The organism is Pseudomonas sp. WS 5412, from assembly GCF_012985615.1.
Lineage (GTDB): Bacteria > Pseudomonadota > Gammaproteobacteria > Pseudomonadales > Pseudomonadaceae > Aquipseudomonas > Aquipseudomonas shahriarae.
Window position 1 is genome coordinate 1 of record NZ_JAARMB010000025.1, and the last position, 82208, is coordinate 82208.

The following is an 82208-nucleotide window of genomic DNA, read 5'->3' on the forward strand; positions in this document are numbered from 1 at the left end:
TGCTTTTGATCTGGCTTTTGATCTTGATCTCAGGCGCCCCGTTAAACCACGATGGCCGCAGGCAGGTATTGCGCAGTGGGCACCCCGGCATGGATGCCGGGGTAGCCGCGACACGGCCATGGATGGCCGATCGCGGCGGGCCCACGGAGCAATGCCTGACTGCGGGCATGCCGAGCCTAGGCGAGGCACCGAGTGGTGGGGCAAAAGCGCTTTGGTTACTTTCGCGCTCTTCGAAAGTGACCCGCCGTAAGGGCGGAACCAATAGCCGCCATAACCGCAGCAATGGATATGTACACCCCCCCCCAACAACCCAAAAAGAGCAAGTCGCGTAGATACTCATGGCTATCGCAATTTTTGCCTACCGACGCGGCTAGTACTGATCCTGGCGCGGCAGGCGCTGGGACAGTTCATCGAGCAACTTCTGCTCGCGCTTGTCCTCCAGGGCCCGCGCCTCATCGATGTAACGCTGCACCAGCTTGCGCAAGCCCTCGACCCGGGCGTAGGCCTGTTGCCAGCCTTCGCGGGCTTTGTCGAGGTTGTTCTGGTGCCAGGCCAGGCTCTGGCGCTGCTGGCCGACGGCGCTTTCCAACTGGTTGAGAAAGTGCTGATAGTTCATCAGCCACTGCCCGGAAACACCCTTGCTGCCGCGGTCAATCCACTGCTGCTGGTATTCGCCGCGAAAGCGCTCCAGGTCACCGAGCTTGCTCTCGGCCAGGCGCACCTGGCCCTGGAAATGCCCCAGGCGCTGGGCGGCGGTACGTTCGGCGCTTTCGGCCATCTCCACCACGGGAGCAAGGCGCGCGGCGCGACTGGTTGCCATGGCCGGTTAACCGCCAGGCGCAGGGGCGAACACCGACGCCAGGTGCGCTTCGCTTTCGGCCATGCTGATATTGTCGTTCAGGCCCTGGCGCAGGTAGGTCACCAGTTGCGGTTGCAGGGCAATCGCCAGGTCGGTCTCACGGTCGCCACCGGCCACATAGGCCCCCACGCTGATCAGGTCGCGGCTCTGTTGGTAGCGCGACCACAACTGCTTGAACTGCTGGGCGCGGGTCATATGCTCGGCGCTGACCACCGACGGCATCACCCGGCTGATGGACGCTTCGATATCAATGGCCGGGTAGTGCCCTTCCTCGGCCAGGCGCCGGGACAGCACGATATGCCCGTCGAGCACGCCCCGCGCCGAGTCGGCAATCGGGTCCTGCTGGTCATCGCCTTCAGAGAGTACGGTGTAGAACGCCGTGATCGAACCGCCACCGGCCTCGGCATTACCCGCCCGTTCCACCAGCTTGGGCAACTTGGCAAATACCGACGGCGGATAGCCCTTGGTTGCCGGCGGCTCGCCAATGGCCAGGGCGATTTCCCGCTGGGCCTGGGCGAAACGGGTGAGGGAGTCCATCAGCAACAGGACATTCTTGCCCTTGTCGCGAAAATATTCGGCAATCCGCGTGCAATACATAGCCGCGCGCAGACGCATCAGCGGCGCATCGTCCGCCGGCGAGGCCACCACGACCGAGCGCTTGAGGCCCTCTTCACCGAGGATATGCTCGATGAACTCCTTGACCTCACGGCCCCGCTCGCCAATCAGGCCGACCACGATAATGTCGGCCTCGGTAAAGCGCGTCATCATGCCCAGCAGCACACTCTTGCCCACACCGGTACCGGCGAACAGGCCCAGGCGCTGGCCGCGACCTACCGTCAATAAACCGTTGATACAGCGAATACCCACGTCCAGCGGCTGGCTGATGGGGTTGCGCTTGAGCGGGTTGATGGTCGGGCCGTCCATCGGCACCCAGTCTTCGGCCTTCATCCCGCCCTTGCCGTCGAGGGCGCGGCCGGCGCCGTCGAGTACCCGGCCGAGCATGCTCATGCCCATCGGCAGGCGCCCGGTATCGGCCAGTGGCACGACCCGCGCCCCCGGTGCGATACCGGCGAGACTGCCCACCGGCATCAGGAATATCTTGCTGCCGGAAAAGCCCATGACTTCCGCTTCCACCTGCACCGGGTGGTAGCTGTCATCGTTGATCACCAGGCAGCGGCTGCCCATGGCGGCGCGCAGGCCCTCGGCTTCGAGGGTCAGGCCGACCATGCGCAGCAGGCGGCCCTCTAGGATCGGTTGGCCGGGCAACTCGGTGGCTTCGGCATAAGCGCCCAGGCGTTTGGCGAAGCTGGTGCGGTCAAGGCGCATCCGGGGCGTCCAGGTCGATGCTCAGGTCGGGCGCCGCCGGATGCAGCACCTGCTCGTGCAACTGGTCGAACAGCTTGGCCATGATCTGCGCAATGCGCGTCTCGACCGTAGCGTCGATACGACTGTGCTCGGTCTCGACCCGGCAACCGCCAGGCTGCAACGCGGCATCCTCGACAATCCGCCAAGTCTCCTCATGGCGCTCGCGCAAGGCTTTGACCTGCTCGAAATCCTGGGGGTTGATGTACAGCCGCACATTGCCAACGCCCAGGGGCAGCAACTTGAGGGCTTCGCGCATCACGCTTTCAATCTGGCTGGAGTCCAGCACCAGCTCACGCTGGATAACCTGGCGGGAGATGTGTTCCACCAGCCCCACCATGGACTTTTCCAACTGCGAATCCTGCTCGGCAATCGGCGCGAACAGGCTGCCCATCAGGCGTTCCAGGCTGGCCAGCTTGGCACTCAGGGCCGCGTCAGCTTCCTGGCGGACCTTGAGCGTGGTGCTGTGAAACCCTTCTTTCTCGCCGGTGGCAAAGCCTTCGTTGTAAGCCTCCTGGCGGATGCTTTCGAGCTCTTCAAGGGTCAGTGGCTGGACTTCGTCCAGGGGCACTTCTTCCATCTCCACCGGCACTTCTTCGACCGGCTCAGGCTCGGGCTCAGGCTTATGCGGGTCGAAGCTGGGCAGCGACCAGACGTCGAACCCGCCGACGTCCCGGGCGCGAATCAGATCGCTGGGCGTCTCATCATTGTTCGACATGCGCTGCGCCTTAAATCATTTCTTCGCCGCCCTTCCCGCCGAGAACGATTTCTCCGGCTTCGGCCATACGGCGGGCAATGGTGAGGATTTCTTTCTGTGCGGTTTCCACGTCGCTGACGCGCACCGGACCCTTGGCTTCGAGGTCGTCGCGCAACAGTTCCGAGGCACGCTTGGACATGTTCTTGAAGATCTTTTCCTTGACGCCCTCGTCCGAGCCCTTGAGGGCCAGCACCAGCACATCGGAGGACACTTCACGCAGCAACGCCTGGATGCCACGGTCGTCGACATCGGACAGGTTGTTGAACACGAACATGAGGTCTTCGATCTGCACCGACAGGGTGTCGTCGATCTCGCGGATCGAGTCCATCAACTGGCCTTCCACCGAGCTGTCGAGGAAGTTCATGATGTCGGCCGCGCGCTTGATACCACCCAGGGTGGTACGGGCCGCGTTGGAGTTGCCGGAGAACTGCTTCTCCAGAATGGTGTTCAGTTCTTTCAAGGCCGCCGGTTGCACGGTGTTCAACGACGAGACACGCAGGATGATGTCCAGGCGCACCTTGTGGTCGAAATGGCCGAGCACTTCGCCGGCCTGGTCCGGGTCCAGGTAGGCCACGACGATCGCCTGGATCTGCGGGTGCTCGTAACGGATCACGTCCGCCACCGCCCGCGGTTCCATCCACTTGAGGCTGTCGAGGCCGCTGGTGTTGCCGCCCAGCAGGATGCGGTCGATCAGGCCGTTGGCTTTGTCTTCGCCCAGGGCCGAGGTGAGCATCTTGCGGATATAGCTGTCGGAGCCGACACCCAGGCTGGTCTGGTCGCCGACGATCTCGACGAACTCGCTCATCACCTGCTCGACTTGCTCGCGGTGCACATTGCGCATCTGCGCCATGGCCACGCCGACCCGTTGCACTTCCTTGGGGCCCATATGGCGCAGCACTTGGGCAGCGTCGGTCTCACCCAGGGACAGCAGCAGCACGGCGGCTTTGTCGACCCGGGTCAGCTTGGCAACAGAGGCTCGATTCTCACTCATCTGCGTTGATCCACTCTTTCACGACCTGGGCCACACGACCCGGGTCTTCTGCCACCAGACTTTTGATTGCATTCAACTGCGCGTCATACCCTTCACTCGGGCTTGGCAGCAGAATGCTCTGCGGCCCGCCGAGGCTGACGCGGTCGTTGGCCAGTTCGCCATCCAGGCCGCCCATGCCACCCAACTCGACATCGCCGAACGGCGCCAGCTGCTTCTTGCCGTGGCCGGTGATGTTGTTGAGCACAGGGCGCAGCACGCCGAACACCAGCACCAGGATGAACAACACCCCCAGCACTTGCTTGACGATGTCCCAGAACCAGGGTTGAGAGTAGAACGGAATATCGGCGATCACCTCAGCGCGCTCCAGGGAGAACGGCATGTTGATCACGCTGACACTGTCGCCACGGCTGGCATCGAAGCCCACGGCGTCCTGCACCAGGCGCGTGAAGCGCGCCAATTCATCGGCGGTCCACGGCGCGCGGGTGGTTTCGCCGTTGGCGGCGTTGATCTTGACCTGGTCATCCACCACCACCGACACCGACAGGCGGTTCAAGCGCCCTTGCTGTTGCTTGGTGTGGCTGATGGAGCGGTCCAGCTCGAAGTTCTTGGTGGACTGCTGACGCTTGTCAGCCGGGTATGGCGCGAGCATTGGCTGGCCGGTGGCCGGATCCATGATTTGCTGGCCGTTGGCGTCCAACAGCGGCTGGCCAGGCTGGATCGCGCTGGCGGTCGCGGCGGCGCCGCCGGTGGTTTGCGGGGCACTGGCCGGGGCTGGCGGTTGATTGCTCAGGGCGCCGGGTACGCCTTGCGGAGGACCATTGGCGGCAGTGCGCTGTTCGCTGGTCGATTGCTCGCTGCGCAGGGCCGGCTGGTCGGGGTTGAACTGCTCGGAAGTCGACTCGACAGCGCTGAAGTCCACGTCGGCAGACACTTCGGCCTTGTAGCGGTCGTTACCCAGTACCGGCTGCAGGATGTTGTGCACGCGCTGGGTGAGCATGCTTTCCATGCGGCGGCTGTAGTCGAACTGCTTGCCGGCCATGGTCAGCGCAGAGTTTTCCGCCTGGTCGGAAAGCAGGTTGCCTTTCTGGTCGACCACGGTGATCTGTGATTTGCTCAACTCGGGAACGCTGGTCGCCACCAGATTGACGATGGCCAGGACCTGGCCCGGCTCCAGGGAGCGCCCGGCAAACAGCTCGACCAGTACCGAGGCGCTGGGCTTGCGCTCATCGCGTACGAATACCGAGCTTTTCGGGATGGCCAGGTGCACACGGGCACCCTTGACGTTATTCAGGCTGGCGATGGTGCGCGCCAGTTCGCCTTCCAGGCCACGACGGTAGCGGGTGGCTTCCATGAACTGGCTGGTACCCAGGCCCTGGTCTTTGTCGAGGATCTCAAAGCCGATGTTGCCATCGGTCGGCGCCACGCCCGCGCCGGCCAGCTTCAAGCGGGCACGGGCGACGTCGTCGGCCTTGACCAGCAAGGCGCCGGAGTTGGGCTCGACGGTGTAGGCAATATCGGAGGCGGCCAGGGTTTCCATGACCTGCTTGGCGTCCATCCCCGCCAGACTGCCATAGAGCGGCCGGTAATCAGGCTGCTGGGACCACAACACCACGGCAAAACCAATTGCCACGCTGGCAGCCAGGCCGACCATCAGGCCCACCTGACGCAACATGGTCATTTCGGAGAGGTTTTCCAGGAACGACAGGCCAAACAGCGGCGGTTTGCCCTCTGTCTTGGCGGGTACGTTATCCACGACTGCTTCTGCCATGACTTAAATCTCGTCCTTAAACCGGCATCTGCATGATGTCTTGATAAGCCTGAACCAGCTTGTTACGCACCTGGGTCAAGGCCTGGAAGGAAACGCTGGCTTTCTGCGAAGCGATCATCACGTCGGTGAGGTCCACGCCGCTCTTGCCGATTTCAAAGGCCGTCGACAGTTGGCTGGAGGCCTGCTGGGTATCGCTGACTTTGTTGATGGCTTGACCGAGCATATCGGCAAAGCTGCTTTGGCCCAATTCCGGCGCTTGTGCGACGGATTTCGGCTGGGACATGGCGTCCATTTGCATGGAACGCATATCCAACATCAACCGATTGAACTCAACACCTTGGCTCATGAACTTCTCTCTCCGACGACCCGCAATTTTTTGACACTACGCAGCGGTTAGTACGGGTAGTAGCAACAAGGGTGCCAGCTCCTTGGCAACTCGTAAGAAAAGCCGACAAACCTTGTCAGCTGATGTGTATCTCAGCTCGCGAAAAGGAATGCTTCCACATCCATCCCGGCATCACGCATTTGCGCCAGCTTGTAGCGCAGGGTGCGCGGGCTGATGCCCAGGCGCTCGGCCGCTTCTTTGCGGCGGCCACGCTCGGCGCGCAGGGTGTCGATGATCATCTGGAATTCACGGCGACGCAGGTCGTCGCCAAGACCGCCAGCGGCCTCGGCCGGGGCGCTTTCCTGCGGGGCCGGGGCCAGGCTCGGCATTGGCGCGGTGCCGGCGCCGACGGCCAGGCAGAAGTCCTGGGGCTGGATCAGACCGCCCTGCTGCAAAATCAGCGCGCGCTGGATTGCGTTGTCCAGTTCGCGCACGTTGCCGGGCCATGGGTAACTGATCAGGCAAGCCTGGGCTTCAGCCGACAGGCGCGCCTGAGCGTGCTTCATTTTATTGACGTGCTTGCTCAACAGGCGCTCGGCCAGCGGCACGATATCGGCCGGGCGTTCACGCAACGGGCGCCAGGCCAACGGGAACACCGAGAGCCGATAGAACAGATCTTCCCGGAAGCGCCCTGCTGCCACTTCGCCAGCAAGGTCGCGGTTGGTGGTGGCGACCACGCGGATATCCAGCTGGATCGGCTTGCGCGCCCCCACCCGCTCCACTTCGCGCTCTTGCAGCACGCGCAGCAGCTTGGCTTGCAAGCCCAGGGGCATTTCGGAGATTTCGTCGAGCAGGATGGTGCCGCCATCGGCCTGCTCGAACTTGCCGGCCTGGGCGGCGATGGCGCCGGTGAACGAGCCTTTTTCATGGCCGAACAAGGTGGCTTCGAGCATGTTGTCGGGGATCGCCGCGCAGTTGATCGCGATAAACGGCTGGCTGGCGCGGTGAGATTGCTGGTGGATGTAGCGCGCCAACACCTCCTTACCGGTGCCGGACTCGCCGGAGATCAGCACCGTGGAATCACTGCGGGCGACCTTGGCCGCCAGCTCCAGCAATTGCGCACTGGCCGGCTCGAAAGCAATCGGGCCCTCGCCGTCTGCCACACCCACGACGCCAAGCGCATGGCGCGCCACCAGCTCAATCAGGGCCTTGGGCTCGAAGGGCTTGACCAGGTAGTCTGCCGCGCCCTGGCGCATGGCATCGACGGCGCGCTCCACCGCGCCGTGGGCGGTCATCAGCAGCACCGGCAGTTGCGGCTGGCGTGCGCGCAGCAGGCCGAGCAACTGGTGGCCGTCCATGCCGGGCATGTTGACGTCGCTGACCACCAGGCTGAAGGACTCTTGCTCTACGGCCTGCAAGGCTTCCTCGGCCGAACCGACCGCCCGATAGTCATGGCCCGCCAACAGCAGCGTGTCAGCCAGTGCTTCACGCAGGGCGCGATCGTCTTCAACCAGTAAAACCTTGATAGCCATTTATCCTTACTCCCATCCTTTTCAAGGTTTTTGAAAAGGCAGCTGCATTTGGTGCCCCGTGGTGAGGGGGGCAAGCCCCCTCACCACAGGTCGTATGCGTGTTCTTTACTCCGCGCTGGCCGCGCCGGAAAACAGCGGCAGCGTTATCAATGCACAGGTGCCGCGCCCCACACGGGAACGCAAGTGCAATTCTCCCTGATGGGCACGGGCCACTGCCTTGACCACGGTCAGCCCGAGGCCGGTGCCATTGGTCTTGGTGGTAAAAAAGGGTTCACCCAGGCGCTGCAACACCGCCGGATCAATCCCACTGCCGCTGTCGCTGATGCACAGGCGCAGGGTTTGCTCGCGGCTGTACAGGTGCACTTTGAGGCGCGCACCCGGGCCGCTGGCCTGGCTGGCGTTTTCGATCAGGTTGAGCAGCGCACCCACCAGGGTGTCGCGGTTGCACAGCAACTCGCCCCAATGACTGTCGCACTGCCAGCGCACCGAGGCTTCCTGGACATGGGTGGCAGCGGCGGCCTGCAGCGCCTGCAGCAAGGCCGCAGGCGTGACCCGGTCGGTCAGCGGCAACTCGCCCCGGGCGAAGACCAGCATGTCGCGTACCTGGTGCTCCAACTCATGCAGGCGCTCCTTGAGCCGTCCGGCAAACCGTTGATGGGTGGCGGCCGGCAATTGCTCATCAGTCAAATGACTGGCGTAGATCAACGCGGCGGACAGCGGTGTGCGAATCTGATGCGCCAAAGAAGCGACCATCCGCCCCAGGGACGACAGGCGCTCATGGCGCGCCAATTGGTCTTGGAGGTGCCGGGTTTCCGTCAGGTCGTTGAGCAGCACCAGCTGGCCGGGCTCAGCGTCCAGGGAACGGGTGGCGATGGACAGGCGGCGCCCATCCTTGAGGGAAATTTCGTGGCCGTCGTCTTCACGGGGGGCAAAGCAGCGCGTGATGACATGGCGCCACAGCTCACCTTCCAGCGGCAGACCCAGCAGGTCGCAGGCCGCGGGGTTGGCTTCGCGTACGCGGCCCTGGTCGTCGATCACGATCACGCCACCGGGCAACAGGTCGAGGAGGTTTTGCAGACGGTTGGCCAGGCGCTCTTTCTCGGCCAGCTCTTGCATGCGCTGGGCACTGACCACCGCCAACTCGCCCTTGAGCTCCGAAACCCGGGCTTCCAGCAGGCTGTAGGAGTCCGTCAACTGGCTGGACATCTGGCTGAACAGCGAAAACGCCTGCTCAAGCCCTTGCCGGCTGATCTGCTCTACGGACGGGACAAGTCCCTGGGAGTCAGGGACTGAAGAAAGGTGGGCGGCGTGGGGCATCGTGCTCTCTCGCTTGGCTGACCGTCAGTTAAACGGAACGTTGCGAGTGCTATAGCAATACCCGTGCCGGAAAAAATATCCTTATTTTTCAGCAGTTTAAAAAACAGGCGTCAATCATCCGCCTGTTCATCACCCTCACGACGACTCATGCCGTACTTACGCATCTTCTCCACCAGCGTGGTGCGGCGAATGCGCAGGCGCTCGGCGGCGCGGGCAACGATGCCGTTGGCGTCGTCCAGGGCTTGCTGGATCAGCCCTTGTTCGAGGCTGCCGAGGTAGTCCTTCAGGTCCAGGCCTTCGGGCGGCAGCATGGCGGTGGCGCCGAAGTTCGGGGTATGGCCATTGATCGCCACCCGTTCCTCGAGATCACTGCGCAAGCTGTCCACCAGCTGTTCGTCTTCGTCATCGACGTAGCGGAACTTCTTGGGCAGCTCGACCACGCCGATCACCCCGTATGGATGCATGATTGCCATGCGCTCCACCAGGTTGGCCAGCTCGCGCACGTTGCCCGGCCAGCCGTGGCGGCACAGGGACATGATCGCGGCGGAGTTGAAACGGATCGAGCCGCGCTTTTCGTGTTCCATGCGCGAGATCAGTTCGTTCATCAGCAACGGGATGTCCTCCACACGCTCGCGCAGCGGGGCCATCTCGATGGGGAATACGTTGAGGCGGTAGTACAGGTCTTCACGGAAGCTGCCGACCTCGATCATGCTCTCGAGGTTCTTGTGCGTCGCGGCAATGATGCGCACATCGACGCTCTGGGTCTTGTTGCTGCCCACGCGCTCGAAGGTGCGCTCCTGCAACACGCGCAGCAGCTTGACCTGCATCGGCAATGGCATATCGCCGATTTCGTCGAGGAACAGGGTGCCGCCGTTGGCCAGCTCAAAACGCCCGGCACGGCTAGTGATCGCCCCGGTAAAGGCGCCCTTCTCGTGGCCGAACAGTTCGCTTTCGAGCAGTTCTGCCGGGATCGCCCCGCAGTTGACCGGCACAAAAGGTCCGTCGCGGCGCTTGGAGTGGTAATGCAGGTTACGCGCGACCACTTCCTTGCCGGTGCCTGACTCGCCGAGGATCAGCACGCTGGCGTCGGTATCGGCCACTTGCTGCATCATCTGGCGCACGTGCTGAATCGCACGGCTGGTGCCGACCAGGCTGCGGAACAGGTTGGGTTCGCGGTGACGTCCGCGCTCGCGGGCCTGGTCGTACATCTCGCGATAGACCTGGGCACGGTGCAGGGAGTCGAGCAATTTGCTGTAGCTGGGGGGCATTTCCAGGGTGGAAAGTACACGGCGGCGCTGGTCTTCCGGCAAATCCACGGAAGAAATATCGCCCATCAGCAACACCGGAAGGAACTCATCCCAGGTTGAGAGTGTCTTTAACAGGCCCAGAACTGCACCAGGAGCGTTTACCGTCCCGATCAGCACACAGATGACTTCACGGCTCGACGACAAAGAGCTGACAGCCTGCTGCCAATCATGGCTGCCGCAGGGCAAATTTTCTTCGCCAAGAAAATTCAAAATCACCGCCAGGTCGCGGCGGCGAACGCTATCGTCATCGATCAGCAGAATTTTGGTTTCACGCCACATGCAATAGCAACTTCCCTAGTAAAACTCTAATGCCCTCGAATCGGGGCAATCTAGATAGCTGTAGGCGTTTTCTGCGCTACGGATACCTGACGTCTGAAAATAGCACTAGTTAAGTCAAAATTATGCGAACAGTCAAATTTATGACGCGCCATGTTCGGATTAACTGAGCCAGATCAGCCGAACAGATGGTAAACCTTTGACGCATTTTTCGCTTGGTTGATCTGCGACATCTCTTCAAATATCGCCTGGCGCTCGCCGGTCGTCACCTCCAGCAACTGCTGGTAGACCGCTAACAGGCTCTCCAGCTTCTCCCGCAGCGCGTCCTCGTCCACCGGCGCTTCGCTGAGCACCTCGTCGATCCAGACACGGCAGCCCATGTCCAACTCGCTGATCGCATCCCAATTGCGCTCTGCCAGCGCGCCAACCAAGGCGTCGCGGGTTTCGTCGATCCGTTGCAGTGCGTGGCTCATGCTGTGTTCCTCAAGGCCGACGGCCCTATTGTGGCGCGATGGCATCCCAGCCACTTTTGACAGTAATCAACAAACGTGCGACTTCGTCGATCATGTCGGCATCGTTGACGCCATTGGCCTCAACCAGACGGTTACTCATGTACTCGTACAACGCATCCAGGCGCTGCACGGCTGCTGGATCCTCGGCTTTTTCCGGCTCCAGACCATCACGCAGGCCGGAGATGATCTCAATCGCCTTGCCCAGCATCAGGCCCTTCTGGGCGATATCACCACGGCTCAACGCGCCCTTGGCCTGGGCCATGCGGTCAAGGCCGCCTTCCATCAGCATTTGCACCAGACGGTGCGGGCTGGCTTCAGACACCTGGGCGTGGGCATTAACCTTCTGGTACTGGCGAAGGGCTCTCATAGGGTTCATGTTGCTACCTCGTTACAGGCCACAGTCAAATAGGATTGCTTAAGTAGTTTTTCGACTGTACCGAGAAAAACTTTAATCCCTCACCGAGTGCCCGGGCCCTTTTTCAGGGCCTGCGGGCGCACCATCCATCAGTTCGACTTAGGATTGTTCAACGAGTTGAGGGTGGTCATGATGCTGGAGCTGCGGGAGTTGATCTGCGCGATCATCGTGTCCATGGCAGTGTACTTGGCCGACAGGGACTTCTGCAGGGCGTCCATGCGGCGGTCCAGGTCAGCCTTTTCAGTGGTCAGATCAGTCAGCTTGTTGTTGAGATCTGTCGCACGGGTCGCCAGGGTACCGGTGGTACCGACATAGCTGCTGGTCGCCTTGTTCATGCGCGTGATCAGGCCGGTATCGCCAGTGAACATCTTGGCAATGTCGCCAGCACCCTTGACCACGGCCTTGTCCCAGGTCTTGTCTTCCAGGCTCAGCAAGCCGGTTTTCTGGTCAGTGGTGATGCCCATCTGGGCCAAGCTGCTAATGCTGCCCGCGCCCTTGCCGTTGACCAGTTCGGAACGCAGGCTGGACACCAACTGACGCATCGACGCATCACCGGTCAAGGCCCCCGCAGTAGTGGTAGAAGCATCGCCGGTGGCGGTGACCTTGGTCTGGGTGTTGATGGCGGTCATCAGGGCGTTGTAGGCGGTGACGAACGACTGCACCGAGGTCTTCAGGGTGTCGGTGTTGCTGGCTACGGTCAGGTTGACCTTCTTGGTCAGGTCACCATCCAGCAGTTCCAGGGTCACGCCGCTGATCGCGGAAGTGATCTTGTTGCTGGTGGACTCCATCTTGACGCCATCGATGGAATACTTGGCGTTCACCGGCGGCGCACCCTTGTCATAACCGACTGCCAGCTCCGAGTCACCGCTGAGGGTGATGTCGGTACCTACACCACTGGTACTAGAGGTCAAGACCAGGCGTCCGCCGTTGGAGTCACTCAGGACGTTGGCACTGATGCCTTGGGCAGAAAGCTGGGTGTTGATGGACTCGCGAACCTCTTGCAAGGTCGCACCTCCAGGCACCAATACATCGTAGTTTTTACCCGACTGGCTAATCGTCAGCGTCTGGGCTTCATCGCTGGCATTGGCTTTGCCCGAGGCCCCGCCTTCGATAACCTTGCTGGAGACCTTCGACGAAGTCGCCAGTTTTTCGACCTCAAGGAGGTACTTGCCAGGGGCCGCGCCGTCACCCAGGGTGACCTTGGCGTTTTTTTCTTCGGAGGTAGTAGCGGCCAGGCCATTGAAGGCGGCCTGATTGTTCAACTTGGTGATTGCCGCCTGGTAGGCTTCCAGTGCCGTTTTCACCGTGCCCACGGCCGATAGCTTGACGGTGGTGTCTTTCTGCTGGGCGGTGATCTGCGCCTCTTTGGGCGCACGTTCGGCCCCCACCAACGCCTTGACGATGGCTTGGGTGTCGTAGCCCGAACCTGGGCCGGAAATCGTTGAACTAGCCATTTGCTACTCTCCTTGTCCTGCGGTTGCCGCTTTTTTGGCGTACGAACGCCCAAGCAGCAATCAGAAACATGTTTCGTGCCAACTCAAGCCCTTGTATCAAACAACAGGCTGCTGGCATCGCTCAGGTTCTGCGCCAGCTTCAGCGCAGTCTCCGATGGAATTTGTCGAATCACTTCGCCACTGTCGGTAGCGATCACCTTGACTACCACTTTGCCGGTGGAGTCATCGATGGAAAAATCCAGGTTGCGCTGTGAAGCCTGCACAAACTCACGCATATCGGTAACAGCTTTTTCCAATGCCACGCGCTGTGGCTCCTCGGCGGGTTCGGTCTCGGCCTGCGGGACAGGCTTGGCCTGGGTCGCAGCCGTGGCGGGAGCCTGGGTGGTAGCAGCCGGGTATGACGCGTTCAGCTTGATGCTCATGTCCATGTCATCACCTCCAAACTGAAAAAACGGAAGGGCACGTTAGCACCCCCCCGTTGATTAACCGCTAGCCGATATTACTGAAGCAGCTTCAGTACAGCGGATGGCAGTTGGTTGGCCTGGGACAGGATCGCAGTGGAAGCCTGTTGCAGGGTTTGTTGCTTGGTCAGTTCAGCGGCTTCGGAAGCGAAGTCAGCGTCTTCTACGCGGCCTTTGGCAGCCGAGGAGTTCTGCGAAATGCTCTGCAGGTTGGCCACGGTGCTGGCGAAACGGTTTTGCACCGCACCCAGCTGCGAACGCTGGCTGTCGATCTGCTGCATAGCGTCGTCCAGGGCCTGGATGGCTTGCTGGGACGAAGCGGCGGACAGGATGTTCAGGTCGGAAACGGTGGTTTCCATGGTGACGGCAGCTTTAGTGCCTGCATCGGAAACGGTTTTCAGACCCAATGCGACCAGACCAGTACCGGCGCTACCGTCCTTGATGGTGATGTCTTTGTCAGCGAACAGGTTCAGGGTGCCGTCAGCGTTTTTGGTGGCGTTTACACCAGTGCTGGCGCTGTTGATCGAAGCAACGATTGCGTCAGCGGTGTCACCCTTCTTGAACTTGACTTCAACGCCATTCACATCAATGGAGGTGTCAGCGGTCAGCTTGGCTTGAGTAGTGCCAGCCGACAGGCCCAACTGCGACAGCGAACCGCTTGTGGTGTTAGACAGCTTGATGTCTACACCGTCACCCGAGGTCAACTTGACTCGACCTTCAGTGAAGGTGGCCGAAGCACCAGTTGCCGCGCCGCCTGCCGCATTGGCGAGGTCGGTGAGAACGCTCGTCATGGTGGCGTTTTTTGCCCAGGTCACGGCTGTGCCGTTAACCGAGATGGTGCCGGCAGAAGTGAGGTTGCTGGTGGGAGCAGTGGGACCACCAGCCGCAATGTTGAGCTTGGCCAAGCCGTCATTAGTAGCGCCGGCAGCAAGAGTAATAGCCTTGGTCGATGACAGGCTCAAAATACCGGTAGCATCAGCGCTGGCAGTAACACCAGTGGTGGCCGTTTGTGCGTTAATGGCTGTCACTGCATCAGCAGCAGCAGCAGTACCAGCAGCACCACCAGCCAGGGTGATCGTTGTGCCGTTAATGGTGAAGTTATCACCAGCAGCGGTAATAGCGGCCGGACCAGTACCCGTCACGGTTGCTTTATCAGTCAGAACCGAACCGGTAGCAGTAGCAGCCAGGCCTTTCAGCGCGGTGCTGTCAACGCTAGCTTCTTTGTAGTTGCCTTTCAAAGCAGTCGAGCTGATGTCAGTCATACCGAACGAGATAGTCTCGTTGGCGTTGGCACCGATCTGGAACGCTACGTTGCTGAACGAACCGTCCAGCAGGTTACGACCACCAAAAGTGGTAGTGGAAGCGATGCGGTTCAGCTCGCCCACTTTAGCGGTGAATTCTTGTTGCAGGGAAACACGGTCAGCGTCGCTTTTATCACCGTTCGCCGCTTGCAGGGCGAGTTCACGCAGACGCTGCAGGGTGTTGGTGGATTCTTGCATTGCGCCTTCAGCGGTCTGGGCGATCGAAACACCGTTGTTGGCGTTAGCGATGGCAACGTTCAGGCCTTTGACCTGGTTGTTCAGACGGTTGGCGATCTGCATGCCAGCGGCGTCGTCTTTGGCGCTGTTGATTTTCAGGCCGGAAGACAGACGGTTCATCGACTGGCTCAAAGCGTCGGAGGCTTTGTTCAGGTTCTTCTGGACGCCCAGGGAAGTGATGTTGGTGTTTACGGACATTGCCATGACGAAATCCTCGTGAGTTGGATACTGCGGCTTCCGGCCCTGGCAACCGCCGGGTGTGGCCTAGAGAACCTTCGTAATAGTTATCGTCGTGAATGCAGGTTGCTTGAGGATTTTTTTGATTTTTTTTGCTAGCCCTGTGCCACCCCTTGTATTTCAAGGCCTTATAGATGGCCGAAATGCCAGCAGCCACGGGTTACTGGCGCCAGAACACCGCCTCGACACCTGCATAAAAAAACGCCCATGATCTTTCGACCCTGGGCGTTTTTTATGCAGCCTATCAAAGCATCACGGCCGATAGATAATCGCCGAGCCCCACGACAGGCCCACGCCAAACCCGCTCAGGGCGACGCGCTTCCACTCGGCGTCCATCACGTGCTTTTCCAGCAGCAGCGGAATGCTCGACGACACGGTGTTGCCGGTCTCGACCATGTCCTTGATGAATTTCTCCACCGGCGCATCTTCAAAACGCCGCGCCACGGCGTCGACAATCGCCGCGCTGCCCTGGTGGATGCAGAACGCATCGATGTCATCGGCCACAAGGTCCGACTCTTTGAGCAGCTCGTGCAAATGCGCCGGCACTTTGAGCAATGCGAAGTTGAAGACCTGGCGGCCATTCATGAAGAACACGCCATCACTGACCTTCAAGTGCGGTGCGCCGGAGCCGTCGGTGCCGAACTTGGCCTTGCCCAACTGCCAGGGGGCGTCTTCGCCCATCCAGGTGGCGGTGGCGGCGTCGCCGAACAGCATGGTGGTGTTGCGGTCTTCCGGGTCGACGATCTTCGAGTACGGGTCGGCGGTTACCAGCAGGCCGTTTTTCAGGCCGGCGGCTTCCATGAAGCCTTTCATCGCGTAGATGCCGTAGACGTAGCCGGAGCAGCCCAGGGAGATATCGAAGGCCGCGACGTGGGTCGGCAGGCCCAGTTTGTCCTGGACGATGGCGGCGGTGTGCGGCAGCCCTTCTTCGTCGCCGTTCTGGGTCACGACGATCAGCGCGTCAATCGACTCACGCTTGAGCCCGGGGTTGTTGGCAAACAAGGCATTGACCGCCTCGACGCACAAATCCGAGGTTTCCTGTGCAACATCCTTGCGCGGCAGGAATGCCGAGCCGATCTTGCCAATGATGAACTCTTCATCCTTGGCGAATTTGGCACCCTGGGCGTAGTTGTCCAGCCCTTCTGCCGGCACGTAGCTGGCGATGCTTTTTATGCCAATCATTGTGGCTTCCCAATACAAAATAGCTGGAGAACACCCCTGAAAATCCTTCAGGAGTGCTGACAATAAAGGGGATAACCCCGCAAAAAATCATCGAAGTCGCCTTGACCTGGACCTGAAAGATGCCCTGGCCTTTTCACACGATACAGTGAAGATGCGCTTTATGACTCATAGGTCACTCATTTTTGTGCGCTTTGTTTAAAAGCCTGCGCCAGAAATGACAACGGCCCACCCTGTTTCCAGGGTGGGCCGTCGGGTCTTGCCAGGCCGATTACATCCGGCTGAACAGGCTCAACTGGGAGATTTTCACAAAGGCCAGCTGCGAGGCCTCCAGCATTGCCTTCTGGAACGCCAGGTCAATCGAGGCGGTAGCCACATCGGTATCACCAATGGCGGCGGTGGTCGATTTGTTGGCCAGCACCATGCTGGTGTTCTCCGTCTCCTGGATCGCCAGCGAGTTCAACCGCGCACCAATGGAGCCCCGCACCCCATCAACCTGGGCCTGGGAGGCCTTGATATTGGTAATGGCAGCATTGACCACATCGGTCAGCTTGGCCTGGGCAATCGGGTCGCCGTCAGAAGGGGTTTCCAGGGCCTGGCGCAGTTGGCTGAGGGTATCCAGGGCATTTTGCGTCTTGTGGGTGTTGGAGCCCACGGCGAACTGGTCACCGGTGCCCGGTGCGCCGGTGATGTCAAACTTCACGCCAGCTGCCGTGATGCTGTCTGGCGTGGCGGGCACAGGCGGTGGACCCGGCTGGGCTGGCGTACCAGGCACCACAGTGCCGCTGGAAACCGGCTTGCTATCGGCGGTGATCGGCTGGGCATACACCTCATATTCTGTGGTCGAGGTAAATTTGATCACCGCGCCTTTGTTCGGGAAGGTGCTGCTGTAGTCCGCCTGGCTGGTGACGGTGCCGCCCGACAACTGCGCCGAGGTTTGGTTGCTCGGCGTACGCGAGACACTGAAGCTGTCCGGCTTGCTTTGCAGAGTGAATTCACGGTCCTTGTACACCGCGTCAGCCTCAGCACCGGGCTTGGCATCCCCCAGATTCTGGTCGACATCAAAAGTCACGCCGCGCACGGTGACCGAAGCACTGCCTTCCTTGGTCGCATCGAACTTGCCGTTACCCGGGGTTTGCGCGGTGATGTCGTTGCCTGCCGCATCCGTCACGGTGTATTCGGTGCTGCTGAGGAACGTCAGTTTGTATGGTTGGCCGTCAGTGAAGCTGCTGTCATAAGTCGACGGCGACGTGACGATGCCGCCCGAAACCAGCACCTTGCCATCGTTGACCGAACCGGTCGCCTGGGTACGCCCCGCATTGACCGTACCTTCCAGGATCGACTTGCCGGTGTCATTGACCACCATCGACAAGGTGTCGGAAACCTTCAGGCTCAGCGGCGTTTCATCGCCCTGATAGCTGTAGGTGCCGTCGCTGTTGCGAGCGTATGGCGGGGTGTCGCTCTTGCCGCCGGCAAACAGGTAATGGCCGGACGAATCCTTGCTGTTAAGCAAGCTCAGGACCTGCTTCTCGATTTCACCAATCTCGGCGGCAACGGCCTTGCGGTCGTCATCACTGATACCGCCACCGCCCTTGCCCGCCACCTTGAGCGACAACTCACCCGCGCGCGCCAGGGCGGTGTCGATACTGGCAAGCACGCTTTCCTCGCTGTTAAGCGAGTTCTTCATGCTGCTGATATTGCCCGCGTACTGCCCCAACATATCCTGCTGCTGCTGCAGCAGCAGCAAACGCGCCGCGCCCACCGGATCATCTGCCGCCGTCTGGATGCGCACGCCGGAGTCGATCTGCTGCTGGGTCTTGGTGACGTTGGAGAAGTTGTTGGTATAACGCGCAGTCGTGGTATTGAAATACTGTTCGGTCGAGATTCGCATCGTCTCAAACTCCCTTAAAGACTGTTGATCAGCGTGCTGAAGGTTTCTTGCGCAGCTTTAATGATCTGCGACGACGCGGTGTAGTACTGCTGGAAACGGATCATATCGCCGGCCTCCTCGTCCAGGTTGACCTGAGACACGGAGCTGCGATTGGAGGTGGCGGCCGCGAGCATGGCCCCGGTCGCATTGTTATCGACGTTGGCCTGGCTGGCCTTGCCACCCACGGACGAGACCAACTGGCTGTACGCGGTGCTCATGCTCACGCCGGCATTGCCATCGGTGGCGCCCACGGTCTTGCGGGTTTGCAGGTCGAGCAGTTGCAAGGCATTGCGGTTGTCCAGTTTGCCGCCACTGTTGAACGACACGGTGTAGCTATCGTTCGGCTTCGGCTCACCACGGATGACCGTGTCGACCCCGAATGTCTGTGGGTCGCCATTACCGTCTACGTACGGCACGTTGATCGTCAGCTTGTTGTCCTGGCCCGGCACGATGGTGCCGGTGCCAATGGGCTGGCCCTGGGCGTTATTGATCACATAGCTCTGGGTGCCATCGGCGGCACGCTCGCCAAACGTCATCTTGACCGGCATCGCGCCCTTGATCGCCGCTTCCAGCTGCGCGGTGCCGGCGCCGCCATGGATATCCAGGGGCAAGCTCAGCGTCGGCGGTTCGAACACGCCAGTACCACTGTTGTTCTTGTTGCCCTCGGCCAACAGCGGCGCAGAAAACGCCAGCTTGTTGGGATCGGTCATCACCACCTTGAGGTCCATCGCGCCACCGGCGGTCGGGCTGACCTTGAACGTATCGCCAGCAGCCACCGGGCCCTTGCCATCCAGGGCCAGGGTGAAGCCGTCGATTTCCGGTGGCGTTTGGGTGATGTCGAAGGTGCCCATGGACTTACCGTCCGAACGCAGCACGGTGTAATTCTTGTCGTCACTGAAGGTCACCTTGTAGTCAAAGGTGCTCAGTTTGCTGGTGTCTTTGATCGTGACGTTCAGGTTGCCGGAGCCGGCACTGTTATTCGAGCCGCCAACGCTGCGCTGGCCAATGGCAAATACGCTGTTGATGTCATTGAACAGCGCGGCGCCGAACTGCCCGTTGGCGTCCAGGCCCTGCCCCAACTGGGTATTGATGGCCTCGCCGACCACCATGGCGGTACGCCCCAGGTCGTTGATGGCCGGCATCAGCACGTCCTGGCGATAACGCAGCAAGCCACCGATGGAGCCACCGCTGATCACCGAGCTGACGTCCATGGGTTGCCCGCTGGTGGTCAACACCACCGAGTACTGGCTCTTGTCGTCCTTGCTCGGGACCGCCGACAGCTTGTTCGACACACCGTCCGCGACCAGGGTCTGCCCGGTACCCAGGGAGACATTGAAATGGCCGTCCGACTCAGTGACCTTGACCCCTACCAGTTCGTTGAGCGAACGCACCGCTTCGTTGCGTGCATCCAGCAGGTTCGCCGGCTCCCCGTTGCCCTGGCCTTTGGCCTGGAAGATTTGCTGGTTGAGGGAGGCAATCGAGGAGGTCAACTGATTGACCTGGCCGGTGATGGTCTCCAACTGGCTGTTGATGCCTTCTTTCTGTTTGTTCAGTTCGGTCGCAATCGAGTTGAAGCGGTTGCCCAGAGTCTGGGCAATGGTCAAGACCAACTGGCGCGCGGAGTTGTCGCTGGGGTTGGCCGAAGACGTCTGCAACGCGGCGAAGAAGCTGTTCAAGGCCGCACCGACACCGGTGGACTTGTCGGACAGCAACTTGTCCACCGAACCGATCTGGTCCAGGTAGGCCTTGGCATCAAAATTCAGCGACGTGGTGGTCTGCAACTGGGTATCGAGGAACTGGTTATACACCCGGCGTACATCCGACAGCGTAGTGCCGGTGCCGACGAACACCCCACCGGCCGCGGACATGCCATTGGCGGTCTGCATGGTCTGCTGACGCGAGTATCCAGGGGTCTTGGCGTTGGCAATGTTGTTACTCAAGGTCGCAAGCGATCCCTGAGCCGCATTGAGTCCTGACATCCCGATATTGAGCAAACCCATGGTTCAAACCTTATAAATGAGTGGATGCGCCAGCGGCAGCGTAGTTTTGGTAGCTGTTCATGGTTTTGGCGATCTGCGAAATCTTGCTGGCGTACGCCGGATCTGTTGCATACCCGGCTTTTTGCAACTCGCGTACAAACTGTTCCGGGTTATCGGCCGACTTCAAGACTTCTTTATATCTTTCATTGCTTTGCAACAAAGTCACGAGGTCGTGAAAGCTGTCCTGGTACGAGTCGTAGGAACGGAACTGCGCCGTCTCCTTGACCATCTCGCCATTGCGAAACTCACTAGTGATCGCCCGCGCCTGGGCGCCCTGCCAGCTCTGCCCGGCCTTGATGCCAAACAGGTTGTGGCTGCTGCTGCCGTCTTGCTGGCGCATTACCGATTTGCCCCAGCCGGTTTCCAGGGCAGCCTGGGCCACCAGGTAGCGCGGGTCGATGCCGATGCGCTCGGCCGCCTGCTTGGCCATGGGCAGCATGGTGGCGACAAACTCGTCTTGCGAACTGAAGGCTTTTTTCGCCGGGGCCAGCGGTGGCTGGGCCACGGCGCGGCCGTAAATCTGCATGCGCGAATCGCGGGCGGCAAAGGTGCGCGCAGCACCGTTGATCACGCCATCTTCGGCGGCGCTGTTGCGCAGTGGCGCAGCCTTGGCGGCGCCGGTCGCCTCGACACCTGGCACGATACCGGCCAGCAGGCGATCGGTGAGCTTGCTCGGCAGGGCGATGCGGCGCTGATTCATCAGCGCCATGTCATTGCGCAGGGTGCCTTCATCGGCCCGCGGCGCCACTTCGACCCGCGCCGCCCACAGCGCACGCTGGCCATTGGAACGACCCAACGGGCCATCCGCCTGGGTGCCGGCGGCAATCGGGGTCGGCACGTCGACTTTCTTCTCTGCCACGTCCGGGCCCTGCAGGGTCGAGGCCTGCCCTTCCACCGGCTTGTTCTTTTGCATCTGGCGCAGCAAAACGTCCGCTAGGCCGATACCGCCGCCCTCGCGAGACAGCGAGACCGCCAGTTGCTGGTCGTACATTTCCTGATACTGCTTGGCCGCCGGAGTATTCAGCGGGTTGTCCTTGCCCAGGGCATCGGTGGCCGAGCGCATGGATTTGAGCATCTCGTTGAGAAACAGCGACTCGAACTCCTGCGCCACTTTGCGCATGTTGCCGTCGCTGTTCTTGTCGCCGAACTTGAGCTGGTTAAGCCGGTTCAGGTCGGAGTAGGACCCCGAGTCTGCCGTGCTGGCGATACCGCTCTTGCGCATGTCCATGGCCATGGCCTCAAATCACGATCAGGTCGGCTTGCAAGGCGCCGGCCTGTTTCAGGGCTTCAAGGATCGCCATCAAGTCGCCGGGCGCCGCGCCCACCTGGTTCACCGCACGGACAATCTCGTCCAGGGTGGTGCCGGGACCGAACTTGAACATCGGCTTGGCTTCTTGCTGGGCATTGACCCGCGAACGCGGGACCACGGCGGTCTGGCCACCGGACAACGGCCCGGGCTGGCTGACAATCGGGTCTTCGGTAATGGTCACGGTCAGGCTGCCGTGGGTCACGGCCGCTGGCGACACCTTGACGTTCTGGCCGATCACGATAGTGCCGGTACGCGAGTTGATGATGACCTTGGCCACCGCCTGGCCCGGATCGACCTCAAGGTTTTCCAGGATCGACAGGTAGTCCACACGCTGGCTCGGGTCCAGCGGCGCAGTCACGCGGATCGAGCCGCCGTCAATGGCCTGGGCCACGCCTGGGCCGAGCATGTCGTTGATTTTGTCGACCACACGCTTGGCGGTGGTGAAATCCGAACGGTTGAGGTTCAGGGTCAGGCTGTTGCCCTGGTTGAAGCCGCTGGGCACGGTACGTTCCACCGTGGCGCCGCCAGGAATCCGCCCGGCCGATGGCACGTTGACGGTGATCTTCGAACCGTCACGCCCTTCGGCATCAAACCCGCCCACCACCAGGTTGCCCTGGGCGATGGCGTAGACGTTGCCGTCGATACCTTTGAGCGGCGTCATCAGCAAGGTGCCGCCACGCAGGCTTTTCGAGTTACCAATGGAGGATACGGTGATGTCCACCACCTGCCCCGGCTTGGAGAACGCCGGCAGATCGGCACTGATCGACACCGCCGCGACGTTCTTCAACTGCACGTTGCCCGAACCTGGCGGCACCTTGATCCCGAACTGCGAGAGCATGTTGTTGAAGGTCTGCAGGGTGAACGGGGTCTGGGTGGTCTGGTCGCCCGTGCCGTTGAGCCCCACCACCAGGCCGTAGCCGATCAACTGGTTGCTGCGCACCCCGGAAATACTGGCGATGTCCTTCAGGCGTTCGGCCTGGGCAGCAACGCTCAGGGAGAGCAACAACACCGCTGCCATCAGCTGTTTGAGATTCAAAGTGATCACCTAGAAAGGGAACAGCGGGCTAAGGAAGAAACGGTCGAACCAACCCGGCTGACTGGCGTCGGCAAACGAACCCGTACCCGAATAGGTAATGCGTGCATCGGCAATCCGTGTGGACGGCACGGTGTTGTCGGTGGCGATATCGTCCGCGCGCACCATGCCGGCGATGCGCACCAGTTCGTCACCGGTGTTGAGGGTCATCCACTTCTCGCCGCGCACGGCAATGATGCCGTTGGGCAGCACGTCGGCCACGGTCACGGTGATCGAACCCACCAGGCTGTTGCCCTGCCCGGCCTTGCTGCTGCCGTTGGTGGCGCGGTCGCCGCTGTAGCCCACGTCCAGGCTCAAGTCACCACTGCCCAGGGGGTTGTTGGTGTTCAAACCACCGCCAAACAGCGAGGTCAGGCCGATGCCGGTCTTGCTGTTCTTGGCCACCTGGGAGTTGGCGTTCTTGCTCGCCGTGGTGCGCTCGTTGAGGGTGATGGTGATGATGTCGCCAACACGGAACGCCTTGCGGTCGCTGTACAGGTTCTGCTCAAAACCGGCCTGGTAGATCGAGCCATTGTTGGCAGCGGCTGGCAGTGGCGTGCGCGGCAACACCGGCGCGTAGTACGGGTCATTGGGTTTTGGCGTCGGGGCGACACAGCCCGCGAGCACGGCAATCCCACTCAATGCCAGAACAGAAACAAAGCGACTCATGACCCTTACCTCACGGTGTTGCAGGCGCCTTATGAGCGCCCCATAGACTGGATTACAGATTCTGCGTAACGAACGAAAGCATCTGGTCGGCGGTGGAAATCACCTTGGAGTTCATCTCGTAGGCACGCTGGGTGGTGATCATGTTGACCATCTCTTCCACGGTGCTGACGTTGGAGGTTTCCAGGGTGCTTTGCAGGGTGGTGCCAAACCCGTTGAGGCCCGGCGTGCCGACTTGCGGCGCGCCGCTGGCAGCGGTTTCCAGGAACAGGTTGTTCCCGGTGGCTTGCAGGCCGGCCGGGTTGATGAAGTCGGCGGTCTGCAGGTTGCCGATCACTTGCGACGCCGGGTTGCCGGCGATGGTGACGGACACGGTGCCGTCGGCGCCGACAGTGAAGGTCTGGGCATCGTTGGGCACGACAATCGCCGGCTCCAGGGCAAAACCGTTGGCGGTCACGACCTGGCCGTTGGAGTCCAGGTGGAAGGTGCCGTCACGGGTGTAGGAAGTAGTGCCATCCGGCTGCAGGATCTGGAAGAAGCCACGGCCATTGATCGCCATGTCCAGCGGCTGCCCGGTTTGCTGCAGGTTGCCGGCGGTGAAGTTCTTCTGGGTGCCGACGATGGACACACCGGTACCCACTTGCAGGCCCGACGGCAATTCGCTGTCCTGGGTCGACTGCGCACCCGGCTGGCGCTTGATCTGATAGAGCAGGTCCTGGAACTCGGCGCGATCACGTTTGAAGCCCGTGGTCGAAACGTTCGCCAGGTTGTTGGAAATAACGGTCAGGTTGGTGTCCTGGGCGGACAGACCGGTTTTGGCAACCCATAGAGCCGGAAGCATGCTGTTCTCCTTCGTGCGCCTGTTTGTTGGCGCCGCGTTACAAAATTAGTAGTCAGTGGCGCTGCAATCAGCTCATCTGCATGACGCGAGTCATGGCCTGGTCGTCTTCTTTGGCGCTGTTCATCATTTTCACGTGCAATTCGAACTGCTTGGACAGGGCCAGCACCGCCGTCATTTCTTCGACGGCATTGACGTTGCTCGACTGCAGGAAGCCCGAATTCACCTTGACACTGGCATCGGCCACCGCCGGTTGGCCGTCCTTGGTGTGGATCGCGCCATCCAGGCCCTTGGTCATATTGGCCAGGTCCGGCTTGACCAGCTTGATACGGTCCACCTCTGCCATCACCCGTGGGCCTTCGCCCATGGCGCGGATGCTAATGGTGCCGTCTTCGCCGACTTCGACCTTCTGCTCGGGTGGCACCGAAATCGGCCCGCCATTGCCCATGATCGGCATGCCGTTGCCGGCCCGCAGCACGCCCAGTGCGTCGATATTCATGCTCGCGGTGCGCACGTAGGCTTCGCCGCCATCGGGGGTTTGCACGGCGATCCAGCCATCGCCGCCGACGGCAACGTCCAGGTCACGGCCGGTCTCGACCATCGAACCCGGAGAAAAATCGGTACCAGGACGCTCGGTCAGGGCAAACGCCCGCGCCGGAAAGCTGTCACCAAACACCGGCATCGAACGGGCCTGCTCCAGGTCACGCTGAAAACCGTTGGTGGAAATGTTCGCCAGGTTGTTGGCATGAGCCTTTTGCGCCAGAGCATTCTGGCTGGCGCCGGTCATTGCCACATAAAGGTACTTGTCCACGCTCATTCCTCTTACTGACGGACGTTTGCCGCCCACCGATGTACTGAGGAGTCTTTAGCAATTTGCGCACCAACTTTTTAAAAGTCGGGGAAAGGCAGGCGGGGCAAGGGGTTGGGGCGTATCAAGGATTATTGGAGGGGCAGGACGAGTCGGAAAAACGGCGGAGTTCTGCCGGTTGCGGCAAACACCGGTCTTGGCATTAACACAGATCCATTGTGGGAGCGGGCTTGCTCGCGAAGGCGGTGGATCAGTCGGTACCTGTATTGACTGATCCACCGCCTTCGCGAGCAAGCCCGCTCCCACATTTTTATCCCGTTGTGTCAGGGGCTTATTTGTCGGCCTTGAGCACTTCGTAATCGCGCAATTTATTGGCGATGGTGGTGTGGGACACGCCCAGGCGCTTACCCAGCAAGCGACTGCTGGGGTGCTCGGCATACAGGCTTTCGAGCACGGCCTTTTCAAACCGCCCGACGATCTCCTCCAAGCCACCCTCCAGGGAAAAGTCGCCAAGCGGCTGACGCACGCCGTAGTCCGGCAAGCGAATATGTTCAACCTTGATCGTGCCGCCCTCACACAGCGACACCGCCTGGAACAGCACGTTTTCCAACTGCCGCACATTGCCCGGCCAATGGTAGTGGCTGAGGCGCTCCATGGCCGCCGGCGCCAGCTTGGGCAGCGGGCAGCCAATCAGGCGGCTGGCCTGGTCGATAAAGTGCTCGACCAGCGGCGGTAAACCGTCGAGGCATTCGCGCAGCGGCGGGATATGCAACGACAACACATTGAGCCGGTGATACAGGTCCTGGCGAAACTCGCCACGGGCACACAATTCCGATAAGTCCACCTGGGTCGCGCAAATCACTCGCACATCCAGGTAAACCTCTTCATCACTGCCCACGCGCCGGAAGCAGCCGTCCTGCAGAAAGCGCAGCAATTTCACCTGCAATCGCGCGCTCATTTCACCCACGCCATCCAGAAACAACGTACCGCCCGCCGTCAGTTCCAACAGCCCCAACTTGCCCTCTGCCCGCGCGCCTTCAAACGCGCCAGGGCCGTAGCCGAACAGCTCGGTCTCGGCCATCGACTCCGGTAACCCCGCGCAATTGAGTGCCATCAACGGCGACTGCCCACGTGGGCTGGCCAGGTGACAGGCGCGCGCCAACAATTCTTTACCGGTGCCGGTTTCGCCTTCTATTAATAGGGGCGCATCGAGAGGCGCCATGCGCCGGGCTTCACGCACCACCGCCGCCATCACTTTAGAGCTCTGGAAAATGCTGTCGAAGCCTCGCAGCTCCTGCTTGCGCACATTGTAGATGCGCTCACCGACCCGGTCGGCGCGGTGCAGAGTCAGTACAGCGCCGGCCATAGCTTCGCTGTCGTCATGTTCGGAGGATTGCAGCGGGGCGATGTCGGCGAGAAACACGTCGCCCTTGACCTTGACCCGCAGGCCATTGATCCGCGACTTGCTGGCACGCACCAGCTCCGGCAGGTCGAAGTCCTCGGCGTAGCGTGACAGGGGAATCCCCGGCACTTCGTCCACCCGCACCCCGAGCAACTGCGCCGCCGCGCGGTTGGCCGCGACAATCGAGCCGCCCATGTCGATGGACAGCACCGGGAATTCCAACGCCCCCAACAAGGCGTTGAGTTCCATGTGCCGGCGCTCGCTGGGCATCAGCCCTACCCGCTTGACGCCAAACACCCCGGCAATCGCCTCGAACTGCGGGCGCAGGGCCTGAAATTGCATATTCACCAGGTTCGGGCAGTACAGGTAGATGGCATTGCCATGCTCGCCGCCAACCTCGCCCTTGGCCACGTTGACCCCGTACTCCACCAGCAGGTTGAGGATGTCCCGCAGGATGCCGATGCGGTTCTGGCAATGCACTTTGATACGCATGTAAAGGCCCGGTTTGTTGTAGGAGGGCTGATCGGGCTGCGTCTTTTTGTCACCGGACGCAGATAGTCGTCAAGATTATGTGACAGCCAGCGCCCTTTTCAAACCAGCAAAACGCAATGCAGCGTGCTCGACGGCAAAATCGTAACGAATACTTTACGAAAGACACCGACTTTTCCTACAGGCTTCCCTTAACAGCGGGTGGAATCCACGGCCAGGCGGAGTATCAATAAGCCCATAGCAGGACATAACAAGAACGAATGCCTAGCAGGAGAGCCGTATGAAACAGACGCACTACGTGGCCCGCGAGCCCGATGCGCAAGGTTTTATCCACTACCCGCCCGAAGAACACGCGGTGTGGAACACCCTGATCACCCGTCAACTGAAAGTGATCGAGGGTCGCGCCTGCCAGGAATACCTGGACGGCATCGACAAGCTCGGCCTGCCCCATGACCGTATTCCGCAACTCGCCGAAATCAACAAAGTGCTGGCCGAAACTACTGGCTGGCAGGTGGCGCGGGTGCCGGCGCTGATCCCCTTCCAGACCTTCTTTGAATTGCTCGCCAACAAGCAGTTTCCGGTGGCGACCTTTATTCGTACCCGCGAAGAGCTGGATTACCTGCAAGAGCCGGATATTTTCCACGAGATTTTCGGCCACTGCCCACTGCTGACCAACCCCTGGTTCGCCGAATTCACCCACACCTACGGCAAGCTCGGCCTGGCGGCCACCAAGGAGCAGCGCGTGTACCTGGCGCGCCTGTACTGGATGACCATCGAGTTTGGCCTGGTGGACACCCCCCAAGGCCGGCGCATCTACGGTGGCGGTATTTTGTCGTCACCGAAAGAGACGGTGTACTGCCTGTCGGATGAGCCCGAGCATCAGGCCTTCGACCCGCTGGAAGCCATGCGCACGCCGTATCGCATCGACATCCTGCAGCCGCTGTATTTCGCCCTGCCCAACCTCAAGCGCCTGTTCGAAGTGGCGCAGGAAGACATCATGGGCATGGTCGAACGCGGCATGCAGCTGGGGTTGCATGCACCAAAGTTTCCCCCCAAGCCCAAGGCGGCTTGAACTGATGCTTTAAAGGCCAGGTGAGTCTGTTCCCTGGCCGCGCGTTGCTTTAGGGTGACGCGACTGGCAACCGAATTCCACATACTCGATTTCAGGAACACCGTTATGACCACCTTGAACCAAGCCCATTGCGAAGCCTGCCGCGCCGATGCCCCACAAGTCAGCGACGCAGAACTGCCGGCGCTGATCAAGCAGATCCCCGACTGGAACATCGAAGTGCGCGACGGCGTGATGCAACTGGAAAAAGTATTCCTGTTCAAGAACTTCAAATTCGCCCTGGCCTTTACCAACGCCATGGGCGAAATCTCCGAGGCTGAAGGTCATCACCCTGGCCTGCTGACCGAATGGGGCAAAGTCACCGTGACCTGGTGGAGCCACTCCATCAAGGGCCTGCACCGCAACGACTTCATCATGGCCGCACGCACTGACGAAGTGGCCAAGGACGCCGAGGGCCGCAAGTAATGCATTTCGCCGCGATTGGCCGGGTGCCCGGTGATCCGATCCTGGGGCTTATGGAGTCCTATGCCAAGGACACCAACCCGCAAAAGTTCGACCTTGGCGTAGGCGTCTATAAAGATGCCCAGGGCTTGACCCCGATCCTGCAGGCGGTCAAACGCGCCGAGCAGCGCCTGGTCGACCAGCAAACCACCAAGACTTACATCGGCGGGCATGGCGACCCGACTTTCGGCCGCCTGATCAGTGAATTGGTGCTGGGCGCCGATTCCGCGCTGCTCAAGGCACAACGCGCCGGCGCCACGCAAACCCCGGGTGGCACCGGCGCCCTGCGCTTGAGCGCCGACTTTATCGCCCACAGCCTGCCAGGCCGTGGCGTGTGGCTGAGCAACCCGACGTGGCCGATCCACGAAACCATCTTCGCCAAGGCCGGACTCAAGGTCAGCCACTACCCCTATGTGGGCAGTGACAACCGCCTCGACGTACCAGCCATGCTCGCCACCCTGGCCACGGTGCCCGAGGGCGACGTGGTGCTGCTGCATGCCTGCTGCCATAACCCTACCGGCTTCGACCTGTCCCAGGACGACTGGCGCCAGGTCCTGCAGATCGTGCGCGAGCGCCAACTGCTGCCGCTGATCGACTTCGCCTATCAGGGTTTTGGCGATGGCCTGGAACAGGACGCGTGGGCGGTGCGCTTGTTTGCCGATGAACTGCCTGAGGTGCTGATCACCAGCTCCTGCTCGAAGAATTTCGGCTTGTACAGCGACCGCGTCGGCGCGCTGATTGTGTGTGCCAACGATGCCGAGAAGCTGCTGGATGTGCGCAGCCAACTGGCGTTTATCGCACGCAACCTGTGGTCGACACCGCCGGATCATGGGGCTGCCGTAGTCTCGACCATCCTCGGTGATAGCGAGCTCAAACAGCTGTGGAGCAGCGAAGTTGAAGGCATGCGCTCGCGTATCGCGCAATTGCGTTCGGGCCTGGTCGAAGCGCTGGCGCCCCATGGGCTGTCTGAGCGTTTTGCCCATGTCGGCGTGCAGCGCGGGATGTTTTCCTATACCGGCTTGAGCGCCGAACAGGTGAAACAGCTGCGGGAAAAACACAGCGTGTACATGGTCAGTTCCGGGCGGGCCAACGTGGCCGGGATTGATGAGACGCGCCTGGGGTTGCTTGCCGATGCCATTGCGCACGTATGTAAACCCTAAGACAAAACGCTATCCAAATGTGGGAGCAAGCCCGCTCCCACATTTTTTGACCGAGGCGATCTTCAGCCAGCAACCATCTCGGCCTTGACCTGCGCCTCCTTGGCCTGGGCATCCGCCAACCGATACAACTCGATATGCCCATCCAAGTGCTCGATCAATGCCGTGCACGACTCCACCCAATCCCCGCAATTGAGGTAGTCCACCTCTCCCACCTTGCGAATCTCCGCATGGTGGATATGCCCGCACACCACGCCGTGCAGCTCGCGTTTGGTCACTTCATGGGCGATGGCTTCCTCGAAATCGCTGATAAAGCTCACCGCTGTCTTCACCTTATGCTTGAGGTACGCCGACAGCGACCAGTAGCCATAGCCATAACGCGCCCGCCAGTGGTTCAGCCAGCGGTTGAGGGTCAGGGTGAACTCGTAGGCCGAATCGCCAAGAAACGCCAGCCAACGGTGGTAACGGGTGATCACGTCGAACTGGTCGCCGTGGATCACCAGCAGATGCCGGCCATCGGCAGTCACATGCACCGCTTCGTCCACCAGTTGGATATTGCCCAGGATCAGCTTGGAATAGCGGCGCAGGAACTCGTCGTGGTTGCCGGTGACGTAGATCACCTCGGTGCCACGCTTGCTCATGGTCAGCAGGCGGCGGATCACGTTGGTGTGGGCCTGGGGCCAGTACATGCCGCTGCGCAGTTTCCAGCCGTCGATGATATCGCCCACCAGGTACACCTTGTCGGCGTGGTAGCCCTTGAGGAACTGCGACAGATGTTCGGCCTGGCAGTCCCGGGTGCCCAGGTGCACGTCGGAGATCCACAGGGTACGAACCCGTTGCTTGCGGCTGGGTTTGGCGAGCTCGGCGCTGGTCATGGGCATACCTCAGGGGTGTTTTCGCCAGCTTGCGCCCGGGCAATTAATAGCCCATGACAGTCTTGCGTCAGTCAGATGACAGCGCCCGCCGCCCGTCGGGCGGTGTAAACTGCCGGCCTGCCCGGGAGATTGCGATGAGACCGACCCTCACGCTGCGCCATTACACCCACGACCTGATTGCCCATAGCCATGACCATGCGCAACTGGTGTTCGGCCTGGCCGGCCGCCTGGATTTCGAGGTGGAAGGCATCGGCGGCGAAGTTTGCCCGCAAGGGGTGATGGTCCTGCCCTTCTCCACCCATCACGCCTGCGGCAGCCCCCAGGGCAGCCACTGCCTGGTACTGGATGTGCCCGACGAACAGTGGATGGTGCAATCCTTGGGCGAGCACGCGGATGCCAGTCGCCGCCTGCTGGATCGGCCGGCGCGGGTGAGCCTGGATAGCCGCCAGGGCCAGTTGGTCAACTGGCTGGCGAGCGGCGCACTGGATGACCCCTTGATCGCCCAACAAGGTGCGGTGCTGCTACTGGCCACGCTCAATGGCCAACCACCTGCGCACACCGGCGCACGACGCCTGCCCTATGGCGCATTCAATGCCCATATCGACCAGCATGCGGCCTACCCGCTGCAGGTCGCGGATCTGGCACGGCTGGCGGATATGTCCGTCGCCCGCCTGCACGCACGCTTTGTCACCGAATGCGGGCTGACTCCCATGGACTACATCCGCAATCGTCGCCTGCAAATGGCCCGTGGCTTGCTGCGCGACAGCCTCCTGCCGATTGGCGAGATCGCCGCGCGGGTTGGCTATGCCTCGCAAAGTGCGTTTGCCGCCGCCGTGTTGCGCGAGTTCGGCAGCTCGCCCGGAGCCTTGCGCCGACTCGACAACCGGCGCTAGTCCTGCGATAAAACCGGCGATTCCCACGACAGACACCCAGGCGCCAGGCGCTCTAGACTGGATGCCTGCTTGCCCACTGTTTTAAGGATTGTCATGACCCCGCGCACAGCCCTCGGCGCCCTGCACATCGGTGCATTAATGTTTGGCCTCACCGGCGTCTTCGGCAAGCTCGCCGCCGCCTCGCCGAGCATTATCGTGTTTGGCCGCGCCGCCTTCGCCGTGCTAGCCCTGGCATTATTCGCCCGCTTCGCCAGCAACACCCCCTGGCACAAGCTGTACAGCGCCGACCTGCGGCGCCTGCTGCTCAGCGGCTTGCTGCTGGCCGGGCACTGGGTGAGTTTCTTTATTGCGGTAAAAGTGGCCGGCGTGGCGATTGCGACGCTGGGTTTCACCACGTTCCCGGCGTTTACGGTGATCCTCGAAGGGCTGATCTTTCGCGAGCGGATCCGCGCCAATGAAATGGTGCTGGTGGTGCTGGTCAGCGTCGGCCTGGTGCTGGTCACCCCGGACTTCGACCTCGCCAGCCAGGCCACCAGCGGCCTGGTCTGGGCCGTGGTCTCGGGCCTGCTGTTCTCGCTGCTGTCATTGAACAACCGGGCCAGCGCCAGCATCCCGCCCGTGCAGGCGGCCTTGTGCCAGAACGTGGTAGTCGCCCTGTGCCTGCTACCTGTCGCGGCCCCAGGCCTCGCAGAAGTACGCGCCCTGGACTGGTTGTGGATCGGCCTGTTGGGGGTGTTCTGTACCGGCCTGGCCCACAGTTTGTTTGTCGCCAGCCTCAAGGTGCTCAAAGCGCGCACCGCTGCTGTGGTATTCGCCATGGAGCCGGTGTATGGCATCACCGTGGCCTGGCTGCTGTTCAGCGAAACCCCGACCCTGCGCATGCTGCTGGGCGGTGTGCTGATTATTGCCGCCATAGTCGTCTCAGGCTTGATGAGCCGCCCTGTCAAGGCCAGACAACCGGCGGCCGCGGCCTGATCTATACTTTTTGTATCCGCAACAGTCAGCTGTCGTTCAACGGATACAGACTCCTCGACGACAGCCGTGGTCCTTGAAGTTGCTGCATGCGAGTGGTCACTCCCCTAACGCTCTGCAGGAGTTTCACCATGGACATGTTTATCACCCTGATCATTCAGATCATCAGCGGCGCGGTCGGCGGCAATATCGCCGGCCTGAGCAAGCAAGGCCTGGGTTCCGGGCTCAACACCCTGGTCGGCGGCGTCGGCGGCCTGGTGCTGGGGCAGATCGTCTCGGCCATCAGCGGCATGCCGGCGGGCGGAGCCCTGGATGTTGCGGCGGTGGGCAGCAATATCGTTGGCGGTGGTGTGGGCGGCTTGGTGCTGACGTTTGTCGTCGGCTGGATCAAGAATAAAATGGCCGCCAAGTAAAGCACCCGACACTGCCGGCCAAGCGCCGGCAGTGCCGTTTACGAGGCGCGGTCGTTGTGCCCCAGGTCTCGCTGCGGATCAATCTGGTCGCGCACCCGCTGCTTGAGCACCTTGGCCTCCGGGAACCCTCCATCAGCCTTGCGCTCCCAGATCTGTACACCGTCGCACGTAATGCGAAATGCCCCGCCGGTCGCCGGCTCCAGCGCCACTTTGCCGAGGTCATCGGCAAAGGTGCTCAACAGTTCCTGGGCCAGCCACGCAGCGCGCAGCAGCCACTGGCATTGGGTGCAATAGGTGATGACAATCTCAGGCTTGGCAGTGGACATGAAATGACAGACTCCTGCATGACGGGACAGGTGAATCGGATGGCTATAATACCGGCCTTTATCGTCCAGCCCCGAGATTGATGATGCGCCGCCTGTTGTCCTGCCTGTTGCTGTGCCTACTCCCTGTCTTTGTCCACGCCGTGGAAGCCCCGCGCCCGAAAATCGGCCTGGTGCTCTCCGGCGGCGCTGCCCGCGGCCTGGCCCACATCGGCGTGCTCAAGGCCCTGGAAGAGCAAGGCATCCACATCGACGCGATTGCCGGCACCAGCATGGGCGCGGTGATTGGCGGGCTGTACGCATCAGGCTACAAGATCGATGAACTGGAAAAGCTCGCCCTGAGCATCGACTGGCAGTTGGCGCTGTCCGATGCCCCGCCCAGGGAAGACGTGCCGTTCCGGCGCAAACAGGATGACCGGGACTTCCTGATCAAGCAGAAACTGAGTTTTCGCGATGACGGCAGCCTGGGCCTGCCCCTGGGCGTGATCCAGGGCCAGAACCTGGCGCTGCTGCTGGAGAGCATGTTCGCCCACAGCAGCAACACCCGCGACTTCGACAAGCTGCCGATTCCATTCCGCGCCGTGGCCACTGACATCACCAGCGGCGAAAAAGTGGTGTTTCGCAAGGGCCATCTGCCCCAGGTGATTCGCGCCAGCATGTCGATCCCCGCAGTGTTCGCCCCGGTGGAGCTGGACGGCCGGCTGCTGGTGGATGGCGGCATGACCGACAACATCCCCCTGGATGTGGCGCGTGAGATGGGGGTCGATATCGCCATTGTGGTGGATATCGGCACGCCCTTGCGCAGCCGCAAGCAATTGACGACGGTGGTGGATGTGCTCAACCAGTCCATCACCCTGATGACCCGCCGAAATTCCGAAGAACAACTCAAGGCCCTGCACGCAGGCGATGTGCTGATCCAGCCACCATTGGCCGCGTATGGCGTGACCGATTTTGGCCGCGCCAAAGACATGATCGACGCCGGCTACCGCGCCACCCGCGCGCTGGATACCCGCCTGGCACGCCTGCGCCCAACCGGGTCCGTGGACGCCGAACTGACCGCCGCCCGCACGCCGGGCCAGCGCAACCCGACGATTACCGCAATCAAGGTGGAGAACGACTCGAAAGTCGGCGACGACGTGATCCGCTACTACATCCGCCAACCCATTGGCGAGCCCCTGAACCTGGCGCGCCTGCAATCGGATATGGGCACCCTGTACGGCCTGGATTACTTCGAACAGGTGCAATACCGCGTGGTGAAAAAAGGCCCGGACAACACCCTGGTCATCAGCGCGCGCGGCAAACGCAGCGGCACCGACTACCTGCGCCTGGGGCTCAACCTGTCCGATGACATGCGCGGCGACAGCGCCTTCAACCTCGGCGCCAGCTACCGCATCAACGGCATCAACCGCCTCGGCGCCGAATGGCTGACCCGGGTGCAGATCGGTGATCGCCAGGAGCTGTACAGCGAGTTCTATCAGCCGATGGATACCGGCTCCCGCTATTTCGTCGCCCCCTATATCAGCGCCCAGGCGCAGAACGTCGAACTGATCCTGGATAACGACCCTATCTCCGAGTACCGCCTGGAGCGCTATGGTTTTGGCTTGAACGTCGGCCGGCAGATCGGCAACAGCGGCGAAATCCGCTTCGGTGTCGGCGAGGCCTGGGGCAAGGCCGATGTGCGCATTGGCGACCGCGACCTGCCAAGCGTGAGCTTCAGCGAGGGCTTCTACGAACTGAAGTACTCGTTCGACTCCCTGGATAACGTGTACTTCCCCCATACCGGCGAAGACATTGGCCTGGCCTACCGCGAATTCGAACCCGGCCTGGGCTCCGACCAGCGCTACCGGCAATGGGAGTTCAAGCTGGACAAGGCCATGAGCCACGGCCCGGACACTCTGGTATTGGGCGGTCGCTACGGGCGCACCCTGGATAATTCAGACGTGGTGATTTCCAGCTTCCTGCTGGGCGGTGCGCGGCAGCTGTCAGGGTTCCGCCAGGATGCGATTTCCGGGCAGAACATCAGCCTGATGCGCGCCGTCTACTACCGCCGCCTGACCCCACGCTCGTACCTGCCGCTGGACTTCCCACTGTACCTGGGCGCCTCCCTGGAACGGGGGCGGGCGTGGAACAACGACAATGAATTCGACAGTGGCTATATCAATGCCGCGAGCATCTTCCTCGGGTTTGATACACCGCTGGGGCCGTTGAATTTCAGTTATGGGTTCAATGATGACAATCAGAAGGCGGTGTATCTGAATCTTGGGCAGACGTTCTAAGAAAAACACTTAGCCGAGGTGGAGCAGGCTTGTGTGGGAGCGGGCTTGCCCGCGATGACGGAGTGTCAGCCAAATATCCAGTAACTGACCCGACGCCATCGCGAGCAAGCCCGCCCCCACATTTTGATCAGCGGCGTAATCGGATCAGGTCTTTTCCAGGTTCGCCAGGATATGCCCATGCACCCGCATGCACACCCGCATATCCTCCTCATCGACCCCCACAAAAAGCTCCTGGCGCAAAGCCGTGGCAATGGTCTCGATCTGATCAATCAGCGGCCTTGCCGGATCACACAACACAATGCGCTTGGCGCGCCGGTCTTCTAGCACAGCCTGGCGTTGCACCAGACCCTGGCTTTCCAGGCTGTCGAGCAGACGCGCCAATGTGGGCCCTTCCACCCCGACGCTCTGGGCCAGCTCACGCTGGGTCGGCGCTTCTTCAAAGCGGGCCAGATGCAGCAGCACCAGCCAACGGGCCTGGGACAGCCCAAGCCCTGCCAGACGGCGATCCAACTCGGCGCGCCAGCCACGGGACATTTGCGCCAACTGCATGCCAAAACGGTGTTGATCGGTTAACGGCATAAAAAACTCATGGGTTAGACTGAAAATAAAGTGTGGCTAATTATTAGTCAGCTAAGCATGACCTATGACAGTAGGCAAGGCTTGCAATGTACTGATTCGTTACATTGTCGTAATTGACGCATCAAATCTCGAATTCCGACTGCAAAGCGGCCCGTACACAGTACAAAACACCCTCAGGCACCCGCCCGGTGAACAGCGGTGCTATATCGGAAACAGGTGGCAACTCGCCTTCACCATCGAGAAACGCATCCTGGATTTCACCCAGCAAGTCTTCCGGCAGATCAAGGGCCTGTTCCAGTGACAGCTGTTGCTTGCCAATGGACTCGGCCAGCAAGGTGTAGACGTTCTTTTCCGAGCACTGCAACTGCCCGGCGATCTGGATCGGGGTCATGCCGGCGCGGGCCAGGCTGATCAGTTCGTGGCGGATATCGGCGACTTCCTTCGGCGCCTCGGCCTGGCCGCCCAGTACTTCCAGGAAGGCCTGGCCATAACGCTCCAGCTTGCGCGCGCCGACGCCACTGACCCGGGCCATTTCGGCCATGGTGGTGGGCTGCTCGCGCAACATTTCCAGCAAGGTGGAGTCGGGGAAGATGACGTAGGGCGGCACGCTGTGCTCTTGTGCCAGCTTGCGGCGCAAGGCACGCAGGGCTTCCCACTGCTCGCGCTCTTCGCCACGCACCAGTTGGCTGGCCTGGCTGGTGCTGCTGGATTTGGCAGTGGTCTGCGGCTTGAGGTCGCGGCGCAGCTCCAGGCTGACCTCGCCTTTGAGCAGTGGCCGGCAACTGTCGTTCAAGCGCAGGCCGCCGTAGCCTTCCAGGTCGATATCCACCAGGCCACGGGCCACCATCTGGCGGAACAGCGAGCGCCATTCGCCTTCAGCCCGCGCCTTGCCCACGCCATACACCGACAGGTGCTGGTGGCCAAAGCTGCGGATTTTTTCGTTGTCCTTGCCCAGCAGCACATCCACCAGATGGCCGACGCCATAACGCTGGCCGGTACGGAAGATCGCCGACAGGCCCTGACGTGCTGGCTCAGTGGCATCCCAGGTCTGCACGCCATCCACACAGTTGTCGCAATGCCCGCAGGGCTGGGGCATGTCTTCGTCGAAATAGGCGAGCAAGGTCTGGCGACGGCAGCGGGTTTCTTCGCACAGCGACAGCATGGCGTCGAGCTTGTGCTGCTCCAGGCGCTTGTGGCGCTCATCGCCCTCGGAGTTCTGCAGCATCTGCTTGAGCATCACCACATCCTGCAGGCCGTAGACCATCCAGGCATCCGCCGGCAGGCCATCACGCCCGGCCCGCCCGGTTTCCTGGTAGTACGCTTCCAGGGATTTGGGCAAGTCCATATGGGCCACGAAGCGCACGTTGGACTTGTCGATGCCCATGCCAAACGCAATGGTCGCGACCATGATCAGGCCTTCCTCGTTGAGGAAGCGCTTCTGGTGGTAGGCCCGCAGTTCGTTGGGCAGGCCAGCGTGGTAAGGCAGCGCAGGGTAGCCCTGCTCGCACAGGAACGCCGCCACTTCATCGACCTTCTTGCGCGACAGGCAGTAGACAATCCCGGCATCGCTGCGCCGCTCCGAAAGGAACGCCAGCAACTGCTTGCGCGGCTGTTCCTTGGGCACGATGCGGTAAAAGATATTCGGACGGTCGAAGCTGGAGAGAAAACGCTCGGCGTTCTGCAGGTGCAGGCGCTCGACGATCTCTTCGCGGGTGCGCTTATCGGCCGTGGCGGTCAGGGCGATGCGCGGCACGTTGGGGAACAGTTCGGCCAGTTGCCCCAATTGCAGGTATTCACGGCGGAAATCGTGGCCCCACTGGGATACACAGTGGGCCTCGTCGATTGCGAACAGGGAGATTTCCAGGCTCTGCAGGAACGCCAGCATCCGCGGCTGGACGAGACGCTCGGGCGCCAGGTAGAGCATTTTCACTTCGCCGCGGCGGATCCGCGCCGCCAGGTCGCGCTGCTGCTCGGCGCTCAGGGTAGAGTTCAACGCGGCGGCGGCGACGCCCAGTTCTTCCAGGGTGGCCACTTGATCGTCCATCAGCGCGATCAACGGCGAGACCACCACCGCCAGCCCTTCGCGCAACAATGCCGGCACTTGGAAGCACAACGACTTACCGCCGCCGGTAGGCATCAGGACCAGGGCATCACCGCCGCTGGCCACGCGCTCAATGATCGCACCCTGGCGGCCACGAAAGCTGTCGTAGCCGAAGATGTCCTTGAGGACGCGTTGAGCCTGTTCAAGCATGAAAAACTCCAAATTCCACCGAAATCCCTCTGTACAGGCTGGCTGAAAAAGCACGCCTGGCCGGAAAATAATCCGTAAGCGAACTTTTCCCGCAACCGCATCCGGCCTGCAGGGGCATCACAAAACGCGGCAGTATACCCGAGCACTCCCCGGCAAAGGGCGCCGCTGACGAATAGCGGCCCATCTGAAAACCTTGCAAATATGCCGTGCGGCTGGCCTGCACGCTCAAGAAAGCCTAGAATTCAGCATCGTATATTCCCAAGGTAGTCTTTCAATGTCCTTCGCTGAGCAACTAAACCGCCTGCAAGCCTTCCTCGATGCCGATGAGCTGCATGACGAGGCGCTGGACTACGTGGCCGCCCATGGCTACCTGACTGCGCTGTCGATCTGCTCCGAACCGGTTCCTGATCGTGAATGGATCGACGCCCTGTTCGCCGAAGAGCCGCACTACAAGGATGAGGCCCAGCGCAGCGAGATCGAAGAAACCCTGATCCAGCTCAAGGCCCACATCTCCCGCCAACTGGCCTCCGATGAAGAGTTCGAGCTGCCCTGCGAGCTCGACCTCGGCGAAGAGCCGGACGACTCCGACCTGCGCGGCTGGTGCATTGGTTTCATGGAAGGTGTGTTCCTGCGTGAAGCCGCCTGGTTCGAAACCGCCGAGGAAGAAGTCAGCGAAATGCTGCTGCCGATCATGGTCGGTTCCGGCCTGTTCGACGACCAGCCTGAGTTCGCCGACATCGCCAGCGATGCCAATCTGATGGACGACATGATCGTACAGATCCCGGAAGCACTGACCGCCCTGTACCTGCTGTGCAACGCCCCCGACGAAAAACCGGCGATCCTCAAGCCTCGCCATCACTGAGTCCCCCGCCCGTGGCGCCCATGGGCAACCGCTCCCCGATTGTGCGCTACGTGCTGCTGGCCATTGGCTGGTTGAGCGTAGTGCTCGGGGTGATCGGAATCTTCCTGCCGGTCTTGCCGACCACCCCCTTCCTGCTATTGGCTGCCGGCTGCTTTGCCCGTAGTTCACCGCGCTTCTACGACTGGCTGGTCAACCATCCGCGCCTGGGTCCTTGGATTCGGGATTACCTCGATGGCAACGGCATCCCACTCAAGGGCAAAGTCTATGCAATCGGCCTGATGTGGCTGAGCATTGGCATCTCTTGCTACCTGGTGCCATTGCCCTGGGCACGCGGGTTCATGCTGACCAGCGCGGTGCTGGTGACGATCTACATCCTGCGCCAGAAGACCCTGCCGCCACGATCGTAGGAACTGCCCCCTACCCGACCTTCGTCGGCACTGACTAACCCCGGCCATCATGCGAGACTGTCGTCCCGGGCCTGGAATGCCTGGGCGTTTTTATGTCCGGAGTATTCATGACGCTGTCCAGCGGGCTGATCGCCGCCGTTGCCCTGGCCTATATGGCCATTATGTTTGCCATCGCCTTCTACGGTGACCGCCGCCGTGCGCCCCTGCCGCCGCGGGTGCGTGCGTGGGTGTATAGCCTGTCGCTGGCGGTGTACTGCACCAGTTGGACCTTCTTCGGCGCTGTAGGTCAGGCCGCCGAACAGTTGTGGGCATTTTTACCGATCTACCTGGGCCCCGTCCTGCTGCTGGTGCTGGCGCCCTGGGTCCTGCAAAAGATGATTCTGATCAGCAAGCAGGAAAACATCACCTCCATCGCCGACTTTATCGCCGCGCGCTATGGCAAATCCCAGTCCCTGGCCGTGGTCGTGGCGCTGATCTGCCTGGTGGGCGTGCTGCCTTATATTGCCCTGCAACTCAAAGGCATCGTGCTGGGGGTCAACCTGCTGATTGGCGCCGGCGCCGATGCCACCGGCACGCGGGCCCAGGACACCGCCCTGATCGTGTCCCTGGTGCTGGCGCTGTTCACCATCGTATTTGGTACCCGCAACCTCGACGCCACGGAGCACCACCGTGGCATGGTACTGGCGATTGCCTTCGAGTCTCTGGTCAAGCTGTTCGCGTTTCTCGCCGTGGGTGCGTTTGTGACCTACGGCCTGTACGACGGTTTCAACGATCTGTTCAGCCAGGCGATGCTTGCGCCGAGATTGGAGGAGTACTGGAAAGAGACCGTCAACTGGCCCTCGATGGTGGTGCAGACCGGCGTGGCGATGATGGCGATCATCTGCCTGCCCCGCCAGTTCCACGTCACTGTCGTGGAGAACATCGAGCCCCAGGACCTGCGCCTGGCCAAGTGGGTGTTCCCGGCGTATTTGGTGCTGGCCGCACTGTTTGTAGTGCCGATTGCCCTGGGCGGCAAGATGCTGCTACCCAGCTCGGTACTGCCGGACTCCTACGTGATCAGCCTGCCTCTGGCCGAAGCCCATCCGGCCCTGGCGCTGCTGGCGTTTATCGGCGGTGCGTCGGCGGCGACCGGCATGGTCATCGTGGCCAGTGTGGCGCTGTCGACCATGGTCTCCAACGATATGTTGCTGCCGTGGCTGCTGCGCCGAACCAACGCCGAGCGCCCGTTCGAAGTCTTCCGTCACTGGATGCTCTCGGTACGCCGGGTCAGTATCGTGATCATTCTGCTGCTGGCCTATGTCAGCTACCGCCTGCTCGGCTCCACCGCCAGCCTGGCGACCATCGGGCAGATTGCGTTTGCCGCCGTGACCCAGCTGGCACCGGCGATGCTCGGCGCGCTGTACTGGAAGCAAGCCAACCGGCGCGGCGTGTTTGCCGGCCTGGCGGCGGGCACTTTCCTGTGGTTCTACACCCTGGTGTTGCCAATTGCCGCCCATAGCCTGGGCTGGTCGCTGAATATCTTCCCGGGCCTGGCCTGGTTGCATGGCAACCCACTGGGGCTGCCGATCACCCCACTAACCCAGGGCGTGGTGCTGTCTTTGGCGGGTAACTTCACCCTGTTCGCCTGGGTCTCGGTGCTGTCGCGCACACGGGTCTCGGAGCATTGGCAGGCCGGGCGGTTCATCGGCCAGGAAACCAGCCAGCGCGCCAGCGCCCGCTCCATGCTCTCGGTGCAGATCAATGACCTGTTGAGCCTGGCCGCGCGTTTTGTCGGCGAAGAACGGGCGCAACAGAGCTTCATCCGCTTCGCCTACCGCCAAGGCAAGGGCTTTAACCCCAACCAGAATGCCGACAACGACTGGATCGCCCACACTGAACGGCTGCTGGCTGGCGTACTGGGTGCATCATCGACGCGGGCGGTGGTGAAAGCAGCGATTGAAGGCCGCGAAATGCAGCTGGAGGACGTAGTCCGTATCGCTGACGAAGCCTCCGAAGTGCTGCAGTTCAACCGGGCGCTGTTGCAGGGCGCGATCGAGAACATCACCCAGGGCATCAGCGTGGTGGATCAGTCCCTCAAGCTGGTGGCCTGGAACCGTCGTTACCTGGAGCTGTTCAACTACCCCGAGGGCCTGATCAGCGTCGGCCGGCCGATTGCCGACATTATTCGCTACAACGCCGAGCGCGGGCTGTGCGGCCCGGGCGAGGCCGAAGTCCACGTGGCACGGCGCCTGCACTGGATGCGCCAGGGCCGGGCCCATACTTCGGAACGGCTGTTTCCCAATGGCCGGGTGATCGAGCTGATCGGCAACCCGATGCCGGGTGGCGGGTTCGTCATGAGTTTTACTGACATTACTGCCTTCCGCGAGGCCGAGCAGGCCCTGACCGAGGCCAACGAGGGTCTGGAGCAGCGGGTCACCGAGCGTACCCATGAACTGTCGCAACTGAACGTGGCCCTGACCGATGCCAAAGGTGTGGCCGAGTCGGCCAACCAGTCGAAAACCCGCTTCCTCGCCGCGGTCAGTCATGACCTGATGCAACCGCTGAACGCTGCGCGACTGTTCTCGGCCGCCCTCTCCCACCAGAGCGAAGGTTTGTCCGGAGAAGCCCGGCAACTGGTGCAGCACCTGGACAGTTCGTTGCGCTCGGCCGAAGACCTGATCAGCGACTTGCTGGATATCTCCCGCCTGGAAAACGGCAAGATCAACCCTCAACGTCAGCCATTTGCCTTGAGTGAACTGTTCGACGCCCTGGGCGCGGAGTTCAAGGTGCTGGCCCAGGAGCAAGGCTTGCGTTTCCGCCTGCGCGGCAGTCGCTTGCGCGTCGACAGTGATATCAAACTGCTGCGGCGGATCCTGCAGAATTTCCTGACCAACGCCTTCCGCTATGCCCACGGCCCGGTGCTGCTGGGTGTACGACGGCGGCGTGGCGAACTGCGCCTGGAAGTGTGGGACCGTGGCCCGGGCATTCCCCTGGATAAACAGAAAGTCATCTTCGAAGAGTTCAAGCGCCTGGACAGCCACCAGACCCGTGCAGAGAAAGGCCTGGGCCTTGGCCTGGCCATTGCTGACGGCCTGTGCCGAGTGCTCGGCCACCGCTTGCGCGTGCGCTCATGGCCAGGCAAAGGCAGCGTGTTCAGCGTCAGCGTGCCGCTGGCCAAGGCGCAGACCAGCGTGCAGGTACAAGCCACACAGGAAAAGGGCCTGCCGTTGAGCGGCGCCCAGGTGCTGTGCGTGGACAACGAAGACAGCATCCTGATTGGCATGCGCAGCCTGTTGAGCCGCTGGGGCTGCCAGGTCTGGACCGCACGCGACCAGGCGCAATGCGCCGTGTTGCTGGCAGAAGGCATGCGCCCGCAATTGGCCCTGGTGGATTACCACCTGGACCACGGCGAGACAGGTACCGAATTGATGGGTTGGCTGCGCGCACAACTGGCGGAACCGATTCCGGGGGTGGTGATCAGCGCCGATGGCCGGCCGGAAATGGTGGCCGAGGTGCATGCGGCGGGGTTGGATTACCTGGCCAAACCGGTGAAACCGGCGGCGTTGCGGGCGCTGCTGAATCGGCATTTGCCGTTGTAACGTGTGGGAGTTGGTTTGCCTGCGATGGTCAACGGTATCTACACGACTCTTTCGTGGTTCTTGGGGTTGTGTACAGATCCATTGCTACGGTCACGGCGGCTATTGGTTCCGCCCTTACGGCGGGTCACTTTTGGAAAAGAGCCCCAAAAGTAACCAAACGGGCTCCTGCCCCACCACTCGGCACCTCGCCTAGGCTCGGTGTGCCCGTCATCCGACATTGATTTGGGGGGCCGCCGCGATGGGCCATCCATGGCCCAGCGCGGCTAACCCGGCGTCCTGCCGGGTTACCCCCCAAATCAATATCGGATGACGGCCAGCGTGGTTTAACGGGGCGCCTGAGATCAAAATCACAAGCAAAGCGAGGCGGCCTTAGAGCCGACCTGATCATTGAAGCGTGCGCGTCCTCCGGCTCCCACAAAAGCCCACTCCCGCATTTCGGTTCTGCGTCTAGTCAGGTAGCTGGGCGACGCCATCTTCGTCGGTCATCGCTTTTTCCAACAGATCCGCAGGCAGACCTTTACTGGCGCGCGCGCCGAGCAGCTTCAATTGTTCCACCCGGCTGACCAGATTGCCGCGACCATCTGTGAGCTTGTTGCGCGCTGCACTGTAAGCCTTATCCAGCTGTTGTAGGCGATTACCCACTTCATCCAGGTCCTGGATAAACAATACGAACTTGTCGTACAGCCAGCCGGCGCGCTCGGCAATTTCCCGGGCGTTCTGGCTTTGCCGCTCCTGCTTCCACAGGCTGTCGATCACCCGCAGGGTCGCCAGCAAGGTGGTCGGGCTGACGATTACGATATGGCGGTCGAAGGCTTCCTGGAACAGGTTCGGCTCGGCCTGCAACGCAGCCGAAAACGCGGCCTCAATGGGCACGAACAACAACACGAAATCCAGGCTGTGCAAGCCTTCAAGACGCTTGTAGTCCTTGCCGGCCAAGCCTTTGACATGATTGCGCAGCGACAGCACGTGCTGCTTGAGGGCGGCTTGGCCGATCACCTCGTCATCGGCCGCCACGTACTGCTGATACGCAGTCAGGCTGACCTTGGAGTCCACCACTACCTGCCTGTCGCCCGGCAACATGATCAGCACGTCCGGCTGGAAACGCTCGCCATCGGGGCCCTTGAGGCTGACCTGGGTCTGGTACTCGCGGCCCTTCTCCAGGCCGGCATGTTCCAGCACCCGCTCCAGAATCAACTCACCCCAGTTGCCTTGGGTCTTCTGCCCCTTGAGGGCGCGGGTGAGGTTGGTGGCTTCGTCCGACAGGCGCAGGTTCAATTGCTGTAGGCGCTCCAGCTCCTTGCCCAGGGAAAATCGCTCCCGCGCCTCGTTCTGATAGCTTTCTTCCACGCGTTTTTCGAACGACTGGATGCGCTCCTTCAGCGGGTCAAGCAATTGCCCGAGGCGTTGCTGGCTGGTTTCGGCAAATCGCTGCTCGCGCTCGTCGAAGATCTTCCCGGCCAACTCGGCGAACTGCGCGCGCAGCTCATCCCGCGAGCCTTGCAGGTCGTTGAGGCGTTGTTGATGGCTGTCCTGCTGCTCGCGCAGTTCGGCACGCAGGGAGGCCGACAAGGCGTCCAGGCGGCGCAGCTCGCCTTCCTTGGCGGAGCGCTCGAGGTTCCAGGCGTGGGCCGCATCGCGGGCGTTGTCGCGGTCGATCTGCAGCAGCTCGACTTCCCGGCGTACCGCCGCCAGGTCGGCCTGTTTGGCCGCATTGGCCTGGCTCAGGTCGCTGATCTCATCACGGCTGGCATCCAATTGTGCGGCCAGCCCTTCCTGGGCCATCTGCGCAGTGGCCAGGCGCTCCTCCAACAGTTCCCAACCGGCACTGCGAGCGTTCAGGCGACGCTGGATCTGCCAGCACAGGACCATCAGAGGCAACGCCGCAGCGGCGAGGCCCAGTGCCAAACTGGTCCAGTCAAAAGCCATAGCCATTCCTGCCATTACGGTAAAAGAGGAAGGTTAACCAAGCAGGCGCTTCGTGGACAGCTCAGTCTTTGATCTGACCCAGTTCACGCTGAGCGCCAGGGTCGCCGGCACGGGCGGCCTGGCGCAGCAGGTCGTGGCCGATGCGGCGGTCCCGGGCATTGCCGCACTCACGGCACATCAACAGGCCCAGGCGACTCTGCGCCACGACCACCCCTTCACGGGCGGGCTGCTTGAGCAAACGCCCGGCGAAGTGCTTGATATTGGGGTTATCGCCAATGCGCGGGTTATCCAGCAGCCACAGCGCGACTTTCAAAGAAAAACGCTTGGGCGGGGTAACACTCGGAGGGTTGTCGGTAACAGCGGGTGATACTGAGCGAAACTTCATAAAGCACTGTAGGGCAGAACGGAAGGCGCGCCACTCTACTCCTTTTTTCGTACGGGTAAAGCTGAAAAAACCCGGCACGCCCGTTCTAGAGCAAGCGCTTGGGACAATCCACAGAAGCTGTGGATAACTCAGTGGACAACCGTGCTTTAACTCGCGCAAAGGCCCATGGAACGGGGGCCGCGCTTAAACTGACGATTTTTTCACCAATAAAAAAAGCCAGATTTTTCATTGACTTAAATTTTCGATGCAGGCATTCGTGGGCTAATCCGACCACACGCCTTCCGGGTGACACACTGCGCAACCAATGTGCACAACTACCTGCCTGGTGGTTATATCGCCGCCGCTTTGTGGCCCAAAACGTTACAGGGGTGACACACAAGCGTGGGCTGTACCAGGGGCCCAAGTAAGGTATTTTTGCTAACACACTTGCTTTACCGGTTTCAAGCCATTACTATCCGCAGCGTTAGTACCAAGCTGAAAGTCAATTCTGGTCGAACAAATCCCCGCGACGTAGCTTCCCTAAAGAGAAGTTTTGTCAATCTTGATGGGATCGACCACCTCGATGGTTTCCAGGTATCACTTGAGACGACACTGCCTTTGAACAATGCAAAGGGTGTCGCGAAGTTTCCATACTCTGACCGAACCAACCTGCAAATTGATCAGGATCTTCACCCTGGGCCCAGAACCTTTGCCCCTGTTGTGTTGCCTGCCCTCCTAAGTACCTACCTGCCAGCCCAAGCGCGCCAAATTATTCAGCGCTTCAAACTGGCTGCTTTGTTCCAGTCGGGTTCTTCGCATGATCAATGGTGATCAGCGTCACTGGAACGTTTTAACGTTGCACGGTTCTTATCCGTGTCATTTGTAGGAACACCAATAATATGTCCACTCAAATCCATACTCAGGATGCCATTCGCACCCTCACCAATGCTTTTGCTCCAATGAACTGCCTGATCATGGCCGCTCGCAAAGGCTGCTTCAGCTTCACCCTGGTCAACGAACACGGCATCGCTCGTCACAGCGAACGCCTGTACCCCGATCAATACTCCAGCGCAGAGCCGCTGCAGGCCGTGATCGAGCGTACCCGTCAGGCCCTGGTTGCCTGATTGACCCGACGCTGAACATCGAAAACCCTGCCCGCAAAGCAGGGTTTTTTATTGCCTGGAATTCGGTTTTTTGTCGGTTGGCTTTAGGTCAAACAGATATAACGCTTATAACCCCCCACCGGAAATATTTTAAAAACAGACCTTTACGTCGTGAATCTGACACTACACTTCAACTCAGGCGGCATGATCCGCCTCCGGCGAGCCTGAGATCCGATCCACCGCTGCCAAGCCCCCCCCTTCTCAGGCATCGCCGACCATTTTCAAGGGTTCCGAGGGTTCTATGGGCATTGCCGCCAGCGAATTGTGTCGTTATGTGATCAGACCCACGCTGATTTACCTGGGTCGCCACAGCCAAACCGCAGAATCCCTGCTGCTGGGGGTTGCCGCCAGCCAATCGGAACTGGGCTCGGCCCTGCATGACCGGCGCGGCCACGGCCTGTATCGCATTACCGAATCGCGCCACAGAGCCTTATGGGACAGCTACCTGGCCCTCGACCCGGAACGTGCCAGCCTGGTGCGCGGCCTCGCCAGCCAGCATGCCTTCCTCAGCGGGCCGCAGTTGGAGCTGACGGTCAACCTGCGCTACGCCACCGCCATTGCCTGGTTGCTGGTGGAACAACATCGCCCCGAACTGCCCCAACCCGACGATCTGCTGGCAATGGCGCGTATCTGGAAAGAAATATTTCACCCTCAGGGTCGGCTACGGGATTACACCCAGGCCTGGCAAACCTGTGTAAACCCAATGAATCAGGTCGCGTGCTGATCGGGCACTTTGCAAGATTCGGCAAAAAGCGGCAATTTTGGTCGGATTGTCCTACAAAACCGCTCTATCTCCAGCATTACAGCCTATAGCGCTAAGTTAATTTTATTGATACTTTCCGCAGCGGTGATCACCCCGGAGTTCTAATAATGAAAAAAGTAATGCTCAAGACCACACTTAGCCTCGCCGTTGCCATGGCCTCTTCCCAACTGTTCGCAAGCGGCTTTGCCCTCAACGAACAAAGCGTCAGCGGGATGGGTACCGGGTTCGCGGGCCGTTCTTCTTCTGCCGATGATGCAAGCACTGTTTTTGGCAACCCTGCCGGTATGGCTCGCCTTGAAGGCCAGCAAGTCACGGGCGGTGTTGCAGTGATTGATGCCTCCACTGATATCAAAGATGTCAGCGGTCGCTCTAGAGGCACCAACAAAGGCGACATGGTCCCCTTCACGGCGGTACCGTTCGGCTTCTACACCAACAAACTCAATGACCAGTGGGCAGTCGGCTTCGGTGTGTATGCACCGTTCGGCCTGATTACCGACTACGAGAGCAAATACCAGGGCCGCGGCTTTGGCAGCAAAAGTGAAGTTCAAGTCATCACTTTCCAGCCGACCGTCAGCTATGCCTTCAACGACAGGGTTTCCGTCGGTTTTGGTCCAACCTTCAACCGCATTGCCGGCACCCTGGAATCAGAGCTGACACTGAACCCTGCCGTGCCTGACACCCGGATCAAGATCAAAGGCGACGATACTGCCATTGGCTTCAACGCCGGCGTGCTGGTCCAGGCAACCGATACCACCCGCGTTGGCCTGACCTACCACTCGAAGGTCAAGTACAAGCTTGAAGGCCACACCGAAGTGAACGCCCCGGCCATCACCTCCGGCACGCTGGCGAACGGTCGTTATGACGCCTCGCTGAAAATCGACACCCCTGAATCCTGGGATCTGTCGGTTACCCAGGACATGAACGACGCCTGGAAGCTGTATGCCGGTGCTACCTGGACGCGCTGGAGCCGTCTGAAGGACATCACCGTCAACAACAAAGGCGTGACCACAGCCGGCGGCGGCCTCGCCCCAACGCTGGTAGGTACCATCAAGGAAGAACAGAACTGGCACGACACCTGGGCTTATGCCGTGGGTACCTCGTACCAACTGACCAAGCAGGTTGTGCTGCGTACCGGCTTGACCTTCGACCAGTCGCCAACCAACAACACTGATCGTTCGCCACGGATCCCTACCGGCGACCGGACCATCTTCAGCGTTGGCCTGGGCTACGCCGTCATGGATAACATGACCATCGACCTGGCCTACTCCTACCTCAAGGAAGAAGAAGTCAGCGTCAACCGCTCCAACCAGTTGGCCAGCTACAACGCCAAGTACAAAAACAGCGCCAACGGTTTCGGCCTGGGCATGACGTACAAGTTCTGATCCAACGCTGCATAAAAAAGCCCCGCTCTCCTGCAAAGGAGGCGGGGCTTTTTAGTGGCCAATAATCAGGGTTTGGAAGCCAATGCCTGCTCCACGGCCTCGATCAGATCCGGGCTGTCCGGTTTGGTCAGGCTGGAGAAGCTGGCGATCACCTTGCCCTGGCGATCCACCACGTACTTGTAGAAATTCCATTTCGGCGCGTTGCTCTGCTCGGCCAGGACCTTGAACAGGTGCGCCGCATCGGGGCCCCTGACCTTCTGTGGCTCGGTCATGGTGAACGTCACGCCGTAGTTCACATAGCAGACCTTGGCCGTTTCCTCGCCTGTCTTGGCTTCTTGCTTGAAGTCATCGGAGGGCACACCAATCACTTCCAGGCCGTCACCTTTGTAGCGCTGATACAACGCCTCCAGTCCCTTGAACTGCGGGGCGAACCCACAAAAACTGGCGGTATTGACGATCACCAGGGGCTTGCCGGCAAAGCGCTGGCACAGGTCGATGGACTCCTTGGCGCGCAATTTGGGCAACTGGCCCTCAAGCAACGTTGGGCAATCGGCGGCCATGGCGACACCACCAAGGCCCATCATCAGGGCGGGTACTGCAAGCCAACGCATTAACATGTCGGGTGTCCTTGGACAAAGTCAGGCAAACAACTTAACAGATCGACATACCCAGTTGCATCAACGCCAGCCCGCTGCGCTGCCAGCCCCACCAGGCCAGCAGCAACAGCGTCAGCAGGCCGGCTGCGCCAACCCAGTACCCGATCGAGTTCATGCTACCCCCATCTGCGCTTGCAACCTGGCCACAGGCCGCTCACGCACGGGCCAATTAAGGGCGGCCGCGACCAGACTCAAGACGATCGCCACCTGCCAGATCAAGTCGTAGTTACCGGTTCGATCATAGACCACGCCCCCCAGCCAGCCGCCGAGGAACGAGCCCAACTGATGGAACAGGAACACGATCCCACCCAGCATCGACAGGTTTCTTACACCAAACAAGGTCGCCACCGTACCGTTGGTCAGCGGCACGGTCGACAACCATAAAAAGCCCATGGCCATGCCGAACAGGTAGGCACTCATTTGCGTCACCGGCGCCCACAGGAACAACACGATCACCACCGCCCGCAGCAGGTACAGCGCGGTGAGCAAACGCGGTTTGGACATCCGCCCGCCGAGCCAGCCCGCCGTGTAGGTGCCGAAGATATTGAACAGGCCGATCAGCGCCAACACCGTGGTGCCGACGGTCGCCGGCAGGTGCTGATCCACCAGGTAGGCCGGCAAGTGCACGCCGATAAACACCACTTGGAATCCGCAGACAAAAAAACCAAAGGCCAACAACCAGAAACCGGAATGGGAACAGGCTTCATGCAAAGCCTCGCGCAGGGTTTGCTGGCCAGCCATGACCGGCAGCGGGCGGTCCTTGATCATCGTCACCAGCGGCACGATCAGCGCCACCAGCAGACCCAGCACCAACAAGGCGGCGGACCAGCCCAGCCAACCAATCAGGCCGAGGGTGCCCGGCAACATGGCGAACTGGCCAAAGGAACCGGCGGCGCTGGCAATGCCCATGGCCATGCTGCGCTTTTCCGGGGCCACGGCACGTCCGACCACGCCGAGGATCACCGAGAATGAGGTGCCGGACAGGCCGATACCGATCAACAAGCCGGCACTCAAGGACAGCGACCACGCCGAATCGGACAAGCCCATGAACACCAGGCCCAGGGCATACAGCACGCCACCGATCATCACCACTTTGGCCGCGCCGAAGCGGTCGGCCAGGGCTCCGGTAAACGGCTGCGCCAGGCCCCAGATCAGGTTTTGCAAGGCGATGGCAAAGGCAAAGGTTTCACGACCCCAGCCGAACTCGGCGCTCATGGGCGCCAGAAACAAACCAAAGCCATGCCGCACGCCCAGGGAAAGGGCCAGGATCAGCGCACTCCCGACAAGAATCCAGCCACTGGTACGCCACATCGAGGTCATTATTATTCTCCGCTACGGGTATATACCCGCTTGTATTCGAACAAGCCCGCGTTTAAGCGAGTTCATCCAGCAAGGCCAACAGGGTTTCGCGTTTTTGCACGCCCAATTTATCGATCAGTTTCTGCTGCGCCGCTTCCCAGGCCGGCAATGCGGCCGCCAGGCGCTGTTTGCCTTGCTCCGTGAGCACCACCAGGCGGTTGCGCAGGTCATCGCCTTCGACCAACCGCACCAGGCCTTCGCCCTCCAGCACCCGCAGGTTACGCCCCAGGGTGCTGCGGTCCAGGCCCATGGCATCGGCCAGGCTGGAAATACTCGGTTGATTCAGACGCTGCAGGTTACACAGCAAAGAATACTGGGCGACGTTGATTCCGAAGCCATCGAGGGCGCCGTCGTAGTGCCTGCTGACGCCACGGGCGGCACGACGCAGGTTGGTGCATAAACATTGGGAGGCAAGCATGGAACGTGTATATACCCGCGATTAAGGAAATGCAAGAAAGTGTTACAGAGCCAGACCGATCAACACCGCCACTTCGAGCAGTTCCAGCAAGGCGCCGGCCGTGTCACCGGTGGTGCCGCCCAGCCGATTGATCATCAGCTGCCGCAAGCCCACAAAGCAGATGGCCGCCAGCAACACCGCAATCCCGCCGCTGAAACCGCCGATCAACACACACGCCAGGCCACTGAGGATCAGCACCTGCTGCCCGACAATCCGTGGCAAATGGTCAGCCAGCGCCTGGCCCAGGCCCCCGGCACGCACATAGCGGGTGGTGAGAAACAGTGCCAGCAACGAGCTGCGACCGATCAGTGGGGCGAGGATCAAGGCGGCGCCATTGTGTTGCTCGATCAGCGCCACCAGCGCGGTGAATTTAAGCAGCAGCACCAAGCCCAGGGTCACGACAGCAATCGGGCCGCTGCGCGGATCCTTCATGATGCTCAGGGTGCGTTCGCGGTCGCCAAAGCCACCCAGCCAGGCGTCGGCGCTGTCCGCCAGGCCATCCAGGTGCAGGCCGCCACTGAGCAACACCCACGCCGTCAGCAGCAGGGCCCCGTGCAACAGCAAGGGCGTGCCCATCAACAGCGTGTTCAAGCCCCACAGTAGCAACCCGAACAACAGCCCTACCAGCGGATAAAACAGCAGCGAGCGCCCCAGTTCCTGGGGTTGCGGCATGCCCGGCAGGCGAATCGGCAGGCTGCTGAGAAACTGCAAGGCAATCCAGAATGGCAACATTCAGGCGCCCTCGCTCAACACACCGTCGGCCTCGACCCGCAGGCTGAACAGGCCGCCGTGGCCCACCTCGACATTCAGCAACTGCTCACGGGGCAAGCCGCGGGCCTGGGCCAGCAGTAAACGCATGACGCCACCATGGCTGATCAGCAGCACCCGTTGGCCGGCATACAGCTGATGCAGACGTAGGACAGCGTCCCGTACACGCTGGGAAAACGCCTCGACAGGCTCGCCATCCGGCGGCGTAAAGCTATATGGATCAGCCCAGAAAAGCCCCAATGCCTCGGCATCGGTTTCCATCAATTGCACCGCGCTCTGCCCTTCCCAGGCGCCGAAGTGCAGTTCCTGCAGATCCTGTTCCAGGCTCACCGGCAGGTTCAGGCGTGCGCCCAACTCCTCAGCAAAACGCGCGCAGCGCTGCAGCGGCGAGCTGACCAGACGATCCCACGGCCCGCGCGCCAGCACCGCCTCGCGCATCTGCGCCCAGCCCTTGGCGGTCAGGGCATCATCCAGGCTGCCGCGCAAACCGCCGCCCAGTTCGGTCTCACCATGGCGTAGCAGGTCCAGGTGCAAGGTCATGCCGGGCGGTCCGCCACGGCCGCTTCTGCGAATGTCGCCATCTGCCCGTGTAACGCACAGGCCAGACGCAACAGCGGCACCGCCAGCGCCGCGCCGCTGCCCTCGCCCAGGCGCAGGCCCAGTTCCAGCAGTGGCTGGGCTTCAAGGCTTTGCAACACATGGCGATGGCCCGGCTCGGCGCCCCGATGGCCGAACAACAGCCATGGCCGGCACGACGGGTTGAGGCGCGTGGCGACCAGCGCCGCGACGCTGCAGATAAACCCGTCGACCAGCACCACCACCCCCGCCTGGGCGCAGGCCAGATAGGCCCCCACCAACCCGGCGATCTCCAGGCCACCGAGATTGAACAAGGTCTGCAACGGGTCGCCCCGCTGCCCGGTATGCAATGCCAGGGCCCGCTCGATCACCGCCACCTTATGGCTCACGCCCTGGGCATTCAGGCCGGTGCCGGGACCGGTCAGGTCGCTGACCTGGCAATCGAGCAAGGCACAGGCCAGCGCACTGGCGGCAGTGGTGTTGCCGATGCCCATCTCACCGCCAATAAACAGCTGCGCACCGGCGTTGATCGCGCGCTGCACGCTGTCACGCCCCGCCGCCAGGGCCAAATGGCCCTGGGCCTCGGTCATGGCCGCGCCCAGCACAAAATTGGCCGTGCCCGGGGCGATATTCAAGTGGCGCACGCCCGGCAGGTCGAGCGACGGCGTCACGGTACCCAGATCCACCACTTCCAGCTGTGCATCCAGTTGGCGGGCCAGCACACTGATCGCCGCGCCACCGCTGACAAAGTTATGCAGCATCTGCCCGGTGACTTCCTGGGGATAGGCCGAGACCCCTTCCGCGACCACTCCGTGATCGCCGGCAAAGATGGCGATCCACACCTGCTCGACCGTCGGTTTGACCCGGCCCTGCAAACCGGCCAGTTGCACCGCCAACGCTTCCAGTTGCCCCAGGGACCCGGCGGGCTTGGTCAGTTGTTGCTGGCGGGCCAGGGCTTGTTCATAAGCCGCAGCGTCCAGCGCCTTGCACGGGTCCAGCCACCAGGATGGGCTCATAACGCAGTACCTTTCAAAGTCAGGGGCAGGCCGGCAACGGTCAGCACTACACGCTGACACCGCTCGGCCAAGGCTTGATGCAGCCATCCGGCTTCATCCACATAGCGGCGAGTCAATTCGCCCAGCGGCACGACACCCAGACCGGTCTCGTTGCTGACAAAAATGATTTCGCCCGGCAGCGACGCCAGGCAGTCCAGCAGGGATTCACGCTCGACGCCCAGGCGCTGCGGGTCGTCCAGCAGCAACAGGTTGGTGAGCCACAAGGTCAGGCAATCGACCAGCAGGCAATGCCCAGGGGCCGCGTTTTCACGCAAAACCCGCGCCAGTTCCAGCGGTTCCTCGATCAACCCCCACTGGCTGGGACGGCGCTGGCGATGCAGGGCGACGCGCGCGTTCATCTCACCGTCCTGGGGTTGGCTGGTGGCGATATAAGTGACAGGCATGGCGCTGTTGCTGGCGAGTTTTTCCGCCAGGCGGCTTTTACCGGAGCGGGCGCCGCCGAGGATCAGTTGCAACATGGTCAAGCCCTCAAATCCCACATAACTGGCGCAGCAATCGGGTATCCAGATGCTGCTCCACCAGGTCCGCCAAGCGCTCGATATCGCGCTCGCGCAAGCCGTGGTAATCCACTTCCTGCACGTCCTGCAAACCGGCCCAGCGCAACACGGCGCTGCAGGCCGCCGGGGTTTCGAACAGGCCATGCAGATACGTGCCGAGGATTTGCCCGTCATCGCTGCAGGCACCGTCACTGCGGCCGTCATCCAGACGCACCGCTGGCTGCGCCAGGGCGGCACCTCGGGTCACGCCTGCATGGATCTCATACCCGCTGACCGGCGCCTCTTCCAGCACCAGGCGGCCGCGCACATTGCGCAATTGTTTCTCGGCTTCCAGGGTGGTGCTGAACGCCAGGAGGCCCAGGCCATCACTGGAGCCCTCAGGCCCTTCCAGGCCCAGTGGGTCGTGGACCTGCTCGCCCAGCATCTGCAGGCCACCGCAGATGCCCAGCACCTTGCCGCCGTAACGCAAGTGCCGGGCAATGGCCGTGTCCCAGCCATTGGCGCGCAGGTAGGCCAGGTCGCTGCGCACGCTTTTCGAGCCGGGCAGGATGATCAGGTCGGCGGCGGGGATTGCCTGGCCCGGGCCGACAAACTGCAAATCCACCTGGGGATGCAGGCGCAGCGGGTCAAAGTCGGTGTGGTTGCTGATGCGTGGCAGCACTGGCACCACCACCTTGAGCACCTGCGCCGCCTTGTCGATCTGGCGCTGGTCGATGCCATCCTCGGCTTCCAGGTGCAGGTCCATCACATACGGCAGCACCCCCACCACCGGCTTGCCGGTGCGCGCCTCAAGCCAATCGAGGCCCGGTTGCAGCAGGGCGATATCGCCGCGAAAGCGGTTGATGATAAAGCCCTTGACCCGCGCCTGTTCCGACGGCGACAACAGCTCCAGGGTGCCCACCAGATGGGCGAATACCCCGCCGCGATTGATATCGGCAATCAGCAACACCGGGCAATCCACCGCTTCGGCGAAGCCCATATTGGCAATGTCATTGGCCCGCAGGTTGATCTCGGCCGGCGAGCCTGCGCCTTCGACCATCACCACCGGGTAGGCCGCACTCAAACGCGCGTGGGAGGCCAGCACCGCCTGCATGGCGATGGCCTTGTAGTCGTGATAGGCCACGGCATTCATGCTGGTCACGGCGCGGCCATGGATGATGACCTGGGAGCCGGTGTCGCTATTGGGCTTGAGCAGCACCGGGTTCATATCGGTGTGCGGCGCCAGGTTGGCAGCCTGGGCCTGCACAGCCTGGGCGCGGCCGATCTCGCCACCTTCTGCCGTCACCGCGCTGTTGAGCGCCATGTTCTGCGGCTTGAAGGGCGCCACCGGCACGCCCTGGCGCACGACCCAACGGCACAGTGCGGTCACCAGGGTGCTTTTGCCCGCGTCGGAGGTGGTGCCTTGCACCATCAGGGTGGTCATGAGGTTTGCTTCCAGGCAGTCAGGGCCTGTTCAAGGCGCAGCCAATCGGCATCAGTCCCGGGCAGGCCAAAACGCAGGCTGCTGTCGTGGACAAACAGGCGCAGCAGGATGCCGCGCTGGGCCATGAATTCATGCAACTGCTCGGCGTGATCGCTGATCAGCCACTGGAACAGCGCGCAGCCACCTTGCGGGCGCAGGCCATACTGCTCCAGCAGGCGGAACAGGCGCTGGCTGGCGTCTTCGCAGCGCTGGCGCTGGTAAGTATGGCCGGCGCTGTCGCGCAGGCAGACCTGGCCCAACTCCCGGGTCGGCCCGCTCACTGCCCAAGGCCCGACCTGTTCGGCCAGCAGCTTGAGCAGTTTGCGTTCGGCCAGCACAAAACCCAGGCGCACCCCGGCCAGGCCGAAAAACTTGCCGAACGAGCGCAACACAATCAGCCCGACTTGATTGGCCTGGCTCGCCAGGCTCAAGTGCGGGGTGTTGTCCATAAAGGCCTCATCCACCACCAGCCAGCCACCGCGCTCGGCCAGGCGCGCATGCCAATCCAGCAGGCGCTGGGGCGTGAGGCTCAGGCCGGTGGGGTTGTTGGGATTGACCACCACCAACACGTCGAGGCTGTCGAGGAAGAAGTCGACTTCCTGCTCCAGCACCTCGCGCACGATGTAACCGGCGCGGCGCCAGGCTTCGGCATGCTCGGCATAGCACGGCGACAACACGCCGACCTTGCCCGCCCGGCGCAGGCGCGGCAGCAACTGGATGGCCGCCTGGGAGCCCGGCACCGGTAATACCTGGGCCGCGCCGTAGTAATCACAGGCTGCTTGTTCAAGGCCATCATCGGTCTCTGGCAAGCGGGCCCAGGCCCGCAGCGAGATAGGCGGGATGGGCCAGGGCCAGGGCGCGAGGCCACTGGACAGGTCCAGCCAGTCTTCCTGGGCAATGCCGTACTGCAGCGCCGCCTTGCGCAGCCGTCCACCGTGTTCAAGCATAGAAATGCGCCCCCGCACACAGGATCAACACCCACAGCCACACGCCGCGCTGCACCAACTGCCAGCCACGCTCGATGGAATCGGCATCGGCCGGCGGCCCTTCGCCGAGGATCGGACGCTGGTGCAACTCACCGTGATAAATCGCTGCCCCGCCCAACTCGACGCCCAGGGCGCCAGCGCCCGCAGCCATCACCGGCCCGGCATTCGGGCTGTCCCAGGTCGGCCCCTGGCGGCGCCAGCATGTGAGCGCCAGGCGCGTCTTGCCGAGCACGGCGTAGGTCAACGCGACCAGCCGCGCAGGAATGTAATTCAGCAGGTCGTCAATCTTCGCCGCCGCCCAGCCAAAACGTTCAAAACGTTCATTGCGATAGCCCCACATGGCATCCAGTGTATTGCTCAGGCGGTACAGCACCACGCCGGGCACGCCGGCCACGACAAACCAGAACAGCGCGGCAAACACCGCGTCGCTGCCGTTTTCCAGCACCGACTCGGTGGCTGCGCGGGCCACTTCGGTGCTGTCCAGCTCACTGGTCTGGCGGCTGACCAGGTAACTCACGCGCGTGCGTGCTTCGTCCAGGTCGCCGCTGCGCAGGGCCTGGGCCACCGGCAACACGTGCTCACCCAGGCTGCGCATGCCCAGGGCCAGGTACAACGCGAGGATCTCGATCACCCAGCCGAAGTAAGGCGCCCAGGACAAGGCCGTGGCCAGCAAGGTCAGCGGTATCACCGTGATAAACCACGCGCTCACGCCATGGCTGCGCCAGCCACGCCCCGCGGAGTTGAAACGTTGCTCGATACGCCCGGCAAAATTGCCGAACGCCACCAGCGGATGCCAGCGCCTGGGCTCGCCCAGCAGCGCATCCAGCGCCACTGCAGCGACACTCAGCAAGGCCACACTCATTGACTCACTCCCCAATAATTCTCATACAGCATGTCACTCAACGGACGCGGTTCGGTCCAGCCTTCGAGTTGCAACATCGGTGCCGGATAGAACTCCGTCACCGGGCCCAGGCACAGCACGGCCAGGGGCTTGGCACCGGGTGGCAGGCCCAGCAGGTCGGCCAGGTCCCGGGGTTCGAACAGTGACACCCAGCCCATGCCCAGGCCTTCGGCGCGGGACGCCAGCCATAGATTCTGGATCGCACAGGACAGCGAGGCCAGGTCCATTTCCGGCAAGGTCCGACGCCCGAAAACATGCCGCTCACGGTCATCCATCAACGCCGCCACCAGCACCTCGGCACAGTCGTGGATGCCTTCGACCTTGAGCCTCATAAAGTCGTCCGAGCGCTCGCCCAGGGCTTGCGCGGTGCGGATACGCTCGGCTTCCACCAACTGCTGGATCTGCCCGCGCAGGTTGCGGTCGCTGATGCGGATAAAGCGCCAGGGCTGCATCAGGCCGACGCTGGGCGCCTGGTGCGCGGCGTGCAGCAGGCGGTGCAACAACTCGGGGGCGACGGTGCCGCCACTGAAGTGGCGCATGTCGCGGCGTTCGGCAATGGCGCGGTAGATGGCGTCGCGCTCGGCCTGGGGGAAGGCGTTGTCGGTCATGACCCTATCGCGGGCAAGCCCGCGCCTACCGTTGCAATGCAATCGCCTGCGATGGCGGCGTCCCGATCCGGCGCAAACAGCGCGGCCACTGCAACCGGGTTCGACGGGAAATAAAAGTGCACATAAGAGGCCGTCATCCGCCCCTGGCGATACACCGCCTCGGCGCCGCGCCCGCCATTGGGGCTCAGGCCACGGGCAATCGGCTGCCACGGCGTGCTGGTCAGGGAATGATGGTAGGTGTGGCCGCGCAATTCGCCTTCCGGCAATTCGACCGTTTGCAGGGCCAGGGCCGCCAGGCGTTTCTGCATGACCGCATCGCCTTGCAGCAGCCCCAGCAGTTCGGCACGCGTGCCCTCGACATCGGTCAGGGAGTCGAGCAGGTAGAGCATGCCGCCGCATTCGGCCAGCAATGGTTTGCCGGCGCTGTGGTGGGCGCGGATCGCCTGCAGCATCGCGGTGTTTTGCGACAGCGCCTGATGATGCAACTCCGGGTAGCCACCGGGCAGATAGAGGCTGTCGGCGTCGGGCAGCACGCGGTCATGGATCGGCGAGAAGAAGTGCAACTGCGCGCCCATCGCCCGCAGTAAGTCGAGGCTGGCGCCATAGGTGAAGGCAAAGGCTTCGTCACGGGCCACGGCAATCCGCACCCCGGCCAGCAACGGCTGGGCCTCGATCACCTCGGGCGCAGCGAATTCCACCGGCGGTGGCAGCGCTACCTCGCAACTGCTGGCCAGGGCGGCGGCGGCGGCATCCAGGCGCAGGTCGAGGTCATTCAACTCGCTGGCCTGCACCAGGCCCAGGTGGCGGCTGGGCAGCTCGATCCCGGTTTCCCGGGACAGCGCGCCGTACCAGCGCAGGCCTTCGGTCAGGCTGCCTTCCAGCAACTGCGCATGGCGCACGGTGCCGACGCGGTTGGCCAGGACCCCGGCGAACGGCAGGTCCACCTGGTAACGCGCCAACCCCAGCGCCAGGGCGCCAAAGGTTTGGGCCATGGCGGTGCCGTCGATCACTGCCAGCACCGGCACGCCAAAGTGGCGCGCCAGGTCGGCGCTGGACGGTGTGCCGTCGAACAGGCCCATCACGCCCTCGATCAGGATCAGGTCCGCCTCCCCCGCGGCTTCCCACAACAGGCGACGACTTTCCTGCTCGCCGACCATCCACATGTCCAATTGATAGACCGGCGCACCACTGGCGCGCTCATGGATCATCGGGTCGAGAAAGTCCGGGCCGCACTTGAACACCCGGACCTTGCGCCCCAGGTTGCGATGCAAACGGGCCAGCGCGGCGGTGACAGTGGTCTTGCCCTGGCCTGACGCCGGCGCGGCGATCAGCACTGCTGGGCAATGGCGCGGCTGGTTCAAAGTTCGATGCCTTTCTGTGCCTTGATACCCGCCTGGAACGCGTGCTTGAGCATGCCCATTTCGGTGACGGTATCGGCCATTTCAATCAGTTCCGGTTTGGCCCCGCGGCCGGTGACCAGCACGTGCTGCATCGGTGGCCGGGCTTGCAGGTCGCTCAACACTTGGTCCAGGTCCAGATAGCCGTGCTTGAGCGCGATGTTCAGCTCATCCAGCACCACCAGGCCGATGGATGGATCCTGCAACATTTCCCGGGAGACCTTCCAGGCCGCTTCGGCGGCGGCGATATCGCGCTGGCGGTCCTGGGTCTCCCAGGTAAAGCCCTCGCCCATCACATGGAAGCGCACCTGCTCGGGGAAGCGGCGGAAGAACAGCTCTTCACCGGTGCTGTTACGGCCCTTGATGAACTGCACCACACCGCATTGCATACCGTGCCCCATGGCCCGGGCGAGCATGCCAAACGCCGAACTGCTCTTGCCTTTGCCGTTGCCAGTCAACACCAGCAGCAAACCGCATTCATTCGGTGAATTGGCAATGCGCTCGTCAATCACCGCTTTTTTGCGCAGCATGCGCGCCAGGTGGCGTTCGTCACGATCAGGGGTATCAGTCATGGCAGCTCTCCGTTGGGGCTGGACAAAAACGGCGGGCAGGAAAAGACAACTTAAATGAAGCCAAGCATCGCCCACCGTGATGCTGTTGGATGAATCAGGCCGGTCTCCGGGCTCATGAGTGGCGCCCGATTGACCAGGGCAAGCCGACGATGCGCCTTCCCATATCGCAGGCGATACAGTGGCAAAAGCAGCGTCTTGACTCATTTACCGTTGCGGGGGCAGCGCCGGGATCGTGGCCACACTGTAGAAAAGTGCGCACACTCACCGGCTTCCCTGTTTCACTCGGTCGGCGCGTACGCCACAGAGCACCTGAAACAAGCGGCGAAGGTTAGTGGGTTGGGGGTACAGCGTCAATTAAAGCCGGCCACGTACTTGAACCATCGCCGCGCGCCATACCTCTATGACTACAGGCATTGAGGAGAAAAACATGCACAAGACCCGACTCGCCCTACTGATCATGGCCGCAGGCGCACTCGCTGCCTGTGGCGAAAGCTCAACCTTGCAGGTATCCGATGGCACCGGGCCGTCGCCCAAGCTGCCGGAACCGAATAAAACCCTGATCCCCACCGTCAACATCGCCCCGGCGATTGGCTGGCCCGCCGGGGCCAAGCCCAAGGCCGCCGCCGGCACCCAGGTTGGCGCCTTTGCCGAAGGCCTGGATCACCCGCGCTGGCTGTATGTATTGCCCAATGGCGACGTGCTGGTGGCCGAGACCAATGCGCCGCCCAAGCCGGATGATTCCAAGGGCATTCGCGGCTGGGTCATGGAAAAGGTCATGGGCCGTGCCGGTGCCGGCGTACCCAGCCCGAACCGTATCACCCTGCTACGCGATGCCAACCATGATGGCGTGGCAGAAACCCGCACGGTGTTCCTGGAAAACCTCAACTCGCCGTTTGGCATGACCCTGGTGGGCAACGACCTGTATGTGGCCGACTCGGACAAGCTGCTGCGCTTCCCCTATCAACCGGGAGAAACCGCGATCAAGGCCCAGGGCACCAAGGTCATCGACCTGCCGGGCGGCCCGCTCAACCACCACTGGACGAAAAACGTGGTGGCCAGCAAGGACGGCAGCACGTTGTATGTGAGCGTGGGTTCCAACAGCAACGTCGGTGAAAACGGCCTGGAAGCCGAACAGGGGCGTGCGGCGATCTGGGAAGTCGACCGGGCCAGCGGCAAGCAGCGGATTTTTGCCTCCGGGCTGCGCAACCCCAATGGCATGGCCTGGGAGCCGCAAAGCGGCAAGCTGTGGACGGCAGTCAACGAGCGCGATGAAATCGGCAGCGACCTAGTGCCGGACTACATCACCTCGGTCAAGGATGGCGGCTTTTATGGCTGGCCGTTCAGCTATTACGGCCAGCATGTGGACGTGCGGGTCACACCGCAGGACCCGGACCTGGTGGCCAAGGCCATTGCGCCAGACTATGCCGTCGGCCCCCATACCGCGTCGCTGGGCCTGACCTTTGCCGAGGGTAACACCCTACCGGCGCAATTTGCCCATGGCGCTTTTATCGGCCAGCACGGTTCGTGGAATCGCAAGCCGCACAGTGGGTACAAGGTGATCTTTGTGCCATTTGCGGAGGGCAAGCCCAACGGCGCGCCGGTGGATGTGCTGACCGGTTTTCTCAACAGTGATGAGAAAGCCATGGGCCGGCCAGTGGGCGTGGTGATCGACCAGCAAGGCGGGTTGCTGGTGGCGGACGATGTGGGGAATAAGGTGTGGCGGGTATCTTCAGCCAAATAAATGATTTGTAAACACCCCAAAACAACTGTGGGAGCGGGCTTGCCCACGATGGTTGTGGATCAGTCAGGAATCTATCCACTGACACACCGCCATCGCGGGCAAGCCCGCTCCCACATTGGGTTTTATATTTGGCTTAGGGATTACGCGCCAATTGCCCCGCCGGCAACACACGCTTGGCGCTCAAATAGGCATTCTGCCAGTAGGCCTTGGACAAGGTATCAAGCTTCACCGTACCGCCGGTTTGCGGCGCATGCACGAAACGCCCTTCACCCACGTAGATGCCGGCATGGCTGACCTGCGAGCCGCCGCCCGTGGCGAAGAACAGCAGGTCGCCGGTCTGCAGCGCGTCTTCGCGCACGTCCTGGGCCCGCATCACAATCAGCTCGCGAGTGGTGCGCGGCAGCGAGATGCCCGCGGCGTCGCGGTAGACAAAACCAATCAAACCACTGCAATCAAACCCCGAATCCGGGGTGTTGCCGCCCCAGCGGTAAGGCGTGCCCACCAGGCCCAGGGCGCGAAACAGCACATCTTCGGCCACTGGCGAAAAGTTCTGGGTGGAATAGTTGAATACCGGCTTGGGCTTGACGGCCACAGGCGCAGGTGGAGGACGGCTGGCGCAGGCACTGAGCAGTGCGGCGCAAACAACAAGAATTAGGCGGGCCGAGGTCGACATGGGCAGAACAATCCTGATCTGGATGCGGCTTTCGCTGCCGAACGCTGAAAACTAGACCGCGCAAGCAAGCTTGCGCGGTCTGGTTCGCAACAATATCTCAGGATTCTAGCGCTTACGCGTCAAACTTCAAGTATCACTTTAACTTTACTTGCGAGCGGTAACGGTAGTCGGGGCCATCGCCAAAGCGCGCTTGGCTTCGATGAAGGTTTTGCTCCAGTAGCTGTCACCCAGCTTATCGACCCGCACCCCACCGCTACGGCGGCTGCTGGAGTGGATGAACTGGTCATCGCCCAGGTAGATACCGGCGTGGCTGACGCGACCACGGCCGTTGGTACTGAAGAAAAGCAGATCGCCGGGCTTGAGGTTGTTTCGTGCGACCAACGGTGCATCCACGTTGATCATTTCGCGGGTGGAGCGCGGCAGGTTCATGCCGGCTTCTTCACGAAACAGGTAGCCGATAAAGCCACTGCAGTCGAAACCGGCTTCAGAGGTACCACCGAAACGGTAACGGGTACCGATCAGGGACATGCCGCGTTCGAGGATACTGTCGGCCAGCAGTGGCAGCTGATAAGGCTTGCTGCCGGCAAACTGGGCCAGTTCTTTTTCGGTCGCCACCTCTTCTTCATAAACAGAAGAAGACTGTGCTGCGACGAATTTGGCTTGATGCTGTTGTTGTGGCTTTTGCTGCTCGACCACCTGCTGGGGGTGGGTGGCGCAACCAAACAACAGGGTAACGAGTGCGAGAGGCACGAGGGGTGCGAAGCGATTTAGCATGGGCACGACCGTGGCTGATATGTAAAGAAGCCGAGACTATGCCTTCTATGACATCGATTTGCAAATTCAATCGTGATCTATGTGACTTCTTGTTTGACCTATGTCATCTAAGCCCTTAAACCCCATTTAGACCCTTTTGCGTGGCCAGAGCGGCCCAAACGCAGGTTTTCTGACGCCTGTAATTTGCCAAGAACCCCGGTTTTAAAGGGCTGGCTACCAGCCGAGGGTTTCTTTGAGGAAGGGAATGGTGAGCTTGCGCTGGGCCTGCAAGGAGGCCTGGTCGAGTTGTTCGAGCAAGTCGAACAGCGCGCTCATGCTGCGGGTGCCACGGGTGAGGATGAAATGCCCGACTTCATCGGTCAGGTGCAGGCCACGACGCGAAGCGCGCAGTTGCAGGGCACGCAGCTTGTCTTCGTCGGACAGTGGGCGCATCTGGAAGATCAGCGCCAGGGTCAGCCGCGACTTGAGGTCTGCCAGCTTGACCGGCAATTCCCGTGGCGAGGTAGAGGCGGCAATCAACAGACGCCGGCCGCTGTCGCGCAGGCGGTTGAACAGATGGAACAGCGCTTCTTCCCAGTCCGCCCGGCCGGCAACAGCTTGTAGGTCATCCAGGCACACCAGTTCGTATTGCTCGAGGTTATCGAGGATGCCGATGCCACGGTCCAGCAGTTCGGCCAACGGCAAATACACCGCCGGCTCCCCCATCTGCTCAAAGCGCAGGCAGGCGGCCTGCAACAGGTGGGTACGCCCCACGCCGTCCTTGCCCCAGAGGTAGATCAGGCTTTCCGTCCACCCGGCGTCGGCTTCGCAGAGCCGCTCGACATAGCCGAGTGCAGCGGCATTGGCGCCTGGGTAGTAATTGATGAAGGTAGCGTCGTCACGCAGACGCACACCTAGGGGCAGCTGAATCGGTTTCATGCTGACTGAACGGCTCCAATCGAACCGTTAGTGGCCTCTGTGAAAAGTTTGCAAAGTTTATACCCGTGACGCCGGGCGCACAATGCAACAGACCACAAGCAAAATCAAAGGTTTGCGTTAACTGATTGGATTTTTTGGAGATTGTTTGGCGCGATGGCTAAATGCCAAGCCCCGCAGACAACAAACCCGGCCTTGAGCCGGGTTTGTGATCAGTCTTACAACTGAGGGTCATCGGCGCCCGTATAGACGTCCGAATCCTTGTACACATCGTGCACATGGCGCACCAGCACCATGATCACCGCCGCTACCGGCAGCGCCAGGAGGATGCCGGTAAAGCCGAACAACTCGCCGCCCGCCAGGATCGCAAAGATCACCGCCACCGGATGCAGGCCGATGCGGTCGCCCACCAGCAGCGGCGTCAGCACCATGCCTTCCAGAGCCTGGCCGACCATGAACACCGCGACAATCCCCAGCATCGGGTACAAGTCGCCGCCAAACTGGAAGAGGCCAGCCACCAGCGCCGCACCAATCCCGATGACAAAGCCCATGTACGGCACAATCGCCGCGAGGCCGGCAATCATGCCGATCAACAGGCCCAGTTCCAGGCCGATCGCCATTAGCCCGCCAGCGTAGATAATCCCCAGCGCCACCATCACCAGCAATTGCCCACGGACAAAGGCGCCCAGCACCTCATGGCACTCCCCGGCCAGGGACACGATGCGCTCCTCGCGATCACGGGGCAGCAGGCTGCGGATCTTGGCCATCATGATGTCCCAGTCACGCAGCAGGTAGAACGCCACCACCGGGATCAATACCAGGTTGGTCAGCCAGCCAATCAATGCCAGGCTGGAGGCCGTGGCCTGACTGAGGATCACCCCGACGATATCGGTGGTCTGGCCCATATGCTCGCTGATCGCGGCCTTGACCTTGTCGAACTTCCAGAAGCCATCGGCCAGGCCGAGTTTGGACTGCACCCAGGGCATGGCCGTGTGCTGCAGCCAATCGAGCATTTGCGGCGCCAGTTCGTACAGGCGTAACAGTTGCTTGGCCAGCATCGGCACCAGCACCAGCAACAGCGCCATGACGATCAGGGTAAACAGCGCAAACACCGCCACCACGCCCCAGGTGCGCGACAGCCCGGCCTTTTCCAGGCGATCCACCACCGGATCGAACAGATAGGCCAGCAGCAACGCGACCAGGAACGGCGTCAGGATCGAATGCAGCAAAAACACCAAGACGCACAGCAGGACAATCCCGCCAAGCCACACCCAACGACGCGTATCCGCCATAAACCACTCCATCTGTTATTTGCTTCTATATAAGGAAGAACATTTACCAACGGAAACGCAGTTGCGGCTCAGGCTCGGCTTGCGGCACCGCCACCGGCTGCGCGCCTTCGGCCACGGGCGACGGCACAGGTTGTGGCGCGAGCGCCTCACCAGCCGGCACTTCCTGCAACCTGGCCAGGCTCAATTGGCTGCGCAACTGCTCACTGCTGCCGTTGACCCGATAGACGATCCGGTCACCCTCCACCCGCTGCAACTGCGCACCAAACGGCTCCAGCAGATGACCGAGGGCGGCGTAGCGCTCCAGAGTCATGCCCTGCACTTGCAGCAACTGCTCGCTGGACACCCCGGCCTTTACCGCAAAACGGGGCGCCAGGCGCTCGCTGACTGCCAGCAGCACGGCATCGGCCAACGCCGCGGGATCGGCGCCCTGCACCGTGCCCTGCTCGGCTTTGTCACCCAGCCACAGGCGCCACTTGGCTTGCCATTGGCCCGCGTCTTCACGGGCATGCACCGCCAGCAAGGCGTCGGCGCCATAACGTTCGGAGGCCGCACGCAGAGGGGCCGGATCGGCACTTTCAAGAGTGGGTGCGGTGGCGACGATCTGCTCATCGAGATCGCCCAGCGGCAGGCGCAAAGGCAGGCCGCGATGCTGAGCCGCACGGCGCAGCGGCTCGGCAGCCGACTGGCCATCACCGACCAGGCTGCTGCCCTCAGTGGAATCGCTCAGCCACCAGCCGAGGATCGACGGCCGATTGTTGCCCCACAACGCCAGGCCGGCATCGCGCAGGGCGCGGTCGGTGCTGACCGGATCGAAATCCACTTGCAGGCTTTCCGGCGGACCGGCGTCGTAACCGTACTGGCTGATGATCTGTTGCGGATCCTTGCGGATCGCCGCCAGGCCAGGGCCCTGGGCGGCCTTGGCGTCGCCGGTGAGGCGGACTACCAGGGTCTGCAGGGCGCGCTGGGTAGCTTGTTCGCGCTCCTCCGGCGCCTGGCTGCTGACCGGCTCCAGCACTTGATAAAGACCATTAACGGTTTCGGCATGACTGGCCAGGCTGACCAACGACAAACAGCCAACAAAAAAGTATCTACTCAGACCCATGAAAAAAGATTCCCGAACGACAAAAAAGCGGCTGGAACAGGCCGCGTGAAGAAGGTTAAGCAAGGCTGTGACCACAGCGACCGGCAAAACATTCACAAGGCCCCGGTAAGTTTTCGTACTGTCATAACGATAGCGGGTTAAAGGCTATACCTTAATACAGGCGATCGCGGCGCCTATTAAGGTTTTTTTAGCACCATATGCCCCTGCCCGTCGGCCCGAGGATGGCCGCTGCCCCTCAAGCCTGATAAAATCGCGCGCCTTCGCAGACCGTCAACGGCTGGGCGTCCTGAAGTGTTCAGCTTCTGTGCCCACCGCATCGGTCGTTACCCCTGAATCCCCCCTAAAGGCCTGGATCATGAGCAAGCAACCCTCCCTGAGCTACAAGGACGCCGGTGTAGACATCGACGCCGGTGAAGCATTGGTCGAACGCATCAAGAGCGTCGCCAAGCGCACTGCGCGCCCCGAAGTCATGGGCGGCCTGGGCGGTTTCGGCGCCCTCTGCGAGATCCCGGCCGGCTACAAGCAGCCAGTGCTGGTCTCCGGCACCGACGGCGTGGGCACCAAGCTGCGCCTGGCCCTGAACCTGAACAAGCACGACACCATCGGCATCGACCTGGTGGCCATGTGCGTCAACGACCTGGTGGTATGCGGCGCCGAGCCGTTGTTCTTCCTCGACTACTACGCCACCGGCAAGCTCAACGTGGAGACCGCTGCACAAGTGGTCACCGGTATCGGCGCTGGCTGCGAACTGTCGGGTTGCTCCCTGGTCGGCGGCGAAACCGCTGAAATGCCAGGCATGTACGAAGGCGAAGACTACGACCTGGCCGGCTTCTGCGTCGGTGTCGTGGAAAAAGCCGAGATCATCGACGGCTCCAAGGTGGCGGCCGGTGACGCCCTGCTGGCCCTGCCATCGTCCGGCCCGCACTCCAACGGCTACTCGTTGATCCGCAAGATCATCGAAGTGTCCGGCGCCGACATCGAGAACACCCAGCTCGACGGCAAGCCTCTGACCGACCTGCTGATGGCCCCGACCCGCATCTACGTCAAGCCATTGCTCAAGCTGATCAAGGACACCGGCGCGGTCAAGGCCATGGCCCACATCACCGGTGGCGGCCTGCTGGACAACATCCCGCGCGTACTGCCAAAAGGCGCCCAGGCCATCGTCGACGTGGCCAGCTGGCAGCGCCCGGCGGTCTTCGACTGGCTGCAAGAGAAAGGCAACGTCAACGAGACCGAAATGCACCGCGTGCTGAACTGCGGCGTGGGCATGGTCATCTGCGTGGCTCAAGAGCACGTGGAAACCGCGCTGAACGTTCTGCGTGAAGCCGGCGAGCAGCCATGGGTGATCGGCCAGATCGCCACGGCTGCCGAAGGTGCTGCCCAGGTTGAACTGAAGAACCTCAAGGCTCACTGATGCCAGCAACCTGTGATGTCGTGGTGCTGCTCTCCGGCACCGGCAGTAACTTGCAGGCCCTGATCGACAGCACGCGCGCCGGCGACAGCCCGGTGCGCATCGCTGCGGTGATTTCCAACCGCAGCGACGCCTACGGCCTGCAACGCGCCCAGGACGCGGGTATCGACACCCGCGCCCTGGATCACAAGGCGTTCGACGGTCGCGAGGCCTTCGATGCAGCCTTGATCGAACTGATCGACGCCTTCAACCCCAAGCTCGTGGTCCTCGCCGGTTTCATGCGCATTCTCAGCGCTGATTTCGTGCGCCATTACCAGGGGCGCCTGCTGAATATCCACCCTTCCCTGCTGCCTAAATACAAAGGGTTACACACTCACCAACGGGCCCTTGAGGCCGGCGATACGGAGCACGGCTGCAGCGTGCACTTTGTCACCGAGGAACTCGATGGCGGGCCTCTGGTCGTACAGGCAGTAGTTCCGGTAGAGTCTGCGGACTCAGCGCAGAGCCTTGCGCAACGGGTTCACACCCAGGAACACAGGATTTACCCGCTGGCGGTTCGCTGGTTTGCCGAAGGCCGCTTGGTTCTCGGTGAACAGGGTGCATTGTTGGATGGCCAGTTACTTGCGGCCAGCGGCCACTTGATTCGTACCTAGGAGATTTTATGCGTCGCGCCCTGCTCTTCGCTTTTGCTCTGTTTGCACTGCCTGCCGTGCATGCGGCAGACCTTCAGCCTTTCTCCGCCAGCTATACCGCCGACTGGAAGCAGTTGCCCATGAGCGGCACTGCGGAGCGCAGCCTGGAAAAAAACGCCGACGGTACCTGGAAGCTCAGCTTCAAGGCCTCGATGATGATCGCCAGCCTGACCGAAACCAGCACCTTGACCCTGGACAAGGATACTTTGCTGCCACAGTCCTACCACTTTGAACGGGGTGGGTTGGGTAAAGCCAAGAAAGCCGACCTGGACTTCGATTGGACCGCCAAGATGGTCACCGGCACCGATCGCGGTGATGCGGTGAAGATCCCACTGAACCGTGGCATGGTCGACAAATCCACTTACCAGTTGGCCCTGCAGCATGACGTGGCCGCCGGCAAGAAAACCATGAGCTACCAAGTGGTGGATGACGGCGAAGTCGACACCTATGACTTCCGCGTGCTGGGTGCCGAGAAAGTCGAGACCAAGGCCGGCAAGATCGACGCCATCAAGGTTGAGCGCGTGCGCGACCCGACGCAAAGCAAGCGCATTACTGTGATGTGGTTTGCCATGGATTGGGATTACCTGCTGGTTCGCCTGCAACAAGTCGAAACCGACGGCAAGGAATACAACATCATGCTGTTGGACGGCACGGTCAACGGCAAGGCTGTGAAAGGCAGCTGATCGTTGAGTGTTTAAAAGAGCCTCGCTAAATGCGGGGCTTTTTTTCGCCTGGCGTTTGGAGTGAGGCGACTGGCGTTATCGCAGGCAAGCCAGCTCCCACAGGTGGTGCATTCCAAGGTGGGAGCTGGCTCGCCTGGGATAGCGGTGGAAGGCCTGGCACCCGGCCAAAGCCTGACTCGAACATGAAGCTTTTGTCATAAAACCCCAGGCCCTGCGACGCAATGTCGCGGTTTACGTGGCCTGGAGCATTGTTGCGTTTGCTGCAATGAATTGTTGCGTGCAAAGTCAGTTTACTTAGCAAGCTAACAAAATATATAACAAAGGCCTGCGACGCCTTGCCGCAGATCAACCAGAGACTGGAGCAAGCAGATGACAGTAAAAGTAACGGAACGCGACGATGCCCATATGTCCCACGAGGCCCTGGCCCACGGGATTCATATCTGGGATGTGCATCAACAAGACCTGCTGGTCGGTATGTTTCACAACGAGTGCGACGCCCATAACTATAAAAACGAGCTCGAAACCCTCGAAATGAGACGCCAGGCATCAAGCGCCTGAAGCGCTGAAATCCCATAGCCACCCGGCCCACGCAGCCGCAGTGCCTATAAACACAAACCCCGCCTTTTGAGCGGGGTTTGTTGTTTTTAACGCCTTACCACATCAGGTCGTCAGGGATCTGATAGGCGGCGTACGGATCATCCTCATCCGGCACCTGGGTCTCGGTGAGGATGTTCATCTGGACAATACGCTCAGGTGCGCGCTCCTGGATTTTCAGCGCGGCCTCCCGTGGAATCACTTCGTAACCGCCACCGTGATGGACAATCGCCAACGAGCCGTTGCTCAGCTTGTTGCGCATCAAGGTGTTGACCGACAGGCGCTTGACCTTCTTGTCGTCCACGAAGTTGTAGTAGTCCTCGGTGGTCAACTTGGGCAGGCGCGAGGTCTCGATCAATTGCTTGACCTGCGCGGCACGGGCCTTGGCCTCGACCTTTTCCTGCTGCTGGCGGTTGAGCTCCTGGTCGCGCTTGACCTTCTCGGCCTGCGCTTCCAGGGCCAGGCGCTGCTGGGTGTCATCGGCCTGGGCCTGGCCTTTGTGAACCAGGCGCTGCTGCTTCTGCTTGTCTTTGCCGACCTGCTTGGCCTGCTTCTGATTGACCAGGCCTGCTTTGAGCAACTGGTCGCGAAGGGAAATGCTCATGGTGCTTACTCACTTAGGCAACTGCTCAACCGCAGTTGGACACATTCTTTTCCTGGCGTTTGGCTTCGCCCCATAGGGCGTCCAACTCTTCGAGGGTGCAATCTTCCATGGGACGGTGGGTGTCGCGCAATGCCTGTTCGATAAATCGGAATCGCCTTTCGAATTTGGCATTGGCACCGCGCAGGGCGGTTTCCGGGTCCACCTTGAGGTGCCGGGCCAGGTTGACCGCTGCAAACAGCAGGTCACCGACTTCATCGGCAATCGCTGCCGGGTCGTTGTCGGCCATGGCTTCGAGCACTTCATCGAGCTCTTCACGCACGTTATCCACCACCGGCAGCGCCGCTGGCCAGTCGAAGCCGACCTGGCTCGCGCGCTTTTGCAATTTGGCGGCGCGGGACAGAGACGGCAAGGCGTGGGGTACATCATCGAGCAGGGACAGTTGCTGTGGAGCGTCGGATTTTTCTGCGCGCTCCTCGGCCTTGATTTGCTCCCAGCGCGCCTTGACCTGCTCTTCGCTTAACTGAGGGATATCCAGCGGCGCATACAGGTCGCCGGTGGGGAACACATGGGGATGCCGGCGAATCAGCTTGCGGGTGATGCTGTCGACCACGCCGGCGAACTCGAAGCGCCCTTCTTCCCGGGCCAGTTGGCTGTAATACACCACCTGGAACAACAGGTCGCCCAGCTCGCCTTGCAGATGCTCAAAATCCCCACGCTCGATGGCGTCGGCGACTTCGTAGGCTTCTTCCAGGGTGTGAGGCACGATACTGGCGTAGGTTTGCCTGATGTCCCACGGGCAACCGTATTGCGGGTCGCGCAGACGGTTCATCAGGTGTAGCAGGTCTTCAAGTGAATACATCGTTCTCTATCCGATCAAGTGGGAAAACCACCGAGCAAATGTGGGCGCCGGGCTTGCCCGCGATGCAGGCACCTCGGTATCGGGTAGACCGAGGCGCCTGTATCGCAGGCAAGCCAGCTCCCACACAAGCCCGCTCCCACATTTTAAACCGCGCTCATCCAGTGATTCATGGCGTGCGGTTACGCCGGGTCTCGATGATGTTCGGCAGTTGGGAGATACGCCCCAGCAGCCGCCCCAACGCGTCCAGACCCGGAATCTCGATGGTCAGGGACATCAACGCGGTGTTGTCCTCCTTGTTCGAGCGGGTGTTGACCGCCAGTACGTTGATCCGCTCGTTGAGCAGCACTTGCGAGACGTCACGCAGCAACCCCGAACGGTCGTAGGCGCGGATGATGATGTCCACCGGGTAGGTGAGCACCGGCACCGGGCCCCAGCTGACCTGGATGATCCGCTCCGGCTCGCGCCCGCCCAGTTGCAACACCGAGGCACAATCCTGGCGGTGAATGCTCACCCCACGGCCCTGGGTGATGTAGCCGACGATCGCGTCGCCCGGCAACGGCTGGCAGCAGCCGGCCATCTGGGTCATCAGGTTGCCCACGCCCTGGATCTGGATATCGCCGCGCTTGCCCGGCTTGTAGCCGGTGGCCTTGCGGGGAATCAGCTCCAGTTGTTCGCTGCCGCGCTCCGGCTCCACCAACTGCTGGGCCAGGTTGACCAGTTGCGCCAGGCGCAGGTCGCCGGCGCCGAGGGCGGCGAACATGTCTTCGGCAATCTTCATGTTGGCTTTTTCGGCCAACTTGTCGAAATCCACCTGGGGCAGGCCCAGGCGCCCCAGCTCGCGCTCGAGCAGGGTCTTGCCGGCGGCGACGTTCTGGTCCCGCGCCTGCAGCTTGAACCAGTGGACAATCTTCGCCCGCGCCCGCGACGTGGTGATGTAGCCCAGGTTCGGGTTCAGCCAGTCGCGGCTCGGGGTGCCGTGCTTGCTGGTGATGATCTCGACCTGTTCACCAGTCTGCAGGCTGTAGTTGAGCGGCACGATACGCCCGTTGATCTTGGCGCCACGGCAGTTGTGGCCGATCTCGGTGTGCACCCGGTAGGCGAAGTCCAGCGGTGTCGCGCCCTTGGGCAGGTCGATGGCGTGGCCGTCGGGGGTGAAGATATAGACCCGGTCTGGCTCGATATCCACCCGCAACTGTTCGGCCAGGCCGCCGATATCGCCGAGTTCTTCGTGCCACTCCAGCACTTGGCGCAGCCAGGAGATTTTCTCTTCGTACTGGTTGGAGCCCGCCTTGACGTCGGTACCCTTGTAGCGCCAGTGCGCGCAAACCCCCAGCTCGGCTTCTTCGTGCATGGCGTGGGTGCGGATCTGCACTTCCAGCACCTTGCCCTCGGGGCCGATCACCGCCGTGTGCAGCGAGCGGTAGCCGTTTTCCTTGGGGTTGGCGATGTAGTCGTCGAATTCCTTGGGAATATGCCGCCACAGGGTGTGGACGATGCCCAGCGCGGTGTAGCAATCGCGCATCTCCGGCACCAGCACGCGTACGGCGCGCACGTCGTAGATCTGGCTGAAGGCCAGGCCCTTGCGCTGCATTTTGCGCCAGATCGAATAGATGTGTTTGGCGCGCCCGCTGATATCGGCTTCGACGCCGGTCGCCTGCAACTCCGAGCGCAACTGGCCCATCACATCGCTGATAAAGCGCTCACGGTCCAGCCGCCGCTCATGCAGCAGGGTGGCGATCTGTTTGTATTGATCGGGTTCGAGGTAGCGGAAGGACAGGTCCTCCAGCTCCCACTTGATATGGCCGATCCCCAGGCGGTGGGCCAGGGGCGCGTAGATATCGAAGACCTCGCGGGCGACACGGTTGCGCTTTTCGTCATCGGCGGTTTTCACCGCACGGATCGCGCAGGTACGTTCGGCCAGCTTGATCAGCGCCACGCGTACGTCGTCGACCATCGCCACCAGCATCTTGCGCAGGTTTTCCACCTGCCCCTGGGTGCCCAGCACCATCGACTGGCGCGGGCTGAGGCTGGCGCTGATCGCAGCCATGCGCAGCACGCCGTCGATCAGCTTGGCCACCACCGCGCCGAAACGCTGGCTGACCAAGGGCAACGCAATATGCCCTTCGCGTACGCCGCGATAGAGCACCGCGGCGATCAGCGAGTCCTGATCCAGCTTGAGGTCGGCGAGGATCTCGGCGATTTCAAGCCCGGTACGGAAACTGGAGGTTCCTTCGGCCCACAGATTCTTGGCCGCATTGTCTTGCTGTTCGGCCTCGCGAGCGAACTCGCAGGCGGCTTTCAAGGCTTCACGGTCCAGTGCCGGATCGACACTGACGGCATGATCCAGCCATGCCTCGAGATTGATACTGCCGTCGGTGTTGATCGGCTGGTGTGCTCTCACCTGTACCATCTTGCTTACCTTCCCTACGACGCGCCTGTAGCGCGTCAAAATCGCTGACCCTTGTAACGCGAACTCCCTGGCAGGTCACAGGCCCAGGAGAACGCAGGCCAGTCGGACTAAGCGAGCATCCTAGCTCGCTTCAAATAACGCCATCGCCTCGACATGCGCGGTTTGCGGAAACATATCGAGGATCCCGGCACGTTTTAGCCGGTAGCCTTGCTTGACCAACTCGACAGTGTCCCGCGCCAGCGTGGCTGGATTGCAGGACACATACACCAGGCGATCAGCCCCCAGAGTGGCGAGCTTGCGCACAACCTCCAGGGCACCATCACGGGGTGGGTCCAAGAGTACCGCACAAAAGCCTGCTTTGGCCCATTGCGCGTCACTCAAAGGCTGGGACAAATCGGCCTGAAAAAACTGCACATTATGCAAATTATTGCTGCCTGCGTTGAGGGCCGCGCGGTCCACCATGGCCTGCACGCCCTCTACCGCCACCACTTCACGCACCTGGCGGGCCAGGGGCAAGGCAAAGTTGCCCAGGCCACAAAACAGGTCCAGCACCCGTTCGTCGGAGCGCGGTGCCAGCCAGTCCAGCGCCTGGGCCACCATCGCTTCGTTGACCCCGGCGTTGACCTGGACAAAATCCCCCGGCCGGTACGCCAGCTCCAGGTCCCACTGCTCCAGACGATAGCCCAGGGCCTGCCCGGCCGCGAACGGCTGCGGCTCGCCCTCTCCATGCAGCCACAACTGGGCATCATGGAACGCGCAAAATTCCTGCAGCACCAGCAGGTCAGCGTCGGACAGCGGCGCCATATGCCGCAGCAACACGGCAATCGACGAGCCGCTGAACAACTCGACATGCCCCAGGGCCTGAGGTTTGCTCAGGCGCCGCAACATATTGGGCAGACGCTGCATGATCGGTTGCAAGGCCTGTACCAGCACCGGGCAATCGTCGATGGCCACGATGTCCTGGCTGGCCACGGCGCGAAAACCCACGTCCAGGCGCTTGGCCTTGGCGTCCCAGCGCACCGCGACACGGGCGCGGCGGCGATAGCCGAACTCGGGCCCGCTCAACGGCGCGGCCCACTCCTGGGGCTCGACCCCGGCGACACGGGACAATTGCTCGGCGAGCATGCGCTGTTTCAGGGCAAGCTGTTCGCCATGGGGCAAATGTTGCAGGCTGCAACCGCCGCAACGACCGGCATGGACGCACGGCGCCGGGCGCCGCAGTTCACTGGCCTTGAACACCCGCTCGGTGCGGGCCTCGACCACTTTGCCATGGGCGCCCAGCACCCGCGCCTCGACTTCCTCGCCGGCCAGGGCACCCACCACAAACCAGGTGCGGCCTTCGAAAAACACGATCCCCCGGCCATCATTGGCCAGGCGCTCAATGGTCAGGCGCTGCTTTTTGCCGACCGGTACTTGGGGCGCCCGGCTGCCACCCGTGGGCTGGAAGCGCAGGCCTCGCTCTTGCTTGGCCATCAGTTGGGCGCGTCGAAAATGCCGGTCGACAGGTAGCGGTCGCCTCGGTCACAGATGATCGCGACGATCACCGCGTTTTCCAGTTCTGCAGACAAACGCAACATCCCCGCCACCGCACCGCCGGAGGACACGCCGCAGAAGATGCCTTCTTCACGGGCCAGGCGACGGGTGGTGTCTTCGGCTTCACGCTGGGCCATGTCGATGATGCGATCGACGCGGGCAGCGTTGTAGATCTTGGGCAGGTACTCTTCGGGCCAACGGCGGATCCCCGGGATCGCCGCGCCTTCCATCGGTTGCAGGCCAACGATCTGGATCGCCGGGTTCTGCTCCTTGAGGTAGCGCGAGTTACCCATGATGGTGCCGGTGGTGCCCATGGAGCTGACGAAATGGGTGATGGTGCCCTGGGTCTGGCGCCAGATCTCCGGGCCGGTGCTGGTGTAGTGCGCCTCGGGGTTGTCACCGTTGGCGAACTGGTCCAACACCTGGCCACGGCCTTCGGCGGCCATGCGCTCGGCGAGATCACGCGCGCCTTCCATGCCCTCTTCCTGGGTCACCAGGACCAGCTCGGCGCCATAGGCGGTCATCGCGGCCTTGCGCTCGGCGCTGCCGTTGTCGGGCATGATCAGGATCATTTTGTAGCCCTTGATCGCTGCGGCCATGGCCAGGGCAATCCCGGTATTACCGGAGGTGGCTTCGATCAGGGTGTCGCCGGGCTTGATCTGCCCGCGCTGCTCGGCACGGGCGATCATCGACAGCGCCGGACGGTCCTTGACCGAGCCCGCCGGGTTATTCCCCTCGAGCTTGAGCAGCAAGGTATTGCTGGTGTTACCCGCCATGCGCTGCAAGCGGACCAAAGGTGTGTTGCCGACGCAATCGGCGATGGTTGGGTATTGCAGGGTCATGGCGTATTCGCAATCCAGACTGCGGGGGCGCCTATCATACCGGCAAACGCTGGCGGGCCATATCACGCAAAGTATGGTGCTTATAACTCAATGAGCTAAAGCCACAGGCCAGTACCTGTCTGTGGCGAGAGACGTGGCGAGGGAGCTTGCTCCCGTCGGGGCGCGAAGCGGCCCTGAATGGGACTGCTACGCAGTCCAACGGGAGCAAGCTCCCTCGCCACAGGGGATTACACGCTATCCACCTTCAACGAATGGTCATTCAACATCCCATTGATGATCGTCGCCGTATCCGCCCCGCCCGCAATCAACCCGCCCGCGCCCGGCGTGACGCCGTATTGGGTCGCCAGGTTGACCCCGGCCAGGTCGATGGTCTGGTTCGGCGTGGCACCTGCAACGGCGCTGATGTCGATGGTGGTCGTACCGCCCACCACCTTGAAGTGCAGGTAGTCATCCAGGGACGCCGTCGTCGCATTCTCGCCTTGCAGCAGTTGCGACAGGTCGAGCTTGTCGGTGCCCACCGCAAAGTCGGTGATGACATCGTGCCCGCTACCGCCGGTCAGGTACTGGAAGGTATCGGCGCCAGGGCCACCGGTCAGGGTGTTGTTACCCGGGCCGCCGATCAGGATGTCATCGCCCCCCTCGCCCTTGAGAGTGTCATTGCCCAGCCCGCCGGAGATCAGGTTGTTGTTGCCGTTGCCCGTGAGGAAGTCATTGAAGTTGGAGCCCACCAGGTTCTCCAGGGCCATCAATGTATCGGTTCCGGCGCCGCCAGTGATTTGCCCCGTCGCCAGGCCAAGGTTGACGGTCACGCCTGCCGTGGCATGGGCATAGCTGACGGTGTCGAGGCCCGCCCCGCCATCGAGCAGGTCATTGCCGATGCCGCTGAACAGCAGGTCATTGCCATTGCCGCCGTGCATCTGGTTGTTGCCGGTGCCGGCGGTGAGCACGTCGTTGCCATCGCCGCCATTGAGGGTGTTGTTGCCGGGCCCGGCCATGATGATGTCATCACCGTTGGTACCGGTGAGGGTCGTACCGGCCTGGTAGCTGATGTCTACCGCGGCGCTGTCGCTGCCGCCGTGGTTATCGCTGACCGAGTAGTTGCCGTGGTACTGCGGTGTGTAGTCCTGGGCGCCGGCGTAGTTGATCTTCATGTCCAACTGGTAGCTTTCTGTGCCATTGGGGTTGCCGCCTGTTGGATTGGAGGTGTTGGTAATGTGAATCTGATAGCTACCGTCCGCTAACGCAGTCAGCGTCGTGCCATCCGCAAGAGGGAGCTCGCTGCCACCGTTGATCGAATAGGCCATGACGATGTTACCGACCGGCCGGTTGTGATCCAGGCTGAGGGTCTCACCCGCCTTGAGCGTGACCGTTAAACGATCGTCGGCCGTAGCGCCACCGACATTGCCGAGACTGCCGGTGATCAAAAGTGCTGCAGTGAGGTTCGCCGCATCACCGGCAAACGAGGTACGTACATCCCCCACAGTTGTACCGGTGAGCGTTCTGGTCCCCGTCCCGGTAAAGGCCGCGCCTTTGGCCACCCAGCCGGTTGGAAAACTGGTGGGGATAGCCGTCAGGTTGTCATGGTTGGCATCGCTGTCATTGGCCAGCAGCAACTCGGCAGGCACCACAATATTGCTCAACAGGATATTGGTGATCACATGGTCATCACCCGCCACCGGCGCCACGTTCGGGTTGACCTTGACTACCAGGCTGGACGTCGCGAGATCGCCGTCGTTGTCGCTGACGGTCACGCCAAAGGTTTCGGTGACCAGCGAGTCGGTCAGCTTCGGCGGCGTGTAGCGGAACTCGCCGTTGTCCATGTCCACCACCAGCGTGCCGCCCTGGTTGGTGGTGATGGTGACACTGTTGCTGACGGTGTCGAACGTACCGTGGCCGCCTGGCAGGTTGGCACTCATCGAGCCCCCCGCCGCCGGGTTGTAGGTGTAGGTGATGCCATCCACCGTGAGGGCTTTGACGAAGCCACCGTCAGCGCCGAACGAGCCGTCCGTCAGCAGGCTGCCGGTGACCGGCGCGCCCTGTACCGTGCCGGCCAGCACCGCATCCAGGCCCGCCAGGTTGGCCACCACCACCGCGTTGGTGTTGGTGTGGGTGCTGCCGTCGTAGGCCACCGGGTCCAGGTAAATACTGTTGACCCCCGCCCCCAGGCCTATGGCATAGGCCTTGATGCCGTTGGCATCGAGGAAGGCTCGCCATACGCCCTCTTCAGTGGCGTCGATCCCGTCGCCGTATTCCGGGTTGACCACGTTGCCGGGGTTGTTCGGATTATTGGTGTTGGACGTGGTGGGGTTACCGTCCGAGAAGAAGTACGCCACGTTCTGCGCACCTTCCAGCTTGCCGGCAGTGCCATAGGCGGTCTGCGCGGTGCCGAGGGCCGAGTCGTAGTTGGTGCCGTTGAACGCCGTGAGGTTGTTGACCAGGGTCTTGGCCGTGGCGACGCTGACCCATTGGCTGCTCAATTGCTGGGAGCTGTCGTTGAAGGTCACGATCTGCACCTTCACATCGCCCATCTCATCGTAGCGGTTAAGCAACTCGGTGATGGACGCCTTGGCCAGGTCAAGCCGCGTGCCGCCGGCCCCCGAGGCGTCGTTCATGCTGCCGGAAATATCAATGATCAGCAGCAGGTTGGAGTCCACCTCCGTCGCCGTGACTTCACGCGCGCTGGACACCACTTTGGGCACATCATCGACAATGCTCACCACAATGCTGCTGGTGGTGGTGTTGCCCAATTGGTCGGTGGCCTTATAAGTGAAAGTCTCGGTCAATACATTCGGCCCGTCGTTGCTGTTGGGCAAGGTCTTGGGTGCCGAGGTCAGGGTGTAGGTGTAGGTGCCGTTGGGGTTGAGCAGGATCTGCCCATAAGTGCCGGTAGCGCTGCCGACCAGGCTGAAACTCAGCGGACCACTGCCGCCGGTTACCGAATCTGCGAGGTTGCCGCTGGCGGTTTCCGTGGTGGCCGTCGGGTCGCTGCCGACCACGGTGCCAGGCGCCAGGTCCTGGCCGTCGAGGTTCAGGTCCAGGGCTTTCTCGTAGACCGTGACGTCGCCGTCAACCACCGCCTTGAGGCCGCTGTCGGTCACTGTAATCGTCAGGGTGGTGGTGCTTAGGTCACCGTCGGCATCCCGCACGGTATAGACGAAGGTGTCCACCGCCCCCGGAGGGCTCACCGCGTTGGGGTTGCTGTGGTACACGGCGTTGCCGTTGGCATCCAGAGTCAGGTAACCATAGGTGCCGTTGATGTTAGCGCCCAGGCCGCCAGAGGCCGGGGTGCCGATGTTGCTGCCAGCCCGCACCCCGACTACCGCGCCAGCCAATGTGGGGCTATCGGCGCCGCCGACATCATTGCCCAACACATTGGCGCTGACCACACCGCCTTCTATCACCGAACGCGCGTCGGGGTTGGCAGTGGGCAGGTCATCAATGATGTTGATGTCGATCGTACCCGTCGCAGTATTGGTGTCGTTATCGCTGGCCGTGACCGTGATCTGCTCCGACAGACTGTTGTCACCGCTGGCATTGGGGTGCGCTTCATTGTCGAGCAAGGTGTAGCGGTAGCTGACCACCCCGGTGCTGGCGTTGTAGCCAGTGATGGTCAGGGTGTTGCCGAAGCCGGTAGGTTCCGATTGTGGGAAGGTCGCGGCGACGCCGTTAGTGACGACGCTGATGCCGCCCACAGTCAGGTTCTTCAGGCCGTCCAAGGCGGTCACCGTGAAGGTACCGGTCTGGGTCAACAACGGGATGTTCGGGCTGGAACCATCGACCAGGTTTTTCTCATAGACGGTCAACTCGCCGCCAGTGACGTCCAGGCCGGTGAGCACGACCGGGTCGTTGTTGTTATGCACCTGTAGCACCAGGTTGGCGGTGCTGGTGTCGCCGTCGAGATCATTAAGCTGATAGGTGAAGGTTTCGGTGCCGTTGCCGCCGCCATTCAGGGCGATAAATTGCGGGTCAGTTTTGTCCAGGGTGTAGGTGTAGCTGCCATCCGCGAACAGCTGCAATGTGCCGTAGGTACCGACGATAGTGTTGGGCGTAACCGGGCCGGTGGCGATGCGGTCGGCGCCTTGTACGTCGTTGCCCAGCACGCTACCGCTCAGGGTCAGCAGGCTCTCGGAGGCGATACCTGCGGGATTGTCGTCGACGGCTTTTGGCACGTCGTCGACCACATTGACGTCCAATGAACCATTGTCGCTGCTGTTGTTGGTGTCAGTGGCAACCACCGTGAACGACTCGCTAATGCTATTGGCACCCGCGCCGGTTGGGTGGCTATCGGTGCCGTTGAGGGTGTAGCTGTAGCTGATCACCCCGGTGCTGGCGTTGTAACCGGTGATGGTCAGGGTGTTGCCGAAGCCGCTGGGTTCCGATTGTGGGAAGGTCGCAGCGACGCCGTTGGTGACGACGCTGATGCCGCCCACAGTCAGGTTTTTCAGGCCGTCCAAGGCCGTCACCGTGAAAGTGCCGGATTGGGTCAGCGCAGGCCCATCGTTAGCGCTGCCCAACGGCAGGTTTTTCTCGTAGACGGTGACTTCGCCACCATTGACGTTCAGGCCGGTCAACACCACCGGATCGTCGTTGTTATGCACCTGCAACACCAGGTTGGCGGTGCTGGTATCACCGTCGAGATCGTTAAGCTGATAGGTGAAGGTTTCAGTACCGCTGCCACCGCCATTCAGGGCGACAAATTGCGGGTCGGTCTTGTCCAGGGTGTAGGTGTAACTGCCATCCGCGAACAGCTGCAGAGTGCCGTAGGTGCCGACGATGGTGTTGGGCGTAACCGGGCCGCTGGCAATGCGGTCAGCACCTTGTACATCATTGCCCAGCACGCTGCCGCTCAGAATGAGCTGGCTCTCAGAAGCAATACCAGCGGGGTTGTCGTCGACGGCTTTTGGCACGTCGTCGACCACATTGACGTCCAGTAAACCATTGTCGCTGCTGTTGTTGCTGTCGGTGGCGACCACCGCGAACGACTCACTGATGCTATTGGTGCCCGCGCCGTTTGGGTGGCTGTCGATACCGTTGAGGGTGTAGCTGTAACTGATCACACCCGTGCTGGCGTTGTAACCGGTGATGGTCAGGGTGTTTCCGAAGCCAGTGGGTTCCGATTGTGGGAAGGTCGCGGCGACGCCGTTGGTGACGACGCTGATGCCGCCCACAGTCAGGTCTTTCAGGCCGTCCAAGGCGGTCACCGTGAAGGTGCCGGATTGAGTCAAGGCCGGCCCATCGTTAGCGCTGCCCAACGGCAGGTTTTTCTCGTAGACGGTGACTTCGCCACCATTGACGTTCAGGCCAGTCAGCACCACTGGGTCATCGTTGTTATGCACCTGCAACACCAGGTTGGCGGTGCTGGTATCGCCGTCGAGATCGTTAAGCTGATAGGTGAAGGTTTCGGTGCCGTTGCCGCCGCCATTCAGGGCGATAAATTGTGGGTCAGTTTTGTCCAGGGTGTAGACATAGCTGCCATCGGCGAACAACTGCAATGTGCCGTAGGTACCGACGATGGTGTTGGGCGTAACCGGGCCGGTGGCGATGCGGTCGGCGCCTTGTACGTCGTTACCCAGCACGCTACCGCTCAGGATGAGCTGGCTCTCGGAGGCGATACCTGCGGGATTGTCGTCGACGGCTTTTGGCACATCGTCGACCACATTGACGTCCAGTAAACCATTGTCGCTGCTGTTGTTGGTGTCAGTGGCAACCACCGTGAACGACTCGCTAATGCTATTGGCACCCGCGCCGGTTGGGTGGCTATCGGTGCCGTTGAGGGTGTAGCTGTAGCTGATCACACCGGTGCTGGCGTTGTAGCCAGTGATGGTCAGGGTGTTGCCAAAGCCGGTAGGTTCCGATTGTGGGAAGGTCGCGGCGACGCCGTTGGTGACGACGCTAATCCCGCCCACAGTCAGGTTTTTCAGGCCATCCAATGCCGTCACCGTGAAGGTGCCGGATTGGGTCAGCGCAGGCCCATCGTTAGCGCTACCCAACGGCAGGTTTTTCTCGTAGACGGTGACTTCACCACCATTGACGTTCAGGCCAGTCAGCACCACTGGGTCGTCGTTGTTATGCACCTGCAACACCAGGTTGGCGGTGCTGGTGTCGCCGTCGAGATCGTTAAGCTGATAGGTGAAGGTTTCGGTGCCGTTGCCGCCGCCATTCATGGCCATG

Annotated in this window: 71 protein-coding genes and 1 riboswitch; of the genes, 18 read left to right on the forward strand and 53 right to left on the reverse strand. The window is 61.6% G+C overall.

The annotated features are described in order from the left end of the window. Nucleotides 1-370: 370 nt before the first annotated feature. The 23 genes from fliJ to HBR94_RS24875 all read right to left on the reverse strand — a co-directional run bounded on the left by fliJ (nucleotide 371) and on the right by HBR94_RS24875 (nucleotide 26846). Nucleotides 371-820, reverse strand: a complete 450-nt coding sequence (fliJ, locus tag HBR94_RS24765; RefSeq protein ID WP_057444567.1) for a flagellar export protein FliJ — start codon at nucleotides 818-820, stop codon at nucleotides 371-373. 6 nt (nucleotides 821-826) lie between these two features. Continuing rightward, nucleotides 827-2185 (reverse strand): flagellar protein export ATPase FliI, encoded by a 1359-nt coding sequence (gene fliI / locus HBR94_RS24770; RefSeq protein ID WP_057438806.1) that lies wholly within the window; start codon nucleotides 2183-2185, stop codon nucleotides 827-829. Next, nucleotides 2175-2939, reverse strand: a complete 765-nt coding sequence (fliH, locus tag HBR94_RS24775; protein ID WP_057438805.1) for a flagellar assembly protein FliH — start codon at nucleotides 2937-2939, stop codon at nucleotides 2175-2177. Before fliH ends, fliI begins: the two co-directional genes overlap by 11 nt. Nucleotides 2940-2949: 10 nt before the next feature. After that, nucleotides 2950-3969 (reverse strand): flagellar motor switch protein FliG, encoded by a 1020-nt coding sequence (gene fliG / locus HBR94_RS24780; RefSeq protein WP_057438804.1) that lies wholly within the window; start codon nucleotides 3967-3969, stop codon nucleotides 2950-2952. Next, complete coding sequence (gene fliF / locus HBR94_RS24785) at nucleotides 3962-5737, reverse strand: flagellar basal-body MS-ring/collar protein FliF (RefSeq protein WP_170045692.1); 1776 nt, start codon at nucleotides 5735-5737, stop codon at nucleotides 3962-3964. Before fliF ends, fliG begins: the two co-directional genes overlap by 8 nt. 16 nt (nucleotides 5738-5753) lie before the next feature. Next, nucleotides 5754-6083 (reverse strand): flagellar hook-basal body complex protein FliE, encoded by a 330-nt coding sequence (gene fliE / locus HBR94_RS24790; RefSeq protein WP_057438803.1) that lies wholly within the window; start codon nucleotides 6081-6083, stop codon nucleotides 5754-5756. Between the two features lie 131 nt (nucleotides 6084-6214). Continuing rightward, the gene (locus tag HBR94_RS24795; protein WP_170045693.1) at nucleotides 6215-7594 is read right to left on the reverse strand and encodes a sigma-54 dependent transcriptional regulator; all 1380 of its coding nucleotides are present in this window, start codon (nucleotides 7592-7594) and stop codon (nucleotides 6215-6217) included. Between the two features lie 105 nt (nucleotides 7595-7699). After that, nucleotides 7700-8911, reverse strand: coding sequence for an ATP-binding protein (locus tag HBR94_RS24800; protein WP_178112122.1), 1212 nt, complete (start codon nucleotides 8909-8911; stop codon nucleotides 7700-7702). Nucleotides 8912-9021: 110 nt separating this feature from the next. After that, nucleotides 9022-10497, reverse strand: a complete 1476-nt coding sequence (locus HBR94_RS24805; protein ID WP_057960246.1) for a sigma-54 dependent transcriptional regulator — start codon at nucleotides 10495-10497, stop codon at nucleotides 9022-9024. 173 nt (nucleotides 10498-10670) lie between these two features. Then, nucleotides 10671-10967 carry a flagellar assembly protein FliT gene (locus tag HBR94_RS24810; protein ID WP_057438799.1) on the reverse strand — a complete coding sequence of 99 codons (297 nt, stop codon included), beginning with the start codon at nucleotides 10965-10967 and terminating at the stop codon, nucleotides 10671-10673. Between the two features lie 25 nt (nucleotides 10968-10992). Beyond that, entirely contained in the window at nucleotides 10993-11382 is a 390-nt protein-coding gene (gene fliS / locus HBR94_RS24815) for a flagellar export chaperone FliS (protein ID WP_170045694.1), read from the reverse strand. A gap of 128 nt (nucleotides 11383-11510) precedes the next feature. After that, nucleotides 11511-12875: a flagellar filament capping protein FliD gene (gene fliD / locus HBR94_RS24820; protein WP_170045695.1), complete on the reverse strand. Its 1365-nt coding sequence runs from the start codon at nucleotides 12873-12875 to the stop codon at nucleotides 11511-11513. Nucleotides 12876-12958: 83 nt separating this feature from the next. Continuing rightward, entirely contained in the window at nucleotides 12959-13303 is a 345-nt protein-coding gene (locus tag HBR94_RS24825) for a flagellar protein FlaG (protein WP_120732229.1), read from the reverse strand. A gap of 71 nt (nucleotides 13304-13374) precedes the next feature. Then, entirely contained in the window at nucleotides 13375-15078 is a 1704-nt protein-coding gene (locus HBR94_RS24830) for a flagellin (RefSeq protein ID WP_170045696.1), read from the reverse strand. 285 nt (nucleotides 15079-15363) lie between these two features. Then, nucleotides 15364-16293 carry a ketoacyl-ACP synthase III gene (locus HBR94_RS24835; protein ID WP_115127655.1) on the reverse strand — a complete coding sequence of 310 codons (930 nt, stop codon included), beginning with the start codon at nucleotides 16291-16293 and terminating at the stop codon, nucleotides 15364-15366. Nucleotides 16294-16561: 268 nt separating this feature from the next. Continuing rightward, the gene (locus tag HBR94_RS24840; protein WP_057438794.1) at nucleotides 16562-18181 is read right to left on the reverse strand and encodes a flagellar hook-associated protein 3; all 1620 of its coding nucleotides are present in this window, start codon (nucleotides 18179-18181) and stop codon (nucleotides 16562-16564) included. A 14-nt stretch (nucleotides 18182-18195) separates the two neighbouring features. Continuing rightward, nucleotides 18196-20220, reverse strand: a complete 2025-nt coding sequence (gene flgK / locus HBR94_RS24845; protein ID WP_057438793.1) for a flagellar hook-associated protein FlgK — start codon at nucleotides 20218-20220, stop codon at nucleotides 18196-18198. A gap of 10 nt (nucleotides 20221-20230) precedes the next feature. Next, nucleotides 20231-21493 carry a flagellar assembly peptidoglycan hydrolase FlgJ gene (gene flgJ, locus HBR94_RS24850; protein WP_170045697.1) on the reverse strand — a complete coding sequence of 421 codons (1263 nt, stop codon included), beginning with the start codon at nucleotides 21491-21493 and terminating at the stop codon, nucleotides 20231-20233. Nucleotides 21494-21497: 4 nt separating this feature from the next. After that, a complete protein-coding gene (locus HBR94_RS24855; protein WP_081044199.1) occupies nucleotides 21498-22586 on the reverse strand; it encodes a flagellar basal body P-ring protein FlgI in 1089 nt (362 codons plus the stop codon). Between the two features lie 27 nt (nucleotides 22587-22613). Beyond that, nucleotides 22614-23309 carry a flagellar basal body L-ring protein FlgH gene (gene flgH, locus HBR94_RS24860; RefSeq protein ID WP_032859002.1) on the reverse strand — a complete coding sequence of 232 codons (696 nt, stop codon included), beginning with the start codon at nucleotides 23307-23309 and terminating at the stop codon, nucleotides 22614-22616. A 52-nt stretch (nucleotides 23310-23361) separates the two neighbouring features. Next, nucleotides 23362-24147 (reverse strand): flagellar basal-body rod protein FlgG, encoded by a 786-nt coding sequence (flgG, locus tag HBR94_RS24865; protein WP_057958870.1) that lies wholly within the window; start codon nucleotides 24145-24147, stop codon nucleotides 23362-23364. A 67-nt stretch (nucleotides 24148-24214) separates the two neighbouring features. After that, complete coding sequence (locus HBR94_RS24870; RefSeq protein WP_057438904.1) at nucleotides 24215-24955, reverse strand: flagellar basal body rod protein FlgF; 741 nt, start codon at nucleotides 24953-24955, stop codon at nucleotides 24215-24217. A 328-nt stretch (nucleotides 24956-25283) separates the two neighbouring features. Continuing rightward, complete coding sequence (locus HBR94_RS24875; protein WP_170045698.1) at nucleotides 25284-26846, reverse strand: sigma-54-dependent transcriptional regulator; 1563 nt, start codon at nucleotides 26844-26846, stop codon at nucleotides 25284-25286. Nucleotides 26847-27123: 277 nt separating this feature from the next. Here HBR94_RS24875 and phhA point away from each other — a divergent pair, with 277 nt between their 5' ends. From phhA to HBR94_RS24890, 3 genes are all read left to right on the forward strand, one after another. After that, on the forward strand, nucleotides 27124-27915 hold the full coding sequence (gene phhA, locus HBR94_RS24880) for a phenylalanine 4-monooxygenase (protein ID WP_057444562.1): 792 nt from the start codon (nucleotides 27124-27126) through the stop codon (nucleotides 27913-27915). A 105-nt stretch (nucleotides 27916-28020) separates the two neighbouring features. Then, complete coding sequence (locus HBR94_RS24885; protein WP_115127653.1) at nucleotides 28021-28377, forward strand: 4a-hydroxytetrahydrobiopterin dehydratase; 357 nt, start codon at nucleotides 28021-28023, stop codon at nucleotides 28375-28377. Continuing rightward, nucleotides 28377-29573 carry an amino acid aminotransferase gene (locus HBR94_RS24890; RefSeq protein WP_170045699.1) on the forward strand — a complete coding sequence of 399 codons (1197 nt, stop codon included), beginning with the start codon at nucleotides 28377-28379 and terminating at the stop codon, nucleotides 29571-29573. Before HBR94_RS24885 ends, HBR94_RS24890 begins: the two co-directional genes overlap by 1 nt. Before the next feature lie 62 nt (nucleotides 29574-29635). Here the strand turns inward: HBR94_RS24890 and HBR94_RS24895 are convergent, their stop codons facing one another. Further along, nucleotides 29636-30445 carry a UDP-2,3-diacylglucosamine diphosphatase gene (locus HBR94_RS24895; protein WP_170045700.1) on the reverse strand — a complete coding sequence of 270 codons (810 nt, stop codon included), beginning with the start codon at nucleotides 30443-30445 and terminating at the stop codon, nucleotides 29636-29638. Between the two features lie 134 nt (nucleotides 30446-30579). Here HBR94_RS24895 and HBR94_RS24900 point away from each other — a divergent pair, with 134 nt between their 5' ends. From HBR94_RS24900 to HBR94_RS24910, 3 genes are all read left to right on the forward strand, one after another. Next, nucleotides 30580-31338, forward strand: a complete 759-nt coding sequence (locus HBR94_RS24900; protein WP_170045701.1) for an AraC family transcriptional regulator — start codon at nucleotides 30580-30582, stop codon at nucleotides 31336-31338. Between the two features lie 93 nt (nucleotides 31339-31431). Beyond that, nucleotides 31432-32313, forward strand: coding sequence for a DMT family transporter (locus HBR94_RS24905; protein ID WP_057438783.1), 882 nt, complete (start codon nucleotides 31432-31434; stop codon nucleotides 32311-32313). 128 nt (nucleotides 32314-32441) lie between these two features. Continuing rightward, the gene (locus tag HBR94_RS24910; protein WP_057958864.1) at nucleotides 32442-32723 is read left to right on the forward strand and encodes a hypothetical protein; all 282 of its coding nucleotides are present in this window, start codon (nucleotides 32442-32444) and stop codon (nucleotides 32721-32723) included. Nucleotides 32724-32761: 38 nt separating this feature from the next. Here the strand turns inward: HBR94_RS24910 and HBR94_RS24915 are convergent, their stop codons facing one another. Continuing rightward, nucleotides 32762-33049 (reverse strand): SelT/SelW/SelH family protein, encoded by a 288-nt coding sequence (locus HBR94_RS24915; RefSeq protein ID WP_057438781.1) that lies wholly within the window; start codon nucleotides 33047-33049, stop codon nucleotides 32762-32764. A gap of 83 nt (nucleotides 33050-33132) precedes the next feature. Between HBR94_RS24915 and HBR94_RS24920 the strand changes: the two genes are divergently transcribed. Continuing rightward, complete coding sequence (locus HBR94_RS24920) at nucleotides 33133-35322, forward strand: patatin-like phospholipase family protein (RefSeq protein WP_115127649.1); 2190 nt, start codon at nucleotides 33133-33135, stop codon at nucleotides 35320-35322. Nucleotides 35323-35466: 144 nt separating this feature from the next. Here the strand turns inward: HBR94_RS24920 and HBR94_RS24925 are convergent, their stop codons facing one another. Both HBR94_RS24925 and recQ read right to left on the reverse strand, forming a co-directional pair. Then, nucleotides 35467-35901, reverse strand: coding sequence for a MarR family transcriptional regulator (locus HBR94_RS24925; protein WP_057438780.1), 435 nt, complete (start codon nucleotides 35899-35901; stop codon nucleotides 35467-35469). A gap of 121 nt (nucleotides 35902-36022) precedes the next feature. Beyond that, nucleotides 36023-38152, reverse strand: coding sequence for a DNA helicase RecQ (gene recQ / locus HBR94_RS24930; protein ID WP_057438779.1), 2130 nt, complete (start codon nucleotides 38150-38152; stop codon nucleotides 36023-36025). A gap of 274 nt (nucleotides 38153-38426) precedes the next feature. Here recQ and HBR94_RS24935 point away from each other — a divergent pair, with 274 nt between their 5' ends. The 3 genes from HBR94_RS24935 to HBR94_RS24945 all read left to right on the forward strand — a co-directional run bounded on the left by HBR94_RS24935 (nucleotide 38427) and on the right by HBR94_RS24945 (nucleotide 42999). Continuing rightward, nucleotides 38427-39014: a YecA family protein gene (locus tag HBR94_RS24935; protein WP_057438778.1), complete on the forward strand. Its 588-nt coding sequence runs from the start codon at nucleotides 38427-38429 to the stop codon at nucleotides 39012-39014. 20 nt (nucleotides 39015-39034) lie between these two features. After that, entirely contained in the window at nucleotides 39035-39421 is a 387-nt protein-coding gene (locus HBR94_RS24940) for a YbaN family protein (RefSeq protein WP_057438777.1), read from the forward strand. Nucleotides 39422-39528: 107 nt separating this feature from the next. Next, nucleotides 39529-42999 (forward strand): PAS domain-containing hybrid sensor histidine kinase/response regulator, encoded by a 3471-nt coding sequence (locus tag HBR94_RS24945; protein ID WP_170045702.1) that lies wholly within the window; start codon nucleotides 39529-39531, stop codon nucleotides 42997-42999. Nucleotides 43000-43446: 447 nt separating this feature from the next. Here the strand turns inward: HBR94_RS24945 and rmuC are convergent, their stop codons facing one another. Continuing rightward, nucleotides 43447-44811 (reverse strand): DNA recombination protein RmuC, encoded by a 1365-nt coding sequence (gene rmuC / locus HBR94_RS24950; RefSeq protein ID WP_162947788.1) that lies wholly within the window; start codon nucleotides 44809-44811, stop codon nucleotides 43447-43449. Nucleotides 44812-44986: 175 nt separating this feature from the next. Continuing rightward, complete coding sequence (locus tag HBR94_RS24955; RefSeq protein WP_057438775.1) at nucleotides 44987-45310, reverse strand: sel1 repeat family protein; 324 nt, start codon at nucleotides 45308-45310, stop codon at nucleotides 44987-44989. A gap of 878 nt (nucleotides 45311-46188) precedes the next feature. On the opposite strand from HBR94_RS24955, the gene HBR94_RS24960 reads away from it, so the two are divergent. From HBR94_RS24960 to HBR94_RS24970, 3 genes are all read left to right on the forward strand, one after another. Next, nucleotides 46189-46413, forward strand: coding sequence for a hypothetical protein (locus tag HBR94_RS24960; protein WP_007898912.1), 225 nt, complete (start codon nucleotides 46189-46191; stop codon nucleotides 46411-46413). Nucleotides 46414-46693: 280 nt separating this feature from the next. Continuing rightward, on the forward strand, nucleotides 46694-47176 hold the full coding sequence (locus tag HBR94_RS24965; RefSeq protein WP_057958860.1) for a hypothetical protein: 483 nt from the start codon (nucleotides 46694-46696) through the stop codon (nucleotides 47174-47176). 146 nt (nucleotides 47177-47322) lie between these two features. Next, nucleotides 47323-48597, forward strand: a complete 1275-nt coding sequence (locus HBR94_RS24970; protein WP_170045703.1) for an outer membrane protein transport protein — start codon at nucleotides 47323-47325, stop codon at nucleotides 48595-48597. Between the two features lie 65 nt (nucleotides 48598-48662). Here HBR94_RS24970 and HBR94_RS24975 read toward each other — a convergent pair whose 3' ends face one another. The 13 genes from HBR94_RS24975 to cobO form a co-directional block, all read right to left on the reverse strand. Next, nucleotides 48663-49214, reverse strand: a complete 552-nt coding sequence (locus tag HBR94_RS24975) for a redoxin domain-containing protein (protein ID WP_057438772.1) — start codon at nucleotides 49212-49214, stop codon at nucleotides 48663-48665. 150 nt (nucleotides 49215-49364) lie between these two features. Then, the gene (locus tag HBR94_RS24980) at nucleotides 49365-50564 is read right to left on the reverse strand and encodes an MFS transporter (protein ID WP_162947787.1); all 1200 of its coding nucleotides are present in this window, start codon (nucleotides 50562-50564) and stop codon (nucleotides 49365-49367) included. 61 nt (nucleotides 50565-50625) lie between these two features. Further along, the gene (locus HBR94_RS24985) at nucleotides 50626-51030 is read right to left on the reverse strand and encodes a MarR family transcriptional regulator (protein ID WP_057438770.1); all 405 of its coding nucleotides are present in this window, start codon (nucleotides 51028-51030) and stop codon (nucleotides 50626-50628) included. Between the two features lie 42 nt (nucleotides 51031-51072). Further along, complete coding sequence (locus HBR94_RS24990) at nucleotides 51073-51801, reverse strand: adenosylcobinamide-GDP ribazoletransferase (protein WP_170045704.1); 729 nt, start codon at nucleotides 51799-51801, stop codon at nucleotides 51073-51075. Beyond that, the gene (cobC, locus tag HBR94_RS24995) at nucleotides 51802-52377 is read right to left on the reverse strand and encodes an alpha-ribazole phosphatase family protein (protein WP_057958856.1); all 576 of its coding nucleotides are present in this window, start codon (nucleotides 52375-52377) and stop codon (nucleotides 51802-51804) included. It abuts the gene before it with no gap. After that, a complete protein-coding gene (gene cobT / locus HBR94_RS25000) occupies nucleotides 52374-53429 on the reverse strand; it encodes a nicotinate-nucleotide--dimethylbenzimidazole phosphoribosyltransferase (RefSeq protein ID WP_057438767.1) in 1056 nt (351 codons plus the stop codon). The genes cobC and cobT overlap by 4 nt, the downstream gene beginning before the upstream one ends. After that, the gene (gene cobU, locus HBR94_RS25005) at nucleotides 53426-53947 is read right to left on the reverse strand and encodes a bifunctional adenosylcobinamide kinase/adenosylcobinamide-phosphate guanylyltransferase (protein ID WP_057438766.1); all 522 of its coding nucleotides are present in this window, start codon (nucleotides 53945-53947) and stop codon (nucleotides 53426-53428) included. Before cobU ends, cobT begins: the two co-directional genes overlap by 4 nt. Before the next feature lie 10 nt (nucleotides 53948-53957). Continuing rightward, nucleotides 53958-55409: a cobyric acid synthase gene (locus HBR94_RS25010; RefSeq protein ID WP_170045705.1), complete on the reverse strand. Its 1452-nt coding sequence runs from the start codon at nucleotides 55407-55409 to the stop codon at nucleotides 53958-53960. Further along, the gene (cobD, locus tag HBR94_RS25015; RefSeq protein ID WP_115127641.1) at nucleotides 55406-56395 is read right to left on the reverse strand and encodes a threonine-phosphate decarboxylase CobD; all 990 of its coding nucleotides are present in this window, start codon (nucleotides 56393-56395) and stop codon (nucleotides 55406-55408) included. The genes HBR94_RS25010 and cobD overlap by 4 nt, the downstream gene beginning before the upstream one ends. Then, nucleotides 56388-57296, reverse strand: a complete 909-nt coding sequence (gene cbiB / locus HBR94_RS25020; RefSeq protein WP_057438764.1) for an adenosylcobinamide-phosphate synthase CbiB — start codon at nucleotides 57294-57296, stop codon at nucleotides 56388-56390. Before cbiB ends, cobD begins: the two co-directional genes overlap by 8 nt. Continuing rightward, the gene (gene bluB / locus HBR94_RS25025; protein ID WP_170045706.1) at nucleotides 57293-57943 is read right to left on the reverse strand and encodes a 5,6-dimethylbenzimidazole synthase; all 651 of its coding nucleotides are present in this window, start codon (nucleotides 57941-57943) and stop codon (nucleotides 57293-57295) included. The genes cbiB and bluB overlap by 4 nt, the downstream gene beginning before the upstream one ends. Beyond that, the gene (locus HBR94_RS25030) at nucleotides 57940-59304 is read right to left on the reverse strand and encodes a cobyrinate a,c-diamide synthase (protein WP_170045707.1); all 1365 of its coding nucleotides are present in this window, start codon (nucleotides 59302-59304) and stop codon (nucleotides 57940-57942) included. The genes bluB and HBR94_RS25030 overlap by 4 nt, the downstream gene beginning before the upstream one ends. Further along, nucleotides 59301-59912, reverse strand: coding sequence for a cob(I)yrinic acid a,c-diamide adenosyltransferase (cobO, locus tag HBR94_RS25035; RefSeq protein ID WP_057438761.1), 612 nt, complete (start codon nucleotides 59910-59912; stop codon nucleotides 59301-59303). Before cobO ends, HBR94_RS25030 begins: the two co-directional genes overlap by 4 nt. A 79-nt stretch (nucleotides 59913-59991) precedes the next feature. Beyond that, nucleotides 59992-60240, reverse strand: a riboswitch (cobalamin riboswitch). Nucleotides 60241-60339: 99 nt separating this feature from the next. Between cobO and HBR94_RS25040 the strand changes: the two genes are divergently transcribed. Continuing rightward, on the forward strand, nucleotides 60340-61653 hold the full coding sequence (locus HBR94_RS25040) for a sorbosone dehydrogenase family protein (RefSeq protein ID WP_170045708.1): 1314 nt from the start codon (nucleotides 60340-60342) through the stop codon (nucleotides 61651-61653). A 133-nt stretch (nucleotides 61654-61786) separates the two neighbouring features. Here the strand turns inward: HBR94_RS25040 and HBR94_RS25045 are convergent, their stop codons facing one another. The 5 genes from HBR94_RS25045 to HBR94_RS25065 form a co-directional block, all read right to left on the reverse strand. Further along, nucleotides 61787-62326 carry a C40 family peptidase gene (locus HBR94_RS25045; RefSeq protein WP_057444557.1) on the reverse strand — a complete coding sequence of 180 codons (540 nt, stop codon included), beginning with the start codon at nucleotides 62324-62326 and terminating at the stop codon, nucleotides 61787-61789. A gap of 144 nt (nucleotides 62327-62470) precedes the next feature. Then, nucleotides 62471-63100: an NlpC/P60 family protein gene (locus tag HBR94_RS25050; RefSeq protein ID WP_115127637.1), complete on the reverse strand. Its 630-nt coding sequence runs from the start codon at nucleotides 63098-63100 to the stop codon at nucleotides 62471-62473. Nucleotides 63101-63313: 213 nt separating this feature from the next. Further along, nucleotides 63314-64018 (reverse strand): DnaA regulatory inactivator Hda, encoded by a 705-nt coding sequence (gene hda / locus HBR94_RS25055; protein WP_032857040.1) that lies wholly within the window; start codon nucleotides 64016-64018, stop codon nucleotides 63314-63316. 215 nt (nucleotides 64019-64233) lie between these two features. Further along, a complete protein-coding gene (locus HBR94_RS25060; RefSeq protein ID WP_115127636.1) occupies nucleotides 64234-65307 on the reverse strand; it encodes an AI-2E family transporter in 1074 nt (357 codons plus the stop codon). 43 nt (nucleotides 65308-65350) lie between these two features. Further along, nucleotides 65351-66409, reverse strand: a complete 1059-nt coding sequence (locus tag HBR94_RS25065; RefSeq protein WP_170045709.1) for a DUF2066 domain-containing protein — start codon at nucleotides 66407-66409, stop codon at nucleotides 65351-65353. A gap of 355 nt (nucleotides 66410-66764) precedes the next feature. On the opposite strand from HBR94_RS25065, the gene purM reads away from it, so the two are divergent. The 4 genes from purM to HBR94_RS25085 all read left to right on the forward strand — a co-directional run bounded on the left by purM (nucleotide 66765) and on the right by HBR94_RS25085 (nucleotide 69753). Beyond that, nucleotides 66765-67823: a phosphoribosylformylglycinamidine cyclo-ligase gene (gene purM, locus HBR94_RS25070; protein ID WP_032857036.1), complete on the forward strand. Its 1059-nt coding sequence runs from the start codon at nucleotides 66765-66767 to the stop codon at nucleotides 67821-67823. Further along, nucleotides 67823-68473, forward strand: a complete 651-nt coding sequence (purN, locus tag HBR94_RS25075) for a phosphoribosylglycinamide formyltransferase (RefSeq protein ID WP_057438756.1) — start codon at nucleotides 67823-67825, stop codon at nucleotides 68471-68473. The genes purM and purN overlap by 1 nt, the downstream gene beginning before the upstream one ends. Nucleotides 68474-68481: 8 nt before the next feature. Beyond that, the gene (locus HBR94_RS25080) at nucleotides 68482-69195 is read left to right on the forward strand and encodes a DUF3108 domain-containing protein (protein ID WP_170045710.1); all 714 of its coding nucleotides are present in this window, start codon (nucleotides 68482-68484) and stop codon (nucleotides 69193-69195) included. 369 nt (nucleotides 69196-69564) lie between these two features. After that, nucleotides 69565-69753, forward strand: coding sequence for a hypothetical protein (locus HBR94_RS25085; RefSeq protein ID WP_057438755.1), 189 nt, complete (start codon nucleotides 69565-69567; stop codon nucleotides 69751-69753). Nucleotides 69754-69847: 94 nt separating this feature from the next. On the opposite strand, the gene HBR94_RS25090 is transcribed toward HBR94_RS25085, so the two are convergent. The 6 genes from HBR94_RS25090 to HBR94_RS25115 all read right to left on the reverse strand — a co-directional run. Next, complete coding sequence (locus HBR94_RS25090) at nucleotides 69848-70393, reverse strand: DUF2058 domain-containing protein (protein WP_057958846.1); 546 nt, start codon at nucleotides 70391-70393, stop codon at nucleotides 69848-69850. A gap of 25 nt (nucleotides 70394-70418) precedes the next feature. Then, nucleotides 70419-71252: a nucleoside triphosphate pyrophosphohydrolase gene (mazG, locus tag HBR94_RS25095; protein WP_120732189.1), complete on the reverse strand. Its 834-nt coding sequence runs from the start codon at nucleotides 71250-71252 to the stop codon at nucleotides 70419-70421. Nucleotides 71253-71418: 166 nt separating this feature from the next. After that, nucleotides 71419-73662, reverse strand: a complete 2244-nt coding sequence (gene relA, locus HBR94_RS25100; RefSeq protein ID WP_038446847.1) for a GTP diphosphokinase — start codon at nucleotides 73660-73662, stop codon at nucleotides 71419-71421. A gap of 120 nt (nucleotides 73663-73782) precedes the next feature. Continuing rightward, on the reverse strand, nucleotides 73783-75135 hold the full coding sequence (gene rlmD / locus HBR94_RS25105; protein ID WP_057438753.1) for a 23S rRNA (uracil(1939)-C(5))-methyltransferase RlmD: 1353 nt from the start codon (nucleotides 75133-75135) through the stop codon (nucleotides 73783-73785). Continuing rightward, the gene (cysM, locus tag HBR94_RS25110) at nucleotides 75135-76037 is read right to left on the reverse strand and encodes a cysteine synthase CysM (protein WP_057438752.1); all 903 of its coding nucleotides are present in this window, start codon (nucleotides 76035-76037) and stop codon (nucleotides 75135-75137) included. Before cysM ends, rlmD begins: the two co-directional genes overlap by 1 nt. A 227-nt stretch (nucleotides 76038-76264) precedes the next feature. Next, nucleotides 76265-82208, reverse strand: a 5944-nt coding sequence (locus HBR94_RS25115; protein ID WP_170045711.1) for a VCBS domain-containing protein, incomplete at its 5' end; no start/stop codon positions are given.

Bases quoted from the DNA above. Each gene is read 5' to 3' on its own strand.
- fliJ (WP_057444567.1), bottom strand. From the start codon at position 820: ATGGCAACCAGTCGCGCCGCGCGCCTTGCTCCCGTGGTGGAGATGGCC.
- fliI (WP_057438806.1), bottom strand. From the start codon at position 2,185: ATGCGCCTTGACCGCACCAGCTTCGCCAAACGCCTGGGCGCTTATGCC.
- fliH (WP_057438805.1), bottom strand. From the start codon at position 2,939: ATGTCGAACAATGATGAGACGCCCAGCGATCTGATTCGCGCCCGGGAC.
- fliG (WP_057438804.1), bottom strand. From the start codon at position 3,969: ATGAGTGAGAATCGAGCCTCTGTTGCCAAGCTGACCCGGGTCGACAAA.
- fliF (WP_170045692.1), bottom strand. From the start codon at position 5,737: ATGGCAGAAGCAGTCGTGGATAACGTACCCGCCAAGACAGAGGGCAAA.
- fliE (WP_057438803.1), bottom strand. From the start codon at position 6,083: ATGAGCCAAGGTGTTGAGTTCAATCGGTTGATGTTGGATATGCGTTCC.
- HBR94_RS24795 (WP_170045693.1), bottom strand. From the start codon at position 7,594: ATGGCTATCAAGGTTTTACTGGTTGAAGACGATCGCGCCCTGCGTGAA.
- HBR94_RS24800 (WP_178112122.1), bottom strand. From the start codon at position 8,911: ATGCCCCACGCCGCCCACCTTTCTTCAGTCCCTGACTCCCAGGGACTT.
- HBR94_RS24805 (WP_057960246.1), bottom strand. From the start codon at position 10,497: ATGTGGCGTGAAACCAAAATTCTGCTGATCGATGACGATAGCGTTCGC.
- HBR94_RS24810 (WP_057438799.1), bottom strand. From the start codon at position 10,967: ATGAGCCACGCACTGCAACGGATCGACGAAACCCGCGACGCCTTGGTT.
- fliS (WP_170045694.1), bottom strand. From the start codon at position 11,382: ATGAACCCTATGAGAGCCCTTCGCCAGTACCAGAAGGTTAATGCCCAC.
- fliD (WP_170045695.1), bottom strand. From the start codon at position 12,875: ATGGCTAGTTCAACGATTTCCGGCCCAGGTTCGGGCTACGACACCCAA.
- HBR94_RS24825 (WP_120732229.1), bottom strand. From the start codon at position 13,303: ATGGACATGAGCATCAAGCTGAACGCGTCATACCCGGCTGCTACCACC.
- HBR94_RS24830 (WP_170045696.1), bottom strand. From the start codon at position 15,078: ATGGCAATGTCCGTAAACACCAACATCACTTCCCTGGGCGTCCAGAAG.
- HBR94_RS24835 (WP_115127655.1), bottom strand. From the start codon at position 16,293: ATGATTGGCATAAAAAGCATCGCCAGCTACGTGCCGGCAGAAGGGCTG.
- HBR94_RS24840 (WP_057438794.1), bottom strand. From the start codon at position 18,181: ATGCGAATCTCGACCGAACAGTATTTCAATACCACGACTGCGCGTTAT.
- flgK (WP_057438793.1), bottom strand. From the start codon at position 20,220: ATGGGTTTGCTCAATATCGGGATGTCAGGACTCAATGCGGCTCAGGGA.
- flgJ (WP_170045697.1), bottom strand. From the start codon at position 21,493: ATGGCCATGGACATGCGCAAGAGCGGTATCGCCAGCACGGCAGACTCG.
- HBR94_RS24855 (WP_081044199.1), bottom strand. From the start codon at position 22,586: ATGGCAGCGGTGTTGTTGCTCTCCCTGAGCGTTGCTGCCCAGGCCGAA.
- flgH (WP_032859002.1), bottom strand. From the start codon at position 23,309: ATGAGTCGCTTTGTTTCTGTTCTGGCATTGAGTGGGATTGCCGTGCTC.
- flgG (WP_057958870.1), bottom strand. From the start codon at position 24,147: ATGCTTCCGGCTCTATGGGTTGCCAAAACCGGTCTGTCCGCCCAGGAC.
- HBR94_RS24875 (WP_170045698.1), bottom strand. From the start codon at position 26,846: ATGCGTATCAAAGTGCATTGCCAGAACCGCATCGGCATCCTGCGGGAC.
- phhA (WP_057444562.1), top strand. From the start codon at position 27,124: ATGAAACAGACGCACTACGTGGCCCGCGAGCCCGATGCGCAAGGTTTT.
- HBR94_RS24885 (WP_115127653.1), top strand. From the start codon at position 28,021: ATGACCACCTTGAACCAAGCCCATTGCGAAGCCTGCCGCGCCGATGCC.
- HBR94_RS24890 (WP_170045699.1), top strand. From the start codon at position 28,377: ATGCATTTCGCCGCGATTGGCCGGGTGCCCGGTGATCCGATCCTGGGG.
- HBR94_RS24895 (WP_170045700.1), bottom strand. From the start codon at position 30,445: ATGACCAGCGCCGAGCTCGCCAAACCCAGCCGCAAGCAACGGGTTCGT.
- HBR94_RS24900 (WP_170045701.1), top strand. From the start codon at position 30,580: ATGAGACCGACCCTCACGCTGCGCCATTACACCCACGACCTGATTGCC.
- HBR94_RS24905 (WP_057438783.1), top strand. From the start codon at position 31,432: ATGACCCCGCGCACAGCCCTCGGCGCCCTGCACATCGGTGCATTAATG.
- HBR94_RS24910 (WP_057958864.1), top strand. From the start codon at position 32,442: ATGGACATGTTTATCACCCTGATCATTCAGATCATCAGCGGCGCGGTC.
- HBR94_RS24915 (WP_057438781.1), bottom strand. From the start codon at position 33,049: ATGTCCACTGCCAAGCCTGAGATTGTCATCACCTATTGCACCCAATGC.
- HBR94_RS24920 (WP_115127649.1), top strand. From the start codon at position 33,133: ATGCGCCGCCTGTTGTCCTGCCTGTTGCTGTGCCTACTCCCTGTCTTT.
- HBR94_RS24925 (WP_057438780.1), bottom strand. From the start codon at position 35,901: ATGCCGTTAACCGATCAACACCGTTTTGGCATGCAGTTGGCGCAAATG.
- recQ (WP_057438779.1), bottom strand. From the start codon at position 38,152: ATGCTTGAACAGGCTCAACGCGTCCTCAAGGACATCTTCGGCTACGAC.
- HBR94_RS24935 (WP_057438778.1), top strand. From the start codon at position 38,427: ATGTCCTTCGCTGAGCAACTAAACCGCCTGCAAGCCTTCCTCGATGCC.
- HBR94_RS24940 (WP_057438777.1), top strand. From the start codon at position 39,035: ATGGGCAACCGCTCCCCGATTGTGCGCTACGTGCTGCTGGCCATTGGC.
- HBR94_RS24945 (WP_170045702.1), top strand. From the start codon at position 39,529: ATGACGCTGTCCAGCGGGCTGATCGCCGCCGTTGCCCTGGCCTATATG.
- HBR94_RS24955 (WP_057438775.1), bottom strand. From the start codon at position 45,310: ATGAAGTTTCGCTCAGTATCACCCGCTGTTACCGACAACCCTCCGAGT.
- HBR94_RS24960 (WP_007898912.1), top strand. From the start codon at position 46,189: ATGTCCACTCAAATCCATACTCAGGATGCCATTCGCACCCTCACCAAT.
- HBR94_RS24965 (WP_057958860.1), top strand. From the start codon at position 46,694: ATGGGCATTGCCGCCAGCGAATTGTGTCGTTATGTGATCAGACCCACG.
- HBR94_RS24970 (WP_170045703.1), top strand. From the start codon at position 47,323: ATGAAAAAAGTAATGCTCAAGACCACACTTAGCCTCGCCGTTGCCATG.
- HBR94_RS24975 (WP_057438772.1), bottom strand. From the start codon at position 49,214: ATGTTAATGCGTTGGCTTGCAGTACCCGCCCTGATGATGGGCCTTGGT.
- HBR94_RS24980 (WP_162947787.1), bottom strand. From the start codon at position 50,564: ATGTGGCGTACCAGTGGCTGGATTCTTGTCGGGAGTGCGCTGATCCTG.
- HBR94_RS24985 (WP_057438770.1), bottom strand. From the start codon at position 51,030: ATGCTTGCCTCCCAATGTTTATGCACCAACCTGCGTCGTGCCGCCCGT.
- HBR94_RS24990 (WP_170045704.1), bottom strand. From the start codon at position 51,801: ATGTTGCCATTCTGGATTGCCTTGCAGTTTCTCAGCAGCCTGCCGATT.
- cobC (WP_057958856.1), bottom strand. From the start codon at position 52,377: ATGACCTTGCACCTGGACCTGCTACGCCATGGTGAGACCGAACTGGGC.
- cobT (WP_057438767.1), bottom strand. From the start codon at position 53,429: ATGAGCCCATCCTGGTGGCTGGACCCGTGCAAGGCGCTGGACGCTGCG.
- cobU (WP_057438766.1), bottom strand. From the start codon at position 53,947: ATGTTGCAACTGATCCTCGGCGGCGCCCGCTCCGGTAAAAGCCGCCTG.
- HBR94_RS25010 (WP_170045705.1), bottom strand. From the start codon at position 55,409: ATGACCACCCTGATGGTGCAAGGCACCACCTCCGACGCGGGCAAAAGC.
- cobD (WP_115127641.1), bottom strand. From the start codon at position 56,395: ATGCTTGAACACGGTGGACGGCTGCGCAAGGCGGCGCTGCAGTACGGC.
- cbiB (WP_057438764.1), bottom strand. From the start codon at position 57,296: ATGAGTGTGGCCTTGCTGAGTGTCGCTGCAGTGGCGCTGGATGCGCTG.
- bluB (WP_170045706.1), bottom strand. From the start codon at position 57,943: ATGACCGACAACGCCTTCCCCCAGGCCGAGCGCGACGCCATCTACCGC.
- cobO (WP_057438761.1), bottom strand. From the start codon at position 59,912: ATGACTGATACCCCTGATCGTGACGAACGCCACCTGGCGCGCATGCTG.
- HBR94_RS25040 (WP_170045708.1), top strand. From the start codon at position 60,340: ATGCACAAGACCCGACTCGCCCTACTGATCATGGCCGCAGGCGCACTC.
- HBR94_RS25045 (WP_057444557.1), bottom strand. From the start codon at position 62,326: ATGTCGACCTCGGCCCGCCTAATTCTTGTTGTTTGCGCCGCACTGCTC.
- HBR94_RS25050 (WP_115127637.1), bottom strand. From the start codon at position 63,100: ATGCTAAATCGCTTCGCACCCCTCGTGCCTCTCGCACTCGTTACCCTG.
- hda (WP_032857040.1), bottom strand. From the start codon at position 64,018: ATGAAACCGATTCAGCTGCCCCTAGGTGTGCGTCTGCGTGACGACGCT.
- HBR94_RS25060 (WP_115127636.1), bottom strand. From the start codon at position 65,307: ATGGCGGATACGCGTCGTTGGGTGTGGCTTGGCGGGATTGTCCTGCTG.
- HBR94_RS25065 (WP_170045709.1), bottom strand. From the start codon at position 66,409: ATGGGTCTGAGTAGATACTTTTTTGTTGGCTGTTTGTCGTTGGTCAGC.
- purM (WP_032857036.1), top strand. From the start codon at position 66,765: ATGAGCAAGCAACCCTCCCTGAGCTACAAGGACGCCGGTGTAGACATC.
- purN (WP_057438756.1), top strand. From the start codon at position 67,823: ATGCCAGCAACCTGTGATGTCGTGGTGCTGCTCTCCGGCACCGGCAGT.
- HBR94_RS25080 (WP_170045710.1), top strand. From the start codon at position 68,482: ATGCGTCGCGCCCTGCTCTTCGCTTTTGCTCTGTTTGCACTGCCTGCC.
- HBR94_RS25085 (WP_057438755.1), top strand. From the start codon at position 69,565: ATGACAGTAAAAGTAACGGAACGCGACGATGCCCATATGTCCCACGAG.
- HBR94_RS25090 (WP_057958846.1), bottom strand. From the start codon at position 70,393: ATGAGCATTTCCCTTCGCGACCAGTTGCTCAAAGCAGGCCTGGTCAAT.
- mazG (WP_120732189.1), bottom strand. From the start codon at position 71,252: ATGTATTCACTTGAAGACCTGCTACACCTGATGAACCGTCTGCGCGAC.
- relA (WP_038446847.1), bottom strand. From the start codon at position 73,662: ATGGTACAGGTGAGAGCACACCAGCCGATCAACACCGACGGCAGTATC.
- rlmD (WP_057438753.1), bottom strand. From the start codon at position 75,135: ATGGCCAAGCAAGAGCGAGGCCTGCGCTTCCAGCCCACGGGTGGCAGC.
- cysM (WP_057438752.1), bottom strand. From the start codon at position 76,037: ATGACCCTGCAATACCCAACCATCGCCGATTGCGTCGGCAACACACCT.